The organism is Brevundimonas sp. (assembly GCF_041648115.1).
Classification (GTDB): domain Bacteria; phylum Pseudomonadota; class Alphaproteobacteria; order Caulobacterales; family Caulobacteraceae; genus Brevundimonas.
Genome location: NZ_JBAZPR010000012.1, coordinates 1 through 112380 on the forward strand (window position 1 = coordinate 1; position 112380 = coordinate 112380).

At 64.5% G+C, this 112380-nt stretch carries 109 protein-coding genes, 2 tRNA genes, 2 rRNA genes and 2 pseudogenes (1 of these 115 only partly in view); 58 read left to right on the top strand and 57 right to left on the bottom strand.

What is annotated here, in order from left to right; all coding sequences use genetic code 11:
• From WC597_RS12000 to WC597_RS12020, 5 genes are all read left to right on the top strand, one after another.
• Positions 1-159, top strand: a 23S ribosomal RNA gene (locus tag WC597_RS12000); the annotation flags it as partial.
• A 174-nt stretch (positions 160-333) separates the two neighbouring features.
• Positions 334-448: ribosomal RNA gene (gene rrf, locus WC597_RS12005) — 5S ribosomal RNA — on the top strand.
• 106 nt (positions 449-554) lie between these two features.
• Positions 555-631, top strand: a tRNA-Met gene (locus tag WC597_RS12010).
• Positions 632-852: 221 nt separating this feature from the next.
• A complete protein-coding gene (locus WC597_RS12015) occupies positions 853-1455 on the top strand; it encodes a hypothetical protein (protein ID WP_372693533.1) in 603 nt (200 codons plus the stop codon).
• 18 nt (positions 1456-1473) lie between these two features.
• Positions 1474-2076: a hypothetical protein gene (locus tag WC597_RS12020; protein WP_372693534.1), complete on the top strand. Its 603-nt coding sequence runs from the start codon at positions 1474-1476 to the stop codon at positions 2074-2076.
• Positions 2077-2278: 202 nt separating this feature from the next.
• Here the strand turns inward: WC597_RS12020 and WC597_RS12025 are convergent, their stop codons facing one another.
• The 5 genes from WC597_RS12025 to WC597_RS12045 all read right to left on the bottom strand — a co-directional run bounded on the left by WC597_RS12025 (position 2279) and on the right by WC597_RS12045 (position 9620).
• Positions 2279-6088, bottom strand: coding sequence for a hypothetical protein (locus WC597_RS12025; protein WP_372693535.1), 3810 nt, complete (start codon positions 6086-6088; stop codon positions 2279-2281).
• On the bottom strand, positions 6085-7272 hold the full coding sequence (locus WC597_RS12030; RefSeq protein ID WP_372693536.1) for a Fic family protein: 1188 nt from the start codon (positions 7270-7272) through the stop codon (positions 6085-6087). The genes WC597_RS12025 and WC597_RS12030 overlap by 4 nt, the downstream gene beginning before the upstream one ends.
• 232 nt (positions 7273-7504) lie before the next feature.
• Positions 7505-8518: a hypothetical protein gene (locus WC597_RS12035; protein ID WP_372693537.1), complete on the bottom strand. Its 1014-nt coding sequence runs from the start codon at positions 8516-8518 to the stop codon at positions 7505-7507.
• Positions 8519-8544: 26 nt separating this feature from the next.
• Positions 8545-9408: a HEPN domain-containing protein gene (locus WC597_RS12040; RefSeq protein WP_372693538.1), complete on the bottom strand. Its 864-nt coding sequence runs from the start codon at positions 9406-9408 to the stop codon at positions 8545-8547.
• A gap of 71 nt (positions 9409-9479) precedes the next feature.
• A complete protein-coding gene (locus tag WC597_RS12045) occupies positions 9480-9620 on the bottom strand; it encodes a hypothetical protein (RefSeq protein WP_372693539.1) in 141 nt (46 codons plus the stop codon).
• A 914-nt stretch (positions 9621-10534) separates the two neighbouring features.
• Between WC597_RS12045 and WC597_RS12050 the strand changes: the two genes are divergently transcribed.
• The 6 genes from WC597_RS12050 (at position 10535) to WC597_RS12075 (ending at position 13165) form a co-directional block, all read left to right on the top strand.
• Positions 10535-10906: a hypothetical protein gene (locus WC597_RS12050; protein ID WP_372693540.1), complete on the top strand. Its 372-nt coding sequence runs from the start codon at positions 10535-10537 to the stop codon at positions 10904-10906.
• Positions 10903-11343 carry a hypothetical protein gene (locus WC597_RS12055; protein WP_372693541.1) on the top strand — a complete coding sequence of 147 codons (441 nt, stop codon included), beginning with the start codon at positions 10903-10905 and terminating at the stop codon, positions 11341-11343. The genes WC597_RS12050 and WC597_RS12055 overlap by 4 nt, the downstream gene beginning before the upstream one ends.
• Complete coding sequence (locus WC597_RS12060; protein WP_372693542.1) at positions 11340-11594, top strand: sigma-70 family RNA polymerase sigma factor; 255 nt, start codon at positions 11340-11342, stop codon at positions 11592-11594. Before WC597_RS12055 ends, WC597_RS12060 begins: the two co-directional genes overlap by 4 nt.
• 181 nt (positions 11595-11775) lie before the next feature.
• Positions 11776-12000 carry a helix-turn-helix domain-containing protein gene (locus WC597_RS12065; RefSeq protein ID WP_372693543.1) on the top strand — a complete coding sequence of 75 codons (225 nt, stop codon included), beginning with the start codon at positions 11776-11778 and terminating at the stop codon, positions 11998-12000.
• 277 nt (positions 12001-12277) lie between these two features.
• Entirely contained in the window at positions 12278-12487 is a 210-nt protein-coding gene (locus WC597_RS12070; protein ID WP_372693544.1) for a DUF2945 domain-containing protein, read from the top strand.
• Between the two features lie 39 nt (positions 12488-12526).
• The gene (locus WC597_RS12075; RefSeq protein WP_372693670.1) at positions 12527-13165 is read left to right on the top strand and encodes a DUF488 family protein; all 639 of its coding nucleotides are present in this window, start codon (positions 12527-12529) and stop codon (positions 13163-13165) included.
• A gap of 129 nt (positions 13166-13294) precedes the next feature.
• On the opposite strand, the gene WC597_RS12080 is transcribed toward WC597_RS12075, so the two are convergent.
• On the bottom strand, positions 13295-13555 hold the full coding sequence (locus tag WC597_RS12080; RefSeq protein ID WP_372693545.1) for a DUF1971 domain-containing protein: 261 nt from the start codon (positions 13553-13555) through the stop codon (positions 13295-13297).
• A gap of 71 nt (positions 13556-13626) precedes the next feature.
• Here WC597_RS12080 and WC597_RS12085 point away from each other — a divergent pair, with 71 nt between their 5' ends.
• Positions 13627-14817, top strand: coding sequence for an HPP family protein (locus tag WC597_RS12085; RefSeq protein ID WP_372693546.1), 1191 nt, complete (start codon positions 13627-13629; stop codon positions 14815-14817).
• Between the two features lie 87 nt (positions 14818-14904).
• Here WC597_RS12085 and hmpA read toward each other — a convergent pair whose 3' ends face one another.
• The 3 genes from hmpA to WC597_RS12100 are packed head-to-tail and all read right to left on the bottom strand — an operon-like array spanning position 14905 to position 17304.
• On the bottom strand, positions 14905-16110 hold the full coding sequence (gene hmpA, locus WC597_RS12090; protein ID WP_372693547.1) for an NO-inducible flavohemoprotein: 1206 nt from the start codon (positions 16108-16110) through the stop codon (positions 14905-14907).
• Positions 16111-16157: 47 nt separating this feature from the next.
• Positions 16158-16586, bottom strand: a complete 429-nt coding sequence (locus WC597_RS12095; RefSeq protein WP_372693548.1) for a group III truncated hemoglobin — start codon at positions 16584-16586, stop codon at positions 16158-16160.
• A 28-nt stretch (positions 16587-16614) separates the two neighbouring features.
• Positions 16615-17304: an alternative oxidase gene (locus WC597_RS12100; RefSeq protein ID WP_372693549.1), complete on the bottom strand. Its 690-nt coding sequence runs from the start codon at positions 17302-17304 to the stop codon at positions 16615-16617.
• A 161-nt stretch (positions 17305-17465) separates the two neighbouring features.
• Here WC597_RS12100 and WC597_RS12105 point away from each other — a divergent pair, with 161 nt between their 5' ends.
• From WC597_RS12105 to WC597_RS12150, 10 genes are all read left to right on the top strand, one after another.
• Positions 17466-18941, top strand: a complete 1476-nt coding sequence (locus tag WC597_RS12105; RefSeq protein WP_372693550.1) for a PAS domain S-box protein — start codon at positions 17466-17468, stop codon at positions 18939-18941.
• A complete protein-coding gene (fixJ, locus tag WC597_RS12110; RefSeq protein ID WP_372693551.1) occupies positions 18931-19539 on the top strand; it encodes a response regulator FixJ in 609 nt (202 codons plus the stop codon). The genes WC597_RS12105 and fixJ overlap by 11 nt, the downstream gene beginning before the upstream one ends.
• Before the next feature lie 542 nt (positions 19540-20081).
• The gene (locus WC597_RS12115) at positions 20082-20558 is read left to right on the top strand and encodes a MarR family winged helix-turn-helix transcriptional regulator (protein ID WP_372693552.1); all 477 of its coding nucleotides are present in this window, start codon (positions 20082-20084) and stop codon (positions 20556-20558) included.
• 662 nt (positions 20559-21220) lie between these two features.
• On the top strand, positions 21221-21955 hold the full coding sequence (locus WC597_RS12120; protein WP_372693553.1) for an SDR family NAD(P)-dependent oxidoreductase: 735 nt from the start codon (positions 21221-21223) through the stop codon (positions 21953-21955).
• Entirely contained in the window at positions 21955-22590 is a 636-nt protein-coding gene (locus WC597_RS12125) for a 2-hydroxychromene-2-carboxylate isomerase (RefSeq protein ID WP_372693554.1), read from the top strand. Before WC597_RS12120 ends, WC597_RS12125 begins: the two co-directional genes overlap by 1 nt.
• Positions 22591-22800: 210 nt before the next feature.
• Positions 22801-23382: a TIGR00730 family Rossman fold protein gene (locus WC597_RS12130; RefSeq protein WP_372693555.1), complete on the top strand. Its 582-nt coding sequence runs from the start codon at positions 22801-22803 to the stop codon at positions 23380-23382.
• A gap of 528 nt (positions 23383-23910) precedes the next feature.
• Entirely contained in the window at positions 23911-24558 is a 648-nt protein-coding gene (locus WC597_RS12135) for a trimeric intracellular cation channel family protein (RefSeq protein WP_372693556.1), read from the top strand.
• 364 nt (positions 24559-24922) lie between these two features.
• Positions 24923-25342 carry a GreA/GreB family elongation factor gene (locus tag WC597_RS12140; RefSeq protein ID WP_372693557.1) on the top strand — a complete coding sequence of 140 codons (420 nt, stop codon included), beginning with the start codon at positions 24923-24925 and terminating at the stop codon, positions 25340-25342.
• Positions 25323-25910 carry a hypothetical protein gene (locus tag WC597_RS12145; protein WP_372693558.1) on the top strand — a complete coding sequence of 196 codons (588 nt, stop codon included), beginning with the start codon at positions 25323-25325 and terminating at the stop codon, positions 25908-25910. The genes WC597_RS12140 and WC597_RS12145 overlap by 20 nt, the downstream gene beginning before the upstream one ends.
• Before the next feature lie 318 nt (positions 25911-26228).
• On the top strand, positions 26229-27827 hold the full coding sequence (locus tag WC597_RS12150; protein ID WP_372693559.1) for an FMN-binding glutamate synthase family protein: 1599 nt from the start codon (positions 26229-26231) through the stop codon (positions 27825-27827).
• A 115-nt stretch (positions 27828-27942) separates the two neighbouring features.
• Here the strand turns inward: WC597_RS12150 and WC597_RS12155 are convergent, their stop codons facing one another.
• A complete protein-coding gene (locus WC597_RS12155) occupies positions 27943-28173 on the bottom strand; it encodes an SDR family NAD(P)-dependent oxidoreductase (RefSeq protein ID WP_372693560.1) in 231 nt (76 codons plus the stop codon).
• A gap of 67 nt (positions 28174-28240) precedes the next feature.
• Here WC597_RS12155 and WC597_RS12160 point away from each other — a divergent pair, with 67 nt between their 5' ends.
• From WC597_RS12160 to WC597_RS12170, 3 genes are read left to right on the top strand one after another with little or no spacing between them, the layout of a single operon-like run.
• Positions 28241-28426, top strand: coding sequence for a hypothetical protein (locus tag WC597_RS12160; RefSeq protein ID WP_372693561.1), 186 nt, complete (start codon positions 28241-28243; stop codon positions 28424-28426).
• Positions 28427-28474: 48 nt separating this feature from the next.
• Positions 28475-28603 (top strand): hypothetical protein, encoded by a 129-nt coding sequence (locus WC597_RS12165; protein WP_372693562.1) that lies wholly within the window; start codon positions 28475-28477, stop codon positions 28601-28603.
• 60 nt (positions 28604-28663) lie between these two features.
• Positions 28664-28930: a hypothetical protein gene (locus WC597_RS12170; RefSeq protein WP_372693563.1), complete on the top strand. Its 267-nt coding sequence runs from the start codon at positions 28664-28666 to the stop codon at positions 28928-28930.
• Positions 28931-29063: 133 nt separating this feature from the next.
• Here the strand turns inward: WC597_RS12170 and WC597_RS12175 are convergent, their stop codons facing one another.
• The 12 genes from WC597_RS12175 to WC597_RS12230 form a co-directional block, all read right to left on the bottom strand.
• Complete coding sequence (locus WC597_RS12175) at positions 29064-29354, bottom strand: GFA family protein (RefSeq protein ID WP_372693564.1); 291 nt, start codon at positions 29352-29354, stop codon at positions 29064-29066.
• A 216-nt stretch (positions 29355-29570) separates the two neighbouring features.
• Positions 29571-30710, bottom strand: a complete 1140-nt coding sequence (locus WC597_RS12180) for an ATP-binding protein (protein WP_372693565.1) — start codon at positions 30708-30710, stop codon at positions 29571-29573.
• Positions 30707-31255 (bottom strand): chemotaxis protein CheB, encoded by a 549-nt coding sequence (locus WC597_RS12185; RefSeq protein ID WP_372693566.1) that lies wholly within the window; start codon positions 31253-31255, stop codon positions 30707-30709. The genes WC597_RS12180 and WC597_RS12185 overlap by 4 nt, the downstream gene beginning before the upstream one ends.
• A 20-nt stretch (positions 31256-31275) precedes the next feature.
• Positions 31276-32100, bottom strand: coding sequence for a protein-glutamate O-methyltransferase CheR (locus WC597_RS12190; RefSeq protein WP_372693567.1), 825 nt, complete (start codon positions 32098-32100; stop codon positions 31276-31278).
• Between the two features lie 9 nt (positions 32101-32109).
• Positions 32110-35544: a response regulator gene (locus WC597_RS12195; protein WP_372693568.1), complete on the bottom strand. Its 3435-nt coding sequence runs from the start codon at positions 35542-35544 to the stop codon at positions 32110-32112.
• Between the two features lie 207 nt (positions 35545-35751).
• A complete protein-coding gene (locus tag WC597_RS12200) occupies positions 35752-36411 on the bottom strand; it encodes a hypothetical protein (protein ID WP_372693569.1) in 660 nt (219 codons plus the stop codon).
• Positions 36412-36624: 213 nt separating this feature from the next.
• Positions 36625-37788, bottom strand: a complete 1164-nt coding sequence (locus WC597_RS12205; RefSeq protein ID WP_372693570.1) for a tyrosine-type recombinase/integrase — start codon at positions 37786-37788, stop codon at positions 36625-36627.
• 610 nt (positions 37789-38398) lie between these two features.
• Complete coding sequence (locus WC597_RS12210) at positions 38399-39469, bottom strand: DUF2891 domain-containing protein (protein WP_372693571.1); 1071 nt, start codon at positions 39467-39469, stop codon at positions 38399-38401.
• A 2-nt stretch (positions 39470-39471) separates the two neighbouring features.
• Positions 39472-40437, bottom strand: a complete 966-nt coding sequence (locus tag WC597_RS12215) for a DUF979 domain-containing protein (RefSeq protein ID WP_372693572.1) — start codon at positions 40435-40437, stop codon at positions 39472-39474.
• On the bottom strand, positions 40434-41168 hold the full coding sequence (locus tag WC597_RS12220) for a DUF969 domain-containing protein (RefSeq protein WP_372693573.1): 735 nt from the start codon (positions 41166-41168) through the stop codon (positions 40434-40436). The genes WC597_RS12215 and WC597_RS12220 overlap by 4 nt, the downstream gene beginning before the upstream one ends.
• A gap of 53 nt (positions 41169-41221) precedes the next feature.
• Positions 41222-44815 carry a hydantoinase B/oxoprolinase family protein gene (locus WC597_RS12225; protein WP_372693574.1) on the bottom strand — a complete coding sequence of 1198 codons (3594 nt, stop codon included), beginning with the start codon at positions 44813-44815 and terminating at the stop codon, positions 41222-41224.
• Positions 44816-44918: 103 nt separating this feature from the next.
• Positions 44919-45080, bottom strand: coding sequence for a hypothetical protein (locus WC597_RS12230; RefSeq protein WP_372693575.1), 162 nt, complete (start codon positions 45078-45080; stop codon positions 44919-44921).
• 159 nt (positions 45081-45239) lie between these two features.
• On the opposite strand from WC597_RS12230, the gene WC597_RS12235 reads away from it, so the two are divergent.
• On the top strand, positions 45240-45638 hold the full coding sequence (locus WC597_RS12235) for a hypothetical protein (protein WP_372693576.1): 399 nt from the start codon (positions 45240-45242) through the stop codon (positions 45636-45638).
• On the opposite strand, the gene WC597_RS12240 is transcribed toward WC597_RS12235, so the two are convergent.
• Entirely contained in the window at positions 45522-46913 is a 1392-nt protein-coding gene (locus WC597_RS12240; RefSeq protein ID WP_372693672.1) for an N-6 DNA methylase, read from the bottom strand. The genes WC597_RS12235 and WC597_RS12240 overlap by 117 nt on opposite strands.
• A 513-nt stretch (positions 46914-47426) precedes the next feature.
• On the opposite strand from WC597_RS12240, the gene WC597_RS12245 reads away from it, so the two are divergent.
• Both WC597_RS12245 and WC597_RS12250 read left to right on the top strand, forming a co-directional pair.
• Entirely contained in the window at positions 47427-48758 is a 1332-nt protein-coding gene (locus tag WC597_RS12245; protein ID WP_372693577.1) for a tyrosine-type recombinase/integrase, read from the top strand.
• 519 nt (positions 48759-49277) lie between these two features.
• Positions 49278-50747, top strand: a complete 1470-nt coding sequence (locus WC597_RS12250; protein WP_372693578.1) for a hypothetical protein — start codon at positions 49278-49280, stop codon at positions 50745-50747.
• 494 nt (positions 50748-51241) lie between these two features.
• On the opposite strand, the gene WC597_RS12255 is transcribed toward WC597_RS12250, so the two are convergent.
• The gene (locus tag WC597_RS12255; protein WP_372693579.1) at positions 51242-51424 is read right to left on the bottom strand and encodes a hypothetical protein; all 183 of its coding nucleotides are present in this window, start codon (positions 51422-51424) and stop codon (positions 51242-51244) included.
• Positions 51425-51439: 15 nt separating this feature from the next.
• Between WC597_RS12255 and WC597_RS12260 the strand changes: the two genes are divergently transcribed.
• On the top strand, positions 51440-51706 hold the full coding sequence (locus WC597_RS12260; RefSeq protein WP_372693580.1) for a hypothetical protein: 267 nt from the start codon (positions 51440-51442) through the stop codon (positions 51704-51706).
• A 360-nt stretch (positions 51707-52066) separates the two neighbouring features.
• Here WC597_RS12260 and WC597_RS12265 read toward each other — a convergent pair whose 3' ends face one another.
• Both WC597_RS12265 and WC597_RS12270 read right to left on the bottom strand, forming a co-directional pair.
• Entirely contained in the window at positions 52067-52267 is a 201-nt protein-coding gene (locus tag WC597_RS12265; RefSeq protein WP_372693674.1) for a Shedu anti-phage system protein SduA domain-containing protein, read from the bottom strand.
• A 9-nt stretch (positions 52268-52276) separates the two neighbouring features.
• Positions 52277-52708 (bottom strand): hypothetical protein, encoded by a 432-nt coding sequence (locus WC597_RS12270; protein WP_372693581.1) that lies wholly within the window; start codon positions 52706-52708, stop codon positions 52277-52279.
• 75 nt (positions 52709-52783) lie between these two features.
• On the opposite strand from WC597_RS12270, the gene WC597_RS12275 reads away from it, so the two are divergent.
• Complete coding sequence (locus WC597_RS12275) at positions 52784-53029, top strand: helix-turn-helix domain-containing protein (RefSeq protein WP_372693582.1); 246 nt, start codon at positions 52784-52786, stop codon at positions 53027-53029.
• 194 nt (positions 53030-53223) lie between these two features.
• On the opposite strand, the gene WC597_RS12280 is transcribed toward WC597_RS12275, so the two are convergent.
• The 3 genes from WC597_RS12280 to WC597_RS12290 all read right to left on the bottom strand — a co-directional run bounded on the left by WC597_RS12280 (position 53224) and on the right by WC597_RS12290 (position 54593).
• A tRNA-Arg gene (locus WC597_RS12280) sits at positions 53224-53300 on the bottom strand.
• Between the two features lie 175 nt (positions 53301-53475).
• On the bottom strand, positions 53476-54276 hold the full coding sequence (locus WC597_RS12285; protein WP_372693583.1) for an SDR family oxidoreductase: 801 nt from the start codon (positions 54274-54276) through the stop codon (positions 53476-53478).
• Positions 54276-54593, bottom strand: a complete 318-nt coding sequence (locus WC597_RS12290; protein ID WP_372693584.1) for a 4a-hydroxytetrahydrobiopterin dehydratase — start codon at positions 54591-54593, stop codon at positions 54276-54278. The genes WC597_RS12285 and WC597_RS12290 overlap by 1 nt, the downstream gene beginning before the upstream one ends.
• Positions 54594-54761: 168 nt before the next feature.
• Between WC597_RS12290 and WC597_RS12295 the strand changes: the two genes are divergently transcribed.
• Genes WC597_RS12295 through WC597_RS12310 form a run of 4 tightly spaced genes read left to right on the top strand, consistent with a single transcriptional unit; the run spans position 54762 to position 58352 of the window.
• Positions 54762-55463, top strand: a complete 702-nt coding sequence (locus tag WC597_RS12295) for a Crp/Fnr family transcriptional regulator (RefSeq protein WP_372693585.1) — start codon at positions 54762-54764, stop codon at positions 55461-55463.
• 42 nt (positions 55464-55505) lie between these two features.
• Positions 55506-56294 (top strand): class I SAM-dependent methyltransferase, encoded by a 789-nt coding sequence (locus WC597_RS12300; RefSeq protein ID WP_372693586.1) that lies wholly within the window; start codon positions 55506-55508, stop codon positions 56292-56294.
• Complete coding sequence (gene ubiB, locus WC597_RS12305; RefSeq protein ID WP_372693587.1) at positions 56282-57862, top strand: 2-polyprenylphenol 6-hydroxylase; 1581 nt, start codon at positions 56282-56284, stop codon at positions 57860-57862. The genes WC597_RS12300 and ubiB overlap by 13 nt, the downstream gene beginning before the upstream one ends.
• 13 nt (positions 57863-57875) lie before the next feature.
• The gene (locus WC597_RS12310; RefSeq protein WP_372693588.1) at positions 57876-58352 is read left to right on the top strand and encodes a hypothetical protein; all 477 of its coding nucleotides are present in this window, start codon (positions 57876-57878) and stop codon (positions 58350-58352) included.
• Positions 58353-58356: 4 nt separating this feature from the next.
• On the opposite strand, the gene WC597_RS12315 is transcribed toward WC597_RS12310, so the two are convergent.
• The 6 genes from WC597_RS12315 to WC597_RS12340 all read right to left on the bottom strand — a co-directional run bounded on the left by WC597_RS12315 (position 58357) and on the right by WC597_RS12340 (position 63323).
• Positions 58357-58959 carry a hypothetical protein gene (locus WC597_RS12315; protein ID WP_372693589.1) on the bottom strand — a complete coding sequence of 201 codons (603 nt, stop codon included), beginning with the start codon at positions 58957-58959 and terminating at the stop codon, positions 58357-58359.
• A gap of 64 nt (positions 58960-59023) precedes the next feature.
• Complete coding sequence (gene arfB, locus WC597_RS12320) at positions 59024-59431, bottom strand: alternative ribosome rescue aminoacyl-tRNA hydrolase ArfB (protein WP_372693590.1); 408 nt, start codon at positions 59429-59431, stop codon at positions 59024-59026.
• A complete protein-coding gene (locus WC597_RS12325; protein WP_372693591.1) occupies positions 59428-59886 on the bottom strand; it encodes a YaiI/YqxD family protein in 459 nt (152 codons plus the stop codon). Before WC597_RS12325 ends, arfB begins: the two co-directional genes overlap by 4 nt.
• Positions 59887-60004: 118 nt before the next feature.
• Positions 60005-60223, bottom strand: coding sequence for a hypothetical protein (locus tag WC597_RS12330; RefSeq protein WP_372693592.1), 219 nt, complete (start codon positions 60221-60223; stop codon positions 60005-60007).
• 281 nt (positions 60224-60504) lie between these two features.
• Positions 60505-61845, bottom strand: a complete 1341-nt coding sequence (locus WC597_RS12335; protein WP_372693593.1) for an amidohydrolase family protein — start codon at positions 61843-61845, stop codon at positions 60505-60507.
• On the bottom strand, positions 61845-63323 hold the full coding sequence (locus WC597_RS12340) for an amidohydrolase (RefSeq protein ID WP_372693594.1): 1479 nt from the start codon (positions 63321-63323) through the stop codon (positions 61845-61847). Before WC597_RS12340 ends, WC597_RS12335 begins: the two co-directional genes overlap by 1 nt.
• Before the next feature lie 136 nt (positions 63324-63459).
• Here WC597_RS12340 and trmB point away from each other — a divergent pair, with 136 nt between their 5' ends.
• The 15 genes from trmB to WC597_RS12415 all read left to right on the top strand — a co-directional run bounded on the left by trmB (position 63460) and on the right by WC597_RS12415 (position 82379).
• Complete coding sequence (gene trmB / locus WC597_RS12345) at positions 63460-64197, top strand: tRNA (guanosine(46)-N7)-methyltransferase TrmB (RefSeq protein WP_372693595.1); 738 nt, start codon at positions 63460-63462, stop codon at positions 64195-64197.
• 391 nt (positions 64198-64588) lie between these two features.
• Entirely contained in the window at positions 64589-66526 is a 1938-nt protein-coding gene (locus WC597_RS12350) for a methyl-accepting chemotaxis protein (protein ID WP_372693596.1), read from the top strand.
• A 106-nt stretch (positions 66527-66632) separates the two neighbouring features.
• Positions 66633-68591, top strand: coding sequence for a methyl-accepting chemotaxis protein (locus WC597_RS12355; protein WP_372693597.1), 1959 nt, complete (start codon positions 66633-66635; stop codon positions 68589-68591).
• A 199-nt stretch (positions 68592-68790) separates the two neighbouring features.
• On the top strand, positions 68791-69390 hold the full coding sequence (gene rimP, locus WC597_RS12360; protein ID WP_372693598.1) for a ribosome maturation factor RimP: 600 nt from the start codon (positions 68791-68793) through the stop codon (positions 69388-69390).
• Complete coding sequence (nusA, locus tag WC597_RS12365; protein WP_372693599.1) at positions 69390-71141, top strand: transcription termination factor NusA; 1752 nt, start codon at positions 69390-69392, stop codon at positions 71139-71141. Before rimP ends, nusA begins: the two co-directional genes overlap by 1 nt.
• A gap of 18 nt (positions 71142-71159) precedes the next feature.
• Positions 71160-71834 (top strand): RNA-binding protein, encoded by a 675-nt coding sequence (locus WC597_RS12370; RefSeq protein WP_372693600.1) that lies wholly within the window; start codon positions 71160-71162, stop codon positions 71832-71834.
• Positions 71835-71942: 108 nt separating this feature from the next.
• Positions 71943-74987 (top strand): translation initiation factor IF-2, encoded by a 3045-nt coding sequence (gene infB / locus WC597_RS12375; protein WP_372693601.1) that lies wholly within the window; start codon positions 71943-71945, stop codon positions 74985-74987.
• 121 nt (positions 74988-75108) lie between these two features.
• Entirely contained in the window at positions 75109-75918 is an 810-nt protein-coding gene (locus WC597_RS12380) for a helix-turn-helix domain-containing protein (RefSeq protein WP_372693602.1), read from the top strand.
• A 75-nt stretch (positions 75919-75993) separates the two neighbouring features.
• On the top strand, positions 75994-77085 hold the full coding sequence (locus WC597_RS12385) for a serine hydrolase domain-containing protein (RefSeq protein WP_372693603.1): 1092 nt from the start codon (positions 75994-75996) through the stop codon (positions 77083-77085).
• A gap of 158 nt (positions 77086-77243) precedes the next feature.
• A complete protein-coding gene (locus tag WC597_RS12390) occupies positions 77244-77672 on the top strand; it encodes a DUF2141 domain-containing protein (RefSeq protein WP_372693604.1) in 429 nt (142 codons plus the stop codon).
• A gap of 21 nt (positions 77673-77693) precedes the next feature.
• Positions 77694-79172, top strand: a complete 1479-nt coding sequence (locus WC597_RS12395) for a carotenoid oxygenase family protein (RefSeq protein ID WP_372693605.1) — start codon at positions 77694-77696, stop codon at positions 79170-79172.
• A gap of 67 nt (positions 79173-79239) precedes the next feature.
• Positions 79240-80406, top strand: a complete 1167-nt coding sequence (locus WC597_RS12400; protein WP_372693606.1) for an acyltransferase family protein — start codon at positions 79240-79242, stop codon at positions 80404-80406.
• A 36-nt stretch (positions 80407-80442) separates the two neighbouring features.
• Positions 80443-80973 (top strand): CHAP domain-containing protein, encoded by a 531-nt coding sequence (locus WC597_RS12405; RefSeq protein ID WP_372693607.1) that lies wholly within the window; start codon positions 80443-80445, stop codon positions 80971-80973.
• Positions 80974-81022: 49 nt separating this feature from the next.
• Positions 81023-81820: a tryptophan 2,3-dioxygenase gene (locus tag WC597_RS12410; protein WP_372693608.1), complete on the top strand. Its 798-nt coding sequence runs from the start codon at positions 81023-81025 to the stop codon at positions 81818-81820.
• Between the two features lie 73 nt (positions 81821-81893).
• Entirely contained in the window at positions 81894-82379 is a 486-nt protein-coding gene (locus WC597_RS12415) for a PA2169 family four-helix-bundle protein (RefSeq protein WP_372693609.1), read from the top strand.
• Between the two features lie 108 nt (positions 82380-82487).
• Here the strand turns inward: WC597_RS12415 and rplS are convergent, their stop codons facing one another.
• The 5 genes and pseudogenes from rplS to WC597_RS12440 all read right to left on the bottom strand — a co-directional run bounded on the left by rplS (position 82488) and on the right by WC597_RS12440 (position 86458).
• Positions 82488-82910 carry a 50S ribosomal protein L19 gene (rplS, locus tag WC597_RS12420; protein ID WP_159847760.1) on the bottom strand — a complete coding sequence of 141 codons (423 nt, stop codon included), beginning with the start codon at positions 82908-82910 and terminating at the stop codon, positions 82488-82490.
• Position 82911: 1 nt separating this feature from the next.
• On the bottom strand, positions 82912-83637 hold the full coding sequence (trmD, locus tag WC597_RS12425; protein WP_372693610.1) for a tRNA (guanosine(37)-N1)-methyltransferase TrmD: 726 nt from the start codon (positions 83635-83637) through the stop codon (positions 82912-82914).
• Between the two features lie 38 nt (positions 83638-83675).
• Complete coding sequence (locus tag WC597_RS12430) at positions 83676-84086, bottom strand: GNAT family N-acetyltransferase (protein WP_372693611.1); 411 nt, start codon at positions 84084-84086, stop codon at positions 83676-83678.
• Positions 84083-85929: pseudogene (locus WC597_RS12435) on the bottom strand (DUF885 family protein). The gene WC597_RS12430 and the pseudogene WC597_RS12435 overlap by 4 nt, the downstream one beginning before the upstream one ends.
• Before the next feature lie 61 nt (positions 85930-85990).
• Positions 85991-86458, bottom strand: a complete 468-nt coding sequence (locus tag WC597_RS12440; protein ID WP_372693612.1) for a hypothetical protein — start codon at positions 86456-86458, stop codon at positions 85991-85993.
• 122 nt (positions 86459-86580) lie between these two features.
• Between WC597_RS12440 and WC597_RS12445 the strand changes: the two genes are divergently transcribed.
• Both WC597_RS12445 and WC597_RS12450 read left to right on the top strand, forming a co-directional pair.
• The gene (locus tag WC597_RS12445) at positions 86581-86718 is read left to right on the top strand and encodes an entericidin A/B family lipoprotein (RefSeq protein ID WP_055754663.1); all 138 of its coding nucleotides are present in this window, start codon (positions 86581-86583) and stop codon (positions 86716-86718) included.
• A gap of 106 nt (positions 86719-86824) precedes the next feature.
• Positions 86825-87217 carry a YidB family protein gene (locus tag WC597_RS12450; protein ID WP_372693613.1) on the top strand — a complete coding sequence of 131 codons (393 nt, stop codon included), beginning with the start codon at positions 86825-86827 and terminating at the stop codon, positions 87215-87217.
• Positions 87218-87260: 43 nt separating this feature from the next.
• Here the strand turns inward: WC597_RS12450 and WC597_RS12455 are convergent, their stop codons facing one another.
• The 7 genes from WC597_RS12455 to WC597_RS12485 form a co-directional block, all read right to left on the bottom strand.
• Positions 87261-88628, bottom strand: coding sequence for an MFS transporter (locus WC597_RS12455; RefSeq protein ID WP_372693614.1), 1368 nt, complete (start codon positions 88626-88628; stop codon positions 87261-87263).
• Positions 88629-88671: 43 nt separating this feature from the next.
• Entirely contained in the window at positions 88672-90210 is a 1539-nt protein-coding gene (locus tag WC597_RS12460; RefSeq protein ID WP_372693615.1) for a response regulator, read from the bottom strand.
• Positions 90211-90275: 65 nt separating this feature from the next.
• On the bottom strand, positions 90276-91892 hold the full coding sequence (locus tag WC597_RS12465; RefSeq protein ID WP_372693616.1) for a YifB family Mg chelatase-like AAA ATPase: 1617 nt from the start codon (positions 91890-91892) through the stop codon (positions 90276-90278).
• A gap of 60 nt (positions 91893-91952) precedes the next feature.
• A complete protein-coding gene (gene gshB, locus WC597_RS12470) occupies positions 91953-92906 on the bottom strand; it encodes a glutathione synthase (protein ID WP_372693617.1) in 954 nt (317 codons plus the stop codon).
• Positions 92907-93079: 173 nt separating this feature from the next.
• The gene (locus WC597_RS12475) at positions 93080-93274 is read right to left on the bottom strand and encodes a Trm112 family protein (protein ID WP_271164955.1); all 195 of its coding nucleotides are present in this window, start codon (positions 93272-93274) and stop codon (positions 93080-93082) included.
• Between the two features lie 61 nt (positions 93275-93335).
• Complete coding sequence (locus tag WC597_RS12480) at positions 93336-93992, bottom strand: LON peptidase substrate-binding domain-containing protein (protein WP_159847730.1); 657 nt, start codon at positions 93990-93992, stop codon at positions 93336-93338.
• A gap of 54 nt (positions 93993-94046) precedes the next feature.
• Positions 94047-94952, bottom strand: coding sequence for a tetratricopeptide repeat protein (locus WC597_RS12485; protein WP_372693618.1), 906 nt, complete (start codon positions 94950-94952; stop codon positions 94047-94049).
• A gap of 308 nt (positions 94953-95260) precedes the next feature.
• On the opposite strand from WC597_RS12485, the pseudogene WC597_RS12490 reads away from it, so the two are divergent.
• Together WC597_RS12490 and WC597_RS12495 are read left to right on the top strand one after the other, a co-directional pair.
• Positions 95261-95503: pseudogene (locus tag WC597_RS12490) on the top strand (nuclear transport factor 2 family protein); the annotation flags it as partial.
• Between the two features lie 188 nt (positions 95504-95691).
• Positions 95692-96003 carry a hypothetical protein gene (locus WC597_RS12495; RefSeq protein WP_372693676.1) on the top strand — a complete coding sequence of 104 codons (312 nt, stop codon included), beginning with the start codon at positions 95692-95694 and terminating at the stop codon, positions 96001-96003.
• 548 nt (positions 96004-96551) lie between these two features.
• Here the strand turns inward: WC597_RS12495 and WC597_RS12500 are convergent.
• Positions 96552-97076 carry a prolyl-tRNA synthetase associated domain-containing protein gene (locus WC597_RS12500; RefSeq protein ID WP_372693619.1) on the bottom strand — a complete coding sequence of 175 codons (525 nt, stop codon included), beginning with the start codon at positions 97074-97076 and terminating at the stop codon, positions 96552-96554.
• A 37-nt stretch (positions 97077-97113) separates the two neighbouring features.
• Between WC597_RS12500 and WC597_RS12505 the strand changes: the two genes are divergently transcribed.
• On the top strand, positions 97114-97881 hold the full coding sequence (locus tag WC597_RS12505) for a DUF6065 family protein (protein ID WP_372693620.1): 768 nt from the start codon (positions 97114-97116) through the stop codon (positions 97879-97881).
• Between the two features lie 54 nt (positions 97882-97935).
• Here the strand turns inward: WC597_RS12505 and WC597_RS12510 are convergent, their stop codons facing one another.
• From WC597_RS12510 to WC597_RS12535, 6 genes are all read right to left on the bottom strand, one after another.
• Positions 97936-98508, bottom strand: a complete 573-nt coding sequence (locus WC597_RS12510; protein ID WP_372693621.1) for a hypothetical protein — start codon at positions 98506-98508, stop codon at positions 97936-97938.
• Between the two features lie 99 nt (positions 98509-98607).
• Positions 98608-99240 carry a LysE family translocator gene (locus WC597_RS12515; protein ID WP_372693622.1) on the bottom strand — a complete coding sequence of 211 codons (633 nt, stop codon included), beginning with the start codon at positions 99238-99240 and terminating at the stop codon, positions 98608-98610.
• A 202-nt stretch (positions 99241-99442) separates the two neighbouring features.
• Complete coding sequence (locus WC597_RS12520; RefSeq protein ID WP_372693623.1) at positions 99443-100027, bottom strand: hypothetical protein; 585 nt, start codon at positions 100025-100027, stop codon at positions 99443-99445.
• Positions 100028-100107: 80 nt separating this feature from the next.
• A complete protein-coding gene (locus tag WC597_RS12525; RefSeq protein WP_372693624.1) occupies positions 100108-100566 on the bottom strand; it encodes a translation initiation factor IF-2 in 459 nt (152 codons plus the stop codon).
• Between the two features lie 81 nt (positions 100567-100647).
• Positions 100648-101421 carry a metallophosphoesterase gene (locus WC597_RS12530; protein WP_372693625.1) on the bottom strand — a complete coding sequence of 258 codons (774 nt, stop codon included), beginning with the start codon at positions 101419-101421 and terminating at the stop codon, positions 100648-100650.
• A gap of 14 nt (positions 101422-101435) precedes the next feature.
• Positions 101436-102224 carry a nucleotidyltransferase family protein gene (locus WC597_RS12535; protein ID WP_135194406.1) on the bottom strand — a complete coding sequence of 263 codons (789 nt, stop codon included), beginning with the start codon at positions 102222-102224 and terminating at the stop codon, positions 101436-101438.
• A 130-nt stretch (positions 102225-102354) separates the two neighbouring features.
• Here WC597_RS12535 and WC597_RS12540 point away from each other — a divergent pair, with 130 nt between their 5' ends.
• The 3 genes from WC597_RS12540 to WC597_RS12550 all read left to right on the top strand — a co-directional run bounded on the left by WC597_RS12540 (position 102355) and on the right by WC597_RS12550 (position 106443).
• Positions 102355-104481, top strand: coding sequence for a response regulator (locus WC597_RS12540; protein ID WP_372693626.1), 2127 nt, complete (start codon positions 102355-102357; stop codon positions 104479-104481).
• 183 nt (positions 104482-104664) lie between these two features.
• The gene (locus tag WC597_RS12545; protein ID WP_372693627.1) at positions 104665-105714 is read left to right on the top strand and encodes a ribonucleotide-diphosphate reductase subunit beta; all 1050 of its coding nucleotides are present in this window, start codon (positions 104665-104667) and stop codon (positions 105712-105714) included.
• A gap of 93 nt (positions 105715-105807) precedes the next feature.
• Complete coding sequence (locus WC597_RS12550; protein WP_372693628.1) at positions 105808-106443, top strand: glutathione S-transferase family protein; 636 nt, start codon at positions 105808-105810, stop codon at positions 106441-106443.
• Here the strand turns inward: WC597_RS12550 and WC597_RS12555 are convergent.
• Positions 106440-106940 (bottom strand): hypothetical protein, encoded by a 501-nt coding sequence (locus WC597_RS12555; protein WP_372693629.1) that lies wholly within the window; start codon positions 106938-106940, stop codon positions 106440-106442. The genes WC597_RS12550 and WC597_RS12555 overlap by 4 nt on opposite strands.
• Positions 106941-107080: 140 nt before the next feature.
• Between WC597_RS12555 and WC597_RS12560 the strand changes: the two genes are divergently transcribed.
• Positions 107081-107344, top strand: a complete 264-nt coding sequence (locus WC597_RS12560) for a hypothetical protein (protein ID WP_372693630.1) — start codon at positions 107081-107083, stop codon at positions 107342-107344.
• A gap of 88 nt (positions 107345-107432) precedes the next feature.
• Here WC597_RS12560 and WC597_RS12565 read toward each other — a convergent pair whose 3' ends face one another.
• Both WC597_RS12565 and WC597_RS12570 read right to left on the bottom strand, forming a co-directional pair.
• Complete coding sequence (locus WC597_RS12565; RefSeq protein ID WP_372693631.1) at positions 107433-110762, bottom strand: autotransporter domain-containing protein; 3330 nt, start codon at positions 110760-110762, stop codon at positions 107433-107435.
• A 162-nt stretch (positions 110763-110924) separates the two neighbouring features.
• Positions 110925-112380, bottom strand: partial view of a sensor histidine kinase gene (locus WC597_RS12570; RefSeq protein WP_372693632.1) — the 3' portion only. Its footprint extends 20 nt past the window's final position; only the last 1456 of its 1476 coding nucleotides appear in the window; its start codon lies beyond the right edge, outside the window — the gene reads right to left on this strand; its stop codon occupies positions 110925-110927.

Consider the following 112380-nt stretch of genomic DNA (forward strand, 5'->3'; position numbering starts at 1 on the left):
TATGGAATAGATAACCGCTGAAAGCATCTAAGCGGGAAACTAACCTCAAAACAAGGCTTCGCTGAGGATCGTGGAAGACTACCACGTTGATAGGCCAGGTGTGGAAGTGGGGCGACCCATGAAGCTTGCTGGTACTAATAATCCGATCGGTTTGATCGTTTCTCAGCAAAACTCATTCGATGATCATCCTTGACCAGATGATCGTCACGACAATGTCTTCTTCAATCTTGCTCGCTCTATCGGCCCCCAGGCCTACTTGAGAGCGGTCGGCCTCAAGTAGCGCGCAAGCGCTATAGGCCCAGCAAGATGCAATCCTTCTGTCCGCCCGGTTGACCTGGTGGCTATGTCGGAGGTTCCCCACCCGATCCCATTCCGAACTCGGTCGTTAAGCCCTCCAGAGCCAATGGTACTTCGTCTCAAGGCGCGGGAGAGTAGGTCGCCGCCGGGTCTACCTGGCGGACAGAATGATTGCTTTATGCTTGCCCTATAGGCCTTCGGCCTACGTGAAGGCAGCACTTCTCGAACCGTTCTTCCTTCACGACACTACCGTTTGCCGCGGGATGGAGCAGCCCGGTAGCTCGTCAGGCTCATAACCTGAAGGTCGTAGGTTCAAATCCTACTCCCGCACCCAAGATTTAGCCCGCTATTCCAATAGGATAGCGGGTTTTTCTTTGCCCGAATTCCGCACCCCAAATCCACCCGTGGAAGCCACGTGGAAGCACCCGGCGCGCAAGCCTACGCACAGCGGGGCTTTGGATCACAATTTGGGGAAAGCGAGATTGAAAGCGAGGGTGTCCTCCCATCGCAGTTTGCCCGTAGCATCGACACCGGCATCTTGGGCGGCGTGGTTACGTGAACAACGATTGGTTAGAAGTCATAAAAATTGCGCAAGCTCTCGCGGGCACCGTACTGGGGGGTGGTCTCGTCCTGCTTGGCGGCTGGTTGTCTGACCGAAGGAAGGCGCGCTTGGAGGACTTAGCGCGCGAACTTAGACAGCGGGCGCTTCTGACTGGGATGTTCGCTATCCGAAATCACATTGCCGCTAGATTGATCGAGTGGTCCTCGGAGGGACATCTCTCGCGGTTGGAGCCTTTGAGGACGGCGCAGGCCTATGTCCATCGCCTAATCGATAAGACCCCCGGCGAGAGTGAACTGTTGATGATTACCGTCATACAGGTCGGCTTGAAGCTCGATACGTTAATCGCGACTCTTGACCGTCGTTTCGATGATCCGAGCTTGAAGGTGCAGGAACAGTTGGCTCGTCTCTTAACCCTTCAAGCCGACGAACTAAGCCAGAGCTTGGATCAGTTCGATATCATATCGGGGCGAGAACTTATTATCCTCGGTTCCGACGATCTCCCCGACCTCTGTGATACGGCCGGTGTTCATGATGGGCTTGCCGGTGCCGGCCGCAGGCGCGACGACGGTGCTCAGCCTGGTGTTGGGACGACGTGACAGGCGATGGAGCCAGCGATGAATTGGATTCTCACCAAACTAGAGACTTGGCAAGCACGGTTGGCGACCGGCATCGCAATGATGAGCGCGTTAACTGCTTTTTTCTGGCCAGAGGCCGGCTGGGAGTTCGATTGGCCTGCATTCTCAGCCCTAATCGCGAGCGTCTTGCTGTGGCTGCTCTCCACCTTGAAAGGAGCGGTGGAAATTCACCCAAGCGATGTGCAGTTGTTCACGAACTTCCGCGCACTCGTCACTGACGCCGAGCGGGAATTCCTGAAGGAGTATGATTTCGCAACTCCCTTCCATCGGGATCGTTGGCGTGGGGTTAAGGAAGTCTCTGTGACTTGGGATGACCCTCGGCATGACTTCATAGATCGGCGGGTCCAGGCGAAATGGAAGGCGCTCCGAGCTCAACTGGTCGTATTTCGAGATCTCGTGGTTGGGACTACGGCACCGCTTCGTGGGTCCGACATGCAGACCGTCTGGCTGCGCGGGGAGGGGGAAGACAACATGTCTGCTGGGACGCGGGAAGAGGCACGGGCGTTGAATGCGGCAGCTTCAAAAGCGGTCGAGCTTCTTGATGAGTTCGAACATACAGCAGCCCGCCGACTGCGAACGTAACCAGGGCACACCCGCCTCTGCGGTTGGATGGGCGACCCAAATGCGACGTGCGCTTAGCGGCCGCTCGTCGGATTACGAAGCTGTTTTGCCCAAATTCCGCACCCGAAACTACCCTTGGAAGCCCTGTGGACGCCCCCTGCGGCCAACGACTAACTCAAGGGCAGATCTCCGAGCCGGAGTTTCAGAGGCCAAATCTTGGTTTTCAGTCTCTCGACGCCTCGGCGTACCCCGCCGTGCGCGCCAAACTCGCCGCTTCAAGAACCGACATCGGCTTCAGGTCGCTGTCGGCGACAGCATGATCATGGGCGCGACGCCGCAAATAGGGTCGATAGCTAGGATCCGGATGGTTGGCGGCTAGCACCTTCAGGACCTCATGCGTCTCCGGCCCCTGGATGTCGACCAGCATCGCGATCAAGCCGTTGCGGGCGTCCTGGGCGTAGTCGCGGGCGGTCGGGCTGTAGACGCCTTTGTTCCCGCGCTCGATATCGTCCTCCGCGCGAACATGGCGGTGTGCGAGCGTGTAAAGCCGGGCGAGATGCTGAGGGGTCCGGAAGCTGCGCACACGACCCTCGTCGTCCGCCCGGCCAATCGGCAAGCTGTTGAGAACTTCCAGCGCGAGGGTGTCCGCTGTGTCGGGGGGCAGGGTCGAAAGCTTATGCTCCAGCGCCTGTAGTCCCGGTCCGGCGTCAACGTCGATCCAGAGGGCGTGCCACAGCGCGGATTGATCGGCCGGAGTGGCCCTGTCCAACACCCGAGCCTCGGCTAGCGCGGCTAGGTCGCCTGGGGCGGTGCCCGTATTGGTCAGGATCGTGCGGCAATATCGAAGCACTTCCAGATTACGCACCTGATGGCCGGATAGCCAAACGAGCAGTGCCGGCGCCAGATCTCCATGGAGCCAAGGTGCATGGTAGACGATATCGTGCAGCGTGCGCCCGGGATCGTCGTTCTCAAGCTCCCAGACCAACTCGGACCAGACGAGCGCGAACCCGGCTTGCGGATGGGCGCGGTAGAGCGGTTCGAACCATCGGGGAAAGCCGTTCAGTTCCCAGAAGCCGTAACGCAGAGCGTGTCCCGCCTCCGCCTCCGGCAAGGTGTTGAGGCCGCGCCCATCTTCGCCTGCCTCAATCTCCAACCCCGCCATGGCGAAGAGCAGCGCGGCAGGAAATGAGTTCCGGTCTGCACCCTCGGAGCGAAGACCGGGATGATAGGCTCGCCATGTGTCTCGAGCAGCGTCGCGATACGCCTCGGCAACCGCTTGGCCGAATTCCGGAATAAGCCGCTGCCAATCCGCACCTCGGCCGCGCGCCTTGCGGGCGCCGCGATCAACCGAATTGAGGAGTTCATACTGCCAACCGGTCACCTGGCCCGGCTCGACCCCGACAGGTTGGCGGATGGCTTCCGGGTCGGCCTTGACCCGATCGATCCACTGCGCACGCCGGTCAGCGCGGACCTGCTTGGCTCTGGTCCGGCGCCGCTTGTATCGACGCTCGGTCGCCCTCCACGCCCTTGCGGTCTCATCCCGAACCGGATGTTTGAGCTGCTCAAGCACCGACTCCAGGTTCGGATCTCCGACCACCGCACCCTCGAGGCGTTTAAGCCACGGACGCGGCCGGCCGTTTTCGCGATAGGTTCGATGGCAGCGATGGAGCGCGACAGACCGATCGTTCGCCGTGGTCCGCGCCCGTATCCAACCGATCGTGCGGTCGAAACTGGCGGCGTCGAACGCCCAGAAATGTCCGATCCACGTCGCCGGCCAGTCATCCGCCAGCCGTTTGCCGTCCGCATCCATGGTGCGCCGACGATCCTCTATCGACCGCCAGAACAGAGCGTCGTTCAATTCAGGCCAGCGCGGAACCAGCGTCTCCAAAACGGCCTGATGTTTCGAAACTTCGCGATCCGTCCACTGGCGCAACGTCCGGACATTGATCATGACGTTGATCGACGAAGGCGCGAGGCTGGCTTTCGCGCGGGCCGAAACGAGGTGTCCTACAGCCTGGACAGCAGAACCCATGAGCCACTGATTGGATTTTGACACTCGGCAATCGCCGCGCTCAATGTGGGGCTCAGCGCCCAGCAGTCGATCCAGTCCGTCCACCAGCGTGGCCAAAGGCTGGGTCGGAGCATCATCGCTGTGTACCGGCAGCCGGTCGATGAATTGGCCCAAGGCCTGCGAAAGCCCCGTGACCGTATAACGCTCGGCCGGTTCCAGCCGAGGCATCGTGTCCAGAATCAACTGAACGGTTTCCAGAGTCGGCGTGGCACCGTCGATCAACTCGCCGACGAGTTGACGCGGAACGAGACTGTCCTGCTCAAGAAGCGCACGCCAGAGCGCTTTTTGATGCCCATCGCCCGCAGCCGCCACAGCCCTTGCGGATACGATCCTGGCGTAGTCCCCACGGTCCGGATCCAGGGCGATGGCCTGAAGTGCCGGCGCACAAAGCGACATGCCGCCTTGCCAGGCGACGCGGCCGAGGAAAAAGATCACGCTGTCGTCGTGGCCGTGGCGGTCGATCAGATCGAGCGTCACGGGCTCAAGATCAGGCTCCGCGATCCGGGCGACTGCCGCGTTGTCCCCCCCGGTTCCATGGCTGTCGACGTTGAGGATCCGGCCGACGACGCCGGAGAGGATGGCTTGACGCACGACGAGCGGGAGGCGCGCGACATCGCCCCCTTCGGTGCCGATCTGGGGCTCCAGGGCCAGCGCCCGCTCCCGGATCTTGTCGTCCAGAAGGATCAACCACGGCAGGATCGGCCGTAGCCTGGGGACGATCACAGCCTCGCCGTATTGAGACTTGAAGATGAGCGCCTCGACCGCGTCCTGGTTTCCGGCGGCGATCAGATCGCTCAGGCATTCCGCGGCAAGAAGTTCGCGGACCTCGCGATGCCTGAACCGGACGGCGCGGTAGATCGGGTCGTCAAAAATCCCGAGCGAAAGCAGTTTGACGATATCGCCATCCGTCCACCCCGTGAGAACCGCGCGGGGGTCGATCGCGCTCGGTCCGGCTTCGCCGTCGCCGGGAATCCAGATGTTGGCCCGACCCGTCAGCAAGACGACGAGCGCAAGCTGGCGGGCCGCGGCGAGCGCGCGGTTCATGGGCAGGACAGCACCTGGCAGAACCCCCGGCGGCGGCGTCAGCCGTCGGACCACTCCGCCCTTGAGAACCGACAAGCGGCTGCTGAGCGCCTTGCCTTCCTCCCATTCCGCGATGATGTCTTCCAGATCGAACGGCCGCCGAGCGAAGGAATGGAGATTTCGTCGCTCTATTTCCCGAAGCAGGCCGTCGACGTCCGCGACGCCGCGGTGTCCGGCGAAAATCCGGATGTCGTCGTCCTGCAGGGGAGCCAATCGGTAAAGACTCACCGCCGAGGTCGCGCCGTCCTCTTTGGAGTCTGCATCGTCATAGACCAGGCCCCAGTCCTCATCCGTCGGATCGCTCCAGCCCGCTTTCCCGTCTGTTTCGGCCTCCGCATGCGCACGCGGGGCTTCATAGGGGAGCCTCTCCTCGATCATCTCGCGGTCGAGCTTCCCCCTCCAGGCGTACGGACGGCTGGAGACGTAAACGAATGCCCTGTGTCGGGCGTCGTGAATCCGGGCCGAGAAGGTCCGGATGGCGGATTCGAACGCCCGGGGTTCCTCCAGTCGCGTCTCGTCGACCGAATCCAGGAAAAACCAGGCGTCATGCGCGCCGCCGAGCCAAGCCTCGAACTGCTCGGGCGTCCCGGCCTCGAAAGCCGAGCCGAAGGCTGCATCGATGTCTTCGATACGAATGAAGAAGGCGGCGCGGCCCTTCGCCTGCTGGCGTTCGGCCTCGGCCTTCAATTCAAAGGTCTTGCCGGCCCCCGCATCGGCGAGAATCACGACACGGCGCTGCTCGAGGAGCTTCGGCCATCTATGGGTTTCGGCCCCGTACATCGCCCCCCACACGTCGTCGATCAATCCGTCCTCCGAGGGCTCGTACGCCGCCGGCAACGTCGTGAAGCTGCGGATCAGCGGAACAGGCTTTGTTCTCATGATCGGGTCTCGAGATCGGCTGGATAGAGACGGGGGAACCAACGCTCCACTACATCACTGGGGAAACCCAGCCGAAGGGCGGAGCGGTGACTGGTCGCCACCAGCATGCCGCGGTCGATCAGCGCCGAGGTGATCTTGCGCGCCGCCCGCTCCTCATAGCCCGTCAGGGCCTGAACCCTCGCCCGTTCAACCTCGCCGGACATGGCAGCCTCACGAAGGACCAGGAAGCTGCCCTTTGGCAAGCGACGACTCCGGATCTCCTCTTCGATATGGATCTCCATACGGCGGAGGAGCGCCTCAGGCTCGAGCAACTCCGACATGAAGGCGACCTGGTCGCGCGAGGTTTCGAGGAAGAATCTGCAAAACGACATCAGCCCCGTCTGGGTCAGATTGCCTCGTCCGTCGCGATCGCCTTGCCGGGGCGCGTCGGCGAAGGCCAGCAGTTCTTTGTATCGGGTCTCGTTTCGAGCGAGGCCTCGAGCCACGGACCATAAACTCGTTCCCACCCCAAGCCGCTTCAACAAGGCATGCGACATCAGCCGAGCAACGCGGCCGTTGCCGTCGACGAAGGGATGGATCCACAAGAAGCGGTGATGCACGGCGCCGACAGACTGGATCTGGCGAAAGCGGCTGAGGGGCGGCGAGCCGTAGGCCTGGTCGAATCGTCCGAGGAAGCGCGGCAGGTCAGCGTGGTACGGCGGGACATGCTTGCCAACGATGACATCGTTCTTGCGAAGCTCTCCTGGAACGAGCCGAATGAGTTCGCCGGTATCGGGATTCTTCACCCACCGCATTTCCGCGGGCAGCAGCTTGCAAAATTCTTCGTGGAGCCACCGCCCGTAAGTGGCCGTCGCTGGCCAGACTCCAGGATCCTGGTCGTCGTCGATCAACCTCTGCACATGGATGTGCGCAACCGCCTCCTGCTGAAGCTCGCGCTGCTTGGGTTCTGTCGAAAAATCGTTGGCGAGCGCCCGGTCGATGTCGCGCGGGTGGGTGTCGTGGCCCTCGATAAGATTGGAATAGTAGCAATTCATCGACCGGACGAGATCGCCGACGGACTGCAGCATGATGGGGTGCATCCGTCCCGCCAATCGGTTGGCGTCCGCCAAAAGCGCAGCTGCGCCGTCCTCCAAGTCGGTGGCGGCCTCTTCTGGGAGCATGGGTTCCATGGCGGACACGTTCATGCCGCCTATTATGCCGGTTGCGAGGCATGTGTATAGTCCAGCCAGAGCAACGAAAATCAAAGGGCAATTGAGGCGTTTGTGCCGGTTTAAATGCCGGTTAACGTGCCGCACAATCAGCTTAAAAATCGAAGGTGTGCGGGTGAGAGGGATGACCTAATCGTCCACCCCGACGGTGTGGCTCCCAGTCGCGTTGCGGACCGGGCGGCAGCGTACAGATCGACTTGGTCCAGCTTTATCTGAGCGACGGAGGCTGGGGCTCATCGACGATGTCTGCCGAGGTGATGACAATCGGGGTCGAAGCGTAGGACGCCACGGCGGCCAGGTCCGCCGCCAGCTGGAACATCTGCCAGTGCAGTCTGACGAACTGGGTGAGGGCGTCGACAGTGTCCGGACCCTCGAGGCGCCGGGGGATCGGGAGGACCAAGGTCCTGACCTCGCCGTGTCGGGTCGCGGACGCGGCCAGCCTAGGCGCCGACTCGAAGCCCCGCGCGCCCATGGGGCCCCGATGTAGGAAGAGGTTCCGGTAGTCCGTAAGCTGTTTCAGCCAAGGATCTTCCGCATCGGCCCAGCCTCTGGTCAACGCGACCGCGGCCGGCTGCGATGCCGCTGTCCTGCGCGCGTCCGCGCCGAGCCAGTCGATCAGCCGCGCCAGGCTGTCCTTGCTGGTGGGCGCACCCAGCTGACGCCCGACGATGGCCGCCAGATAGTCTCGCGCTGCGCCCATCTCCGCGACGAACGAGTGGATGGCCAGGTGCAGGTCGGCCAGCGGGATATTCTCGAATGGATGGCCGACCTCGGCGCCGTTGGTTAGAGCCGACAGCAGCTGCGCCCCATAGCCGTCGGAGATGTCGCGCAGGCGGATGTCCGAGGCGCGCAGGCAGACGGAGACGTATCGCGCAAGCGCGCTGTAATCCTCGTCCGCGGCGGCAGCGGCATGGTGGGCGATATTGCCCCAGAGCTCGGTCGGCAGGCCGGAGGTCGCCTCCAGCCCCACAAAGGGCCTCCAAATCCGCGTGGGCAGGTGTGGATCACCCAAGAGGGTTTCATCCGCGCCGAAGGCCCGGACGCGGAGCTCGGCGGCGACGATACTTATATGCGTTTCAGGAACGGGCCCCATCTCGACGAAGGCACCGTCGACCCGCAACGGTCCTATCAGCCACCCCGATCCTTGCCGGCGTCCCCGAAGCCCGCCCGTGAAATGCAGTTCGTCCACTATCTGGACGGTATGGGTGCGGATGGGCGGCAAGGTGGGCTCCCCTGGCGGTCTCGGTGTCAGCCGAGGCCCGGATTGAAGCGGGCGCCGGCGTCGCGCAGCCGGTTGACCAGGGACAGGGATGCGCCGTGTGCGGCAAGGGCTTCGTCCTGCGTGCACGGCTCCTCGCCATAACGAATGCCCGGCGTGCACTGGATCGCGGCGAGGAGCTCTGGCGCGTCCAGATTGATTCCGAGCGGGCCAAGCTCCCGCGCCAGTTTGGCGAGCTCGTGGGTGAACTGGAACTGTCCGCCGTGGAGGGCGATCGCCGCCTTGAGCGTCTTCTCGGCGGCCTGCAGAGACGCCCATTTGGACTCGCCGTACCGGCCCCGGTTGCTCATCAGGGTGGCGACGGCGGTCGCATGATCGCCTCTGGCCGATTGAAGCAAGTCATGGGGCGTGGCCTCAAGACAGTAGCTCGCCCAGAGCGCCGTCATGAACGCCTGTTCCGCTCCCTTCAGCGCGGCGTCGGACAGCCGCGACGCCTTGGTCGGCGTCATATGCTCGATCAGCTGCAGGATATTGGCCTGGAGCGGAGGCCGGCCCGAGGTCGTCTCGGGCAAGAACTCTCGCGAGACGCCGAAGGCGACGCTGCCGAAGATGCGCGGCACTTTCAGGAGGTAGAGATCGCCGTCGAGGCGCACCACCGTCCGTCCCGGACACATGTCGATCTTGAGCCGATCGCCGTAGGTGTCATCGTACCAGCGACGGATGGCGAGGCTCAGCGGCGCATAGGGGCGCAGTTCCGGCGGCAGGCGGTTCTCATCCGTGACCGCGATCGGCATCGGAATGCCGTAGCGGACGCTGACCTCGCTTCCCGCGCGGATCGGTCGGTCGGCAATCGGGAAACCTTTTCGGGTCAGGGCGGCGTCGATATCCGCCATCATCGCCTCAAACGCGGGTCCGACGTGAGGCGGCGGCGGAGGGCTCGCGGCGAATTTGCTCATGCTGGTGCTCACGCCCAACCGGCGACGTTCCGCCGGAGCTCAGCGAGCTTGGTCTCGCTGACCGTGGCGAACCTGTCCTCGATGATGCCGTCGTACAGTTCGAACTCGCGCTGTTTGGGAGGCGGCAGTTTGCGGAGGGAGCCCTTCATAGCGGAAGTCTCGGCAATGCCGGCCTTGGGCGCAAGAGCCGAATTCGCTCCAATGCCATGGTCGCGGGAGCTCTCGAAGCGCGCCTGACAAGGCTCGACCGTCACCTGCTCCTCGGGCGCCAATAACCTTAATGAGGCGTGGGCCTGCATCGCTTGGCGGTTCACATGCACGGACTGTTTAGTGAGTGGTCGATTAGTTGCTGGCGAGCCCTCGGCGATTGAGAGCAAGATAAAAGCCGCAAGGTGCGGGCGGGGTTGGGGGCGAAAACAGCGAGCATTTCCAGTTATATGCGACAAGGCACGCCGTGACCCCTCACCTTTGAAGTGTGTCTATGTCTTTGAAGATGAGGGCCAAAATGCACCTTCTTCGCGCGCGCATACCGGAATGACGCCACGCCAGTGTCGGCCGGTCAAGGGTGCCGTCGCCGTTGTTTCCGTGATGGGGCGCAGTCCGCGCCCCTTCCTACAGCCCTGCACTGCTCCGGCTAAGAGCTGCAATGCGATGTTGCTGGCGATCAGGCCTTCAGCCGGACCCCAGGTCCACCGACGGGATCAGCGGATAGAAAGATTACGCCCGCCTGTTCGAGGGCTTTCTGAACCGCATGGACATTTTCAGCGGCGCTTCGGCCGGGACCTAGCGCGCTTTCCATTCGCCTGATCGTCGGAAGGGACAAACCTGTTTCCGAGGCAAGCCGAGGCCCACTCCAATCAACAAGCGCTCTCGCGGCGCGGATTTGGGCGGCTGTCAGCATGGCGTGACACCAAAAGTAAAATACGAGACGCTTTTGGATTGACTATTAGAGTGGTGCATGATACTAATGGACTAATACACACCTCGCGCGCCGAGTCATGCAGTCACGTCTTTGACGAGGCGTGCGGCTGCATGCCTCCGGTTCATCAACGGAATAGGCTCAATGTCGATTCAGTCTTGGCACCAAAACTGGCTGGCTCTGGACGACCAGCACAATCGCTACCTCGAAGCGTGGTGCGAGCTGAATGGTAGGCTGGAGCGGCAGCCAGGGTGGTTCGCCCTATCCGACGCCGAAAAGGACGCTGCGCAACATGCCAGCGGCCTGTCCGAAGTGGAGGCGCTCCTGCGTATCCTGCATCGACGGCTTGGTCGGTCATTGCGCAAGATTCCTATCAGTCCGAGTCGCGACTTCGATGCCGTGTTGGCGAACCTCCGCGTTGCCGAGCGGCTAAGTCCTCCAGAAGAGAACGCGGTGGTCCACGGGATACTGAGGCGAGCGGTTCGCGACCTCGATGTGATCCGAAGGGCGTCATGAGAAATCGGCGGCGCCGCGAGCCAGATAGGGCGCTCGCTCGCGCCTTCGTCAGGAATGCGCGAGCCTTCCACGAGATGGGGCAGGCGGCTAAGGGCCGGGAAGGGTCGTCATCCGCCTACTACGTAGCCATCGCCATCGAACTCGGCCTGAAGGCATATCTCCTGCATCGCGGCTTCTCTGACGATTGGACTCGCGTCTGGCTCCGTCATGATCTTAGCAAGGCGCTCCGCTGCGTCAGGATGCTGGGGTTCGAGGCTGTCCCTGGAGGCATTGCCGAACTCGCTGCCGTGCTAGGTCCGCTTTATGGGTGCGGTGCCCTGCGCTCAGGAATCAAGCCAAGCCTCCCGCTTCTGCCCGAAGTCGTCGATCAAACCATCTGCGACCTTTTGAGCGCGGTTGAGGCCGCGATAGCGATCGTGAACGGGACCGATCAATGAGCCTGCTGCCATCGCAGTTGGACGACGATGAGCGCGAGCGCCAAGTTCTTGTTCGGGCGATCCGGCGGCTCCCTCGCCACTATCGGGATGTCTTCGTCCTCCATCGCTTCGCCGGAATGCCTGTGGAGCAGATCGCCGACCGTCTGGGCATCGAGACCAGAGCGGTCGAAGCGCGTCTGGGAGGGGCACTCGGACGCCTGAGCCGCGCCGTCGAGCAGGCGGGCGATGGGGGGGCTCCTGAATGCGAATGAGGGTCTAGGGCAGGATAGGCTTTGCGCCGGCATTGTCAGACAAACGCCGATCATTAGCCGATGAGCGAGCCAGCGGCGCGCTCCCCCGTTCGCTTGGTGCCCGCAGTCTCACGGTCGGATGCCTCGGGATTTCTTCGGATTTGGAAAAGGAGGAATCGTGACTGGGTAGGAGCGCCCACCCATGTCCCGCCAAGGTCTTGAACAACTGCGATACCTGCGGACCGCTGAGGCTGCGGCGCTCCTGCGCCTCTCTCCCCGCACGCTTGAGAAGTACCGAGTGCATGGGACAGGTCCAGCTTATCGAAAGGCGGGCGGCACGGTGCTCTACGTAGCTGACGAACTCATCAGCTGGGTGGAGTCTAGCCGTCGTGGTTCCACAGGGGATGACCAAGCCCGCGATTACTAGAGGTCTCCAGCCTCAGCTGCACCATGTCGAAGCCAGCGAGTTCTCGGTAAGACCGACTCTGACTCGTCTCAGACGCTTGCAAGGTCTGCTTTCGGCCTCCCCCCGGAGGCAACCTTGAACCGGCAAGATAACAGGACATTGTTTATCTAAGTTCGAAAGCCGGGTCGGATCAGCTGAAGATTCAGGACCCGCCGTTTCCAAAATGGTCCCCAGAGCGGTCTGGTGGCGGCCGGGAACGAACCCGCCACGTCCGTCATTCATTCGTGAGGAGGCCACGATGGCTAAATATTTGGTGGGAGACCACGTCAGTTGGAATTCCGAAGCTGGCCGGGTGAACGGTCGGATCATCAAGGTCCACATGGGTGATTTCGACTACAAAGGACACCGCCATCGGGCCTCTAGGGATGCCCCCCAGTATGAGATCAAAAGTGACAAAACCGACCATGTTGCGGCCCATAAAGACGACGCGCTGACGAAGCTCGGCTGATGGCGACGGGATTCGACCATTGGCCATTCCAGTCGGAGCCTGGACGAGTTCTTACAAGTTCTGCGCCAGGCGCAGGTCGAAACGCTGGTCGACGTCAGATGGTTTCCGAGATCACGCACCAACCCGGTCTTCAATATCGAGCAGCTGCCCGGCGATCTCGCAACTAACCAAATCGGCTATCTGCACTACCCGCCACTTGGCGGGCGGCGACCCCGGCAGTGGGCCGTCGATCCTCGGCTCAACGCGATGTGGCGAGTTCAGAGTTTTCACAACTATGCCGACTACGCGCTCGGCAACGCCTTCGGCGACGCGTTCGATGAAATGGTCCGTCTAGGCCGCGAACGCCGAGTGGCGTTGATGTGTTTGGAAGCAGTGTGGTGGCGCTGCCATCGCCGCATCATTACAGACCACCTGCTGTTCCGTGGGAAGGAAGTCACACACCTGATGGCTATCGGAAAATCCGCTAAGGCGACCCCCACGCCCGGCGCCCAAAGATTGGAAGCGTCGAAAGTGATCTATCCCGCTGAGGCCTCTGCAGGCGATCTGGAGACGGGCGAAAAACTCGATCATGGTTTCGACGGAAGCCCCGACGCGAGCGAGTCCACTCGCACGTGGTCAACCGCGGGCCGCCTGTCTGCCGCTACGGCTTGCGTCGCTAGCACGGGTCGATGGTCGTAGAACTCGACTTGCATTCGCATCCGCCCCTCGGGTGTTACGAACTGCAATTGCTCAGGAAGAACCAGTCCTGGCTGGGGGGTCAGACGCCGCTCTTCGTTCGAGCCGACGATCGTATAGATGACCGCGCCCTCATGGAATGCGGATGACGTCCCAGACGCCAGCCTTCGTGCTGTGGTGGTGACGTAGTCCAGTCGGCAGGCTCGTTTCGTCGAACACGGCGTCGTCCAATAAGGTATGGATGTGGGCTCTTGGACCATGTCGGTGTTCTTTCCCTTTCCGGGACGGATGGATAACTAATATCGCGTGGTGGTGGCTATACGTTGAATCCTGGCCGACCAAACCCAGACTGCAATCTGAGGATCCACCATTCGGACCGTTCCGGCCCGTCATCGCCAGAGCCTACCAGCCCTGCGAACCTGCTCGATCGAACGACAGGGTCAGACTTAGCTGCGACGGGGGCGATGTCCGCTTTCGGTGATGTTAGAATTTCTGTCGTTCGGCGGCAGAACATTTGTCTTGAGGCCTATGCTTTACTCCGACACAAGCAGGCCGTGTTTCTTGGCGTTAGAAATTTCTTTGTCGCGGGCCTGTCGGTCCCTCGAACAGAAGCCGTCCGATCCAGTCTGGGGGCGTCCATCGGGATCGCGACCTGCGGAGTGCTCGCCCGCTGTCTGATCGAGGGCCGGATTTCCTTTTCGCCGCTGCTGGCCGCGCCAATCGGCGCCTCGGCCGTCCTCGTCTTCGCGTTGCCTGCCAGCCCATTGGCACAACCACGCGCCGTCATCGGCGGAAATGTGTTGTCGGCCATCGTGGGCCTGGCTTTCGGTTTCATTATTCCTGATCCGCTGCTGGCCTCGGTCGCAGCCGTCGGCATCGCCATCCTCGCCATGAGCCTGTTGGGCTGTCTTCACCCGCCCGGCGGCGCCATTGCTCTTGGCGCAGCGCTCGCCATGTCGTCGTCGTCGCCGCTCGGACTGGACTACCCCTTTGTCCCAGTTGGATTGTGTTCGGTCCTGCTCGTGATGGCAGGAAGCCTCTATGGGCGGGTCACGGGCCATACCTACCCCCGTCGCGTCGATCAGGTCCTCAGCCCTCACCGCACTGGCGATAACCCGCCCTTCCAGCGGTTTGGCTATACCCGTGCGGACCTCGACCAGGCGCTTGCGCACTACGGCGAGTTGCTGGACGTGAATCACAACGATCTCGACGCGGTCTTCCGCAATGTAGAAGTTCAGGCGCATCGACGGCTCCATGGCGCCATTCCCTGCGCCGACATCATGTCGCGCGATGTTATTTCATTGTTCGTCAGCCAGGCCGCGGACACCGCATTGGCCAAGCTTCAGGCTCACGATCTCAGGACCGCTCCCGTCGTCGATGCGCGCGGACGCGTAGTCGGTATCATTCGGCGTGCCGAACTGCTCGCTGGCGGTGTTTCGCCGGTGGGCCAGCTATTAGACCCCGTCGTCGCCACCGTGGGCTTGCAGACTCCGATCGAAGAACTCCTGCCTTCTTTATCAAGCGGCGCGATGCATGAAGCCCTGGTAATCGACGAAGATGACGTGTTGGTCGGCATCATCACTCAAACGGATTTGCTGGCCGTTCTCTATCGCGCGCACGTCGTCGAAGCCGTCGTATCGGCAAAGGCCGCCTGAAACTCCGTGGCGGGTCGCGCTGGACGGTTCCGACGCCTGGCGGCTCTCTCCGCCAGGCATCGATCGTCTCCAGGCCGGTCGCTTTGGTCAGGCCGCGAGGCTTCCATCAGCGGGACCGAAAAACTCATAGTGGATGCGGTCTGCCGAAACCCCGGCTGTTTTCAGGTCCAGCACGAGGGCACGAAGGAAGGGTCGAGGACCGCAGAGATAATAGTCTGCCTCCTGGATCGGCGTGTGCTCGGACAGCCAGGCGCCGGAAATCACGCCTTGGTGATCAAAGTTCCCTGCGTCATTCGCCGCGATCATTTCGTAAAATACGGTGCTGCGCACCCTCGGGTGAGCAGCTGTCAAGCGACGAACGTAATCGCCCATAGCGTGGGTCTTGGCGTCGTGCGCGCCATGGACGTAGTGGACCTCGGTCTCAGGATGTCGCGCCACGATCGCCTCCAACATGGAGACCATGGGCGTCAAGCCAACCCCGCCGGATAGCAGGACGACCGGGCGTTGCGGTTCTTCGGATAGGAAGAAGTCGCCTGCAGGCGCACCGACCTTCAGCACCATGCCGGGGCGGGCGTTGTCGTGCAGCCAGCCCGAGGCCAAACCCTGCGCCTCGCGCTTGACCGTGATGCGATAGGTTTCGTCGTTGGGTGCGCAGGAGATGGAGTAGTTGCGTTTGACTGGCGCATGGCCCGGCACATCGAACCAGAAGGTCAGATACTGGCCTGGGCGGTGACGCAGCACCGGGCCGCCATCGATCGGCTTCAGTATGAAGGAGGTGATGACCGAACTTTCGGGACGCACCTCGACCACTTCGAACGCTCGCCAGCCGTTCCAGCCGCCCTTAGATGCCCCCAGGTCCTCATAGATGGCGGCTTCGCGGGTGATTAGGATATTGGCCAGGAACCAGTAGGCTTCGCCCCAGGCGTTCAGGATTTCCTCGGTTGCAGCATCGCCCAGGACATGAGCGATGGCGCCCAGCAGAGCCTCTGCCACGTGCGGATAGTGTTCAGGGTGGATCTGCAGTCCGACATGCTTCTGGGTGATGCGTTCAACCGCAGCCGCAAGGGCGCCGAGATTCTCGATGTTCTTGGCGTAGGCAAGGATCGCGCCGGTCAGGGCGCGCGGCTGCGAGCCCGTGTCGCCCTGGTGGGACTGATTGAACAGGTCGCGGATCTCGGGGTTCTGGAACATCCGCGAATACATCTCGTGGACGATGTCGAGGCCGTGGGCTTCGAGAGCGGGAACGGTGGCTTTGACAAGCGCGATGGTGCGCTCACTGAGGGCTCGGGCCATCAGAGGTCTCCTTGGTGCAGCAATGTGAAGGGGGAGAAAAGAGCGAGCTAGGCGTTCGGAAAATCTGAGCCTGGCGGCTCACGGCGCTGGACGGCGATCCCAAGTTGAAGGCTCCGGGCGATCATTCGAGATTTGCCGACAAACAGCGCCGCCGCGTGGGGTGGGCAGACCTCGAGGGCAACCCGCTCGTAGATGTCCAGCCAGCGCTGGAAATGTGGTGCGCCGATATCGGGGATGCCGACATGAACCGCCATCGGAGTTCCTTTGAATCGGCCGCTCAGCAACAGCACGGACGACCAGAAGTCGCACAGCTTGTTCAGGTGCTCATCCCAGGCCCGGCCAATTGCCCGGTCGAAGATCGGGCCGAGGAGCGGATCCATCCGAACCTCGGCGTAGAAGCTATGCACAAGATCATGGATCATCGATTCCGTGACGCCTGCGGCAACGCCCGGACCCAGGCGTGGAGATGGGGTCATGGCTGTCTCGACGCAGTCACAGGGTCTCTCAAGCGGCCGTCTTCCACGTAGGCTCGAGCGTGACGTGCGGCGGGCAGGGGGCGACCGCCTGGATGGGAAGTCCGCCGAGTTCGTTGGCGTATCCGTGATTGACGTCGCGGTGGTGGGCCTCATCGGCCCGTACGACCAGAACCACGTCGCGTAGGGTCGCTGTATCCGCCAAACCCCAGTAGCGCTTGGCGATCTCGGGCGCCGCCACATTGGGTGAACGCCCCTCGTCGATTTCTGCGAGATAGTGGGTGTAGCTGGTTACGGCTTCCTCCTCGAAATAGCCAACTACGCGGTGAGCCGTCTTCGAGGACACGAGATAAAGACCGAAGAAGAAGAGATAGAAGACCCATTGCACCGAGACGATGACGAAGCGTTCGAACAGCGTGGGCTTGGAGATTTCGATGAAGGTCATCAGGTGCATGCGTTCGTTTTCCGCCTCGTCCATCAGCGTCTTGATCCAGCCCTTGTCGTCGCACATCCGGCGCAGGCAGGTCAGGTGGTTGATCGTGGCGCCGACCATTCCAGGCACTGCGGCGACGGTCTCAAGCACCACGGCGCGGTGACCGTAACGCTTGGCGAAAAACGTGTCGGCGCAGAAGCGAAGCAGCTTGGTGAAGCTGAATGCCACCCGGTCCGAGATGCCTTTTGGCTGATGATGGACCGAGAGATCGACGAGGGGGGCGGTCATGGCCTGGTTCCTTGAGGTCCGGGAGACCTCCGGGCCGCGTTGGGCGGCGTTTGAAGTTGATGACGGTGTAGAAGGAGGCAATCGTCGTCGATATTTGGGTCTTGTCCCTAAGGGGAATCTCGGAGGCGGCATCGGCCGTCAAACCGGGTTATGGAGTGTCGATGCGAGCCATCCAGCCCCCTGAGACGGCCCCGTCCTCACTTATCCAGCCGGCGCCGGCCTGGGTTGCATTGGCGGCGACCCTGTTTGTCGGCGCATTCGGCGTGGGGCTGCGCTTGATCCTGGGCGAAACCCTTGGAGACCACGGCGCCTTTCTGGTTTTCGTGCCTGCCGTGGTGGCCGGGGCCGCACTTGGCGGTTGGGGCCCCGGAATCTTGGCGACGGTGTTGACCCTGGCCGCCGGGTTTCTGCTTACGCCCTTCAGCCAGGCCCTCGTCATCGAGGCTGTGTTGTTCTGCGGGGTCGCGGTGACCGTGACTGTCGGCGGCGAGTGGTTTCAACGTGCTCACCGGGATCTGTCAGCGCGCGAGACCCATCTCCGCCTGATCCTTAATACTGTCCCCGATGCGATGATTCTGATCGACGAGAAGGGTGTGATGCGCGCCTTCAGCCCGACGGCGGAGCGACTTTTCGGCTGGCCGGTCGATGAGGCTGTTGGCCAGAACGTCAACATCCTGATGCCCGATCCTCACCGTGAGGCGCACGATACCTATCTTGAGCGATACTACCGAACCGGCGAGCGCCGCATCATCGGCCGGGGGCGGATCGTCATGGGTCAACGCCGGGACGGCTCGACATTTCCGATGGAGCTGGCGGTCGGTGAAATGCGCACTTCCGAGGGCCGCTTTTTCACGGGGTTCGTGCGAGACCTCACCGAACGGCAGCAGGCCCAGGCCCGGCTTCAGGAGGTTCAGGAGGATCTGGTCCGGGTGTCCAGACTGACTGCGCTCGGCGAGATGGCGTCAGCCCTTGCGCATGAGCTCAATCAGCCTCTTGCTGCGATCACCAACTACCTCAAGGGTTCCAAACGTCTGTTGCAAGCCCAAGCGATATCAGATGATCGTCTGACCCACGCGATCAGTGAAGCGGCCAAACAGGCCCTGCGCGCGGGCGAGATTATCCGGCGCCTGCGCGACTTCGTCGCTCGCGGAGAGAGTGAGCGTCGCATTGAGGATCTTGTTGCACTGGTCGAGGAAGCTGGCGCTCTGGCGCTGGTCGGCGCCCGGGAGGCAGGCATACAGGTTGAGTTCGACATGGATCCGCTCGTCGGCGGCGTCCTGGTGGACAAGGTCCAGATCCAGCAGGTCCTGTTGAACCTCATTCGCAACGCGATGGAGGCCATGGAAAATACGACATCAAAACGGCTGGCTATACGGGTGTCCGGGGAGGAGGATATGGCTCGTGTATCGGTCTCGGATACCGGCTCTGGCATTGGATCGGAAACTGCAGAGCACCTGTTCGAGCCCTTCAGAACCACCAAGCGGACAGGGATGGGCGTGGGCCTGTCGATTTCCCGCACCATCATCGAAGCTCATGGCGGCAAGATCGAGTTCGAAGCCCTGCCGCAAGGCGGCACAGTTTTCCACCTTACCCTTCAGCGCGCCAGCCTTGCAGAGGATTTGCCCCATGACAGCTGAGCTGACGGTGTACGTCATCGATGATGACGAGGCAGTCCGCGACTCGACGGCATTTTTGCTCGAGACCGCAGACCTGAAGGTGCGGACCTATGAATCGGCGGAGACCTTCCTGGCTGAGCGCGACAGAGCGCCTGGGTGCGTCATCACAGATGTGCGTATGCCCGGCATCAATGGTTTGGAGCTGGCCCGAAGGATCAGAGATTCCGGATCGAACGAGCCTGTGATCGTGATCACGGGGCATGCGGACCTGCCTCTCGCGATAGAAGCGATGCGCGCAGGCGTCATCGATTTCGTGGAAAAACCTTTCGACGATGAAGTTTTGTTGGGCTCGATCAGCCGTGTTCTCGGACAGGCGGAAGGTGCGCTGTCCGCTGAAGGGCAGCGCCGGGAGATGGCGTCTCGCTTCGACAGCCTGTCACAACGAGAGCGAGACGTTCTCCTTGGCCTGGTGCAGGGACACCCGAACAAGGTGATTGCTTACGATCTGAACATAAGCCCCCGCACGGTCGAGGTGTACCGCGCCAATCTGATGACCAAGATGAAAGCGGGAAGTCTGTCGGAACTCGTGAGGATTTACCTGACGCTCCACCCTGCCTGATTTTCGATGCGCCCTTCCCTCAGGAAGCAGGTCGTGGTTATATCGGACTACGATACAATCTCGGTTTCGAGGTGGCGTGATGGACAGTGTTTCAAGGCAGCAAGATCTGGCCTGCCCGCATGAGCTCCAGATTTCCGTCCGTTTCGACGAGGGGTCTTGGATTGTCGACTGCAGTCCGACGTTCGAGATTTTAAGCTATCCCTCCGGTGCGGCTGCTGAAGAAGCGGCGCGTCGGCTAGCCGCCCGGTTTGCCCAACAGGGGCAGGGGGTTCACGTCGTCATAGAAGATCGCCGGCATGCTCTCGTAGGGACACAGACCTACTTTGCCAGCGAGCTCGGCCAGCCCCGCAACTCGGAGATTTAGGCATGACGCGGGTTCTAATAGCAGCGGCGTCTGGAATGGCCTTGCTACTACTGGGCATATTCATGCTGGTGTATGGAAACCTCACAGCCAATCATACTGCCCGCTGGATGGCGATACTCCTAATCCCCCTCGCATTAGGCCTGCTCGGCTGGTCGGTTTTTGACCGCAACCGGCGACTATGAAAACTGTGACCACTTCCGCAGGTTGTTCGGGGCCAAAGTCTGTGGATACAGACACTTCGCCAGACGCTCTGACGCAGACAGATTTCCAGACCCTGGCGAGATTTCGGGTAGCGATAAGGCAATATCTGGCCTTTGCGGAACAGGGCGCCAAGGCGGTTGGTTTGACGTCGCAGCAGCACCAGGCGCTTTTGATCATAAAGTCCCAAGGCTACTCGGGGCCGGTTAAAATTGGGGATGTCGCCAGGCTTTTGCTTCTCAAGCCGCACAGCGCGGCTGGACTGATCGACCGTCTTGCGGAGAGCCGCCTTGTTGCGCGACGGTCTGCGCCGGAAGATCGGCGGGAGGTCGATGTCTGCCTCACCGCCGCCGGAGAAGATTGCCTTTCGAAGTTAACGGCTCGCAATCTGCAAGAACTCCGGATGGTCTCTCCTGAGCTCTCTACCCTGTTCGAGCAATTCGACGGCTTCGATTGAAATATACGTCCCTAGAGGCTTTTGATTAGCGAAAGTCATTCTAACAGCGCCATACCTGACGGTATTGGTCAGGTGCTCTCCCTCAAGTGTGGATCTAACAAGGGATCAACATAGGGGGCGGCACCGAACATACGCATGATGGTCCTGGTTGGCATGACCTGTCTTTTCTGGCGGGGTGGGCGCAAGCGGGCGACTGGCGCGAGCTTCCTCGAGAAGCCGGAGGGGCTGTCGCCGTCGATCGCTTGAGCTTTAGCCGGCGAGGGTCTCAACTGACGCTCGACATGATGGTCGCCATGCTGCCCGAGCGGCTCCTGCCAATTTATGGAATCAGTCAGGTGGTGATCCAGTGCGACACCAAGACTGTCGCTATCGGAGGGATGCAGTTTTTCCTCGCGAATGGTGACCCTTTTGGAGCGAGGACTTCCGCTCTCGATTCAGGGCCTTTTACACTGACAGATCCGGTCGGGGCTGCCGCCAGGCCCCGGAGACGGCGCTTTGGCCTTTTTAAATCGGTGTAAGGCGTTGCGGAGTAGGCCAGGGTCGAACTTCGACCGGCGCGCTGCGCCGCTTCACCGTAGCCGATCGACGACGAACAGGTCTGCCGCTCCATTGACTTGGGGTAAGTTTCGATATGAAACGGTCTGGCGCGTTCGGAGATCACCATGTCGCTCAAGCCTTCCTGCCTGATCGTGGGCGCCGGAGACGGAGTCGGGTCGGCGATCGCCCGCGCGTTCGCCCGTGAGGGTTTGGCCGTTTGCATAACGCGGCGCCCCCGCAATTTCGACCAACTACAAGCTGTCGCCGCCTCCATTCGCGCCGAGGGCGGCGAGGCCCATGCCTTCGGCGTCGACGCCCGGATCGAGGCCGAGATGATCGGCTTGGTGGATCACATCGAGGCCGAGGTCGGTCCCTTGCAGGTCGTGGTGTTCAACATCGGCGCCAACGTGCGCTTTCCCATCATCGACACGACGGCCCAGGTCTATTCCAAGGTGTGGGAGATGGCGGCCCTGTCCGGCTTCTTCACCGGGCGAGAAGCCGCCCGGGTCATGGCTCCGCGGGGCAAGGGCACGATCCTGTTCACCGGCGCCACGGCATCCACCCGGGGGGGCGCCGGGTTCTCGGCTTTCGCCGGGGCTAAGGCGGCGCTGCGCCAACTCGCCCAGAGCCTGGCCCGCGAAATGGGGCCGCAGGGCATCCACGTCGCCCATGTCGTGGTGGACGGCATGATCGACGGCGTCTTCGCCCGCTCGATCGCGCCCGACATCCAGGCGCTGCTGGACGCGGACGCCGTACTCAAGCCCGATGAGATCGCGAAGAATTACGTCTGGCTGCACAACCAGCAGCGCAGCGCCTGGACCTTCGAACTCGACCTCCGCCCGTGGAAGGAAAACTGGTGATGCCGAAAACCATCGACTTCATTTTCGATTTCGCCAGCCTAAACGCCTATCTGGCGTATCGCGCCCTGCCGGTTTTGACCGAACGGACCCGTGCGAAGCTCAATGTCATTCCCTGCCTCCTGGGCGGCATCTTCAAGGCGACCGGCAATCAGGCGCCCTTCAGCGCCTATGCCGGGATCAAGGGAAAACTGGACTACGAGATGCTCGAGATTCGGCGCTTCGTCCAGGCGCACCGCCTCACCGCCTTCCAGATGAATCCCCATTTTCCCGTCAACAGCCTGTTGGCCATGCGGGCGCTGACCGCCTGCGCGCCGGGCGAAGAGTTCGATGCTTATATCGACGCCGTCCTGGCGGGCTTCTGGGAGCGCGGCCTGCTAATGTCTGACCCGGCCGTTCTGGCTTCGATCCTGACGGAGGCGGGTCTCGACGCTGATCGGCTGCTTGCATCAGCGCAGAGCGATACAGTGAAAGCGAAATTGACGGACAATACGGCGGCGGCTGTCGAGCGCGGCGCCTTCGGAGTCCCCACGTTCTTCGTCGGTGACGAGATGTTCTTCGGCAAGGAACGCCTGGGCCAGATCGAGGCGCTGGTGGCTCCCGGCGCCGAGGCGCCAGCGGGACATCCGTCTCGTTGAGTTTTTCTCCGAGATGGGTCGAGAGTAACGTCAGGTAAGGGTCGAGTTGCGACATAGCTATCTGGCCCCACACCGGACCCTGGCCAGGCGGCCCGAAAGCGGACGCCGCCAAACTTCGGCCAAGGGTGGCTAGCGGATGCTTCATCGAAGGTGGCTTCGATCAATGGGATGCCGTATGCGCCTCGGCGTCAAAGTTTCCGAGGTTCGGTCATGCGTCGTCTCTGTGTATTTTCCGGTTCAAGCAGCGGTGTATCGCCCGACTACAGAAAGGCTGCCGAAGACCTTGGCAGGTTGATTGCCGGTCAGGGGATCGGTCTCGTTTATGGTGGTGCTGCTGTTGGTCTGATGGGGGCGGTAGCTGACGCCGCGCTAGCAGCGGGCGGCGAGGTGATTGGAGTCATCCCGGAGGCACTGGTTCAGCGCGAGGTGGCCCACAAAGGGCTTAATGACCTTCGGATCGTCGGCTCTATGCACGAGCGAAAGCAGCTAATGGCTGACCTCTCGGACGGTTTCATCGCCTTACCCGGTGGCATCGGCACGTTCGAGGAACTTTTCGAAGTGTGGACGTGGACCCAGCTCGGCACCCATGCCAAGCCTTGCGCTCTATTAAACGTTAAGGGCTTCTACAATCACCTGCTCGCCTTCCTCGACCATGTCATTGACGAAGCTTTCCTGAAGCAGGTTCACCGAGACATGATTGTGGTGGCGAACGAGCCAACCGCTCTGCTTGACGCTCTGAAGACCCATCGGTTGCCTACCGAAACGAAGTGGATCGGCAAAGAGGAACGGTGAGATTTGACTTTGTCCGTAACGGGTCGAGCCCGACCTTAGGCACACTGCCGGATAACGGACATCCGCCCGAGGATCGGAGGTCGCCTTTCGGACATGGCTCCAATGACCGCTACTGGCGGATCCTGTTAAAAAAGTCAGGTAGCGGCTGGAACGGTGCAAAATGCGAGCGGCGCGTGAAGTCCTGCTCCAACGAAATCAATCGCCTAGTTTTCGCGGCGTCGCCAGATTGGGCCAAATGGGCCGACCACCGCGGGCTCGCCGACTTTTTCAGCAGTATCGGCGCATTTCGGTCATTGCTCACGGACCGCCGCGTTTGACTCAACGCGGCGATTGGACGTCTGCTTTGGAGCACTGCCCAAGCACCGTGGTTTCGGTTGGCGGCGACTGGCGAGATCGACCTTCCGGCCACAGCGCGTTTCGCCCATCAGCCGAAGAGCGGACAAGGTTCTGTCCGCTATGAGATCGGTAAGTCAGGCGATCTATAAGGTCGATGGTGCTAGTCCATTAGTGCTCCAAGGATTTACCATCGTGATCCAGACCCACGGGACCGACGAATTTCTGCGCGCTCTCGTGCTGGTCCTGGATCTCTGCGGCACATTCGCCTTCGCCCTCAGCGGCGCTATGGCGGGCGTGCGTCGGCGGCTCGACCTGTTTGGCGTGCTAGTGCTGTCCTTCGCGGCCGCCACCTTCGGCGGCATAGCCCGGGACGTGCTGATTGGCGCGTCGCCGCCCGCGGCCCTGCAGGACTGGCGGTATCTGGCGGTGTCCCTGAGTGCCGGAACTATCGTATTTTTCTGGTCGTCCGTGATCGAGAAGCTGCGGAATCCCGTCCGCATGCTCGATGCCATGGGCCTCGCGCTGTTCGCCGTCGCCGGCACGGAGAAGGCCCTCTTCTTTGGCTTGAGTCCGGCGATGGCTGCCCTGCTAGGAATGCTGACGGGCATCGGGGGAGGGGTCGCACGCGATGTCCTCTTAGCGGAAATTCCGGCGGTGCTTCGGTCGGACCTGTATGCGGTGGCCGCGCTGGCCGGCGCGGCGATCGTGGCCGGGGGCAGTCTGCTACATCTGCCCGTGCTCGTCACGGCGCTGGCCGGCGGCCTTGCGTGTTTCGGTCTGCGGGTGGTGGCGATTCGGCGGGGGTGGAGACTGCCGATCGCGGGTGCCGGAAGCGGCTAGATCGCTTTTTGGCCGAATGCCGGTTCGGATCCCGGAAGAAAGACTTACGAGGCCGGCCCAAAGTTGACAGTCAGGGTCTCGGGAGCGCACAGTCCCCGTAATGTGGAAACGCGCCGTACATAAGCGGGATACGCTTCACGCAGGACGCTTCGTCGGAGGCGTCTAGCCCCAAACTCGTATTGAGCGAACGCTCAGGGTTTGGGGATTGTTTCCTTGCACGCGATTTACAGTATAAGCCGCCTCGATAACGCCGATGACGTGCTGTCGTGCGTGCGAAACCTTGCTTTCATTTAGTCAACCCATGCGCCGTTTGGTGCGGCTCAGTCGCGCCCTGTTCCGGTCGCAGGCGACAAGGACGTTCGTCATGACAAAAACCCTTTCAAAGGCGATCAGAAAGCCTCGGCTTCTGATCACCACCCAAGACCACGCAATCCTCGCCTCAATGATCGGCAGCGCGCCGTCCTCGGCAGCGGCCCTGTTGCTCGAGGAGGAGCTCGACCGGGCCGTGATGGTGGACGAGACCTCGGACACGCGACCCTTCTGCCGGATCGGCAGCTGGATCACCTACGAGGATCACAGCAGCGGCCAAATTTGGGAAATCCGGCTGGTTCTGCCGGCGGACGCCGATATCGACAAGCGATGGGTTTCAGTCTTCAGCCTCGTCGGCGCCGCGCTCCTCGGCTTGGCTGTCGAGGCTGAATTCGGCTGGGTCGACGACAGAGGCCGGCCGCACCGGTTAAAGGTTCTGGACGTGGTGAGTTCTCATGACGCGCATGTCTTCTAGCGACGCGACGTTGCTGCAAGCCGCCGCATCGGAAGCGATAAGCGCCGCGTGGTGGGATCGTCTCGATCTAGAGGCCCGCCGTCCCGGCGAGGCCAATACGGACCTGATCCTCGGCAAGGCGGCCGAGCTCGCCTTCTCGCCCATTGCCCGCGACCAGCTGATGTCCCTCGCGCTGGTGACGGGCGTGCGAGACACTGGCGGCACTAAGGTGTTGGTCGAAACGTCCGTGCCTTCTGCAGAGCGGGCGGTGATTGCAGAGCGCGTTCTCAGACAGGGGCCCCACAAGGCCTCGGAGACTGACGCATTGGTGGCCGAGATCGAGGAGCGCAACACGCGGGATCTGGACCATGACGCCCGTTTCGACCTCCTGCCGCAGCGTATCCGGCAGGACGCAGCGCTCCAGGAGTTACTGTGGGATCACCCCGCCATTCCTGCCCGCGACGACGTCCGGCTGGCAATGCTCTGCTCGATCCCAAAGCTTTTCGAACGCGTCGAGACACTATCCGGCGGCTTGCCCTGGCGGCTTGTCACCCCCTGGCTCAATCGCATTACTGGTAGAGGCGCGTGATGAGGCAACGACACAACATCGTAGGTTCTGAGGTCGGGCGTCCTAGGCCGCCTTTCTACACACGCAGCAATCTGAGACTTCAGGTCATGAAGCCTCACAAGAGGAGGCGCTGGATCATCCTTTCATTGGCCGGCGCTGGCTGTCTTGGGCTGATCTTCGTGGCGGTTGGCTGACTTTCAGCACCGCCGGACGGCCGCAGGTTTAGGATTCCTTGCGGCTGTTAGAATGGGCTTTCTGAACGCCTCCAAAAGTCCATCCGTGTGGACGTCATTTTTGCCCGGTCAACGATACGTCTCTGGACCGGGTTGGGAGTTTCTCGTGTCACTCATTCGATTTGCCCCTCTTGCGGCGAGTCTCGTTGCATTGCTTTTGGTCATCCCATCGCTTCCTGCCTATTGGGCGTGGCTGGTGTTCGCCCTGTCGGGGACCCTGTCTGCGCTGGGAGTGTATGATCTGGGCCAGCCGGCGCACTCGGTTCGACGGAACTACCCGGTTGTCGGTCGTCTTCGCTGGCTCTTCGAGGATATCCGCCCTGGCATCAGGCAATATCTATTCGAAGACGAGCACGAGGAGACGCCGTTCTCCCGTAGCCAGCGCTCGCTGGTGTACGCGCGCGCCAAAAATGAGGTCAGCGACCGTCCTTTCGGCACGCTTCTGGATGTGTACGAGAACGGCTACGAGTTCATCGCGCACTCGACAAGGCCGGTTCCCGCAGCCGATCCCGGCGCTTTCAGGATTTTGATAGGTGGCAAGGACTGTCGGCAGCCTTACTCTGCTTCAATCTTCAACATCTCTGCGATGAGCTTTGGCGCGCTGAGCGCCAACGCGATTCGAGCGCTGAACAAGGGCGCCAAGCTTGGTGGTTTCGCCCACGACACGGGGGAAGGCTCAATCAGCCCTTATCACCGCGAGCATGGCGGCGACCTCATTTGGGAGATTGGAAGCGGCTACTTCGGATGCCGCGACGATCAGGGCAGGTTCAATCCCCGTCGCTTTGCCGAGCAAGCGGTGAATCCACAGGTTCGAATGATCGAATTGAAAATCAGCCAAGGTGCGAAGCCCGGGAAAGGCGGAATCTTGCCTGGGCAAAAGGTCACCCCCGAAATCGCTCTTACACGCGGCATTCCGGTCGGCCGCGATTGCATATCCCCGCCTGGGCACTCGGCCTTCAGCACCCCTCTCGAACTGATCCATTTTATCGCTCAGCTGCGTGCGCTGTCCGACGGAAAGCCGGTTGGGTTCAAGCTGTGTGTGGGTCAGCCTTGGGAGTTTATGGGCATTGTGAAGGCGATGCTCGAAACAAACATCTTGCCTGATTACATCGTCGTCGATGGCGCTGAGGGCGGCACGGGCGCCGCGCCTCTCGAATTTGCAGACCACCTGGGCATGCCCCTTCGTGAGAGCCTGCTCTTTGTTCACAACACCCTCGTGGGTGCGGGCTTGCGGGACCAGATTAAGGTAGGCGCCGCCGGCAAAATCGTCAGCGCTTTCGACATCGCGACGGTGATGGCGCTTGGCGCGGATTGGACCAATGCGGGACGCGGTTTTATGTTCGCCATCGGCTGCATCCAGTCTCTCTCATGCCATACGAACCAGTGCCCCACCGGCGTCGCCACGCAGGACCCCATGCGTCAGAGAGCGCTCGTGGTAAGCGACAAGGCCGAGCGCGTGCACAACTTCCATCGGAACACGCTGCTGACCTTGTCTGAGATGATCGCTGCAGCGGGCCTGGACCATCCGAGCAGGCTTGGTCCCCACCATCTCGTACGTCGTGTCAGCCTGACGGAGATCAGACTGTTCTCGCAGCTGCATATTTTCCTCGAGAAGGGCGAGTTGTTGGGGGGCGACTGTGACCGGGACTTCTATGGCGCAGCATGGCGTCTCGCGACGCCGGAAAGCTTCGACATGGCGACCTAGCCCAATCAGCTGTCCTGCCGGCGATGCTTCGAAAGTTCGCCGAAACGCGGTCGATCGAAAATCAGCTCTCGGCGCGAAGGGGCTGCTCAGTGTGCTCAGGGTTAGAGCGTGAAGATCACACTGAACGTTGGAGCGCTGGGCGTAGACCCGTGGCCGCGACCGCCGCAGCGATGCTGTCAGGATCGGTGACGTCCAGAGGGAGCACCTGCAAATGCCCTGCGGCGGGCGGGGTGCTCGCGGTCGGGTCGCGCATGGTGGCGACGACGTTCCAGCCCTTGTCGAGAAACTCCAGCGCGGTCTCGCCGCCGAAGCCGGTCGAACAGCCGGTGATGAGGACAGTTTGCATGGGAAACTCCTTGCGGGGACGAAATGAGGCTTAAAAATGAAGCATCCTTCAGCTTTGGAATTCGCATTTGAACCGGCCCAACCCCACGCTGCTGCAGCCCCGCAAATCGCCGCAACAGGCCCGCTCCGCCGCCACGATCGAGGCGATCCGGCAGGCGACCATTCAGGTTTTTTTGCTGGCCGACGGCGCGGGGCGGCTGACGACCACGCGCGTCGCCGAGCGGGCAGGCGTTTCGGTTGGCACGACGTATTAGTACTACCCGCACAAGCAGGCCCTGCTGTTCGGGATCGTGGGGAGGCAGTTGCTTCTGATCGAAGAAACGATGTGCGCCGAGTCCGACCGCCTGATGGGGGCGGGCCTGAAGACCTTGGCGGAAGGATTGGCGGCGGCGTGGCTCGACGCCAAGATGGCGGACATGGTGTGGTCGTGAGCGATCTAGGGGATTGCCGCCGAGTTCGATCTTTCCGTCCCGATGGGGCGGGCGGCAAAAGTGCTGACGGAGATGTTCGACGCCTTGCTGGCCAGTGCGCCGGACGCCCGATTTTCGGATCGGGCGTCCGTGGCCTTCATGCTGGCGGCCTTGCTGGGCGGATCGGTGCGCATGGTGATGGAGGCCGATCCCTCCGATGGCAATCTGGAGCGGTTGCGTGTCTGCCGCGCGCTTGCCATGCCTATCTCGTCGCAGCCCGCATCTAGGGTCCACGCTGTCCTTGGGACCCTGTTTCGGCCGAATGTCAGGTTTGGAGCGGAGGACTAATGACCGCTCCTGGCGCGCTGGCGACGTTACGTATGCCGCTCGCGAGGGTGTTGCGGTTTATCGAGAACGCACAGCCACGGTTCTCGACGGACTACCCACGATTCGTACTGAGGATCGAGCAACCCAGGCTCATCTAAACTCCCAAGGAAACTTCCACCTCATCGCCATTGAAGGCGACAACCCGGGACCCGCAGTCACCGCAGAACTGTCGATCGTACCCGGGCGAACTAAACCAGCTCCGCAGTTTACCAGAAACCTCGATGGCCTCGGCTTTGAAAACGACGAGAGGATTGAAAGCGGCGGCGTGAGCCTTTCGGCACGTCATGCAGTGACAGAGCCCTATCCGCAACGGTTCAGACCGAGCTCCGAAGCGGACCGCGCCGCAGGCGCATCCCCCAGAGAAGAGTATCGACGCTCCTAGCATGACAACTGCAACGCCGGGTCCGTTCGTTCGATCCGCAGCGGTTGGCGCGGCCCCCGAGCCGGCAATCGCGAGGCCAGCTTAACGGACGAATGCTGAAATTCTCCCAACGTCGGCTTTTGTCGCTCTGATGCCGTTGGCCGACTACCAATCACGGTATTGTCGAAATAAGGACTACTGTCAGTCCAACCCGGCTTCGATCGGCTGCAATACCCAGCTTCAGAATGACCGCAGCAGCCTCAGTGTGAAACAACTGCCCTGGTTCGTCCCGGCGCTGTGAACGGAGATGCTGCCTTTGTGCAACTCGACCAACTGTTTCACCAGCGAGAGACCGATCCCGAGCCCATCAGACGATCGGGCGTCTGGACCTGCAACCTGGGTGTAAAGGTCGAACACCTTGCTCTGCATTTCAGGGGATATCCCGACGCCGTCGTCGGTGACCGCGATCTCGACGAAGTCCGCCCCTACAGTGGCCACAAGTTCGATGCGGCCTCCGGGCGGCGTATATTTGGCGGCATTCGTCAGAAGATTGCTCACAACCTGTGAAAGCCGGGTGAAGTCGGCCATGACCCAGATCGGCTCATCAGGCAGATCGACGCTGAGCGTGTGGCGTCCGGCGTCGATCTTGGGCCGGCTGGTCTCGATGGCTGAATCGAGCACGGTCTGGAGCGAGACCCGTTCGAGCCGGAGGGTGATCTTGCCCTGGTCGATGCGCGAGATGTCGAGCAGGTCCTCGACCAACCGAGACAGGTGGAAGACCTGAGTGGCCATGCGTTCCCGGATCAGCCTGACCTTGACCGGGTCGACCTCGCGCTCGACCAGCTGCAGGCCTGCGCTCAGGGCCATCACCGGATTGCGAAGCTCGTGACCCAGCACAGCGAGGAACTGGTTCTTGCGTTGGTTAGCGGTCCTGAGGGCGGCGGCATGGGCTTCGAGTTCATCGCGCTGCGCGAGGATCTGCCGCCGCTGGCGGTAGAGATCGACGAAGACCTCCGCCTTGCTCCGCAGGACGTCGGCTTCGATCGGCTTCTGGATGAAATCCACAGCACCGGCTTCGTAACCTCTGAATCGCCGCTGTTGGTCGGAACTGCCGGCAGTGACGAAGATGATCGGCACATGATGTGTTCGGGTGTTGCCCCGCATGTATTCGGCCAGCTGGAAACCATCCATGCCCGGCATCTGGACGTCGAGCAGCGCCAGGGCCACGTCGTGGGAAAGCAGCAACTCGAGCGCTTCGTCGCCGGAGCGGGCTTTCAGGAACGTCAGGCCGTCGCGACGCAGCAGCGCCTCGAGCGCGAGGAGGTTTTCCTCCAGGTCATCGACCAGGAGCAGCGTCGCCGGAGCCTCGAAATATGTCATCGGGCAAGCTCCGCGAGGTAGTGAGCAATCTCTTCCAGACGCATCGTCGGCGCGCCAGGGCAGGCCTTCAGCGCCGCCTCGGGCATGGCCGAGGCATAGGCATGCTCGGGATCTTCTACAATGACGCGCCCTCCAGCGAAGCTTATCGCCTGAAGGCCGGCGGCGCCATCCTCGTTGGCGCCGGTGAGGATGACGCCGATCAGGTCCGCGCCGAAGGCGTCGGCGGCGCTTTCGAACAGTACATCGATGGACGGCCGGGAATAGTTCACGGCTTCATCCGACGACAGGGCGAGTGTCCGGTCCGCTTCCACAAGCAAATGATAGTCGGAAGGGGCGAGATAGGCCGTGCCTGTCCTGATCGTCTCCTTGTCCTCCGCTTCCTTGATCCGAATGCTGCACCGCGACTGCAGGAGCGGCACAAGGGCGTTATCGCGGTCGGGGGGAACATGCACCGCGACCAGCAGAGCGAACGGATAATCCTCGGGTAGGGCGGGCAGGATTTCGAGCAGCGCCTGCACCGCGCCGGCCGAGGCGCCGATCGCCACGGCTTTCGCTTTGCTCCCGCTCACGCTGCGAGCTTCCGATAGATTTTTTCGTCGCGGACGAACTCGGAGTAGGCGGACGCGTGCTTGGAGAAGCGAAGGCTTTCCTTGGAGCCCAGTCCGAGGAATCCGTTCCTCGGGAGCGAGCCGCAGAACAGGCCGATGGCGCGATCCTGGAGGGCGCGATCGAAATAGATCATCACATTGCGGCAGGAGATCAGCTGCATCTCGGCAAAGACCGCGTCCGTCACCAGACTGTGGTCCGAGAAGACCACGCGGCTCCTGAGGCTCTTGTCGAAGACGGCGCGACCGTAGTCAGCGGTATAATAATCGGAGAGTGACGACCGCCCGCCGGCCTTCTGATGGTTCTCAGTGAATTTGCGCAAGCGATCCATCGGATAGACGCCCGCCTCGGCCGCTTCCAGCGCGTCGGGGTTGATGTCGGTCGCGTAGAACAGAGTCCGGTCGTAGAGGCCTTCCTCCTTAAACAGGATGGCGAGGGAATAGACCTCTTCGCCGTGGCTGCAGCCCGCGATCCAGACCTTCAGCGACGGATAGGTGCGGAGGTGCGGCAGCACCTTCTCCCGCAGCGCTTTGAAATAGGTCGGATCCCGGAACATCTCGCTGACCTGCACCGTGAGATATCCGAGTAGCCGTGGGAGCATAGACGGGTCATGCAGGACTGCATCCTGTAACGCTGAGAGGGTGGCGAAGCCCATCTGGTCGCGCGCCTGCACCACGCGGCGCTTGATCGACGCTCGGGCGTAGTGCCGGAAATCATAGTGATAGCGTTGGTACAGCGCCTCCAGCAGCAGCTGGAGCTCAAGGTCTTCAAGGCGTTCGGGCACGGATCATCCTCAACGCGGCATCCAGACCCGAACCAGCGAGAGCAGCTTGTCCACGTCGATCGGCTTGGCCATGTAGTCGTTAGCGCCCGCCGCGAGGCAGCGTTCCTGATCGTCGGGCATGGCCTTGGCCGTCAGCATCAGGATCGGCAGATCCGACCAACGGGGATCGGCGCGCAGCGTCTGCGTCGCCGTCAAACCATCCATCACCGGCATCATCACGTCCATCAGCACCAGATCGATGGCGCGATCCGGGTGATCCGCCGAGGCCTGCAGCAGGTCGATCGCCTCTTGGCCGTTGCGGGCGATCTCGACCACGGCGCCACGCGGTTCCAGGACGTTCGTCAGCGAGTAGACGTTGCGGACGTCATCCTCGACGATGAGAATCCGACGGCCCTCGAGCAGGGCGTCGCGATTGCGCGCCTGGCGGATCATCTTCTGCTGCTCGGCGGGCAGTTCGGACACCACTTGGTGCAGGAAGAGCGAGACCTCGTCGAGCAGTCGCTCGGGAGACTTGGCGCCCTTGATGATGATCGAGTTCGAATAGCGCCGAAGCTGCTGTTCGTGGTCCGGCGTGAGGTCCTGGCCGGTGTAGACGATCACCGGAGGGAAGGCGTGCTCCTGATCCTGGCTGAGCGTCTCCAGCAAGGAGAAGCCGGACGCGTCGGGCAGCGTCAGGTCCAGCACCATGCAGTCGAAGGTTTGCTCGCGAAGGGCATTGAGACACTCCCCCGCCGTGCCGACGCCCACCGTCTCAACGTGGCCGGAGGAGAGGAGGGCCTGGACTGCTTCGCGCTGTACGTCGTCGTCCTCCACCACGAGAACCCTGCGCACCGTTCGTGCCAGGGTATTCTCCAGTCCGCCGAGCACCTCGGCGAGATCCTTATGCTTGACCGGCTTCATCGTATAGCCCAGCGCGCCCAGCGCCATGGCCGTGCGGCTGTGATCCTCGGCGGAGATGATGTGCACCGGGATATGACGCGTCTGGTCATCGCGCTTGAGGCTGTCGAGCACCGTCAGACCCGACTGGTCGGGGAGACCGATGTCGAGAACAATCGCACTTGGCCGGTGCTGACGAGCGAGCTTCAGGGCTTCCTCTGCGGTGGTCGCGACCAGACACTGGAAGCCGAGCTCGCGCGAGAGGTCGCGGACGATGGTCGCGAACCGGTCATCGTCCTCGATCACCAGAAGCAATCGTCGCGCCTCGGCGATTTGCTCGCGATCATCCGTGATGGCGCGAAGGAGAGGGAGAGAGGCAGCAGCGCCCTTTCTCGTCGGCGTCGCCGGTCGCGGGCCGTTGATCGGCTTTGGCGCCCCGGGAATGCGGGGCGCGACCTGGCTGGCGTCATAGATCCGAGGCATGACGAGGGTGAAGGTGCTGCCCTCGCCGGGCCGGCTGTCCAGCATTATCGAGCCGCCCAGCAGGCGCGACAGTTCCCGTGAAATCGACAGGCCGAGACCTGTGCCGCCGTATTTGCGGCTTATGGTGCCGTCCGCCTGCTGGAACGCTTCGAAGATTCCGACCTGTTGGTCGGACGAAATGCCGATGCCCGTGTCTGTCACGGCGAAGGCGATGTCGTCGCCCGCCGGGGCGACGGACAGCCGCACCGAACCTTGTTCCGTGAACTTGAACGCATTCGACAGCAGGTTCTTGAGGATCTGCTCCAGCCGCTGCCGATCGGTCTCGACGATCTCGGGAAGGTCGTCGTCGAGGGTGATCGTGAAGTCGAGGCCGCGCTCGTCGGCGATCGGCTGGAAGAGATGGCGCAGATCGCTTGTCACGCGTTGCAGGGATACGCCCTCGGCTCGCATCTGCACATGGCCGGCCTCGATCTTGGACAGGTCGAGGATGTCGTTGATCAGGGTCAGCAGGTCGTCACCCGAGGACTGGATCGTGCGGGCGTAACGCACCTGTTCCTCGGTCAGATTTTCATCGGAGTTGTCGCCGAGCAGCTTGGACAGGATCAGAAGCGAGTTCAGCGGCGTGCGCAGCTCGTGAGACATGTTGGCCAGGAAGTCAGACTTGTACTGGCTGGCCCGCTCCAGATCCTGCGCCTTCTGGGTTAGGTCGGCGCCGGCGCGCTCCAGGTCGTCACGATGCGCCTCCAGGGTCTGGGCCTGCTCCTCCAGTTGGCTGTTGGTCTGCTCCAACTCGACCTGCTGCTGCTCAAGACGGACCTGTGACTCCTTCAGCGCGCGACCCTGTTCCTCCAGCTCCTCATTGGAGACGCGAAGTTCCTCGCTCTGGACCTGCAACTCCTCCGACTGCCGCTGGGTTTCTTCCAGCGCATCCTGAAGTTCGGCCCGGTATCGTGCCGAGCGGAGGGCCACGCCGATCGAAGAAGAGGCGGCGTCCAACAGTTCGAGGACGAGCTCGCCGGGCGCCTGAAGGAAGCCCAGTTCGATGACGGCGTTGACCGCCTCGTCCACCCGCGCCGGCGTGATGACGAGATGGCGGGGGATGTCGCGGCCCAGGGCAGACCCGAGCGTCATATAGCCCTCGGGTACATCATTGAGCAGGAGGGCGCGCCCCTCGTCGGCCACTTGGCCGAGCAAGCCCTCCTTGAGCCCGAAGGCGACGGGAATCGGGGCGTCGGCCGGGACGCCGCGGGTGGCGGTGCGGCGGAAGCGCCCGGCCTCGCCCTTGAATAGAGCACCGGCGTGGGCCCCCGTATAGCGCGCCAGGAAAGCCAATACCCTTTCCGACAGCTCCTCGACCGTGTGGTCGCCGCTCAACGCCTCTGCCAAACCGACCTGACCGGACTGGAGCCATTCCTGCCGGGCGCGCGCCCGGGCGCTGTGCCGGATCAGAAGAAAGACGGCGATCGTGAGGGCGGCGCCCAGGGCCGCCGACAGCAGGCCGCTGACGACGGCGGTCCGATAGGCGGTCTCCATTTGGGTCAGCCAGTCTTGGCGCTGGCGCAGACCCTCCGTCCGGATCGCCGCGACCTGTTCGCGGATGGCCTCCATTTCCAGCTTGCCCCGATCGGTGGTGACGATGGCGAGCGCGGCCTCCCGGTCGCCGGCACGGCGAAGGACAATGGTCTGGCGAAGTTCCGCTGTTTTCGCGTCGATGTGGCGGCGGAGCAGCCCAATGTTGGCGGTCTGCCGAGGGTTGTCGTGCGTGAGTGCAACCAAACCTTCAATGCGCGAGTCGAGAGCGGCCACGGCGCGGTCGTAGGGCTGGAGATAGCGAGGGTCGCCAGTCAGCAGAAATCCTCTCTGGCCGGTTTCGGCATCCTGCACAGTCGACAGCAGCTCATCAGCGCCGACCAAGACCGAGTGCGTGTGAATCACTCGCGCGTTGTTCGACCGCAGTTGCTCAATGTTGCTGTAGGCGATCAGGCCGCTGATGACGAAGAACGCCAAGACGGTCGCCAATCCCACTGCGGCCCAGACTTCAATTCTCGAGCGCAGGGGCGAGGCGGCGGAGTTCGGAAGGGACATTCGCAGCTCGACAGTGAAGGACGCGCTCTGACTAGTTGCTCAAAGCCGAATAGGAAAGGGCGAGCCGGTCGGCGCCCGCGGCAGCGGGTCGGTATCAGGCATGAGAGCGGCGAGCCCAATGTCCGAATGTAGGCGCTCTGCCAATGACCGCTTCTGGCGCAATTCAGAAGTTGATCCGGACGGTTTGGGGGCGAAAGCGTCCCGTATCTACGGACGGAGGGCCAACAGAGCTGAAATACGCTCAATGCGATCAAGCCAAGTTGCGCCTGTCGGCCTACGCCACTCGATCAGAAGCCGTATGCTCGCATAGTCATCCGTGAGTTGCCGCCCGAAGATCGGTTCGTGGTGTGCGGTCCGGTTGCGGAAATGCCGAATGTCTTGGAGCAACCGAAACGCCTGCGCTCGTGCCGCCGGAGTTGGGACCGCGGGGGACAGGCCGGGGAAGACGGCGTGCATATGCGGCGTCCAAAGGCGCTGGTCCTGGCCGACTGTGAAGACCTTTTCCCAGAAAGCGAAGTTAAGCTCCGAGACGACCTTGCCGGTGGTCGGCTGCTTCGCTGCGACGGCCCGAAGATTGACTTGGGGACTGTAGTGATGAGGTTTCTTCGGTGCGGGTAGGCTTCGGATGAAGCCGTTGGACCACGGCCAGTTGGGGCCGTGAACGCGCTCGATAGCCTCGACTACGCCGTTGCGGACCGCGACCTCACATATGTGTAGCGGGACGATGAAGGCCGCCGAGACCTCGGCATTCCAGACGTAAAGCCGCAAGGCGCTAGCCGTGTCGTTACCGCAGGCCCGAAGATAGGTCGCAAATCGCGGTCCGGAGATGATCGCCGGCAAATCGTGGAGTTCATCGTCAGTGAACATCCGGGAACCCTGACGTCTCCGGACAGGGCAGGAGGTACGCTGGTTGACAGGTTTTCAAGCCGTCACCATTATATTGAGCATCGGCTTTGAGACACGCGGGCGCGAGCCCCCCCTCATTGTCAACGGAAGAAGGAAAGCCCGTCAGAAATGACGGGCTTTCTGCTGTCTGGCGGATAACTCGATCGCAGCCTTGATGCAGTCGGTGGTGACGGGTCATCCGAGCGCCGCCGCCAGTCGCCCAGCAATCCTCGTCGCGGCCTCTTTGACCGGATTGTCGGCGAGGTGAGCGTAGCGAGCGGTGGTCTGGACCTGAGTGTGTCCAAGCAGCTTTCCGATCATCGGGAGACCCTCGCCGCCCAGCACGCCGTCCGATGCGAAGGTGTGGCGCAGATCATGGATGCGAACGTCGTCCAGACCCGCCGACGCCCGGATGCGACGCCACGGATGCTGAAGATCGGTCAAGTGGGTTCCCGGTAGCTTTCCGACGATGACGTAGGGATTGCCGTCCACCTCCGGCAGCTTGCGCAGGAGTTCGACGACAGCAGCGCCGAGGTAAACGGTTTTCGCCCCGGTCTTGCTGTCGGGAAGGCGGATGCGCGACGCGCCCATGTCGACGTAGCTCCACTTAAGCCGCTGGATCTCTCCCAGGCGGCAGCCAGTGAGAAGCAGCAGACGGAAGGCTGCGACGGCGAAGCGGCTTTCCGCGCCTGAGCGCTCGGCCTCGTTGAGGGCCGCGCCCAGGCGCTCGGTCTCTTCGGGCGACAGGAAGCGCTCACGCTTCCGCTCCGGGAAGGGACGAACGTCGTCACAGGGGTTGGTGCGCCGATCCCGCATGCCCCACACCTCCGAGAGGTTCATCATCTTGGACAGCACGCCCAAGACCCGATTGGATTGGTATGGGGTGTGGGCGTACTTGCCGTGAAGCTCCGCCGCGTCGGCCGACGTCACCGTCCTGACCCTCTGCTTGCCGAAGAACGGATTGATGAAGAGTTCGACGGCTCGCCGGTACTCATATTGGGTCGAGGGTTTGCAGCGCACCTCGACGTGCTCCTTGAGAAAGCGGGCGCCCAGTTCGGGAATGGTCGCCGCCTGGCGCTCCATATCCCGGAGTGTCGCGGGATCGTCACCGCCGCCCCGCACGGCGCCCAGCATCCGGTTCGCCTCGCGGCGGGCGATCTCGGCCGTGACTGGTCCGTGCGGACCGATCATCACGCGTCGGGTCCGACCATGCCGACGGTACTGGATCAGATAGAAGCGCTTGCCGCTCGGCATGACCCGCACGCCGAAGCCGGGCAGATCCTCGTCGAAGACAATGTAATCCTTCTCGCGAGGCTCAAGCCGGTCTACCGCTCGCTTCGTCAGCTTCTCATTGGCCATGCCAGCATCCTTTCTCAGACACCGAACTTTTTGACTCTCCGATTCCGTGGCAGCGAGGTGGAAGCGAGAGGCCGGAAAGCTGGGCGAAATACATCGCGGAAAAGATGATTCAGAAGCTCGCGGAGATCAACAGCAACCTAAGTGGCGTATGGCTCTGTCGTACATTCGGATGCTTCGGAGTACTAAGAGAAAACTTCAAAAATCGTCCTCATAACCTGAAGGTCGTAGGTTCAAATCCTACTCCCGCACCCAACGACACCTCACACCTCGTGAGAAGCCCAGAAGCCCCGCCCGAAACGGCGGGGCTTTCTGCTGTCGGGACCCCGCCCAAACCTAGCAAAACAGCCAGGCTGCCCTGCACCGGGAGGTCGAACTTGCCTAGGCCTTCCAACGGATAGAAATCGACGTGGTCGACCAACGGGCCTTGAAAAGATCGATCTATATGGGCCTCGACGCCCATAAGCTAAGCGCGTCCGAGCTGGCGTTTGATTGACAAGATCGTCTTCTCCATTAGAGCGCGGGCCGAAGGCGTCGCTTTTAGTGGACCTCGCTGGTCATGCGCAGGCTCTCGACGGGTCAACCATGGCTGCGGCGTGAGCAGCTTGGCCAACTATCTGACACGGGGCGAGCGAAGGTGATCTTGCGCCGAAGAGCGCGTCGATGCTGAGACGTCTGGGTCATGCAATGCGAGCAGGGCAAAGCTGGCCAGCCAGTGCTCGCCCATGTAGTCGCCGGTGACGTGGGGCAGGGCGGCGTCGAGGTGGCGCTGGGCGGCGGCCGTGGCGACGGCTTTCAGCGGTTCGGATGCGGGGAGGGCCGCCGCGATGGCGCGCCAGCACCAGCCTCGACTCAGGTTCAATCCGTCCAGATGCGCGATCTTGCCGTCGGTGCGGTCGCTGACGCGCGCGGGTGAAAGAAGCGTCGCCGGTTCGCCTTCGGCCAGGCGCGGCAGGAAGGCGTCGAACCAGGTGCGGTAGTCAGCGGCGGGCAGGACACGCCGCATCAGCTCAGCCTCCATCAGGGCCGGGGAAAGGAACTCGTCCTGCGACGGCTCCCAGGCCTGATAGTCGCGGTCGTTCGCGTGCCAGCGCAGGGCGGCGTCGCGGCAGGCGGCGGCCAGATCGGCGTCATGGGCGTCGGCATAGTCCAGCGTCAAGCGCAGGGCGAAGGCGGTGTTGTAGTGGGTTCCGACCCGCACCGGATAATCCGCCAGCGGCAGGAAGGCCTTGAAACGCTCGGCGAAGACCTGGGCCAGGGGACGCAGGGTCTCGAACCAGCGGCGGCCTTCATCCGTGTCATGGCGACCCAGTTCGGCGCTCAGCATCAGCAGCCAGGCCCAGCCATAGGGACGTTCGAACCCACGGGCTTCCGGCAGGTCCAGATAGGCGACTTCGCCCGCGACATTGTCCGGCGTGAACAGGGCGTCGGCCGTTGTGCGGATCTGGTCGGCCTCGGCCATGTCGGGATACAGGCGATAAAGGGTGAACAGGGTCCACCAGCCGTGCACGCACGAATGCCAGTCGAAACTGCCGAAGAAGATCGGATGCATGTCGCGCGGGGTGCGGGCGTCCTGCGGGCCGGTCAGCACATGCATGATGTGGTTGGGATATTCGCGTGTCACGTGGCCCAGGGCGGTGGCGGCGAAGCGGGAGGCGAGGGCGGCGTCGAGGCTTTGCGTCATGATCAGAACCGGAAAGCTAGGAAATACATCAGCAGCATATTGGCCACGAGCATGATCGCCGCCGTGGGCAGCTGGGCGCGGATGACCCCGTTCAGGGGCGCGTTGCGGTCGGGCAGTTCCAGCAGGTTGGCGGGCACGACGTTGAAGTTGGCCGCCATCGGCGTCATCAGGGTTCCGCAGAAGCCGGCCAGCATGCCGATGGCGCAGACGATGGAGGGATCGCCGCCGAACTGATGCACCACGATGGGCAGGCCTATGGCGGCGGTCATCACCGGGAAGGCGGCGAAGGCGTTGCCCATGATGATGGTGAACAGGGCCATGCCCGCGCAATAGGCGAAGACGGCGAGAAAGGCCGAGGTCATGGGAATGACCTGGGCCACCAGATCGCCCACCACCTGACCCACGTCGGCTGCGAGGAAGACCGCGCCGAGGGAGGCCAGCATCTGGGGTAGAAGCGCTGCCCAGCCGATGGAGTCCATCAATCGACGCCCCTCCTGAACCGGGGCCATGACCGGCGGTCGGAACCAGACCATGGCGACGACCAGCGCCACGACGCAGCCCAAGCCCAGCGAGATCAGCGTGGTCTGCACCGGCGAGATCAGCCAGGCGCCGGCCGGTGTGTATTTGGCCAGGAGCGTCCCGCCGACGGCCACCAAAGGCACCATCAGCGCGGGGACGAACAGGGCGTTGCGCCAGCGAGCCGCGCCAGCCTGACGCTGCTCGCCGGTCGTGGTGACGGGCTTGCCGACACCCAGCTTGCCCATCGCGCCGATCACGACCAGGGCGATGACCAGCAGGCCGTTGCCCAGGCCGCCCAGCCATGAGCCGAACAGCAGGGAGACGGCGATCAGGCCCCAGAACAGGGCGCTGCGGAACCGGGTCGGATTCAACGGATCGCGCAGGCTGAGGATCGAGAAGGCCGCGAACATCAGGCCTGTCGCCACATAGGCGTGTTCCAGCGTGATCATCGTCCGGCCTCCGCGTCCTCGACGACGTCGGGCACGGCCATGTCCCTGCGCACCTGACGATCGAACATCAGCAGGCGTGCGCCGTGCACCAGCAAGGCGACGACGGCGGTGGGGATGGCCCACAGCGAGACGTGCAGAGCCTCGACCCGCACCCCGGCCTGTTCCAGGAAGCCGACGATCAGGACGATGGAGCCGATGGCGATGAAGATGTCCTCGCCGAAGAACAGGCCGATATTGTCGGTTCCGGCCGCCATGCTGCGAATGCGGAACCGGGCCTTGTTCGTCAGGGGGCCATGTTCGGTCTCGGCCGCGCCCTCGGCCATCGGCGCGATCAGGGGGCGGACCATCTGCGGATGACCGCCCAGCGAGGTCAGCCCCAGAGCCGAGGTCGCCTGGCGCACGATCAGATAGATCAGCATCAGCCGACCGGCCGTCGCCGCCTTGACCTGGGTCACCAGATCCCGCGCCCGTTCCTGCAATCCGGCGTGTTCCAGAAGGCCGATGACCGGCAGGACCAGCCAGGTGATGTGGAAATAGCGGTTGTCGTTGAAGGCCTCGCCGAACCGGCTGATGGTGTCGATGCCCGCCGTCAGCAGGGCGCGCGCATCGACGCCCGGTCCGACCGCCGCCAGCACCCCGGTCGTGATCGCCGCGACCAGTATGACCACCAGCGGATTGATCCGGGCGACGAAGCCCACGACCACGACCGCGATCCCGATAAGCACCAGCATGGTTCATCCCCCTCGATACGGAGGATTGCGCGGTTCGACCGACTGCGGAAGCCTCATTCGCCGAAGCCGCCGCCGCCCGGCGTCTCGATGACGAAGACATCGCCGGGCGCCATGGACACCTCGGCCGTCGAAGCCAGGGGGTCGATCGTTCCGTCCGCGCGTTCGATACGATTGATCCCCGTCGCGCCGGGTTTGCCGCCGTCGGCGCCGAACGGCGGGACACGGCGGTGGTTGGACAGGATGGCGGCGGTCATCGGCTCCAGGAACCGAACCCGTCGCACCGCGCCGTCGCCGCCTGTCCAGCGGCCCGCGCCGCCGGAGCCCCGGCGGATCGAGAATTCTTCCAGCAGGACCGGGAAGCGGGTTTCCAGCACCTCGGGATCGGTCAGGCGGCTGTTGGTCATATGGGTCTGGACCGCGCTGGTCCCGTCGAAATCAGGCCCGGCGCCGGAGCCTCCGGCGATGGTCTCGTAATACTGACGCGCATCGTCGCCGAAGGTGAAGTTGTTCATCGTCCCCTGACTGGCGGCCAGAACGCCCAGGGCGCCGTACAGGGTGTCCACGGCCGCCTGGCTGGTCTCGACATTGCCGGCGACCACTGCGGCCGGATAGCGGGGGTTCAGCATCGATCCCTCCGGCACGATCAGTTCGATCGGCTTCAGGCACCCCTCGTTCAGCGGAATGGCGTCGTCGACCAGGGTGCGGAAGACATAAAGTGTCGCCGCCCGCGTGATCGACAGCGGCGCATTGAAGTTGGTCGGTCGCTGTTTGCTGGTTCCGGTGAAGTCGACGACGGCGCTGCGCGCCTCAGTGTCCACGTCGATACGGACGCGGATGACGGCGCCGTCGTCCATCTCATAGGCGAAGGCGCCGGGTTTGAGGGCGGCGATGGCGCGCCGCACGGCCTCTTCGGCATTGTCCTGGATATGGCCCATATAGGCCGCAACGACCGGCCGGCCGAACTCGGCGGTCATGCGGATCAGTTCGTCGGCGCCGCGCGTGCAGGACGCGATCTGGGCCTTCAGGTCGGCCAGGTTCTGATCGATGTTGCGCGACGGATGACGGCCTGAGGCGAACAGGGCGCGGGTCTCGGCCTCTCGCAGCCGCCCGGCGTCCACCAGCAGGAAGTCGTCGATCAGCACCCCCTCATCATCCACCGTCCGGGACGAGGCGGGCATGGACCCCGGCGTCGTGCCGCCCACGTCGGCATGGTGTCCACGCGCGGCGACGAAGAAGGCTGGGCCTGCGTCATCGTCCAGGAACACCGGCATGATGACGGTGATGTCGGGCAGGTGAGTCCCTCCATTGTAGGGGGCGTTCAGCATATAGACGTCGCCCCTGCTCATCCGCCCGCCTCCGCGTGATGCGATCACGGTGCGGATGCTTTCGCCCATCGATCCCAGGTGGACCGGGATATGCGGGGCGTTGGCGATCAGGGCGCCGGTCGCGTCGAATATGGCGCAGGAGAAGTCCAGCCGCTCCTTGATGTTCACCGAATAGGCGGTGGCGCGCAGGGCCTCGCCCATCTGTTCGGCGCAGGCCATGAAGCGGCTGTTGAACACTTCCAGCATGATCGGATCGACATCCGTGCCGATGGCGACGCGAGCCGGCAGGGCGACGACCCTCTCCAGCAGCAGGTTGGCCTGGGCGTCGACGGTCGCGCGCCATCCGGGCTCGACCACGGTGGTGCCTGTGTCCTCCAGCAATATGGCCGGGCCGTCGATCGCCAGGCCCGGCGTCAGGGCGTCACGGCGATGGACGGGGGTCTGGCGGTCCTGACCTGCCATGCGGACGGTCGGGACCGCGACGGTCTCCAGCGATCCGCTCGCGGTGGTTAGGGTCGGCATCGATGGCGCCTGGTCCGAATGGCCGACGGCTTCGACCTCCAGGGTCTCGACGACCAGGACCTTGTCTTCGGCGAAGAAGCCGAAGCGGCGGCGGTGCAGGGCTTCGAAGGCTTCTGCCATCGCATCGGCGGGACCGAAAGGCACGACCAGGGGCGTGTCGGAACCGGCGAATTTGATCTCGGCGCGGGCGACTGTGGAAATGGCGTCGGCCGCGAAACCCTGGGCTTTCAAATCGGCGCGCGCGGCCGTCGAAAGCTCGGCGATCCTGTCGGCCAGGGCCGTGTCGCGTGCGGCGGAGAGCGGCGTCGCCTCGGTCGCCTGGCGGATGGCCCGCACCTCGGCCAGACCCATGCCATAGGCCGACAGGACGCCCGCGAACGGATGCAGCAGCACCCTGGTCATGCCGAGCGCATCGGCGACCAGACAGGCGTGCTGTCCGCCCGCGCCGCCGAAACAGTTCAGCACATAGCGGGTCACATCATAGCCGCGCTGGATCGAGATCGAACGAATCGCCTCGGCCATGTTCTGCACGGCGATGGTGACGAAGCCCTCCGCCAGCGCGCCCGGCGTCGTCGCGCGTCCAGTCGCGGCCTCCACCTCGGCCGCGAGGGCGGCGAATCGGTCGCGCACGGCCTCGGCGTCCAGCGACTGGTCGGCGTTCGGCCCGAAGACCGCCGGGAAAAAGTGGGGGCTCAGCTTGCCCAGCATGACATTGCAGTCGGTCACCGTCAGCGGTCCGCCGCGCCGGTAGGCGGCCGGACCCGGAACCGCGCCGGCGGATTCGGGCCCGACTCTCAGGCGACCGCCCTCGAACCGGCAGATCGAGCCGCCTCCTGCGGCCACGGTGTGAATGCTCAGCATCGGCGCCCGCAGCCGCACGCCGGCGACCACGGCGTCCGAGGTCCGCTCATAGTCGCCGGCGAAATGGGACACGTCGGTCGAGGTGCCGCCCATGTCGAAACCGATGGCGCGGTCGAACCCGGCCGCCTTGGCCGTCTCGGCCATCGCCACCACGCCGCCCGCCGGTCCCGACAGGATGGCGTCCTTGCCCCGGAAGGCGTCGGCCGCCGTCAGCCCGCCCGACGACTGCATGAACTGAAGCGGCGTCGCCTCGCCCAGATCGGCCCCGACCCGCTCCACATAGGCGCGCAGGATGGGCGACAGATAGGCGTCGGCTACGGTGGTGTCGCCACGCCCGATCAGCTTGATCAGCGCACCAACCTCGTGACTGACCGAAACCTGTTCGAACCCGACCTCGCGTGTGATCTCCGCCAGGCGTGTCTCATGGTCGGTGAAGCGCCAGCCGTGGACCAGAACGATGGCGATGGCGCGCAGCCCAGATGCATGGGCGGCCGCCAGATCGACGCGGGCCCTGTCCTCGTCCAGCGGCCGATCGACGGCGCCGTACGCCATCACGCGCTCATCGATCTCTACCACGCGATCATAAAGCTGATCGTTCAGCACGATGTTGCGCACGAACAGTTCAGGCCGCGCCTGCCAGCCGATGCGAAGCGCGTCGCCAAACCCCGCCGTGATCGCCAGCAGCGTCGGTTCGCCCTTGCGTTCCAGCAAGGCGTTGGTCGCAACTGTCGTGCCCATCCGCACGTCCTCGACCAGACCCGGCGCCAGCGGTCCAGGCGCAGCGTCCAGGATGCGGTGAATGCCCTCCACCGCCGCGTCGGCATACTGTTCGGGATTGACCGACAGCAGCTTTCGGGTCTGCAACACGCCATCCGGCGCACGAGCGATCACGTCGGTGAAGGTGCCGCCCCGATCGATCCAGAATCTCCAAGCCGCCATTTCCGCCTCCGTGCGCGTCTTCTCCCTAGTGTGATTTGATCGTCAGGATTAAGGACGTTTTGCTCGGAAGATTGGCGCCGAACTTGGTCGGGGGACGATGGACTTAGATGCCGCCGCTCCTCATGACCACCATACCTATGAGCCCAATGCAGACGAGAGCGGCCACGCCGATCGCCAGCGCGATCAAGCGAAATGCGCCCTTGGTCGGCTTGTCCGGCCCATCTTCGTAACCGATGGGCGTTTTACGCGGTTCTTTTTCGGTCATGGAGCCCATAACGCGCTAGTGGTCGGAAAGTCTGCGGGCCTCACTAATAATGGGGTCGTAGTTTTCGGCACGGTATCTGCGCGGTTGGTCAAAGCGATATTTTGCATCGTGGCGGGTGACTTAAGCGAGACCGGTTTCGCCCGGCGCAGGGGCGCAGCCATGTCGTTCGAAACCCTCGTCGCCCAACTTGGCCTTCCCTTCCTTTTTATTGGTGCGGGGACCGAGGGGGAGGCCGTGGCTGTCGCGGGTGGTGCGCTGGCGCATCGTGGAATGTTGCCGCTGTGGGAAGTCGGCCTGGCCGTGCTGGGCGGCTCGCTTGTGCAGGGCCAGATTCTGTTTCTGGTCGGGCGCTATCTGCGGGGCATGGCCTGGGTGCAGCGCGCGAGCAGCGGCCCGGCATACGCCCGCGTGATCCGCGGACTTCTCGACAACGGAGGCGCGTTAGCCATTTGTAACCGCCGTGTCGGAATCCACGCCACTCACGATGGCGCTGATCTCGACCAAAGCCGCGCGGGCTTCCGTGAGCGCTTCGTCCATCTGACTCACAAGATCGGCTAGGTCGGGCGCTTCTTCTTCGGTGGTCTCATCGTTCCATCGAACGTCCAGATCATAGTTCCGCGCTCGGATTTCGTCCTTGGTCAGACACTTGAAGCGGGGACCAGTCTTGCGGGGCGAGCGCCCAAATGGATCGTCACCGAAGGCTGCTTCAAACTCCTCGAAATCGCTATCTCGAAGGGTCTTCCGTTTTGTGAAGGTCGGCATGCCCGTTCGGAGATCGTAGAACCAGACCTCATCCACGGGGCCATGATCGGGGTCTCGACGATTGAAGAAAAGCACGTTTGTTCGAACGTCAGGCGCATAGAAAATGCCTTTGGGTAGGCGCAGGACGGTATGCAGATCGAACAATTCCAAAAGATCGCGCCTTACGCGCAGACCTGCCCCAGGCTCGAATAGTACGTTATCCGGCACGACAACTGCCGCGCGTCCTCTGGGAGCCATTGCAAGTCCGATGTACTGGAGAAACGATAGCTGTTTGTTCGCCGTGGGGTGAGGCAGGTCGGTTCTTCGTTGCCGCGCACCACCTGAACTAACGCCAAAAGGCGGATTTGCGAGAATCAGATCAGATAAGAGCAGGGGCTCGGAATCGATAGTGAGTGCGTCGCCATGAATAAGGCGACCATTCATCCCGTGGAGATACAGGTTCATCAGACAGAGCCGGAATGTATCCCGCTCGATTTCCACGCCCTGATATAGACATCCCTGCGTCATTTCCGGTGTGCCCGCGCGATGCGCCGCTATCAGGAATCCACCAGTTCCGACGGCCGGATCAGAGATCGTTTCACCAGCTCGGGGCTTCGTCACACGCACCATCGCATCGACCAAGGGCCGGGGGGTAAAGTATTGCCCCGAACCCGATCTAGCTTCTGTCGCATTTCGCTCAAGCAAGCTCTCATATATCAGGCCGAGACCGTCTCGATCGTAGTCATGCCAATCAATTGATTGGATTCCAGCGACAACTTTTTCGAGATTTTCGTCGTGTGAGAAAACAGTAGTTGGGAATGAGAAAATACTTCGAATGTTTTCATTCTGAACGTCTTCACCAAGTCGTGTTAAAAGCTTGCGATAAAAGCCCAACATGCCGGAGCCCCGCGCAGCGAGCAAGTCATCCCATCGGGAACCTTCCGGAATTGCTTGCTCTGCATCCAACTGCTTCGCGTTCTTAAGGAACAGAAGATAGGTCAGTTCGGACAAATACTTATTAAAGACTATGCTGTCGTCCCGCAGGACATGGCACAGGCTCCATAACCTACCTGCGAGATCGTCGCTATCCATCGTGTTCACAGGCGCGCATCCTCTCGTATCGTCCGCTGCTGTTACAGCCGCAGGCGCGGGCGCAGCCATAGCCGCCCGGTTGGCTTGTTCACAAGACGCATTCCGTGACCCATGGCCACCACGCGCCCACTGGGGCTTTCTTGCTCCGAGCCTCATCCACTATGATAGTAGAGCAACCACAAATCGGTAAATCACTGCACGACCCAACGAGCGGCGGTACTGCCGCTCCGCGCCAACATGGGCTTTGAGTCGCTTCAGTGAAACAGGAGTCAGATTTCCTGAAACCCGACACATGAAAAAGAAGATGGCGCACCCGACAGGATTCGAACCTGTGACCCCTGCCTTCGGAGGGCAGCGGTAGAAGCTTTATCCATCATGCCCCCTGTTACCGGAGATTGAGAAAAGCCTTTTTATATCAATATTTCGGAACGTACGACCCTTGCCTCGCATTGATGGGAGTGGCATCCTTTTACCTGTGCCGTCCTACCCCCGTCCTACCCGCAAGGAAATGAGATGAACAAGCCCAAGCTCACCAAGCCGCGTCTGGACGCCCTAGCGACGCGCCAGACCGACTATGTCGAATGGTGTGGGGATCTCCCCGGATTTGGCGTCCGCGTCCGTCCTAGCGGCTCTAAATCGTTCATCGTGCAATACGACTTCGGCGGACGTAACGGCGTTACCCGTAAGGTCACGGTCGGAAAGGCTGATAAAATCACGTTGGCGGAAGCCCGCAAACAAGCTCAAGCGATCTTAGCGAAAGCGGAGCTTGGCGGCGATGAAGCTGGGGAGCGAGCAAAACGTCGGGGTGAAATGACTGTTGCCCAACTCTGCGACGAATATCTGGCTGAGGGCTGTGAAGATAAAAAGGCCTCCACACTCGCGACCGACAAGGGCCGTATTGAACGCCACATAAAACCACTTCTGGGCACTCGGCGGATTGGCGAAATCGAACGCGGCGATATCGAGAGGTTCATGCGCGCTGTCGCCAACGGTAAAACGGCTATCGACGTAAAGACTGGAAAGCAGGGCAGGGCGATAGTCACGGGCGGAAAAGGTACGGCGACGCGAACCGTCCGGCTACTTGGCGGCATTTTCAGCTACGCGGTTTCCCACGGCTATCTGACGACAAACCCGAGGCACGGCGTAAAAGTCTATGCGGATGGTAAGGGCGAACGGTTTCTCTCGCCCGATGAACTGCAACGGCTAGGGGATGCGCTACGGGAAGCCGAAACTGTGGGCTTGCCTTGGCAACTAAACGAGGGCGTGCTCACCAAGCATCGGCCGCGCAACACCTCCCATCAACGCGAAGTGCTGGACCCCTACGCGCTCGCGGCAATTCGGCTGCTACTACTGACGGGCTGTAGGGCGGGCGAGATACTGAATCTGGAATGGGCGCACGTTGATCTTGATACCGGCTTCCTCAACCTGCCTGCGTCCAAAACCGGGGCTAAAAAGATCTGGCTTGGCGCGCCAGCCTTGCAAATCCTCGCCGAACTACCCCGCGTTCAAGGCAACCCCTTCGTCATCATCGGCGAAAAAGCCGACAAGCCGCGTAGCGATCTGAAACGGCCGTGGAAGCGGCTCACTGCCCACGCGGGTATGTCTGATTTGCGGCTCCACGACTTACGCCACTCCTACGCTTCCACTGGCGCGGCGTCTGGCATGGGTCTTGGCATGGTCGGCAAACTTCTAGGCCACGCTTCGCCAACGACTACCGCGAGATATTCCCACTTCGCGGACGATCCGACGCGCCGGGCCTCCGAACGTATTGCTAATACCATTTCGGCGGCTTTGGGCGGCTCTGACTCGTCAGCACAAGTTCATCGCATAAGAGAAGCGCTCTGAGACATGCAAGCTTGTGAAGTCCAGCGCGGAATTCCATATCCCGTCGACCTTAAAAAAGAAAAAGTCCTTTATGCTCGGTCGATCTTAGTCGAATGCGGCATGAAAAAAGGTCTCGCGGCTAGAACGACAATTGATGGTCTAGGTTGGAAAGGATTTCAAAGCCGCAACGCGGCATATGACTACATTCGGAGAGCTATTTAATACTGAAAATGTCCAGCGACGGTTAGCGAGCTCGCACGGTAAAACCCCGCCATGCCCTCGCATTAATGGAGATGGACATGGAAGACCGGACTTACCTTCGCCGTGCAGAGGCGGCGCTTTACCTGCAACAGCGCTATGGCGCTTACACCAGAGAGACGCTCGCCAAGCTCGCCTGTGTTGGCGGCGGACCCCCGTTCCGAAAGATGGGCGCATACCCCCTATATCGTGCTTCCGAACTGGACGCTTGGGCCGAAGCCCGTATGTCGGGGTCGGTGGCGTCAACGGCTGAACTGACCAAGCAGAGCGCGGCTTGAGGCCGTGACGTACGAAAAACCCGCGCCGTACATCGGCGAGGGGGTGGTTACTCAGGAAGCCCAGGAAGCTTCCCGTGACATCGCTCCCTCAGAAGTTCAAGTCCGTGATTTTCCACCGGGCCTCGTTGGTGACGTGGCGTCGTTTATCCTGTCAGTGAGCCCGCGCCCCGTGCCCCAAATCGCCCTAGCTGCCTCTGTGGGCTTGCTCTCGGGTATCATGGGCCGCGCCTACAACATTAGCGGCTCTGGCCTGAACCAATACGTTCTGATGCTCGCACGTACTGGCGTTGGAAAAGACGCAATCAGCGTCGGCACGTCCAAGCTCATGAAGGCTGTTCGCCAGACCGTTCCGGCCGCTGCTGACTTCATCGGCCCCGGCGAGCTGGTCTCAAGCGCGGGCTTGATTAAGTGGATGGCAGAGAAACCGTGCATCGTCTCAATCCTTGGCGAGTTCGGCGTCAAAATGAAAGAAATGGCGAGCCCCAACGCCAACGCGCACCTGTCGGGCATTGAGCGCGTTCTGCTGCAAATGTATTCCAAGTCAGGGCGCGACAATACGTTTGAGGCAATCGCTTACAGCGACAAAGCCAACAACACCAAGCAGCTCCATTCCCCAAGCCTGACAATACTCGCAGAGAGCGTTCCAGAACGTTTCTACGAAATGCTCGACGAACGTATGGTCATGTCAGGCTTGCTCCCCCGCTTCATGATTTACGAATACATGGGAGACCGCGAATATATTCGTGAGGGCTCGGAACTCGTTCAACCGTCATCATCGCTTGTGCAACGAATGTGTGATTTGACGGCCCAATGCCTAGCACTTGGCCAGAACGGCAACGTTCACAACGTGCCGATGACCGATGATGCCCTCAATATTTTTCGGCATTTCGATCGTTGGACAACCGACGAGATGAACAAGGATAAATCCGAAGTCACGTCTGGGCTTTGGAACCGAGCCCACCTCAAGGCGATGAAACTGGCAGCTGTGATAGCGGTTGGTCGCAACTATCTAAATCCTCTTATCTCTGTTGACGAAGCTCACTATGCGACCCACGAGATCGTGGTTCAGACGAGACGAACTCTCAACAAATTTGAGCTAGGTGACGTGGGTGTAGAAGGTGGTAACGAACTAAAACAACTCAACTGTGTGATCAAATGTATAGGCGAATACATGAGTTGGCCGTACGCGCGTATCTCTAATTATGGACCGAGCGAGAAAATGCACGGAAGTGGTGTGTTTTCCGAAAGCTATCTTTCTCGCAGATTGTTGAAGGTTGCGGCATTTAGTGGAGATAAGGCCGGCCCAACAAGAGCGTTGAAGCGGGCAATCGACAATCTGTTGAATGGTGATGAAATACGTGAGCTATCTAAATCTCAACTAGCTGAGCAGTTCGATACGAAAGCAAGGTCTTTCTGCGTTTCCAATCCAGAACGCTTTATCCAATCCCTAAAGAAAATCGGACTGGTCATATGAAAGACAATCCGTTGAAAATGTTCACTGTTCAGAAAATAGGAAATAAGAAACCATGTGGAAAGAAGGTCTCAGAAAAAGTGTCGAATAATATAGGCCTGATAGCAACAATACTATTCTTCCTATTTCTTATATTTTCGTTTTATTCAATGATTGGAAGGGTTTGGTCGGTTCGACCATTTTCCTATTATCGACCTGCGCTTCTTCCGCGAGCGTCATCGGCCGAGGCTCTATTGGTCCGCTTTTTAGTCCAGGTCGATTGCGTGGGCCGGTGCGACCAGAGCGCTGAACTTGTCGCCCGAAAAGTCAGAACGAGCTTTAGATGAAAAAGCCATCGCCACGACCGCCAACGACCAAGCACCAGTACGTTCGCGCGATAGTCCGTATGATGTTTGAGAAAGATTCAGATGGAAATCTGCAATACGATCTATACCTTCTAGTTGGGCAGGTATTGGGTTTCATTCACCCGAACGTAGATTTAACAGAGACACAGAAGGTCAGTGTATGTCGTTTTCGCCTGATCGATGATAGCGAATAGACAGCATATTTTTTAACCATTGCGGTCGCCGGGCATCCATATCTACTTCGTATTGTGCGGATAAATCGCTCGGATCAACGCAGTCCTGTTCATCGAATTTGTCCGGCGTTTCAAGAATGGCCGATTCAATGTCTGTAGCCACGGCGGTTGCCTACCAATGCGTGATGTAAAAGCTATCTATGTCGTTGAGGGGGAAGTGCTTCCCGCGCCCCCCACCCCTGCCAGGCCGCGCCTGAACACGGTTCGCGAATGCCGTCGCGAGCTGGCTAAAGTCTATGCTGACGCAAAAGTCGGGCGGATCGAAACGCAAACCGCAACCCGGCTCTGCTACTTGCTGACCTCGCTCGCGGCGATGATACGCGACGGCGAACTTGAAGATAGGGTGCGTGCGCTCGAAACCCAAATCCAGCAGGGGCGAAAGTAGTGCGCGCCCTAGAGCGGCGTTTGTTACGCCTTGAAGACCGGCGGGAAGTGACTGCGAAGCCGTCGATGTTGTTCGCGATGTATGGCCGAACGGAAAGGGAGATCATCGCCTTGGCGTGTGGGGTAAATTCTATTCAGCGGGATGAAGGCGAGGGGCTAGACGCCCTGTTGTCGCGGGCGGTGCGCGAGCTTCACAGTCGCCTCCTGTGGGCAATCTACGTCCCGAGGCTAGAGCCACTCGTCACGCCCGCGCCCCTCCCAGCGCATCGGGCCTCGCGAGGCCCCTCCTGACGACCTAGCCATTGAATCAGGGGAAACCCACTCCGCCGTGGGCATCCCCTTGGCCGCCCGCTAGTTGTCGTCAGCTTTCGACAACTTCTCGGCTGATGTTTTCCACGATGTAGCGGGCGCGATAGAGAAGTTCGTCAAACGTCAGGATTTCGGGCGACCGGATGTTGCGACGATAGAGTTCGAAGCAAGCGATTTTGTCGTCATTTCCCTTTAGCTCCGATGTATTGCCCACGACCAAGTAGCTGCGCGCCGGTCTGCGATGAGTGCGGATCGTCGGTAGCTATGGCGCAGAGTTTTGAGCATCGGCGATCATCGCTTCCGCCGCCGCCGCCGCCCGACCTGTTCCTTCGTCAGTGGTCGTGCCGGTGCAGAGATAGTCAACGTTGTTGGAGCCCAGCCCGCCGAAATCCGTCTCCAAAGTCGCTTCGCCGCCTTTGATTTGGACGAACCGCACGGGGCCGGTCTTTCGACCGAAGCTGTCAGTTAACTCGACTGTTCCACAGACTGTTACCCCCGGCGCGGTTGGCGACGACCGCACAACATGAAGATTTCTCACGTCCGCATTTGTGGCGTTATGGAAGCGCGCTCGAAGGCTTTCACCTACTTCACGTTTCAGCTTCAAGTCGTCAATCTGACTACAGCCCGACGCGCCGACGGCAATGGCTAAGCCGACGATGTAACGCGCCTTCGACGAGTACCGTGAAGTCATCATACCGGCTGTCCCGCTCCTATTGTGGGAGCATAGGGGAAGCGCGTCATTAGCGGAAGGGTCATTGGATGTCCCTTCATGCCCGCGTGGGTTTCGTCACCAGTTCATAGGTCGGTTATTGCCTCGCTTGTCGCGGCGAGAACTGCGGCTGGCCTCACCCAGAGAGACCTCGCGTCCAAACTTCGCAAGCCGCCGTCGTTTGTCGGCAAGGTCGAGTCAATCGAGCGCAACTTAAGTGTGCTGGAGTTCTTGGCGTGGGCGGCCGCATTAGGCATTGAGCCAAGTGACGCCCTGCCCGCGCTGAAAGATGTGATCGACATCTAGCGGCGACTTCAAACGGGCTCCCCGCCAGCGACGAACCGTGTCCGCCGTATGGCGAACTGCCGCAAAGCCAAAGCGCTATTTATCGAAGCAGGCTCAAGCCGTTTCGGGACGCCAAATTTCAATGAGCGTCCTACCCCGGTCCTGCCCGTGGCTGCCGTGCCAGTCGTCAAGTTGGCTTAAGTTATTGAAAAAGATGGCGCACCCGACAGGATTCGAACCTGTGACCCCTGCCTTCGGAGGGCAGTACTCTATCCAGCTGAGCTACGGGTGCGCATGCGGCGTGACGCCGGAAGGGGCCGATTACAGCAAGGCGCGCGCGGCCTCAATCCCGAATAAGCGACGAGGGCGGGATGATCGGCTTCAGACGGCGCCTCAAGGTAAGCCAGCGGCCTTAAGCAGGGCGAAGCGCGTTAGGCCCAGGAAGGAAGGCAGTAGGGCCGAGCGCCCTACTGCGCCGTCATGCCGCCGTCGATCTTGAACTCCGAGCCGGTGACGAACTTCGACTCGTCCGACGCCAGGTAGAGGACGCAATACGCCACGTCGTCGGGCTCCCCGATCCGTTTCAGCGGAATGCCGCGCGCCAGACGCTCGTGGGCCTTGTCCTCGTCGCCGCCGGCCATGGCGATGAAAGGATCCAGTATCGGGGTCTTGATGAAGACGGGGTGGACCGAGTTGCAGCGCACGTTCCAGTCGGCCTTGGCGGCTTCGAGCGCCAGGGTCTTGGTGTACATCCAGACGGCGGCCTTGGTGGCGTTGTAGGCGCCCATGCCGGGGGCGGCGACCATGCCGGCGATCGAGGAGATGTTGATGATAGAGGCCGGTGCGGCGGCGCGCAGATACGGCATGGCGTATTTGCAGCCCAGCATGATGGAGCGCAGGTTGATCTCGTACTGGCGTTGCCAGTTCTCGACCGTGTCCTGTTCGACGAAGGCCAGGGGGCCGCCGACGCCGGCGTTGTTGATCAGGACCGACAGGCCGCCCAGGTCGGCGACGGCGGCGGCGATGGCCCGCTCCCAGTCGGCCTCGCTGGCCACGTCGTGGGCATAGGCGAAGGCGGCGCCGGGCAGCTCGTCATTGATGCGGGCCGCCAGCAGGTCGGCGCGCTGCTCGTCGATGTCGGTGACGGCGACATGGGCGCCCTCGCGCGCCAGCATGAAGGCCATGGCCTCGCCCAGGCCGCCGGCCGCGCCGGTGATCAGGACAGTCTTTCCGGCGACACGGCCGGTGCGGATGTCGGCAGCGGCCATCAGTCGTGTCCGTCGCCGGGCGTCAGATCGCCGGTGATCGAGTCAATGAAATGGGCCAACTGCACGTCGTGATCCGTCACGCCATCCGCGTCATGGGTGGTCAGCAGGATTTCTACGCGATTGTAGACGTTGAACCATTCGGGATGGTGTCCCATCGCTTCGGCCTGCATCGCGACGCGTGTCATAAAGGCGAAGGCGGCGTTGAAGTCGTGGAAGAGAACGGCTTTCACGATAGCGTCGCGACCGTCTTCACCGGGCTTCCAGCCGTCCAGTGAAGCGCACGCCGCCTTGGCTCCGATGTTGTCCACCATAGTCATCTCCCAGCACGATCTCTTGTCGGTTCCAAGTGGCGTAACGCGCCTCGTGGGTCCCGGCAAGCTGGCGCGACACAGCTAGACCGGCGTTACGGAACACATGGTCAAGCTTCCGCGTTCTGGGTTCCGTGACGGCGTCCTGCGCGTCGTCCGATCGTCAGCGGGGTTAAGATGGATAATCTCTGGATCGCCGCGCTGGACGCGGCCGACCGCAAGCGGATCGAACCTCATCTGAAGCAGGGCGAGATCGCGCGCGGCCAGATGCTTTATGACGCCGGCGAAGCGGTCAATCACGTCTGGTTTCCGATCAAGGGGGTGGTGTCGCTGATGACCATCCTGCCCGACGACAAGATGGTCGAGACCGCCGCTATCGGCCGCGAGGGGCTGATCGGCGTCACCTGCGGCCCCTTCAACGCCCGCGCCGCCAGCCGGGCGATCTCGCAACGTGACGGCGTCGCCGCCTACTGCTCCGCCGAGGTGTTCGGCGAGGCGCTGGATGCGAGCGAAAGCCTGCGCCTGGCCCTGTCGCGCTTCACTGAGGGGCTGATGGCCCAGGTGCAGCAGGCCGCCGCCTGCAACGCCCAGCATCGGCTGGACGAGCGGCTGGCGCGCTGGCTGCTGATGCTGCACGACCGAGCCGAGGACGACCGCATCGACCTGACCCAGGCCGACATCGCCGGCATGCTGGGGGTGCGTCGCGCCACGGTTTCCGAGGTCGGGACGGTGCTGGAGGGCAAGAGCCTGATCCAGCGCGGGCGCGGCTGGGTCAAGGTGCTGGACCGTGACGGTCTGGAGAAGGCGTCGTGCGGTTGTTACGGCCTGATGCGTGACGTGATGAAGGATCTGAAGCTGCCGCAGCCGCAAGCCGCCTGACTTCGGGTGACGGCGGCGCGGCGACGCGCTAGACGCTTTGACATGACCGACGCCTCCTCCCACGGCCCGCATTCCTCGGGTGATCGTTCCTCCTTCGGCTTTCGCGACGTGGACGCGCGTGAGAAGGTCAAGATGGTGCGCGGGGTCTTCGATTCCGTCGCCTCAAGCTACGACGTGATGAACGACCTGATGAGCGTCGGCGTCCACCGCATCTGGAAGGACATGGCGGCGGCCAAGCTGAACCCGCGTCCGGGCGAGACCATCCTGGACGTGGCGGGCGGCACCGGCGACATGGCCCGCCGCTATTCAAAGATGGCGCGCGCGGCCCAGGAACGGCGCGGCGGCGAAGATGCCAATGTGATCGTGCTGGACTATAACGCTGAGATGATCCTTGCCGGGGTCCACAAGGGCGGCGAGCCTGAGATGAGCTGGTCGGTCGGCGACGCGATGAACCTGCCGCTGCCGGACGCCTCGGTCGACGCCTATTCGATCAGCTTCGGCATCCGCAACGTGGCCCATATCGACAAGGCCCTGGCCGAGGCGCGTCGTGTGCTGAAGCCGGGCGGGCGGTTCCTGTGCCTGGAGTTCTCGCGCCCGACGACCAGCCCGATCCGCAAGGTCTATGACGCCTGGTCCTTCCACGCCATTCCACGCATCGGCGGCTGGGTCGCCAAGGATCGCGAGAGCTATCAGTATCTGGTCGAGAGCATCCGCCGCTTCCCTGATCAGGCGGCCTTCAAGGGGTTGATCGAGGACGCCGGTTTCCGCCGCGTGTCCGTGACCAACCTGTCGGGCGGGATCGCCGCCATCCACCACGGGTGGGCGATCTGACCAGCCGGATCTATCGCACGGCGCCGCCGCCGCCCGCGACCGTGGCGGTGCAGAACCCGGTGGCCTCCTTCCTGCGCCTCTTGGGCTGGTTGTGGGTGCTGGTGCGCCATGACGCCCTGGTGCCACGCGAGGTCACACCGCTGTTGCCCGCCTGGACCCGGCCCTTCGCCCGGTTCGTGCAGATGCTGTCAGGCAAGGCGGGACGGCAGGGCCGACCGGGTCAGAGGCTGGGCAAGGCGTTCGAGCACCTGGGGCCCGTGGCGATCAAGCTGGGCCAGGTGCTGGCCACGCGCGCCGACATCTTCGGCCTGGAGTTCGCGCGCGACCTGGGCCGGCTGAAGGACGCCCTGCCGCCCTTCTCGCAGGAAGAGGCGCGGCGCGAGATCGAGAAATCGCTGGGTAGGCCGGTCGAGAGCTTGTTCATCGATTTGAGCGAACCCGTCGCCGCCGCCTCCCTGGCCCAGGCGCACCGCGCGACCCTGGCCGACGGTCGGGCTGTGGCGGTCAAAGTGTTGCGGCCGGGCGTCGAGCGGCGGGTCTTCAACGGCCTGGACTCGATGCGTCTGGCGGCGCGGCTGGTGTGGCGGCTTGTGCCGATGGCGCGCCGGCTGGAGCCTTCGGCCTTTGTCGAGACCATCGCCAATTCTCTCGATCTGGAACTAGACATGCGGCTGGAGGCCGCCGCCGCCAGCGAGATGGCCGATGTCCTGGCCAAGGACGGATACATGTCCGCCCCCGCCGTCATCTGGGACGGAGTGGGCAAGCGGGTGCTCACCCTGGAATGGGCGCAGGGCGTACCCATGACCGATCCGACCCTGGCGGACCTGCCGGGTCTGGACACCGATCTGCTGGCCGACAATGTCGTGCGGGCCTTCCTTGTTCAGGCCTTGGACCACGGGGTGTTTCACGCCGACCTGCACGAGGGCAATCTGTTCGCCAGCGCCCCTGCCCATCTGACCGCCATCGACTTCGGCATCGTCGGGCGGCTGGGACCGGCCGAGCGACGCTATCTGGCCGAGATCTTGTGGGGCTTCATCAGCCGGGACTACGACCGGATCGCCCGCGTGCATTTCGAGGCCGGCTATGTGCCCGCCCATCATTCGGTCGAAACCTTCGCCCAAGCCCTGCGCGCCGTGGGCGAGCCGGTGATCGGGCGCGCCGCCAGCCAGGTCTCGATGGGTCGGCTGCTGGGGCAGCTGTTCGAGATCACGGCCCTGTTCGACATGCGGCTGAGGCCCGAGCTGATCCTGCTGCAGAAGACCATGGTCTCGGTCGAGGGGGTGGCGCGCCGGCTTCAACCCGACCACGACCTGTGGAAGGCCGCCCAGCCGGTGGTCGAACGCTGGATCCGCCGCGAGCTGGGGCCGCAGGCCCAGGCGCGCGACGCCTTGAACGAGATGATCGCGGCGGCCCGCGCCATTTCGCGCCTGGTGCAGGAACCGCCGCGTCCGGCGGCGGTGGTCATCGAAAAGTCGGGAACTCCGGCTTGGCTGACGGCTTCAGTCACGGTCGCGGTTCTCGCGGCCCTGACGGCCTTGGGCCTTTCGCTCTGGCCCTATCTGTCCTGACCGGAGCTTTCGCATGAAGCCGACCCTGATGAAGACCGCCCTGGCCGCAGCCATCCTGCTGGCGCCCGTTCCCGCCTTCGCCCAGGCCGCCGCCGGCGCCGTGCCCAACGCCTTCGATCGGCCCGCGCAGTCGGCGACCCCTCAGGCGCGTCCCGCTCCTGCTGCACCCGCGCCGACCGGCGCGGCCCAGGCGCCCGACATCGCCCGATCGGAAGAGGCGCTGCGAGCCGTGATCGCAGCGGCCCAAGGCACGGGCTTCGACTATTCGGACTTCACGACAAATCTGGGCACCCAGATCCGCCAGCAGGAGGCCCAGGTCATCCCGCTGATCAAGGGTTTCGGCGCGATCAAGACGGTCCAGTACGTCAGGCAGGAAGGCGAGGCCCAGATGTTCAAGGTCACCTTCGACAACCAGGTCACCGAATGGATGATCGGCTTCGACGCCGACGACAAGATCGCCGCCCTGCTGTTCCGCCCGGCCGAGAGCTGATCCGTCAGGTCTCCGTCGCAGGCGGCGCGTCGTCGTCCGGGATGGGGCCGGTCTGGTGGTACAGGCGCGCCGCCGCATAGCAGGGCGCCACCGTGCAGGTCTTCATCACCAGGCGCACGGTGTAGGCGCCGTTCGCCGAGGGCTGGATGTTTATCACCGGCGCTGAATCCGGCAGCGTGTCGCGTTCGATGATCTTGCCCGCCGGATCGAGCAGCTCCATGTCGAGGTCGGAGCATTCGTTGTCGCATTCACTAAGGATGCGATAATTCTTGCCGTTCTCCAGGTTCAGTTTCCAGGCGTGAACTTCCGTCGGCTGCATCGCGACGACCACATCTTCGACGCCGGCGACGGGCGAAAAGCCCTTGGCGAGTTCCTTGGCGGCTTCGTCAAGATAGCCGCGCGCCACGCTGCGAATTTCGGCCCGATCCCGAGCGGACATGGAAACCTGCGGCGTTGCGGCGATGACGGCCTTGTCCTGTTCGGATTGGGCCGGCGCCTGAGGGCCGGGATCGGCGCTTTCCTTCTTTCGAACTTCGTACTGGCCGCAGGCGCCGAGGCCGCCCGTCGCCAGCATCAACCCGACCGTCATCGCCCGAAATCGCCGCATCCGCGCCTCACTCAACCGTTGCTGTGGAAGCTGAACGATAACGGCTGCAAGACGTTCCTGCGTCTCAGTCGTCCTGACGGGGTTTTCCTCTGCCGGACTTGATTGTGGACCGTGTGGTCTTGGCCTTCAGCCGCCGCTCCTTCGACGCCTTGGTCGGGCGGGTCGGCACGCGATAGACCGGCCGGATCGAGGCTTCGTCCACCATCGCTTGCAGCCGTTCCATGGCGTCGGCGCGGTTGCGCTCCTGGGTGCGGTGGCGGACGGCGGTGATTAGGATCACCCCCTCCAGCGTCAGCCGGCTGCCGGCCAGCTTCATCAGCCGCTGTTTCACCGGCTCCGTCAGGCTGGGCGAGTTCTTCACGTCGAACCGCATCTGGACGGCGGTCGAGACCTTGTTGACGTTCTGGCCGCCCGGTCCGCCGGCGCGATAGAAGTGAAACTCCAGCTCGTCCTCTGGAATGACGGTGGTCATGAGGCCGCCTTGCGCGCCTTGACCACGGCTTGATCCAGCGCCTGCAAGAACCGTGAGCGGTCGGCGGCCGAGAACGGCGGCGGGCCGGACGTCGCCACCCCCATCGACCGCAGATGCTCGCCCACCATCCGCCCGGCCAGGGCTGAGCCGATGGAATCCGGCGTGAAGGGCTGGCCGTTCGACTTCAGCGCCTGGGCCCCCGACTTCAGGCAGCGGTCGGCCAAGGGGATGTCGGCGGTGATGACCACGTCGCCGACGGTCGCACGCTCGGCGATCCAGTCGTCGGCGATATCGGGACCGGCGTCGACGACCACCTGTTCGATCAGGGCCTCGCGCGGGACCTGCATCCAGCCGTTGGAGACCACATAGGTCTTCAGCCCATAGCGCCGCGCCACGCGATAGACCTCCTCCTTCACCGGGCAGGCGTCGGCGTCGATGTAGATGACCGTAGGCATGGGCGTGACCTAGCGCGGACGGGGGCGGGTCGTCGAGGGTTGGCAGGAGGGAAGGTCGTCGAAGGGGACTGGCTGAGCGAAGCAGCGGTCGGGAGCGTCGGCAGGAGCGGCGGAGACCCTATTTTCGCGCCTCAGCCACGGCTACCGCCGAAGCGATCAGGCTGGCAGATACTTCGCCGGAGAATGTGTTGACGGTGATGGCTCCCTGTTCCGGGACACTCACGTCAAAGATGACGTTCCCATCGTCAGCCAGCACTTCGAGCCTGATGCCTTCGAAGTCCACATCCGACGCCCACTGGTATTCTACAAGACCGCTCGCTGTCGAGATTGTGCCCATATAGGCACCGTAGTCGTCCTGACGAGCAGCGGCTATGGGGCCATTGCGAAATCGGCACCTGATCGGAAAGTAGGTCTCGGCAGCTCCCGTCTCCTTCCCGCCTTGTGCCGAGGGGGACCGCAAAGTGGGGGCTCCGGACGCCGCAGAGGTGCTGACGGTCGTGCGGACACGCCCCCTCCGTTTCGGCGCTATGCGTCGATACGTTTTTCCAGAGGGGGAGGAGACGAAAAAAAGACGGGACTGTGCGGCCCCGCCCTTTTCCGTTCAGACCAAAGCCGCCCTTAGTTGCGATAGGCCGGCGGCATCGGTGTCTGCTGGCGATAGCGGTCGCGCAGCATCAGCGGGCGGCTGGTCAACGGTTGCTCGACGCCGTTGACGAAGATGGCCGACGGCTGGCTCAGCGGCTCCAGCGGATCGCCGGACCAGACCACGACGTCGGCGGCGGCGCCCGGCGTGATCTGGCCGAACTGTCCGGCCATGCCGAAGATCTTGGCCGGGTTGACCGTCAGGGCGGCGATGGCCGCACCGTAAGGCAGGCCGTGCGAGACGGCGTTTCCGGCATTGTAGCGGGCTTCGCGGGCGCGGTGGGTCGAGCCTTCGTTGCCCTTGATGGCGATGACCACCCCGGCGGCGTTCAGGGCCGCCGCATTCTCCATCCGCGCCGCCCGCATCTCGAAATCGGCGGGCAGGTTGGAGATGGGGTTCAGCAGGACGGGCACGCCGGCCGAAGCGATGTCGCCGGCGACCAGCCAGCCCTCTTCGGCGCCGTCCAGGATCAGCTTGATCCCTTCCTCGCGCGCCAGGCGCAGCACCTGCTGGATGTCCGACGCCCGGTGGACGCTGACGATCAGGGGCATGGTCCCGTTGGCGACGGGGATCAGCGCCTCCAGATCCGCGCGCGACAGGCTGAGGTCGCGCAGGCCCGCCCGCTCATAGGCCGACTTGTTGCGGGCATAGAGGCGGACCTCTGACAGGGTCTCCTTGAACAGGACGAACTGCGCCCCGCGCGCGCCGCCGGCGATGCCCGCTCCAGCCTCGCCGAACGGCGCGACCATGGCCACGCGCGGCTTGACCAGAATGTTTGTCCCCTGACCCAGGTTGATGATCGCCGCTTGGCCTGCGAATAGGCCTGGCGTCTGGTAGCCGCCGTCGCCGGCGCCGGCCGTCTCGTCCTCATGCACATGGCCGCCGGACGAGCCGGGGTGCTGGGGCACGACGATGGCGCGGGTGATGCCGCCCAGGCGCGCGACCGGCAGGGTGAAGGACCAGGGGTCCAGCCCGTAGGAGATGTCGAAGGCCGCGCTGAGGGTGTTCGAGCTATTGCGCAGCGCATTGGTGCCGCTGACCGAGCTGACCTCGGTCCCGGCCAGGCCAGAATCGACGGCGACGAAGCCCGGCGCGACCGTCTTGCCCGCCGCGTCGATGATGCGCGCGCCCGACGGCGCGCCGCCTGAGCCGACCGAGACGATCTTGCCGTCACGAATGACGACCGTGCCGTTCTCGATGACGGAGGTTCCGGTCAGGATGCGGCCGCCGACAATAGCCACGGTGTCCTGCGCCATCGCAGGGACGGCGAGAGACAGCGCTGCGACGGCGCCCGCGAGGATGTGAGACAGACGCATCAGCGGGCTCCTTCCGTGACGTTGGCGGCGGTCAGGCCATAGCCCGGCTGGCCCAGCTCGAAGTCGCTGGTCGGCTGATAGGCGGGGTTGGCGCGGTCGAAGGTCAGGGCGCCGTCGACGAAGACCTGATCGGCGCGGGCGTAGATCGAGACGGGATCGGCGCTCCAGATCACCACGTCGGCGCGCTTGCCGGCCTCCAGCGAGCCGGTCTGATCGGCGATGCCGATGGCCTTGGCGGCGTTGGAAGTGATCCAGCCGATGGCGTGTTCCTCGGAGATGTTCAAACCGGCGCGACGACCGGCTGACAGGGCGGCGGCGGCTTCCTGGTTCAGGCGCTGGGTCAGTTCCGCGTCGTCGGAGTGAATGACGGCGCACGATCCCTGTTGGGCGTCCACCAGGGCGGCGTTTTCCTCGATGGCGTCCAGGGCTTCCATCTTGAAGCCCCACCAGCCGGTCCACATGGCCGCGCAGATGCCGTTGGCGGCCAGTTGCGGCGCCAGCTTGTAGGCCTCGGTGGCGTGGTGGAAGGTGGTGATGCGGTAACCGAACTCCTTGGCCATATCCATCATCAGCGCCATCTCGTCGGCCCGGTAGCAGTGGTTCTGGATCAGGATCGACCCGTCCAGAACCCCGACCAGCGTTTCGTTCTGCAGGTTGCGGGTTGGGGCCGCGCCTTCGCCGTCCTCGCGCCACTTGTCCCACTTGGCCTTGTAGTCGCGTGCGGCGATGAAGGCGGCGCGATAGCCAGCCATATTGCCCATGCCGGTCGCCGGGCTCTGGTTGCGGCCGCCATAGACGCGCGACGGGTTCTCGCCGCAGGCCATCTTGACCGTATAGGGGGCGGCCGGGAACTTCAGGCCCTGCATGGTGATCGAGGGCACGTTGCGGATGGTTACGCCGCGACCGCCGAACAGGTTGGCCGAGCCGGGCAGGATATGAAGCGTGGTCACGCCGCCGGCGCGGGCGGTGTTGAAGCCGGGATCCTGGGGCCACAGCGAATGTTCGGCCCAGACCTGGGCGGTGTTCGGGCTGGTCGCCTCGTTGCCGTCGCTCATGCCGCTGACGCCGGGGGAAGGATAGACGCCCAAGTGGCTGTGAACGTCGATGACGCCGGGGGTGACATAACGGCCGCGCGCCTCGACGACGCGATAGCCGGTCGGGACGGGGGTCGAGGCGTCGCCGACGGCGGCGATCTTGCCGTCCGTGACCACGACCACGCCGTTCTCGATCTTGCGATCCGTGCCGGTCAGGACAGTGGCGCCGACCACGGCGAAGTTCTCGCGCGGCAGGGGCTGATAGGTGGAAGGGTAGGGATCCAGCGTCGTCGCGGGGTCGAGGCCGGCGGCCAGGGTCCGGTCCTTCGACGTTTTCGCGGCCATATCATCAGGGGTCTGGCCGGTAGTGGCGCAGGCCGACAGGCCCAGCACGGCGCATGTTATGGCCGCGAGGCTGACGCCCCGCAGATGATGTCCGATCATCGAAATCCCTCTCCCGCGATGCGTCAGCCCCGACGCCGCTTGTGACAGTCATAGAAGGGCGTTCGGTCGCGACCGTCAAAAGGTTTCGGCGTTCGTCTTCTGGACGCCCGCACCCGCGACGGCTAACGGCAGGCGCATGAACGCCGATGACCGTCCCGAGGACGAAAACCCCCATCTCGACCGCCCGCTGCGGTCGTTCGGCCGCATCAAGGCCCGCCCGATCAAGCCCCGCCAGGCGGCGTTGATGGAGACCCTGCTGCCGCAGATCGCCGTGCCCGATCCCAAGGCGGGGCCCCTGGACCCCAAGGTTCTAATGCCCGAGGCGACCGAGGTCTGGCTGGAGATCGGTTTCGGCGGCGGCGAGCACATGGCGGCCCAGGCGGCGACACGGCCGGACGCCTTGGTCATCGGTTGCGAGCCCTTCCTGAACGGTGTCGCCTCTGCCCTGCGTCACGTCGAGGAGGGCGGTCTGAAGAACGTCCGCATCCACGCCGACGACGCCCGCGATCTGGTCGACGCCCTGCCCGACGCCTCGGTGGACCGGGTGCTGATCCTCTTCCCCGACCCCTGGCACAAGGCGCGCCACAACAAGCGTCGCCTGTTGCAGGACGAGACGGCCCAGGCCTTCGCCAGTATCCTGAAACCGGGCGGCACGCTGCGCTTCGTCACCGACTGGCTGGACTATGCCGAATGGGCGCTGGAACGCCTGAACCGCACGCCGGGTCTGGAACGGATCGGCGCCGCCGATCAGGATTGGTTCGTCCCGCCCGCCGACCACGTCGTCACCCGCTATGAGGAAAAGAAGCTGGGCGACACCGCGCCGGTCTTCCTGGAGTTCTCACGCCGTATTTCACGCGACGTGCCTCAGCGCTGATTGCGCAAAGTAAATATCGCCGGTTTATTACTGCTGTTTATTTCAAGCGATTGAAAGCAGGAAAGAAATTTCCTGCAAAGCTTTGATTTACAGACATCCTTAATCATCGGCTGTGATGTTGGCTGCGTGATTTTGTCGCGCTGGCACGGCCGCGAGCTGGGCGACATCCAGAGAATGAACCCGATCAGGGGGAGAGGCTTGGGGAGCCGATCTGACGGCTTTTGCTGATTCAGGCCGATGATTGGACTTGTCTTGGTCAAGTCGATGTTCGGGCTGCGCCCATCAATCACCCGATTACAGTTGCTTACAGCGTAACAGCCGGGCGCCTACACACCTCCCTAGGCGTGACTGCTCAAAAAATAATAACGGGACGACACGAAGGAAGGCTCAAGTGTTCAATAGCATCAAGGCTCGTCTGTGCTGGAGCGTCGCGGCATTGGTCGCAACGACTGTAGCCGCCATCGTTTGCGGGTCTCTGACCCTGATATCGGCGGACAAGAAAATCCAAACGATCATCTACGATCGCGTCGTTCCGTTGGAACAGCTCAAGGTCGTCAGCGACATGTACGCCGTCAACATCGTCGATACCGCGCACAAGGCGCGTGCCGGCACAGTGAGTTTCGGCGAGGCTGTCGAGCATCTCAAACAGGCTGATTCAGCGATTCAGCAAAACTGGACCGCCTACAAGAATACCGATCTGACCCTTCGGGAAGCCGAGCTCGTCGAGGCGGTCGAGCAAAAGCTGCCGGCGGCGGCCAAGGCGACGGAACGTCTCGAAGACATACTGATCCGGCGCGATCAGGCCGCACTGGAATCGTTCGTTCGTGCTGACCTCTACCCTGCCATCGACCCGGTGACGGAGGATATATCCAGCCTGGTGACGCTTCAGACCACCGAGGCGAAGAAGGCCGGCGCCGAGGCCAAGTCCGAGTTGTTGATGGCGGAGGTCATGATGTCCGTGATCGCGATCATCGCCCTGTTGGTCGCGGCGGTATCGGCTTTCGTCGTCATCAGGATGGTGTCGAGGCCTCTCGACCAGATGGCATCGGCGATGCGGCGTCTTGCGGGGGGTGACAAGTCCATCGACGTGCCTGCGGTCGGCCGCAAGGACGAGATTGGCAACATGGCCGGGTCGGTCCTGGCCTTCAAGGAAGCGGCGATCGCCAACGACCGTCTGGAGCAGGAGGCCCTGGCGCAACGTTCCATGTCCGAACAGGAACGCGCTGCAAACGAGGCGGAGAAGGCGCGGATCTCGGAGGAGGATCGCGTGGCCCTGGGCGCGCTTGCGGCGGGCCTGGCGGCGATGTCCGACGGCGACCTGACCCACAGGTTCACCGCGGCGGTCGCGCCGCGTTCGGAATCGCTGAAGTCCGACTTCAACGCCGCCATCGCCCAGTTGCAGCAGGCGATCTCGGTCGTGGTCGGCAACATCTCGGGCATCCGTTCGGGCGCAGGTGAAATCTCTCAGGCCGCCGACGACCTGTCGCGCCGCACCGAGCAGCAGGCGGCTTCGCTAGAGGAAACCGCCGCCGCGTTGGACGAGATCACCGCCACGGTGAACAAGACCGCCTCGGGCGCACGTCAAGCTTCCGATGTGGTTCAGGCTGCGCGTAACGACGCGGAGACCTCGGGCGTCATCGTGCGCGACGCCGTATCGGCCATGCAGGCCATCGAAGGATCGTCGAGCCAGATCAACCAGATCATCGGCGTCATCGACGAGATCGCCTTCCAGACGAATCTTCTGGCCTTGAACGCGGGCGTCGAGGCCGCGCGGGCCGGCGAGGCCGGTCGCGGCTTTGCGGTGGTGGCTTCCGAAGTGCGCGCCCTGGCCCAGCGCTCTGCCGAAGCGGCCAAGGAGATCAAGACCCTGATCTCGACATCGACCTCACAGGTGGGTTCGGGCGTGAAACTGGTCGGTCAGACCGGCGAGGCCTTGCAGCGGATCGTGGACCGGGTGGCTGAAATCGACGGGCTTGTCCGTGAAATCGCCGCCTCGGCTCAGGAACAGGCCGTCGGCCTGGCCCAGGTCAACACGGCCGTGAACCAGATGGATCAGGTCACCCAGCAAAATGCTGCGATGGTCGAGGAATCCACCGCCGCCAGCCATTCACTGGCCCAGGAGGCTCAATCACTGCAAGCCTCGATGGCCCAGTTCCGCGTCGGCGATGGCGTCGAAAAGCCGACAAGGCGCCAATCCGCCCCGATGCGGCAGACGCCTTCCGCGCCCGCCAAGCCCGCCAACCGCATGGTTGCCGCGCTCAAGACCATCGGACGCGGCGGCGCGGCGCGTAAGGTCGAACCGCAATCCGACGGCTGGGAGGAGTTTTGAGGCGCGAAATGCCGCCGCTACGGGCTTCTACCTAGCGGCGGTGTTCGGCCAAAGTTAACCTGATTGGTGGAAATGTGACGCTTCGAACTCATTATCGGAACGTCACATGAAAACCTTGTCGATCGGCGGACGGATCAATCTTCTGACGCTCGTGACCATCGCCGGTCTGTTGATCGTCACGGGACTGGGCCTGTTTCAGGTCAATGCGGTGATGCGCGAAGACATCGCCGACCGGACCAAGAAGACCGTCGAGATCGCCTATAGCGTCGTCGCCCACTACCAGGCCGAGGAGCAGGCCGGCCGTTTGACCCGCGATCAGGCTCAGGAAGCCGCCAAGGCGGCGGTCGGCGCTATGCGCTATGGCCAGGACGACTATTTCTGGATCAACGACATGCATCCGAACATGGTGATGCATCCGATGAAGCCGGCCCTGAACGGCACCGACCTGAGCGCCAAGACCGACGCCGACGGCGTGCTGATGTTCAAGGAGTTCGTCGCCGTCGTGCAGAAGGACGGCGAGGGCTTCGTCGACTATCAGTGGGACAAGCCGGGTCAGGAACAGCCTGCGCCCAAGATCTCCTATGTGAAGGGCTTCGCGCCCTGGGGCTGGGTGATCGGTTCGGGCGTCTATACGGACCAGATCGCGGCGGCCGTCGGCAAGGCGGCGCTGACGCTGGGCGGCCTGGCGCTGTTGGTGGCCTTCGCCGCCGTGGCGGCCGGCTGGTTCATCGGACGTTCCGTTTCGACGCCCGTCGTGGCCCTGGGCCGGCGCATGCGCGGCCTGGCCGATGGCGACAAGACCACGGAAATTCCCGGCGTGGCGCGGGGTGACGAGATCGGTCAGATGGCGGCCGCCCTGGCCATCTTCCGCGACGCTGCCATCGAAAAGGATCGTCTGGAGGTCGAGGCCCTGTCGCAACGCTCGATGAGCGAACAGGAACGCGCCGCCCGCGAGGCCGAAAAGGCGCGCGAGACCGAGGCCGACCGCGTCACCATCACCGCCTTGGGCCAAGGTCTGTCGGCGATGGCCGACGGCGACCTGACCTATCGGATCGAGGCCGAGTTCGCGCCCAAGGCGGCGCAACTGAAGACCGACTTCAACGCCGCCATCGCCCAGTTGCAACAGGCCATTGCGGTCGTGGTCGGCAACATTTCGGGCATCCGTTCCGGCGCCGGCGAGATCAGCCAGGCCGCCGACGACCTGTCGCGCCGCACCGAACAACAGGCCGCCGGTCTGGAAGAAACAGCCGCAGCTTTGGACGAGATCACCGCCACGGTGAACAAGACCGCCTCCGGCGCCCGTCAGGCCTCCGATGTGGTTCGCGCCGCCAAGGGCGATGCCGAAACCTCGGGCGTCATCGTGCGCGATGCCGTCCAGGCCATGCAGGCCATTGAGGGGTCATCGTCGCAGATCAACCAGATCATCGGCGTCATCGACGAGATCGCCTTCCAGACCAATCTTCTGGCCCTGAACGCGGGTGTCGAAGCCGCTCGTGCGGGCGAGGCCGGTCGCGGCTTCGCGGTCGTGGCTTCCGAAGTCCGAGCCCTGGCCCAGCGCTCGGCCGAAGCGGCCAAGGAGATCAAGACCCTGATCTCGACCTCGACTACCCAGGTCGGATCGGGCGTCAAACTGGTCGGTCAGACCGGCGAAGCCCTGCAACGGATCGTGGACCGTGTCGCCGAGATCGACGGGCTGGTGTCCGAAATCGCCGCCTCGGCCCAGGAACAGGCCGTGGGCCTGGCCCAGGTCAACACCGCCGTGAACCAGATGGATCAGGTCACCCAGCAGAACGCCGCCATGGTCGAACAATCGACCGCCGCAAGCCATTCGCTGGCCCAGGAAGCCCAATCGCTGCAAGCCTCGGTGGCCCAGTTCCGCGTCGGCGACGCCGCCCCGGCCCGCGCCACGTCCCCCGCATCCCGTGCATCGGCCAGACCATCCGCGCCGGCCACGGCTCCTACTCGATCCAGCCACATGGCCGCCGCCCTCAAGACCATCGGTCGCGGCGGGGCGGCGCTGAAGCCTCAGACCGTGCCTGCGCAAGATGGCTGGGAAGAGTTCTAGGGTCTGCATCGACTTCGAGTATCTGATCGTCATCTTCGTCGTGTGCGTGGGTGACGATCAGGCTTGCGACTCCGAAAGGGGCTGACAAGCGAATGTGAAACGCCTATATGGCCCCTCACATCGTTAGACCGGCGTCCAACGGCGTCGTTTCAAGCGGCGGCCCGGACGGACCGCCGCTTTTGTTTTGGATACTCGTCGCTTGCGCGCAAGAACCGCCCAGGACCGCCAACTGCTGGAGCTGATCGACCCCATCGCGGAGTCGCTCGGTCTGGAAGTCGTGCGTGTCCGCCTAATGACCGGCTCCAAGCGCCAGCGCCTCCAGGTCATGGCCGAACGCCCGTCCGACCACGACATCTCTGTCGAACAGTGCGCCAAGCTGAGCCGCGCCGTGTCGGAGGTGTTCGACGCCGCCGACCCCATCGCCGGCGAATATATGCTGGAAGTCTCGTCGCCCGGCATCGACCGGCCCCTGACCCGTCCCATCGACTTCGACCTGTTCGAGGGCGAGGAGGCGCGTCTGGAGACCGACCGGATGATCGAGGGCCGCAAACGCTTCAAGGGCGTGCTGGCCGGCTATGAGGACGGCAACGTCCTGATCGACCTGGACGGCGAGGAAGACACCGCCCTGATCCCGTTCGACTGGCTGAGCGACGCCAAGCTGGTCCTGACCGACGCCCTGATGAAGCGGGGCGCCGCCATTCGCGCCGCGCGCGGCGAACCCGAAGACGACGGCCTGCCCGAAGGGGAAGCCGAAGACGCAACAACCGACACCACGACCCCTTCTGAGGACAACGCCTGATGGCCGTCACCGGTATTTCCGCCAACCGCCTCGAACTGCTGCAGATCGCCAATGCGGTCGCGCAAGAGAAGAACATCGAGCGCGAGGTCGTCATCGAGGCGATCGAAGAAGCCATCCAGAAGGGCGCCAAGTCGCGTTACGGCGCCCATCACGACATCCGCGCCAAGATCGACCACAAGACCGGCGAACTGTCCCTGACCCGTCACGTCACCATCGTCGAGGACGACTGGATGCCGGAAGACGAGCTGGAAGAGTTCAACGACAGCGCCATGGTGCGCCTGACGGACGCCTCCAAGCGCGATCCCGAAGCCGTCGTCGGCAAGGAATACGTCGAGACCCTGCCGCCGTTCGAGTTCGGCCGCGTCCAGACGCAGATGGCCCGTCAGGTCGTGACCGGTAAGGTCCGCGAGGCCGAGCGCGCCAACCAGTACGAAGAGTTCAAGGATCGCGTCGGCGAGATCGTCAACGGCACGGTCAAGCGCGTCGAATACGGCAACACCATCGTCGACCTGGGCCGGGGCGAAGGCGTCATGCGCCGCGACCAGTCTATCCCGCGCGAAGTGTTCAACATCGGCGACCGGATCCGCACCTACATCTATGATGTCCGGCCAGAGGCCAAGGGCCCGCAGGTCATGCTGTCGCGCGCCCACCCCGGCTTCATGGCCAAGCTGTTCGCTCAGGAAGTGCCGGAAGTCTATGACGGTGTGATCGAGATCCGCGCCGCCGCCCGCGACAGCGGTTCGCGCGCCAAGATGGCCGTCCTGTCGAACGACAGCTCGATCGATCCCGTCGGCGCCTGCGTCGGCATGCGCGGCTCGCGCGTTCAGGCGGTCGTCGCCGAACTGCAGGGCGAGAAGATCGACATCATCCAGTGGAACCCGGATGAGCCGACATTCATCGTCAACGCCCTGGCCCCGGCCGAAGTCTCCAAGGTCGTGCTCGACGAAGAAGCCGGCCGCGTGGAAGTGGTCGTGCCGGACGAGCAGCTGTCGCTGGCCATCGGCCGTCGCGGCCAGAACGTCCGCCTGGCCTCGCAACTGACCGGCTGGCAGATCGACATCATCACCGAGGCTCAGGATTCTGAGCGTCGCCAGCGCGAGTTCAGCGAGCGCACCGGCCTGTTCCAGGAAGCCCTGGACGTGGACGAGGTCATCGCCCAGCTGCTGGTCACCGAAGGCTTCGCCACGGTCGAAGACCTGGCCTATGCCGACCCCTACGAAGTCTCCGAGATCGAAGGCTTCGACGAGGAAACGGCCGAGGAACTGCAGGCCCGCGCTCGCGAATTCCTGGACAAGAAGGCCGCCGAGCTGGACGCCAAGCGCGTCGAACTGGGCGTCGAGGACGGCGTGCTTCAGGTGCCGGGCGTGACCCTGCCCATCGCCGTCGCCCTGGGCGAAGGCGGCGTGAAGACGGTCGAGGACCTAGCCGACCTGGCCACCGATGAAATCCGCGGCGGTTATGAGGTCAAGAACGGCGAACGGGTCAAGGTGCCTGGCGTGCTGGAGAGCTTCAACCTGGCCCAGGAAGACGCCGAACTGCTGATCCTGCAGGCGCGCGTCGCCGCCGGCTGGATCGACGCTTCGGAACTGCCGCAGCCCGAGCCGGAAGAGTTTGAGGAAGGCGAGTTCGCCGAGGGCGAATATGACCCGGACCAGGTATTCGGCGATGCGCCTGTCGAGACCGAAACCGACGACGCTACAGACGATACGGGGGTCCTCGCCGAGGACGACTCCGAACCGTCGAACGCGTGATGGGAGACCTGGCCACATATGAGCTTGCGCGACGCAACGATCGATAGAGAACGCCGGGACCTCGTCTCTCACGAGGTCATGGACGAATCTCGCCTGATCCGTTTCGTCGCCGGGCCCGATGGCCAGGTGGTTCCCGACCTGGGCAGGAAACTGCCCGGACGCGGCCTGTGGGTCGAAGCCAGCCGCGCCTCGATCGAGACGGCGGTCAAGAAGAACGGCTTCACCCGCTCGGCCAAGACCAAACTGACCGCCCCGGCCGACCTGGCCGATGTCGTCGAACGGCTGCTGTTCCGGCGCTGTCTCGACCAACTGGGCCTTGCCCGACGCGAAGGCGTGCTTATCTCAGGCTTCGAAAAGTGCGCCGCCAATCTGCGGGCAGGCAAGGTCGCCTGGGTGGTGGAGGCCGCCGACGGCTCGGCCGACGGACGCGGAAAGATCCTCGCCCTGGCCCGCCATCAGACCGCGAAAGTCTGCGGCGCGTTCTCTGTGGACGATTTGAGTTTGGCCCTTGGGCTGGAAAATGCGATACACGCCGTCCTGCTTGCGGGCGGACGCGCCGATCGGTGGACCATAGAGGTCGAACGACTGGCTGGATTTCGGCCGCTTCGCCCCCCTCACTGGGATGTTCCCGGTGTCGAGGACGGACCGGCGGGAGCAACCCCGACTGACCTTGATCAAGGTGGGGCGAGCTGAGGATTTTGGCGGCCGAGGGCCTGTCTCCAAGGGCGGAGACGGGCTCACGGTCGTTCATGGGTATTAGATGAGGACGGCGGGCCTTTCCGCCCCGAGTAAAGCGACCGGATGAGCGACGAAAACGACAAGACCAACGAAGGCCAGGGCAACGCGGGCGGCACGCCGTCCCAGACGGGGCCGCGTGCTCCGCTGAGCCTGAAGCCGCGCGTTGTGGGATCGGTCCCGACCGGGACCGTGAAGCAGAGCTTCAGCCATGGCCGATCCAAGACGGTGGTGGTCGAGACCAAGCGCCGTGCAGGCGCCGGCGGACCGCAACGTCCGCAGGGCTTCGATGTCGCACGTCCGCAGCAGGCCTCTCAGGCGCCACGTCCGCAAGGTCAGCGTCCGTCGCAACCCGCCGGCGGCGCCCTGTCGCCCGAGGAGCAGGAAGCACGCCGTCGCGCAATCGCTCTGGCGACCCAGGCCAACGCCGCCAAGGCTGACGCCGCCGCCGCCGCCAAGGCTGCAGCGGACGCCGCCGCTCGCGACCAGGCCGCCGCCACCGAACGCGCCGCCCAGGCCGCTCGCGACGAAGCCGCCGCCGCCCAGGCCGCTGCCGAAGCCGCTCGCGCCGAGGCCGCCAAGCTGACCGCCGCCGCACCTCAACCGGCCAAGCCTGCGCCCAAGCCGGCGGCTCCCGCCGCCGCCGCCCCGGCGCCTGCGCCCGTTGCGCCGACGCCGGCTCCGGCCGCCCCCGTCGCGGCAGCGCCTGCCGCCCCGGCCCGTCCGGCGGCTCCGGCTCGTCCGGTCGTCAACTTCGGCCAGCGCGTGCCCAAGCCCGGCAATCCCCAACGCGCCGCGCCCGAGCGTCCCGCCTTCGGCGGCCGTTCGGCCCGTGAGCAGGCGATGGGTGGTGGAGATCGCGCCTATTCGGACCGTCCGCAGACCGACCGCCCGCAAGGTGATCGTCCGCAGGGCGCCCGTCCCGGTCCTGGCGGTCAGCGTCCGCAAGGCGCCAAGCCGGCTGAGCCCGTCCGCTATTCTGCCCTGAACCCGCGTCCGGCCCCCGGCGCCGCCCGTCCCGGCGGCGCGCGCACCGGCCCTGGCGGCCGTCCGACCCCGAACGCCCCCCCGGCCGAGGCCAATGTTCTGCGTCCGGCCCGTGCGCCCGGCGCCGGCTTCGGACGTCCGGTCGGTCGCGATGACGATCGTGAAAAGCGCTTCTCCGACGCTGGCAAGGCGGTCAGCCGCACGCGCGGCGAGCCGAAGCGCCGCGAAGGCCGCATGACCATCCAGTCCGTGGTCGGCGACGGCGACGCCGCCGAGCGCATGCGCTCGCTGGCCTCGGTCCGCCGCGCCCGCGAACGCGAGAAGGAAAAGCGTAAAGGCGGCTCGACCGACGCGCCGAACCGTCCGCGCGAAGTGGTCATCCCCGACGTCATCACCGTTCAGGAGCTGTCCAACCGGATGGCCGTGCGCGGCGTCGACATCATCAAGTTCCTGATGAAGCAGGGCCTGATGATGAAGATCAACGACGTGATCGATTCCGACACCGCCGAACTGGTGGCCGAAGAGTTCGGCATGGCCGTCAAGCGCGTCTCGGAATCCGACATCGAGTTCGGCTTCCTGGGCGATGCGGACGACGCAGAAGCGGCCGATGTCCGGGCGCCCGTCGTGGCCATCATGGGCCACGTCGACCACGGCAAGACCTCGCTGCTGGACGCCCTGCGCACCACCGACGTCGCCGGCGGCGAAGCCGGCGGCATCACCCAGCACATCGGCGCCTATCAGGTGCGTCTGGAAGACGGCCAGAAGGTCACCTTCCTGGACACCCCGGGCCACGCCGCCTTCTCGGCCATGCGTGCGCGCGGCGCTAACGTCACGGACATCGTGGTCCTGGTCGTGGCCGCCGACGACGGCGTCATGCCCCAGACGATCGAAGCCATCCAGCACGCCAAGGCGGCCAACGCCCCCCTGATCGTCGCTGTGAACAAGATGGACAAGCCGGGCGCGACGTCTCAGAAAGTCGTCAACGAGCTGCTGCAGTACGAAGTCATCGCCGAGAGCCTGGGCGGCGACGCCCAGATCATCGAGGTGTCGGCCAAGGAGCGGATGAACCTCAACGGACTGCTGGATGCCATCCTGATCCAGGCCGAGCTGATGGATCTGCGCGCCAGCGCCGATCGTTCAGCCGAGGGTGTGGTCATCGAGGCCAAGCTGGACAAGGGACGCGGCCCCGTCGGCACCGTCCTGGTCAAGCGCGGCACGCTGAAGCGCGGCGACATCGTCGTCGCCGGCGGATCGTGGGGCAAGGTTCGCGCCCTGCTGAACGAGCGTAACGAGCAGCTGACCGATGCCGGACCTTCCGTCCCCGTCGAAATCCTCGGCCTGGACGAGGCCCCGTCTCCCGGCGACGTCTTCGCCGTGGTGGAATCCGAAGCCCGCGCCCGCGAGCTGACCGAATATCGTCAGCGGGTGAAGCGTGAGAAGGCCCAGGTCTCGGGCGGTTCCGTGTCGCTGGTCGACATGATGTCCCGCCTCCAGTCCAAGAAGGTCTCGGAACTGCCGGTCGTCATCAAGGCGGACGTTCAGGGTTCGGCCGAAGCCATCGTGGGTTCGCTGGACAAGATGAGCACCGACGAAGTGCGCGCCCGCACGGTCTATTCCGGCGCCGGCGGCATCACCGAGAGCGACGTCAACCTGGCCAAGTCGGCCGGCGCGCCGATCCTCGGCTTCAACGTCCGTGCCTCGAAACAGGCGCGCGATCTGGCCGACCGCGAGGGCGTCGAGATCCGCTACTATTCGATCATCTACGACCTGCTGGACGACATAAAGGGCGTGCTGTCCGGCATGCTGGCGCCGCTGCAACGGGAAACCTTCCTGGGCAACGCCGCCGTCCTGCAGGTGTTCGACATCTCCAAGATCGGCAAGATCGCCGGTTGCCGCGTGTCGGAAGGCGTGGTCCGCAAGGGCGCGCGCGTCCGTATCGTTCGCGACGATGTCGTGGTGCTGGAACTGGGCACGCTCAACACGCTCAAGCGCTTCAAGGACGAGGTCAACGAGGTCACGGCGGGCCAGGAGTGCGGCATGCAGTTCCAGGGCTTCCAGGACATCAAGGAAGGCGACTACATCGAGTGCTTCACGGTCGAAGAGATCAAGCGCACGCTGGACTAGTCCGCTTCGCAAGCACCCAGAGACAAAGGCCCGGAACCCAGGTTTCGGGCCTTTTCTTTTGCCGAATCCCGCGCATGATGTTCAGTATCGCGCGCGGGGCGCCGCGCGGGGATCGTCATTCATGAGCAAGCCCCATCTGCCGTCGGGCGATTTCTTCGGCGCCGCCTCGCGGACGGTCGAGGCCGGCGGTTTCCGCGTCGGCCTGTGGGTCGCCAGCCGGCCGCCGGAGGGCGTCGAGCTTCACGCCCATGACGACGCCCATTTCGTCCTTGCTCTGGACGGCGGCTACCGCAGCCTGGCCCATGATCCCCTGACGCCCAAGAACGCCGCCTTCGGCCCCGGCGCCTTGGTGTGGAATCCGCCAGGTGTCGAGCACCGGGACTGTTTCGATGTCGCCGGCGGTCGCTTCCTGTCGATCAGTTTCGATCCGCCCAAGCGCGCCGGGCGCGGCGACCCGATGCGGTTGCGTAGCGCCCTGGCCGAAGGCGCGGCGCGTCGACTGGTCGGGGTGGCCGGGCGGTTCGCGGCGGGGGACGCGGTCATGATGGAGGGGCTGACTCTGGACATGGCGGCGGCGGTCCTGTCGCCAGGAGAGCTGGACGAGGACCCGGCGCCGCAATGGCTGTTGCGCGCCCATGATGTCCTGCACGATCTGGCTGACCAGCCGGGACTGGAGGTGGCGACCATCGCCCGTCTGGTCGGGGTTCATCCCGTCTCCCTGGCCCGCCGCTATCGTCGTCATTTCGGCTGTTCAACCGCCGCCGCCATCCGTCGCGCGCGGGCGGACCGGGCGGCAGGACAGATCGCGCGCGGCCGGGATTTGGCCGAACTGGCTCTGGGCGCGGGTTATGCCGACCAGAGTCATATGACGCGCGAGTTCGGCGCCCTCTACGGCTTGACGCCTGCCCGCTACCGCGCCCTGTTCGCCTGATCGGTTGCGTCTGTTCAAGACGGACGGCCCGCCGTGTGGGATGTCCGGCCGTTACTTCCCCAATCCAGGACCGTCATGCGTCATCTGCTTCTCGCGACCCTCGGGCTCGCGCTCGTCTCCGCACCGGTGATGGCCGAGCCGAACTGGCCGGTCGCCGCACCCGAAACCCAAGGCGTTTCGGCCGAGGGTCTGGCGGCCATGGACGCGGCCGTTCGCGCCGGGACCTTCCACAAGATCACCAGCGTCCTGATCGCCCGCCACGGCAGACTGGTGCACGAGGTCTATTTCGACGAGGCAGGCCGTGAGAGCCGCCGTAACACGCGCTCGGTCACCAAGACCGTCACCGCCATGTTGGTGGGCGCCGCCGTCGCACGCGGCGACATCGCGAGTGTCGATGCCCCGGTCCTGCCCTTCGTCGCGGACCACGGCCCGTTCGACAATCCCGACCCGCGCAAGGCGGCGATCACGGTCGAGGACCTGCTGACCATGAGCTCGCTGCTGGAATGCGACGATGACAATTCGTTCTCGCGCGGCAATGAGGAGCGGATGTATCTGATCGAGGACTGGGTGAAGTTCGCCCTGGACCTGCCGGTGCGCGGCTTTCCCGACTGGATCCCAAAGCCGGCGGATCAGCCCTACGGCCGAGCCTTCAGCTATTGCACGGCGGGCGTGACCACTCTCGGCGCCGTCGTCCAGAAGGCGACGGGCGAGCCTCTAAAGGATTTCGCACGCGAGGCCCTGTTTGGTCCGTTGGGGATCGAGGGCGAGCGCTGGCAGATGTCGCCGATGGGCTTGGCCCAGGGCGGGGGCGGACTGGGGTTGCGCAGCCGTGATCTGCTCACCCTCGGTCAATTGCTGCTGAACCACGGCCGCTGGGACGGACGCCAGGTGCTGCCCGAGGCCTGGATCCGCGCCATGACGGCCCCACACGCCAGCGTCGATCCGCAGAAGGGCGACTACGGCTATCTGATCTGGCTGCCGACCTATCAGGTCGCCGGCGCGCCGCATCCTGCCTGGACCATGTCGGGCACCGGCGGCAACAAGGTCGCGATCATCCCGGACCTAGATGCGGTCGTGGTGGTGACGACCGAGAACTTCGACGTCCGCAATCCGCACGGGCTGGCCGATACCTTGATCGCGGACCATGCGCTGGCGGCGATGAAGTAGGGCGTTCGTTCGCGCTTCGCCAATGAACGGGGGTGGTCGTTGGCGAATGGCGGCCGTGCGTCGCCGCAAGTGAGGTGGCGGCGGGCAGGAGGCGGCGGCAGTGTCTGGTCATCGAGGGCCGGTCGTCGGTCTCCTCCCTGAAAACAGGACGCACCGTCATGAAGACCTTCGCCGCCATCACCCCCGTTCTCGCTCTTGTCGCCGCCGCTGTCGTCTCGGCCCCGGCTTTCGCCGCCGACCTGACCGTCGAGTTTCCGACCGCCGCGCCCCAAGGCCAGATCATGGTCGCCCTGTTCGGCAGCGAGACGAACTATGGCGGCGAGGGCCAGCCGGTCCGTTACGCCATGGTCGACGCGGCGGGCGGTCAGAAGAGCGCGACGTTCGAGGGGCTGCCCGACGGCGACTATGCGGTGCGCGCCTTTCATGACCTGAACGGCGACGGCAAGATGAACACCAACCCCTTCGGCATGCCGACCGAACCCTACGCCTTTTCCAACAATGCGGTCGGCAACATGGGGCCGGCGTCGTGGGACCGCGCCAGGTTTGCTGCGGCCGGCGTCGCCGTCCAGTCGATCGACCTGAAGTAAGCGACCGAGCCGGAGCCTGACATGACCCCCTCCCGCCGTTCCTTCCTGATGGGCGCCGCCGCGCTTTCCGCCGCCGTCGCCACGCCCGAGATGGTCCGCGCCGCCGCCGCTCTGGACGCCGTCGCCGCGACGAAAGCCGACTGGGCGTTGGCGACCCGGGATATCGAAGGCGATATCGCGCGCCGGACCATGCGCCTGATCCACGGCCGCGCGCCGGCGGGCCTGCAAGGCGCCCTTTATCGCAACGGGCCAGCCAGGTTCCGGCGGGCAGGCGGTTCGGCGACCCACTGGTTCGACGGCGACGGCATGATGCGCGCCTTCCGCATTCAGGACGGCCAGGCCACGCTGGAGGCGCGGTTCGCCGACACGCCCAAGCGCCGCACCGAGACCGAACTGGGCGCGGTCGTGACCCCTGGCTTCGGAACCAAGGGCGATGCGCGCGCCCGCATCGGCTCCAACGACGACGCCAACGCCGCCAACACGGCCGTCATGGTCGCCGGCGATCAGGTCTGGGCGCTGTGGGAGGCGGGATCGCCGCTGGCCATGTCGGTCTCGGACCTGTCGACCACGGGTTTCGTCACCCTGCGCGACGACCTGAAGGGGATGCCGTTCCAGGCCCATCCGCGTTATGCGTCCGATGGTTCGATCTGGAATGTCGGTCTGGCCGGAAACCGCGCCGTGATCTGGCGCCTAAATGCCGACCGCAGCCTGAACGACGCCCAGATCGTGGCCCTGCCGCGCGCCAGCTATATGCACGACTTCACCGCCACCGACCGGCACGTGATCCTGGTGCTCCAGCCCTGGGTGTTCGAGACCCACGCCATGCCGGTGATCTCGGGCCTGGCCTGGCGACCGGAAATGGGGACGCAAGTTCTGGTGCTGGACAAGGACGATCTGTCCGAGCGCCGCCTCTATGACCTGCCTGGCTTCTTCCACTTCCACCTGGGCGACGCCTGGGTCGAGCGGGACGGCACGATCCGTTTCGACGTCGCCGCCAGCGGCGATCCGCGCTTTGCGGTCGATGGCGCGCGGGTTCTGGTGGATGGGCACGGGGTCGTGCCGGGCGATCCGGCGAAACTGGCCCTGATCACCCTGCGGCCAAATGGCCGCGCCGACATGACCTATAGCGATGTCGTGGGCGAGTTCCCGAAAGCCGATCCGCGCCGGGCGGGGCTGAAACGCAGCCTGACGTCCCATACGTCGGGCGAGACGCGCGGGCGTCCTCTGCCGACGGGCTTGGCCGTGCACGATTGGGACAGTGGACGCTCGAACGCCTTCGAATTCGGCGTGCATCAGGTGGTCGAGGAGGCGGTCTTCGTACCCAAGCCGGGCGCAACGGCGGAACGCGACGCCTGGCTGGTCGGGCCGTCGGTCAATCTGAAGGACGGCCGCACCGAACTGCATGTGTTCGACGTGGCGCGGATCGAGGACGGACCCGTGGCGACATGGCAGGCGGACATGGCCCTGCCGGTCGGCTTCCACGGCGTGTGGGCGGGGTAGGAGCCGCCGGGGCACAACCTTTGCGCGCCTTCACGGTTCGAAAAGGCTGACGTGCCAAGGTGAGACCATGACCCCCGTTCAGACCCACGCCCAGACTCACGCCAAGACTCCGGCCGATCTTCGCCCCATCACCGCCCTGCGCTTCGGCGCGGCGATGTGGGTTGCCGTCTATAGCTTCTGGGAAAACCTGGCCGGGGCGGGTCAGTCCGGTCTGGTGGCCAAGGGCTATCTGGGGGTCGAACTGTTCTTTGTCCTGTCCGGCTTCATCCTCAGCCACGTCTATCTGGCGGCGGCGGGCGAGAAGCGCTTCTCCTATCGCAGCTTCCTGTGGGCGCGGGTGGCGCGGGTCTATCCGCTGCATATCGCGACACTGATCGGGGTCGGGCTGCTGGCCGCCGCCGCCCTGTTCGCGGGCATGAGCGTGGACGGCAATGTGCTGAGCTGGGCGTCGCTGCCGGCCAACCTGTTCATGGTCCACGCCTGGGGCCTGGCGCCGGTGGCGGGCTGGAACCATCCGTCCTGGTCGATCTCGGCGGAGTGGTTCGCCTATCTCTGCTTTCCGCTGTTCGCCTTCGTCTTCTGGCGCGCGCGGCATCGTCCGATCGCAGCCGTCGTCGGCGCGGCGGCCTTCCTGGCCATCCTCTATTTCGTGTTCGAACAGTGGGCCGGCTTTTCCCTGACCGAGGCGACCATTCGTTGGGGCGCGCTGCGGATCGTGCCGTGCTTCGCCCTGGGGTGCGCGCTGTATCTGGTCTATCGCCGCGCGCCGTTGAAGGCGCCTTGGCTGTGCGCCGCCGTCTCGTTCGGTCTGATGGTCCTCAGCGCGGCGCTTGGACTCTGGGACGGGGTCACGGTCCTGCTGGCCGGCGCCCTGATCCTGTCGCTGGCGTCGCTGCCCAATGAGCGCGCCGGATGGCTGGCGTCCAAGCCCGCCGTCTACCTCGGCGAGATCAGCTATTCGGTCTATATGGTCTGCGTGCCGTGGAAGCTTCTGGCCGTCGGCCTGGCTGCCAAGCTGTTCGACGCCCCCGACAAGCAGCTTCAAATTTTCGTGTGGTTGGCGATTTTGGCCCTATTGCCGGTCGTGGCCGCCGTCTCGTATCATCTGGTGGAACACCCGGCCCGCAAGGCTTTGCGCGGCATGAGCAAGCGGGGCGATAAGATTTCGGCAAACAGTCTGAAGTCCAGCGCTACGCCGAAACAACTTGCTACCGAGCGTGAACCCATGGCCTAAAGGGCGTCCCAACGGCGGGTCGGGATACCCCTAAGCATGACGAAACGGCTTAAAGCCGCCGCAGTTGCGGCGACCCTCGGTTTTTTTGCGTTGGGCGCCGTTCCCACCAGCGCAAAGGCTGACGAGCCGTATTGGCAGTGCGTGACCTTCGCGCGCATGTTCTCGGGCATCAATATCTTCGGCGACGCCTGGACCTGGTGGCGTCAGGCCTCCGCCGGCTTCCGCACCGGCAAGGCGCCTGAAACCGGTTCGGTTCTGGTCTTCCGTCCCGAGGGCCGCATGAGCCGGGGTCATGTCGCCGTCGTCTCCGACATCCTGACCGACCGCGTGGTCCGCGTGACCCACGCCAACTGGGGCGGCAGCCGCGGCAAGGTCGAGGAGAACGTCACCGTCGTCGACGTCTCGCCCTCCAACGACTGGTCGCAGGTCAAGGTCTGGTACAATCCGATCAACGACCTGGGCACGACCGTCTATCCGACCTACGGCTTCATCTACAAAGGCGCGCGCGACGCTTTCGACGCGGGCCGTCAGATCGCCGCCAACGCCTCGGCCCAAGGTCAGCATTAAGGGCCAGCACTAAGCTTGCGCCGCTCGCTCCAGCGGGCGATAGGCGGGCATGACCCAATCCAGCGACATCACCTACGCCGGCTATCTGGCGTTGGACAACCTGCTCTCGACCCAGCATCCGCTGTCGGACCAGCACGACGAAATGCTGTTCGTCGTCATCCACCAGACCAAGGAACTGTGGCTCAAGCAGATCCTGCACGAGACGGCCCTGGCCCAGCGCCTGGTGCGCGCCGGCGATCTGGTGCCCGCCTACAAGAGCCTGGCGCGGGTCTCGCGCATCCAGGCGGTGATGACCCATAGCTGGGACATCCTGTCGACCATGACCCCGGCCGACTATCTGCGCTTTCGCGGCTCGCTCGGCTCGTCCTCTGGCTTCCAAAGCGACCAGTTCCGCCGGTTCGAGGCCATGCTGGGCCTGAAAGACGCCAGCTTCCTGAAGTTCCACGAGGATCGCCCCGAGGCGTTAGCCGCGCTCCAGGCCGCCATCGCCGCCCCCAGCCTGTACGACGACGCCCTGGCCCAGATGGCCAAGGCCGGTCTGCCAGTGCCCGCCGAGGTGCTGAACCGCGACGTGACCCAGCCTTACAAGCCTTCGGAAGCCGTCGAGGCGGCCTGGCTGGAGGTCTATCGCGACACCGAGCGTTGGTGGGTCCTGTATCAGCTGGCCGAGAAGCTGGTCGATCTGGACGACGCCCTGCTGACCTGGCGCCACAAGCATGTGGTCACGGTCGAGCGCATCATCGGCCGGCGTCGCGGCACGGGCGGCACGGAGGGGGCGGCCTATCTGGCCTCGACCCTGACCAAGCGCTGCTTCCCCGAGCTGTGGTCCCTTCGCACCAAACTTTGATGTCGCAGGGCGGCAACCTTCGCCGCGCCCGGCCATTTCGCCGTTCGACCGCAACAGCGGAAGGATAGACGAGATGACCAACCCCAACGCCCACGACATCAAGGTTCTGAACGGCCTGATCGAAACGACGCTGGACAGCGCGGACGGCTATCGCGAGGCCGCCGACCAGACGCAGGACCCCCATTACCGCACCCTTTTCCAGCGCCGCAGCGCCGAACGCCAGCAGGTTGCGGACGGCCTGTCCGACGCCATGCGCGGCCTGGGCGGCGATCCCGAGCCGCACGGTTCGATCTTGGCCAAGGCGCACCGCGCCTTCCTGGATGTGAAACACGCCCTGCTGCGCAACGACGATTCCGTCGTCGGCTCGATCAACAGCGGCGAAGGCTTCATCGCTGGCAAATACGAAAAGGCGCTGGAGGATACCGGCATTTCCGCCACCACGCGCGAGACGATCCGGCGGGCCTATGCCGCAGTGAAGACCGAGCATGAGCAGATGGAAGCGCTGAAACACAGTCTGGAAGGCCAGCGCGACGCGGACAACCCGCTCTATCCGCAGTAGCCTCTGACGGCGGAATAGAAAAAGCCCCGGCGTTTCCGCCGGGGCTTTCGTCATTTCAGCACGATCCGCGCTCAAGCAGCGCGAAGCGCGTTAGCGCATAAAAGTGGATTAAGCTTCGTCGCCCTTGGCGGCCGAACCAGTTTCCGGAACCACGGCGCCCTTGACCGGACGCACCGTCTGGCGTTCGGCGATACGGGCCGACTTACCGCGACGATCGCGCAGATAATAGAGCTTGGCGCGACGCACGACGCCGCGGCGCTTCACTTCGATCGACTCGATGTTCGGCGACAGAATGGGGAATTTACGTTCGACGCCTTCGCCGAACGAGATCTTGCGGACCGTGAAGGTTTCGCTGATGCCGCCGCCGTCACGGGCGATGCAGACGCCTTCGAAGGCCTGGACGCGCTCGCGCTCGCCTTCCTTGATCTTTACGTTGACGCGCAGGGTGTCGCCGGGTTGGAAGACCGGGATCTTGCGCTCGCCCAGAACGCGGGCTTTTTCTTCGGCGTTCAGCTGTTGAACGATGTTCATGTCATTTCTCCTCGGGCTTTGCGCCCTTTAGCTGTGATTTGGCGAGATGCGCTTCCCAGAGGTCTGGTCGCCGCTCCCGCGTGGTCTCTTCCCGCTGCGCCTCGCGCCATTTGGCGACCTTCTTGTGGTCGCCCGACACCAGAACCTCGGGTATCTCAAGCCCCTCGAACGTCCGCGGTCGCGTGTACTGCGGGTGTTCCAGAAGCCCATCCTCGAAGCTTTCGGACGACAGGCTGTCTGCCGCGCCAAGCACACCGGGGATCAGTCTTACGCACGCCTCGATCGCGACCATCGCCGCCGCCTCGCCACCGGCGAGAACCGCGTCTCCGACCGAGACCTCCTCGAACCCGCGTGCGTCGAGCACCCGCTGATCCACCCCCTCGAAACGACCGCAAAGCACGACGATGCCGTCGGCCTTGGCCCATTCCTTGACGCGCGCCTGGGTCAGGGGCCGCCCCCTGGCGCTCATGTACAAAAGCGGCCGCTGGGATCCCGACAGGCTATCGACCGCCCGAGCCACCACGTCCGCCTTAAGCACAGCTCCCGGGCCGCCACCCGCAGGGGTGTCGTCCAGGAAGCCGCGCGTATCTGTGGAAAAGGCGCGAATGTCAACCATATCCAGGCTCCACAAGCCTTTCTCGCGCCACGCCGTGCCGATCAGAGACACGCCGAGCGGGCCGGGAAAGGCCTCGGGAAACATGGTCAGGACGGTTGCGGTGAAGGGCATGGCGGCGGCTCATACAACAAACCCGCAGGAAATGCGCGTCAGCGGATCACCTGCGCCATGCCGATGGATTTCGGCGTGGTCGGCTCGAAGCCGTATTGCGCATACAGCCGGTTTGCCTCTCCGTCCGCGATCAGGCTGACGTAGGCGCCCTGCGCATCGCTGCGCAGCCGGTCCATGAGGGCCGTCATGATCGCCTTCCCCATACCGCGCCCCTGATGCGCAGGCTCGATGGCCATATCGACGATCTGGAAGAACAGACCGCCGTCGCCAATGATCCGGCCCATACCGACGGCCCGACCGTCCCGGCGCACCACGACGGCGAACCAGGTGTTGGGCAGGCCCGCGACCGCGTTCGCCTGAGCCTTCGGGCTCAGCCCGGCGTTGATCCTCAGCCGCAGATAGTCGTCTATCGACGGGGTCTCCGCCGTCAGATGATAGTCCTCGATCATGCCGTCGGCGCCCCGCCGCCCGCCGCGATCCAGCCGTCCACCTGGTCTTCCAGCACGTCCAGCGGCACCGAGCCGGAACCCAGGACCACGGCGTGGAAGTCCTTGATGTCGAACCTGTCGCCCAGCGCCGCCTTGGCCCGGTCGCGCAGTTCCTCGATCTTCAGCTCGCCGATCTTGTAGCTGGTCGCCTGGCCGGGGTTGGTGATGTAGCGCTCGACTTCCTTTTCGATGTCGCGGTCCGACAACAGCGAGTTCTGGCGGAAATAGCCCATCACCTGTTCGCGGCTCCAGCGCTTGGCGTGCAGGCCGGTGTCGGTCACCAGCCGCACCGCGCGCCACAGCTCGGTCGAGAGCCGGCCGAAGTCGGAATAGGGGTCCTGATAGAAGCCCATCTCCTTGCCGAGTTGTTCTGCGTAGAGCCCCAGCCTTCGGCATAGGCGCCGTAACCGCCGAACCGGCGGAAACGCGGCAGGCCTTCGATCTCCTGGGCGTAGGCGATCTGGAAGTGGTGGCCCGGCGCGCCTTCGTGATAGCTGATGCCCTCGATCTGGGGCTTCAGCACCTGGGTCATGTCCGACAGGTTGACGTAATAGATGCCCGGCCGCGACCCGTCCGGCGCCGGCGAGTTGTAGAAGGCGATCGAGGCCGTCGCCTCGCGGAACGGCTCCACCGCCCGCACTTCCAAGGCCGCCTTGGGCAGGGTCGAGAACCACTGCGGGGCCGCCGCCATCACCTGGGCGATGAAGGCCCGCGCGTCGGTCAGATACTGTTCCTTGCCCTCGGCCGTGTTCGGATACTGGAAGCGCGGATCGGTCTTCAGGAAGGCGAAGAAGTCCTGCAGCGTGCCGGTGAAGCCGACCTGGGCCTTGATGACTTCCATCTCGGCCTGGATGCGGGCGACCTCGTCCAAACCGATCCGGTGGATCTGGTCGGCGGTCAGGTCGGTGGTGGTCGAGAGCTGGAGCCGGGCGTTATAATAGGCCTCGCCCTGCGGCAGGCGCCATACGCCCGCGTCGCTGTCGGCCTTGGGCTGCACCTCGGCCAGGGCCGTCAGCACGGTCTCGAACCCGGCCTTGTAGGGGCCGGTCAGGGCGGCCCGGCCTTCGCCCAGCAGCCGGTCCTTGGTGGCCGGGTCGGTCTCCAGCGCCGCGACCTTCTTGTTGAAGTCGGCCCAGACCGGATTGTCCGCGCCATCGTCAAAGGGGGCGCCGGTGACGACGTTGCGGGTATTGGCGATGGACGGGGCGAAGACGAAGCGAGGCGAGACCACGCCGGCCGCCGCGCGCTGACGCAGTTCGTCGGCGACCTGATCCATCTGCATTTCGGCGGCACGCAGGCGGGCGACATAGGCCTCCGCATCGGCGACGCTGGAGACACGGTGGTTGTTGATCAGGAAGACGGGCAGGCTGGTGGTCGGATTGCCGTTGGCCGCAAACTGGAAGCCCCAGTCGCGCCACTGGTTCGACAGTCGCGCCTGCTGGACGCCGTATTCGAACATCCGCCACGATAGCCGCGCCTGCGGACCCAGCTTCTGCGGGTCGAACCCAGCCTTCATCTGCGCCAGCTGGGCCTCCTGCAGGACCAAGGCCCGGTCGGCGGCGTCATCCGACACATCGTCCAGCTTGTCGTAGTCGGTCTTGATCCCCAGCGACGTCATCTGCTGCGGGCTCAGCGCGATCCGCGCCTGGAAGGCCTGTTCGAAGAAGGCATTCAGCCGCGCGTCCTCGCTTTGCGCTTCGGCCGCCGGCGCCCCCGTCCCGACAGTCGCCGGCGTTTGGGCCATGGCGGGCGCGGCGGACAACACCGCCATCATGGCGGCGGACGAGATCAGAAGACGACGCATGGAAACCCCCTCGTAAAACAGGGCGGCACCTTCGGGGCAGCCGCCGACCGGCGCAAGCGGTTCAGGAGATCCAGGTGTTGCGGCACTCCGACACGGTCCAGCCGGCGACGCCCGCGCGCAACCGGCACACCACGCCGATGCCGGCCCGCGGACCCTGCACGATGCCGGCCTCTATTAGTGCGCCTTGACCGTCATAGCGCGGGCGCCTGAACTCAACCCACTGGATGCGCGGACGGCCCTCGTCCTGAGGCCGGTCAGCCGCGGCGCCGTAGATTTCCGGGAAGCTGACGCCATACTGGCTCCAGTCGCAGTCCGGCTTCCAGTCGGTGTCCTCATCCAGCTTCAACGGCGGCGCGACGTTGCCGGGACCGAACTGATAATGCTCCCGCGCCACCGCCGCGATCACGGCGCAGTCGTCGTCATTCGTCGCCTGGCTCGACCCTTCGCCTTGAGCGCGGGAAGGCGTCGCGCAGCCTGACAGGACGGCGGCGACCATCACGGAGAACAGTCTTGTCGTGGGGTTTCTCACGTTCTCATCTCCTGAAGGAGCCTGAACAACGCCTCAGGACGCATCTCGCCCATCACCATGCAACCCAAGGCCAGGATCGGCGTTTGGACGGAGCTTGACCATACCAACAAGGGGTTCACACCATGCGCAAGATCATCACTCTGACCATCGTCGCCGCCGCTTTGGCCGTGTCGGCCTGCAACACCATCGCCGGCGCCGGCCGCGATGTCTCGGCTGCCGGTTCGGCCGTGACCACCGGCGCCAACGACGCCAAGAACTAAGGGCTTCGGCGAAAGCTGATGGAAAGGCCCGCCGGACTGCCGGCGGGCCTTTCTCGTATCCGTCGCACGACGGTGTTATGGTGCGCCATCAGACAGGAGATGGACGATGGGCTTTCTCGATAATGTGGTGAAGGGCTTGGGCGACGACGCCGCAGGCGGACTGGGCGACCTGCTCAAGGGCCAGGGCGGCATCGGCGGCCTGGCAGAGAAATTCGGCCAGGCGGGCCTGGGCGACGTGGTCGGCTCCTGGGTCGGCACCGGTCCGAACGCCAACATTTCGCCCGAACAAATCGCCGCCGTCATCGGCACCGGTCCCATCGCCGACATCGCCGCCAAGATGGGCGTCTCGCCCCAGCAGGCCGGCGAAACCCTGGCGGGCCTGCTGCCCGAGGCCATCGACCGCCTGACGCCCGGCGGTCAGATCGACGGCGCCGACGACCTGCTGGGCAAGCTGCCGGGCGGCCTGGGTGACATGATCGGCGGCTTTCTGAAGCGCTGAGGGCGTCAGGACGGCTGACCCTCGGTCGCGGCGACGATGACGGCTATGGCGTCGCCGAAGTCTCCGCCTGCGGTCGCAGTCGGCGCAAAAGGACCCAGCACAGCAAGACTGCAGGCACACCGACCGCAGCCGTCGCGGCGAAGAACAGAGCGTAGGCTTCCATGAGAGGGCGTCCTTTCTCCAGCCCTTCAACGGCGACGCCCGACAAACCCTTCAGGAATTTGCCGAGCAGGGCGTAGAACGAGCTTAACAGGGCATATTGCGTCGCCGTGTAGCCGATGCTGGTCAGGCTGGCCATGTAGGCGACAAGGGCCGCGCCGGCGAAACCTTCGGAGAAGTTTTCCACGAACAGGACGCCGCCGAAGACCGGGGTCGATAGGCCGACGACCGCCATGACCGTATAGCCAAGGTTCGACATCGGTCCGATCAGGGCGCCCAGCAGCAGGGTTTTGCCGAAGCCAAACCGTACTGAGAACAGGCCCCCTGCAGCGATGCCGAGCAACGACGCGACAAGCCCGACGCTCAGGCGCATGGCCCCGACGGTTTCCTTGGCCAACCCCAGGTCGGTGTAGAAGGGGCCAATCATCGGCCCCATGACAAAGTCCGGCAGGCGGTAAAGGCTGATCGCCGCCAGCATCAGGATCGCCGCCCCGCCATGAGTTTTCAGGAAAGTGATGAACGGGCCGACGATGGCGTCGAAAAGGCCACGCGGTGAAAGCAGCGACACCTGTCCCGTTACCTGTTCCAAAGTCCGACGATCCACCGGCTCTTTTGCGAACAAGGTTGCAATAACGGCGATCCCCATCGCCGCGCCATACAGGCCGTAGGCGCCATTCCAGCCGATACCGGAGGCGACGAAGAGGATCAGCGCGTTGCCCGCCAGTATCGCCGCGCGATAACCGAGCTGGAACGCTGAGGTCAGCAGACCCTGATCCTCGTCGCTCTCGGCGCTCTCGATCCGCCAGGCATCGGCGACAATATCCTGTGTCGCGGCCGAGAAGGCTGTCGCCAAGGCCGCCGCGCCCAAAAGGGTCAAGCCGCCTTCTGGTCCGATCAGGGCCATGGCGATCAACGAAAGGCCGACGGCGACCTGGGACAACAACAGCCAGCCCCGACGCCGTCCCAGCCGGCCCAGCAATGGCACATCGACTCTATCGATCACCGGCGCCCACAGGAATTTCAGCGAATACGCCAGGCCTACCCATGAGATGAAGCCGATCGCCGCCAACTCCGTCCCGCCCTCGCGCAGCCACATGCCGAGGGTATTGCCAACCAGCATGAAGGGTAGGCCAGAGCCCAGCCCGATCAGCAGGGTGATGAGCACGCGTCCGCGCCCCAGCGCCTTCAGGACATCAGTTGCTCCGGCCGCCTTTTTGGGGGTGGTCTCTGCGGGGGTGGCTTGGTCGGTCATGCACGGCTCCGGCGCGGCGGCCGGAAACGTGGGCGCCTGTAACTCAGCCGACCTTGGCGCGGATGTCGCGTTTCGTCCAGCGGGCCAGGGCGGCGCGCAGCGCGTCGGCGTCCAGCGGCTTGACGATATGGTCGTCCATGCCGGCCTCCAGACAGGCGCGGCGGTCCTCGGCGAAGGCGTTGGCGGTCAGGGCCAGGATGGGCGTCGTATCGCCCCCGGCGCGGATGGCGCGGGCGGCGGCGGGGCCGTCCATGCCGGGCATCCGCATGTCCATGAAGACCACGTCGTAGCGCGCACGCTTCAGGGCCGCGACGGCCTCATCGCCGGTGGCGGCGGTCTCGACGGTGCAGCCCTCGCGGCGCAACAGGGTGCGGGCCAGAAGCGCGCCGACAGGGTTGTCTTCGGCCAACAGCACGCGAATGCCGGCGAACTGAACGGGCGAGACGCGGTCGTCCTCGACATGGGCCGCGACGGGGGCGGTGGTTCTGTCGCCGGCCTCCGCGCCGACCGCCGCCAAGACCCGCTCGGCCAGGGAGGCGCGACGCAGGGGCTTGATCAGATAGCCGTGAAAGCCGGCGGACCGATAGCGCGCGATCAGATCGCGCTCGGATGGTTTCAGCAGGACGATGCCGCGGCCGGCGGCGGGCAGGGCGGCCAAGGCGCCGGCGGCGACGCCCGCATGATCGACGAGCGTGACAGGCGCCGTGTCCGACACTGCACCGCCAGAGGCCTGGATCTGGGCGCTGGCGGCGGACAGGACGAACGGGTCGGGCGAGCGCACCGCGACCGTATGGTTCCGCAGCGGCTTGTCGCGCGCCACAGCGACGGCGGCGAAGGCGGCTTCGAAGCGGAAGCGGGCGCCCCTGCCGGATGTGCCGCTATCGGGCCGATCCTCGACCCGCACCGATCCCTCCATGGCGGCGGCCAGTTTGCGCACGACGGCCAGCCCCAGGCCGGCGCCGTCATGCCGCACGGCGTCGGAGGAATCGGCGTGACCGAACTCCTCGAAGATGCGTGCGCGGGCCTCGGGCGCGACGCCCGGCCCCGTGTCGTCGACCAGGAAGGCCAGGCGCGGGCGGCCCGCGCTGCCGCCGGCGCGCTCGACCGTGATCCGCACGCCGCCGGTCTCGGTGAACTTCACGGCATTGCCGGCGAGGTTGAACAGCACCTGACGCAGACGGCCTTCATCAGCCAGCACATCGGGCGCGTCGGCGGCGACCGACCAGACGATCTCCAGCCCCTTGTCGTGGGCTCGCGGACTGAGCAGTTCGGCGACGCCGCGTACCAGCCCTTCCAGATCGACCGGCGCCAGGTCGAACTCCAGCGCTCCGGCCTCCAGCCGCGCGAAGTCCAACAGGTCGTTGACCAAACCCAACAGGTGTTCGGCCGATTGGCGGGCGTTCTCGGCATAGGCGCGCTGGGCGCCGTCCAGCCGGGTCCGCTGCAGCAGGTTGATCATGCCGATCACGCCGTTCAGCGGCGTGCGCATCTCGTGGCTCATCAGCCTCAGGAACTGCTGGGCGGGATCGGCAGCCTGAACCGCCTCGTCCTCGATCCGCTTCGTCGCCGTGCGTCGCGCCATGGTCGCTTCCCCGTTCGCGCCGACCCTAACGGCTGCGGGTTAAGGATCCCTCCATTCCCGCCGCATCACGAATGAAGGAAGGGCGCCTGCTCTGCGTCGTCCTCGCGCATTCCGAAGGCTGTATCGCGCGCCGCTACGCGCCGGTCGAAATCGGCCTCGGCCCCGACGGTGTTGCGGCGATAGATCAGGGCCTCGGCGATGTGGCGGCGCAGCACGCCGGTGCAGCCGTCCAGATCGGCGATGGTGCGGGCCAGGCGCAGGGTGCGGGTCCAGCCGCGCGCCGTCAGGCCCCCGGCCTCGCCCGCTCGCATCAACAGCATCCGACCCGCCTCGTCCGGGGTTGCGAACCGGTCCAGCGTGTCGCCGGATGCGCGGGCGTTCAGGCCCTGGGCCGAATCAAGTCCTGCCTCGCGCACCCGGTCCTCCTGCATGGCGCGGGCGGTGGCCACGCGCGCCCGTGCCTCGGCCGTGCCCTCGGCGGGTGGCGGCAGGGCCATGTCTGCGGCGGTGACGGGCGGGGTCTCCACCGTCAGGTCGATGCGGTCGAACATCGGACCCGATACCCGGTTCTGGTAGTCGCGCTGACAACGCGGGGCCTTGCCGCACGCCCCGCGTCCGGCCCCGCCCATGCCGCAGCGACAGGGGTTCATCGCCGCCACCAGCTGGAACCGCGCCGGATAGCGGACATGGGCGTTGGCGCGGGCCACCACGATCTCGCCCGTCTCTAGCGGCGCGCGCAGCGAATCCAGGGCCTGGGCGCTGTATTCCGGCAGTTCATCCAGGAACAGCACGCCGTTGTGGGCCAAGGACGCCTCGCCCGGCTTGGCGCGATGGCCTCCTCCCGTCAGCGCTGCCATCGAGGCCGAGTGGTGCGGGCTGCGGAACGGTCGATCACGGGTCAGGGCGCCGCGCTCGATCAGGCCCGCGACAGACCAGACCATCGAGGTCTCCAGCAGCTCCTGCGAGGTCAGGGGCGGCAAGAGGCCCGGCAGGCGTTGCGCCATCATCGACTTGCCCGATCCCGGTGGGCCGATGAACAGCAGGTTGTGGCCGCCCGCCGCCGCGATCTCCAGCGCGCGCTTGGCGCTTTCCTGACCCTTGACCTCGCGCAGGTCGGGCACGGCCTTGCCGCTGGCCAGCGGACCGGGCTCAGGCGCGCGCAGCACCTGGGTCCCCTTGAAATGATTGACCAAGGCGATCAGCGAGCGCGGGGCCAGGATGCGCGCGCCGCCCGCCCAGGCCGCCTCCGGCCCCGTCGCCTCGGGACAGATCAAACCCAGGCCCATGGCGTCGGCGGCGACAGCGGCCGGCAGGGCGCCGCCGACCCGCGCGATCTGCCCGTCCAGCCCCAGTTCGCCGATGGCGGCCCAGCCGTCCAGGGCGTCGGGCGCGATCACCCCCATCGACGCCATCAGAGCGAGGGCGATAGGCAGGTCGAAATGGCTGCCTTCCTTGGGCAGGTCGGCGGGGGCCAGATTGGCGATGATCCGCGCCGCCGGCAGGGCCAGGCCGATGCCGGAAAAGGCCCCGCGCACCCGTTCACGGCTTTCGGCCACCGCCTTGTCCGGCAGGCCGACGATGGTGAAGACCGTCTCGCGGTTCTGACCGACCAGCTGGACCTCGACGTCCACGCGCCGGGCCTCCACCCCATCGAAGGCGACCGTGACAACCCGTGCGACCATGACGTCCTCCCGCTTTCGCGACAGAACGAACCATGAACTGAAATCTAATTCAAGTGGCGGTCACGCAACCTGTGCGGCGCAACGGGCTTCGATGGCGTCCCACATCAGGGCCGTGGCGTCGATGCCGGTGAAGGTCTTCAACTGCTGGGCGCCGGTCGGGGAGGTGACGTTGATCTCGGTCAGATAATCGCCGATCACGTCGATGCCGACGAAGATCAGACCGCGTTCCTTCAGCGTCGGGCCGATGGCCTTGCAGATTTCCAGATCGCGCGGTGTCAGTTCGACCGGCATGGCGGTGCCGCCGACGTGCAGGTTGGAGCGCACGGCGCCCGCAGCCGGCACGCGGTTGATGGCACCGACCGGCTCCCCGTCGATCAGGATGATCCGCTTGTCGCCCTTGGACACGGCGGGGATGAACTTCTGGATCACCAGCGGGTCGCGGCTGGCGCCGGCGTGGATCTCGATCAGGGCGTCCAGATTGGGATCGTCGGCGCGCAGCTTGATCACGCCAGAGCCGCCGTTGCCGTGCAGCGGCTTCAGCACGACCTCGCCGTGCTTCTTGTGGAAGGCGGTCAGGGCGACGGGGTCGGCCGAGATCAGGGTCGGAGGCTGCAGGCCGGGGAAGGCGGTGACCATCAGCTTCTCGGGCGCCGACCGCACCTGGGCCGGGTCGTTGACCACCAGGGTCCGTGGATGCACCGTCTCCAGCAGATAGGTGGCGGTGACATAGGCCATGTCGAACGGCGGATCCTGACGCATCAGGATGACGTCCACGTCCTCGGCCAGGTCCAGCGTCTCCCAGTCGCCGAAATCGACGTGGTTTCCGACCTCGCGTCGTACGGTGATCGACCGTGCGCGGCAGTAGAGGCGGCCCTCCTCCAGCGCCAGGGTGCGGAAGTCATAGACCCACTGTTTATGCCCGCGTGCCTGGGCCGTCTCGGCCATCAGGAAGGTGGTGTCCCCGGCGATGTCGATGGCCTCGATCGGGTCCATCTGGATGGCGACTCTGAGCATGAACAGATCCTCGGCGCGGGGGGAACGGGTGAAAGTGATTTTCCCACCCCGTCATCCTCGGGCCTGTCCCGAGGATCCATACACTCCGTCGAAACCGGGGGAGCACGACATGAACCGAGAGTATGGATTCTCGCCACAAGGGCGAGGATGACGAGGGGAGGGTAGGCGAGAAATCAATCCAGCTGACGCGCTTCCTCGGCCAGCATGATCGGCACGCCCTCGCGGATCGGATAGGCCAGTTTGGCACCGGCAGAGATCAGCTCGCCCGCGTCGCGGTCGTAGGTCAGCTTGCCGCGTGTGACCGGGCAGACCAGCACTTCGAGCAGGCGCGGATCGACCGAAACAGGGGTGTTGAAGGCGTCACTCATTTTTTGGGCCTATCGCGCTGGCGCTACTTGAGGCCGTTGTAGGGGGGCTTGCTGCATCGCGCTACTGCATGGACGGCGCGGCGTCGTCACCGGCGTCGGCGGCGTCGATGCGGAGCAGGGCGGTCAGGGCCTCGGCGCGGGGCATCAGGCCCATGGCCTCCAGCAGCGCCTGTTTCTCGGCCGGTTCGAACGGCAGGGCCATCGACAGGCTGTTGACCAGGGCCTCCATCGGCGCGCTCTCGGCCGTCTCCCAGTCGATGTCCAGCAGGCGGTGGGCCATATAGGCCCGCAGGGCGTCCAGAAAGGCTTCGCGGTCGAAGTCCGGCTCCTCGGGCGGAGACGCCAGATCGGATTCATAGGCCTCGAAGGCGGCGCGGATCTGGCGATACGGCGCCTTGGATGGCATCTCGGCGGCGATGCGGAACCGCGATACGCCGGTCAGGGTGATCAGATAGCGGCCATCCGAGGTCTCGGCGAAGCTGGTGATCCGGCCGGCGCAGCCGATCGGCGACAGGCTGGGCAGGGCAGGGGTTCCGCCATTGGGCTGAACCAGGCCGATGATCCGATCCCCCGCCATGGCGTCGTCCACCATGTTCAGATAGCGCGGCTCGAAGATGTTCAGCGGCAACTGCCCGCGCGGCAGCAGGATGGTCCCGCCCAGCGGGAACACCGGGATCACCTGCGGCAGGTCTAGCGCTCGAACATAGCCCTGGGGCATTATTTCTCCTTGGGCCTATCGCGCTTCGCGCTACTTGAGGCCCGCCTAATGAGCCTACGAAAACAGGATCGACGACAGGCGGCGCCGCCCGTCCTTGGCCACGTCGGAACTGACGCCCGCCGCTTCGAAGATGACCAGCAACTGCTTGCGCGCCGCCTGTTCGTTCCACTCGCGGTCGGCCTTGATGATGGACAGCAGATTGTCGACCGCGCCCTGGAAATCGCCGGCCGCGCTCTGGGCCTCCGCGAGATCGAACCGGGCCTGGTGATCGTTCGGATCGGCCGCGACCTTGGCTTCCAGTTCGGACGAAGCGCCTGACGGGGCTTTCGCCGCCAGGGCCAGTTGGGCGCGCACGCTCTGGACCGTCGGCTCCTTGGAGTCCTGCGGCGCCATGGCGATGGTTTGCAGCGCCTGTTCGTGGTCGCCGCCGCCCAGATAGACCCGCGCCATGCCGGCGATGGCCTTTTCGTTCTCGGGCTCTATCGACAGGACGTGGGCGAAAGCCTGGGCCGCGCCGCCGAAGTCGTTCAGACCCAGCGACTCCTCGCCCAGCTCCAGCAGTTGCGCCGTCTCGGTCGAGCCGCCCTGACCGCCGGTCAGCTTGTCGATGAAGGCCTTGATCTGGCTGTCGGGGATGGCGCCCTGGAAGCCATCGACCGGCTGACCATCGACGAAGGCGTAGACCGTCGGGATCGACTGCACCCGCAGCTGGCCCGCATAGGCCGGGTTGGCGTCCACATCGATCTTGACCATTTTCACCGCCCCCTTGGCGGCGCGCACGCCCTTCTCCAGCGCCGGTCCCAGGGTCCGGCACGGCCCGCACCAGGTCGCCCAGAAATCGACGATGACCGGCTGATGCTTCGACGCCTCGATCACGTCGGTCATGAAGGAGGCGTCGGTGCCTTCCTTGATCAGGTCGCCGGAGGTCTCGGGGTTCAGGGTCGGGTCGAGCAGGGTCATGGGCGAGGTCCGCGCAGAAAGATCAGTCAGGTTCAACGGTTCAGATGGCGTCGGGATGCGTCGGCATCAAGCGGCGAATTGGTCGCGCCGGGATTTCAGACGGTCGCTGCGAAAAACACCGTCTAATTCGTCTAATTCGTCCGAAATCACCCTTCGCTGCCCCCGCTTCTCGCCCTCGTTTGGGAGATGGGGCCTCGGTCGTGAGGTTCAAGCGGTCAAGGCCGCCGCGAGGATAATGGGCGGCGCAGCATCCGTTCGGGTCGCTCGACGTCTCCTATCCTCCGAGCCTGAGTTTCGAGTGAGAAGACATGATCATCATCGCGGCGATCCTTGCGGCATCCCTGGCAGGCGGGGCGACGGGTTCCGATCCTGCCGCGACGCCCGCCGCTGAGGTGGAACGGGCGGACGAGGCCTTCTGGGCCGCCCATAATGTCTGCGACCGTGATCGGATGGCGGACGCCTTTACCGAGGACGCGGAGTTCTATCACGACATCACGGGCCTGACGCGCGGGCGCGACGCCATCGTCGCCTCGCTGATGAATGGGCCGTGCGGGACGCCGGGCCAGCATCTGCGCCGCCAGGTCGTCGAAGGGACGGTCCAGGCCTTCCCGCTGGCGGACCAAACATCTTCCTCGTCGGCGACCATCAGTTCTACGTCAGGCAGGACGGCAAGGCCGAACACATCAGCGCCCACGCCCGGTTCGCCGATGTCTGGCGCCGGGAAGACGGGCGATGGCGGATGGCCCGCGTGGTCAGCTACGACCACGGCCCGCCGCCCTATGCCCCGCCGCCCGTCGATGCGGCGTTCGATGCAGCGAGGCTGCCGTCATTCGCGGGTCGGTATCGGTCGTCGGACTTCGGCGACGTGATCCTGTCGGTCGAGGGACAGGGCTTGCGGATGCAGTCCGGCAATCTGTCGCTGGCCCTCTTCCCGATCAGCGATGCACGCTTCGCCGCGACCGACCGGGATCTGCAGTTCGCCTTCGACGGCGACGTTGTTACCATCTTCGATGGCGGTCAGGCGGTGACGACGGCGCAAAGGCAACGCTAGGAGTCGATTTCCTTCGCGCCGGGGCCGGATCGCTGCGTCTAAAGCGCTGTACTTTCGATCGTTATTCCAACTTCGCGGTATCGAGCAAACGAGTCTTTCAACCCGCATTTACTTGGCATTTTCGAACGAAGGCCTCGTTCTGCAAGGAAACGGTGTTCCTCAGAGGTGAGTATCACCGGCCGCACGAATGTTCTGAGAGCCAAAAGCATTTGCTCGGGCGTTTCAGCCGCCCTTCTCAACTCGGGCATAAAGCATGAGACCGGGATGGAGTGATCATATTCCAGACCGATTGTAAGGCCCGAACGTCGTTGCTCCCGAGCAGCAACCGAGTGAGGGCGACTTTCGGCCAACTTCGGCCCGTGACGAAGCTCCCAAAGAAAATGAACAGCTTCTCTACGTACTCGACTGCCCGAGGCGTCGTTTGCGCCATGCGTATGAAGTCGTTCCAAAGCGGAGAATATCTCAGAGATAGCCCGAGCGACTTCGATTTCTGGCGGCAAAACAACGCTCCTCATCTGCTTCATACTATATGCGTTCTGAGGCTTGCTTCAGTCCAGCTTCCCGAAATCCACCACCACCGGCTCACGCACCAGCAACGCCAGCACCCGCCGGAACGCTCTCTGATCCAGCGCCGTCGTCGCCGTATTGGTCAGGGGATGGAAGTTGACGATGTCGGCGTCCCACAGGCGCCGGTCCAGGACGAAGGTCACGCGGTGGTCGATGTCGTTGATCAGGCCCAGGGCCGTGACCGAGCCGGGGCGGACGCCCAGCGTCTCCCACATCAGGGTCTCGTTTCCGAACGATAGGCGGCCCGACCCCATGACAGCGGCGGCGCGCTTCAGGTCGATGACCGTGTCCTGGCGGGCCGAGATCAGCCACAGGCGGCCTTTGTGATCCTTGAGGAACAGGTTCTTGGTGTGGGCGCCGGGCAGGTCGGCCTTGAGGTCCAGACCCTCCTCGACGCGGAAGACGGCCGGGTGGTCGTGGGTGACCTGATCCACGCCGTTCGCCTTCAGCCAGACGGTCAATGTCTCGCGGTCGAACGCCGGTGTGGGGGCAGGTTCGTCAGTCATGGTTGAGCCGTCGGGTTTCGGGCGTTAGGAAATGATCATGGTCGATACCGTGCAGACGCGCCCGCTGGAACTGGAATGCTATCCGATGACGGCGCGGCCGCCGGACCTCGTGCCCGGCCGCCAGTCGCGCAACTGGATGGACGCCTTCATCAGCCGCCACCCTTATCGCTGCTTGCCGCTGAACATGGCCAACACCACGGGGTGGGAGATCCTGTGCCCGTTCGGCTTCTCGGCCGAGTGGAACGGCGGCCCGCGTCAGGAAGACATCGTCATCACGCCGGACCGGCCCCAGCACGACCTGGACCATTTCGTCACCTCGCACTTCTCGCGCGGCGTCCTGACCATGCACCCGCAATATCTGTTCCGCACGCCGCCGGGCTGGGGGATGATGTGCTCGGGGTCGCCCAACCATGTGAAGGACGGGATCCAGCCCCTGGTCGGCCTGATCGAGACCGACTGGCTGCCCTTCCCCTTCACGATGAACTGGATCTTCACCCGGCCGGGTCGGATCGCCTTCGAGAAGGGCGAGCCCTTCTGCTTCATCAATCTGATCGAACATAAGAAGGTGGAGCAGTTCCAGCCGATCATCCGCACGCTGGAATCCAACCCGGTGATGAAGGGCCAGTTCGAGGCCTGGAACCGGTCGCGCACCGACTTCAATCAACGCCTCGGCAGCGGCGACCCCGATGCGGCCAAGGAGGCGTGGCAGCGGTTTTACTTCAAAGGCGAGGTGCCCGAGGATCTGGGCGCGGCGCCCGCGACCCATTCGAACAAGCGCCGGCTGAAGTCGCCGCGCGTGGGTTGATGCTTTGAATCTCTCCTCCCCATTCGCTGCGCGAACAGGGAGGAGACGACGCGTTCAAGCCGCCGGCCGCGTGACCTGCGAGCCCAGGTTCTGGACCACGTCGCGGGCGTCGAAGGCGTTAGGGTCGTTGGCGGGCTTGGGTCCACGGCCCATCACGATCTCGGCGTTGGCTTCGAAACGCTCGACCTGGCGAACATCGAAGTTGTTGACGCCCCACGGGCCGTAACGGTCCCACGGGCTCCAGAAGCCGCCGCGATGGTAGCGCCATGACGGACCCCAGTGGGGGCTGTAGAAGCTGTTGTAGCCCGAATAGAACGGATCGGGCGTGCCGACGAAGCGGGTGTCGCGGTCGGTGGCGCGATTGACGGTGGCGAACCAGTCGAAGCCGCTTTCGACCGTCAGTTCGGCCGAGCGCAGCAGCAGCGATTGCTCGACCTGCTCGCGCGACGTCAGCGAGTTGCCGGAGAAGGTGACCCGGAAACGGTTGTTTTCCAGACGCTGTTCGGCATAGCCGCCGCGCTGACCGTTGAAGCCGGCGGGCTGATACGGGGTGGCGGTGGCGCAGGCCGCCAGCACGAGGCCGGCGGCGACCGTCATCGCCAGGGTCTTCATTGGAAGGGCTTTCATGAAATCAAACTCCTTGATCGCCCATTCGGGCGCGCTGACGGCTGAACGGAGCATGAATGGCGGCGTTCCCGATCAATCTAAGGCGAAGCGTCGCGGCGTCTAGAGCCTGAGCAGGATAAGCACCGCCGCCGTCATCAGAAGGAGGCCGACGAAGATCCCGAATCCGCGCTTGAACCGGGGCTGCTGCATGCGACGCGACAGGGCCGCGCCGGACAGGGCGTAGGCGCTCATCGACATCATATCCATGCCGATCACGGCGACGGCGAAAAGGGCCAGCTGCGGCGCGACGGGCCGGTTCACGTCCACGAACGGCGGCAGGACGGCGGTGAAGAACAGGATGGCCTTGGGGTTGGCGATCTGGACGGCGAACCCGTTGATCAGGGCGCTGCGCCCCTTCTTGACGACGACGTGGTCAGGCTGGGCGGCGGTCGCGAAGGCGCCGCGCAGGGCCTTGATCCCCAGCCAGGCGACATAGAGGGCGCCCAGGACGGCGATCACCTTGAAGGCGGCGGGAAAGGCCTTGACCAGGGCGCCCAGACCCAGGGCCGCCGCGCCGAACCACACCAGGGTCGCCGCATTCATGCCCACCACGCCGACCAGGGCCGAGGCGCGCCCCTTTTCGACGCCGGTGGCGACGGCGAACAGATTGGCCGGCCCCGGCGTGATCGCCATCACCGCCATCACGCCGAGGAAGGTCGAATAGAGGTGCGGATCGACGGGCAGGGCGGACATGCGGCGCGATGTCGCTGCTCAGGTGGATCGGGTCAAGGGCGACCTGTGGTCTCCTCCCCATTTCATGGGGAGGTGGCGCGGCGCGCCTTCGCGCCGTGACGGAGGGGTTCTTTGACGCATCACTGGCGTCTGTGGGACTTCAAGAGCCCCTCCACCACGCTTCGCGCGGTCCCCCTCTCCGCTTCGCAGGGAGGAGACGGTGCTAAGCCGTCGGACGTTCCGGGGCTTCGGGCGCTTGCGGCGGCTCGGGCGCTTCGGGCGCTTCGACGCCCACGTCAACGACGTCTGCGGCGGCCTGGTCCAGAGCGTATTGGGCGACCAGGCTGTAGGTTTCCATCTGCTCGGGGGTCGGATTGGTCCAGGCGCTGTTCTGGGCGATGCCGTTCGCGGTGACGACGCCCTTGTGCATGCCGTCCTCGATCGCCTGTTTGACTTCGGGGTCGTTCATGGCGTCGGCGATCAGGGCGTCGACATCGATGTCCTTCAGGGCTTCGGCCGCCATTTCCGTGGCGTGTTTCGTCGTCTCGGCGGTGAAGGCGGCGACGTCGGGCGCATATTCGGACCAAAGGGCGGCGATGCGCTGGCCGCGCACGGCCTCGCTCAGGCTCCGGTCTTCGGAGATGGCCTCGGCGCGTTTGCCGAAGGCCTCCATCCGAGCCTCGAAGGCGTTCGAGGCGATTTCCAGCCGGGCTTCAGCGGATTCAGGGACGGGCGCCCTGTCCTGCGCGAGCGCCGAGGACAGGGGAGCGAGAGCCAGGGCGGCGGTCAGGCTGAGCAGGCGGATCATGGGAGGGCTCCCGTTGAATGACCCGTGCAAACTCGACCCTGCGCCGCCCCGTCTCAAGTGAAATCGCGGTAAGGCGCGGCTTACTGCGGTTGAGCCGGCGCTGCGGCAGCCGGCGCGGCGGCGGCCTGTTCGACCTCGGCGCGCACCTTGGCGGGGATGCCCTGGATCTGCGCCGCGACGGCGGCCATCTGATCGGCGGGCGCGCCCTGGGTCACGGCGAAGGCTTGAAGCTCCTTGGCGAAGGCGTCGACTTCAGGTTGATAGCGCGCCTGGAGGGCGTCGAGATCGGTCTTGGCCTTGGCCTTGTCTGTCTGGGCGGCGGCGGCCTGCATTTCGTTGGACATGGTCTCCATCTTCTCGCCGAAGGCTTCGCCCTTGGCTTCGAAAGCGGCCGCTTCCGGGCTTTCCGCGTCTTCAGCCGGCGCAGGCGCTGCGGCGGGAGCGGGCGCCGCCTGGGGCGCAGGCGTTTGGCCGGCGGCGAAGGCCGGATTGGTCAGGGCCAGGGCGGCGACGGCCGCGACGGAAGACAGAAGACGCATGGGAAACTCCGAAACAGGCCGCTGCGCGACCAGAGATAAGGCTAAAGTATCCGCCCTGGACGGCACACTCCTACACCCGGATCAGATTTCAAAGACCCGATAGGGCGTGTCGCCCAAGGTCCGCAGCACGGGCAGGGCGACGTTATAGACCGGCACCCCCTTGTTGGTGCGCCCCTCCGGCCCGCCGCGATGGGCGTGCCCATGCACGACCAGGCTGACGTTGTCGTAGCGGTCGATGGTCTCGGCTAAACGCGACGAGCCCAGAAAGGCGTGGATCTCGGGCGGTTCGCCCATCACCGTCTCGACGACGGGCGCATAGTGGAGCAGCACCACCGAGCGTTCGGTGCGCAGCATGCGGATCGAATTCTCGATCAGATTGGCGTCCTCGACCGCCTCCTGCACGAAGCGCTTGACCGAGGCCTCGCCGAACGAACTGAGCATGTAGCGTCCGAAGCCGCCGACGAACCCCTTGCCGCCCGCAAAGCCGACGCCGTCGATCTCATAGGCCTCGCCGGTCAACATCTTGACCCCGGCGTCGGTCAGCATCCTAGTGACCACCTCCGGCTGGCCGCACTCGTGCTCATGATTGCCCAGGACGCCGACCATGGGGATGGTGCACAGCTTCAGGTCTTCCAGCAGCCGCTCGACCTCGGGCGTCTTGCCGTAGTTGGTCAGGTCGCCGCACAGGCACAGCACGTCCGCATCGTCCGACACCCGTTCGAACAGGTCGCGATAGCTGTGCTCGGTGGCCTCGCCCACATGCAGGTCGCCGACGGCGGCGACGCGCATCTTCTTGGCGGGGCCAGGCTCCAGGCCGGGCTGGGTGGTCTGCGGGTCGGGGGTGGAATCGGTCATGGCGGCCGGTCCTCTCAGTGGCCCAGGTTGACGGGGTCGTGGCGTTCCTCCAGCCCCTTGCCGACCACGTCGCCAAAGCCCCATTCGGCGACGTCGGCGACATAGTCGCGCGGACTGAACAGGCGACCGCGGCACACCTTCACACGCGGCGCGGGCAGGTCGATCTGGGCCGTCAGCCGCTCGACCAGCTCCTCCATCAGCCAGCGCGGGATCCGGTCGCGCTCGGTCGGATAGGCGAAGCGGAAGTTCAGCAGATGGGCGGCCAGCACCTCCCAATAGAGGTCCATCTGATCCAGCAGGCTCTTCCAGTCGATGGCGTCGGACTGTTTCAGGATGACGTGGTTCACGTCGGCCCCGTCATAGCGATAGCGGTCCTGGATGAAGACCTTGGACAGGATCAGGGCCGTCGGCGGAGTGATCTGGACCTGATGGCCATAGACGGTGATCCGGTCCTCGCTGAACCAGCTGTCGGAGACGGCGATGGTGCCGTTCGACATGGCGAAGATGACGTCGAAGAAGTGTTTCTCGTCCTTCCAGACCTTGGCGATCCAGCGCTCGTCCTCGACGTCGGTGCGGTAGCCGTGCTTCTGGAAGAAGGCCAGGATGCGGGGATAGTCGCCGGGCTTGCAGAAGACGTCCAGGTCCTTGGTCGGGCGGCGGATGCCCGTATAGGCCGTGACCGCATAGGTGCCCGACAGCAGGAAGGGGATGCCGCTTTCCTTCAGCAGGCGCAGGCTTTCCTCGTAGAAGGCCAGGGCGTCCGCAGGCGGTTCGAACGTCGGTTCGGCGATCACGTCTGACATCGGTTCGGGCCTTTCCTGCGAGGGCAAGGAAACGGCGACGCTGAACGGCGGTTCCGCAATTCTACCTAGTCCCACCGCTACGGGATCCTTAACTCCTGCATGTCACTGTTCCGTCATGGGATTGAAGTGGGTGAACGCAGAAGGCGGGCGCTGGCGGTTCTTCCGCCATGAGGCCGGCAGGGCGGCAGGACCGCCCCCTTACGCCTATGTCGCGCTGTTCGTCCTGTGCCTGGCGGTGGGTCAGTGGAGCATGAACACCTTCGGCGCCACCGTCCTGTGGCCCGCGAACGCCGTGCTTCTGGCCGCTGTGCTGCAACTTCATCGCCGCCCGGCTGTCGCCGTCATGGCCGCCTGCGCCGCCATCAATCTGATCGGCAACATGGTGCGGGGCGGCCCCGTCGTGATGATGTTCACCAATGTCGCCCTGAACATGACCCAGGTGGTCGTCGCCGTCCTTTTGGCGCGTCGCTTCTGTGGCGCCGCGCTGGATATGCGCCGGCCCTGGCGCCTGTTCCGTTTCGCCGTCTTCGCCGCCGCGCCTGCGGTCCTGCTCAGCACCCTGCTGGCGGGCGGCGTCGCCATCCTGATCAGTTGGAGGGTGCCGGGTACGCTGGGCTTCCGCATGCACCACCTGTTCGACATGGAGATGCTGGCGATGATGATCGTCACGCCGTCCCTGTTGCTGCTGGCTCGCAACCACCGTTTCCGCGACGACGCCCAGGCGACGTTGACCGAGGCCGCCGCCCTGCTGGCGTTGGTCGGTGGCGTCAGCCTGTGGGTCTTCTCCCAGTCCTCGGCCCCGATCATGTTTGCGATCTTCCCGCCCATGATCCTGCTGGCCTTCCGCCTGTGTCCCCCGACAACGGCGGGTGCGGTGGTGATGGTCGCCGCGATCGGCGGGGCCGCGACACTGGGCGGTCATGGGCCGATCGTCCTGACCCGTCTGACGCCGGACCCCGTTCTGGACGCCCTGCCTGCGGTGATGCGCCAGATGAACGTCTTTCATCTGTTCCTGCTGTCGGTCGTCGGCACGGCCCTGCCCATCACCACCCTGTCCACCGAGCGCCGTCGCCTGGTCGAGCGGCTGAAGGCGCGCACCGAGGCGGCCGTGTCCGCACGTCACCGCGCCGAGACCGCCCGCGCCGCCAAGGGTCGTTTCCTGGCCATGATGAGCCACGAGATGCGCACCCCCCTGACCGGCATCACCGGCTATGCGGATCTGTTGTCGCGGCGCGCGTGCATGGACGAAGAGGGCCTGCGCCAGGTCGACGCCGTTCGGCACTGTGGCGAGACCATGCTGCGTCTGGTCGAGGATCTGCTTGAGGTGTCGCGCGGCGGGGCCGAGGTGACGCTCAAGGCCAGCGACGTGCGCCAGATGATCGACGAGGCGATCGCGCCCTCTCGCGAATGGGCCGCCATCAAGGGGCTGGAGTTCGCCCTCACCATCGCGCCCGAGGCCGAGGGCCAGGTGATGATCGACGCCCGGCGTCTGCGCCAGTCCGTGCATCACCTGGTGAACAACGCCGTCAAATTCACCTGGCGCGGCGGCGTGACCGTCGTCGTGGACCGGATCGAGGACAGTCTGTCCATCGTCGTGTCCGACACCGGCTGCGGCATGGACGAACAGACCCGCGCCGGCGTCTTCGGCGTGTTCGAACAGGGAGACGCCACCACCAGTCGGGCCCACGAAGGCGCCGGCGTCGGCCTGGCTCTGGCCAAGAACCATATCGCCTGCCTGGGCGGCGCCGTCGTGGTCGAAAGCACGCAATGGGGCGGCTCGACCTTCACCTTGACGATCCCCGCGCCGGTGGTCGAGGCCGTCGAGGGCGAGGAGAGCGTGCCGCTGCAAAGCCGCCGCACGCGCATCCTGATCGTCGACGATCATCCGGCCAATCGCGACCTGCTGCGGATCATGCTCCAGGCTGCCGATTGCGAGACCGCAGAGGCGGCGGACGGCGAACAGGCGCTGGCGGTGCTGGCGGTTCAGTCCTTCGATCTGGTGCTGATGGATATCCGCATGCCGGTGATGGACGGCATCGCCGCGACGCGCGCCATTCGGACGCTGGAAGCCCCCGTCTGCGACGTGCCGGTTCTCGCCGTCACCGCCGAGGCCATGCCCGAGGACGCCGCCCGCTGCATCGCCGCTGGCATGGACGGCCATCTGGCCAAGCCCGTCACCCAGGCCAAACTCTATGCCGCCATCGAGGCCGTGTTCGACGCGGTCGCCGAGCGCCAGGCCGACGCCCAGGCCGCTTGAGGCGCAAGCGTGGCTGGAGGATGTGAATTCGTCCCCAGCTCCCTCCCCAGAATCCTGAGGCAAATCTACCAGATATAGCGTATGTCAGAAAATGTGACGCAACATAGACCAAATTCGACTTGGCGCCGGGGTTCGAGAGTCGCATGGTGAACGCCTCTCCGGAATCGCTTCAGGTCCAGTTCGATGAACGCCATCACCCCGATCATCCTTCCCGAACGCGCCGGTCTGCTGACCCCGTCCGCCGCCTACAAGCCGTTCCGCTATCCGTGGGCGTTCGACATGTGGAAGAAGCAGCAGCAGGTCCACTGGATGCCCGAAGAGGTGCCGCTGGGCGAGGACATCAAGGACTGGGCCTCCACGCTGAACGACGGCGAACGCAACCTGCTGACCCAGATTTTCCGCTTCTTCACCCAGGCGGATATCGAGGTGCAGGATAACTACATGGAACGCTACGGCCGGGTCTTCAAACCGACCGAGGTGAAGATGATGCTGGCCGCCTTCGGCAATATGGAGACCATCCATATCGCGGCCTACGCCCTGCTGCTCGAAACCATCGGCATGCCCGAGAGCGAGTTCGGGTCCTTCATGGAATACGAGGCCATGCGGGACAAGCACGACTATATGGGCAAGTTCGGGGTCGATTCCGACGCCGACATCTGCCGGACCCTGGCCATGTTCGGCGGCTTCTCCGAAGGTGTTCAGCTGTTCGCGTCGTTCGCCATGCTGATGAACTTCCCGCGTCAGAACAAGATGAAGGGCATGGGCCAGATCGTGTCCTGGTCGGTGCGCGACGAAAGCCTGCACTGCGAAGGCATCATCAAGCTGTACCATGCCTTCAACAAGGAGACGGGCGCGGTCACCAAGTCGGTCGCCGACGACATCGTCGACTGCTGCAAGACGGTGGTGAACATGGAGGACAAGTTTATCGACCTGGCCTTCGAGATGGGCTCGGTCCAGGGCATGACCCCCGAGGACATCAAGCAATATATCCGCTTCATCGCGGACTGGCGCCTGCGTCAGCTGAAGCTGCCGGAAGTCTATGGGGTGACGGAAAACCCGCTGCCCTGGCTGCAATCCCTGCTGTCGGGCGTCGAACACGCCAACTTCTTCGAGGCTCGCGCCACCGAATATTCCAAGGCGGCGACGCAAGGCGAATGGCATGGCGTGGACGGCGTCTGGGGCGAGTTTGATCGCATGATGGCGCGGCGCGACATGAGTTTGGTCGCGGGCTGACCGGCCTCAAGCAGCAAAGCGATAGGCCAATGGAATAGTCGGCCTCAAGCAGCGCGAAGCGCGGTAGGCACGGGAAAAATGGGAGAGCGCGCCATGACCGACGAGATCGTCTTCTACACCAACCCCATGTCTCGCGGACGGATCGTCCGCTGGATGCTGGAGGAGGTCGGTCAGCCGTATCGCACCGTCGTGGTCGATTATGCGGCGATGAAGTCGCCCGACTATCTGGCGATCAATCCGATGGGCAAGGTACCGGCCATCGCCCATCGCGGGATCGTCGTGACCGAATGCGCGGCCATCTGCGCCTATCTGGCCGACGCCTTCCCTGACGCCCGTCTGGCCCCTGCGACGGATGATCCTTTGCGGGGCCTCTATTACCGCTGGATGTTCTTCGCCGCCGGTCCCGTCGAGGCGGCGGTCACAGCCAAGTCGCTGGGTCAGCTGCCGCCGGCCGAGAAGTCCGCCATGGTCGGCTACGGCTCCTTCGACCAGGTCGTCGATGGCCTGGAGCATGCGTTGGACAAGAGCCCGTGGCTGCTGGGCGATCGGTTCACCGCCGCCGACGTCTATGTCGGCAGCCAGATCGCCTGGGGCCTGATGTTCAAGAGCCTGCCCGCCCGACCGGCCTTCCAGACCTATGTCGAGCGGATCGCGTCGCGACCGGCTGCGGTGCGCGCCAGGGCCATCGACGACGCCCTGATCGCCGAGGCGAAGGCGAGCGAAGCCTAGCGCCCCAACGGCGCCGGCGTCCCGCAGGCTGAGCGCACGCCGGACCGGCACAGCCGCACCTGTTCCTGCCAGGCGGCGTAGTCACGGTCGTACTGGTCCTGGGCCGCACGGGTGGCCAGGGTGGCGGTTCGGGCCTGTTCCTCGATCTGGCGCACCTCGATCTGATGGCGGGCCAAGGCGGCGTCATAGTCGAGACGCGCGGCCTCGTCGGCCTTGTCGGCCAGGGCGTTTTGGGCCGCGATCTCGTCATTCAGGGCGCGGGTGGTGCGCAGCTCCTCTTCAGTCTGCTGATCGTCGCTCGCGCGGTGGTAGGCCTCGCCCCGTGCCATAAGCAGGGCGTCTCGGCTGTTAGGATCCGCCGGATCGGGCAGGGTGCGCTGATCGCGATAGGGATCGGGCGCTGCGTAGGGGGCGGCCGGGGTCGTCTGCGCCTGGACCGCGCCGGTCAGCGCCACAGCTGTCAGCATGACGACACAAAGGGAAGGGCGAACGATCATGGGCTTGTCTCCTGAGGGCTAGAGCTTGGCCATAAGCTGTCATGCAGCACAACGCCGCAGCCACGAAAAGGTGGCGCAAGACCCAGCTTCACGGCATGGTCGGATTCCTCCCAAACCGTTTCCGCACGCGAGAAGACTAGATGATCCTCAGCACCTCATCCGGTGACTTCCCCATCCCCGCCGATGTCGCGCGCCAGTTGCCGAACGTGCCGGCCCTGCCGGACACCGCCGCCTCGGACGCCAGACTGCAGATCGAGGATTTCCGCCACTGGCTGGACGCCTCGCCTGAACACGCCATCGACTACGAGCGGCTGCGGCGCTGGCACCTGGTCCAGGACGAGCTGGCGGCCCAGGCCAAGGCCGAGAACCGGCCGTTCGTGGTGTCGGACGACGGGCTGGAATAGGTCGGCGTTGAAGACCGTCTGATCGCCAGCAGGCATGAAAAAGGGCTCCGGCGCGAACGCCGGAGCCCTTTGACGTTCTGGCGTATGCTTAGAACTTGAACGCCACCGTGGCGCGGTAGGACTGATAGTCGATGTCCTGACGCTCGATCATCGAGGAGGCCTCCAGCGAGACGGTGGTGCGTTCGTCGCCGATGGTCACGCCGCCGGAGATTTCGCCCCAGGTCGTGTCGCGGCTGGCGCCCAGGAAGGTGGCGGGCGTGCCGCCGGCCGCTGCGAAGACCGCGCGCACGTCGTCGCGGCTGTTGGTGAAGTCGGTCACGGCGCGCACGCTCAGCGCCGGCTTGACGGAGAAGCCACCGACCTTGGTCGCGCCCGAGACCCGCAGGCCCAGGAAGCCCTGGACCGAGGTGCTGGTCTGTTCGTCCACACGCAGTGCGGCGGCCGAGCCGGTCTCGGCATAGCCGTCGACCTTCACGCGATAGGCGTTGACGCCGAAGCTGGGCGTCACGGTCACGCCACGCGTATCGACGCGGTCGCCGATTTCGACGCCGCCGAAGAAGACATCGCCTTCGGTGTCGCCGTCGGCGCGCAGGCCGCCGCCGACCGCCGTATTGCGGCGCGTCTCGATGTCCAGCCAGCCATAGCCGAGGTGACCGCCCAGGAAGCCGCGATCGGCGATGTCCAGCGACGCATAGGCGCTGGCCTGGATCTGTTTGGTGTCGGCGCGCGACAGGGCGCCGGCGTATTCGGCCTTGCCTTTGGAATAGCCCAGAGCGCCGCCCAGGGTCAGGTCGTCGACCGTGCGTTCGACGCCGCCCGCGAAATACCAGCTGTCCTGCTGGTCCTCGCCCGAGCCGATCACGGAACCGCGCAGGTTCCGCGCCTTGCCGTCGGTTGCGCCGGCTGTCAGGAAGGCTGAGACGCCCTCTTTCCACCCGTTGGACCAACGGTTGCGGGCCGATCCTTCGTCCTGGGCTGCCGCCATGGCCGCAGCCGCGATCGGGGCCAGATCGTCGGACAAGGCCGCGACCTCGACGCCGCGACCGATCAGAGCCAGCCCGCCCGTCGCGCCGGTGCGGCGCAAGGCGATGCGGTCGCCGATGGCGGACTGAAGCGTTTCGGTCTGCACCGCGCCCAGCTTGACGGCTGAGCGCGAGCTATAGGGCGCCAGGCTTTCCAGCGCCGCGCCCAGAACCGGTCCCTCCAGAACATCGACCGTGCCATAGACGCTGCTCAGCGCGGCATAGCTGCCGGGGCGAGCGCGATCCAGCAGGGCGCCGACCGCCTGTTGCGACGGCGAGTTGGCGTCGATGACGGTGGAGAAGGACGCCGCGTCGATGGTCAGCAGCACGCTGTTGGCGGTGTATCCCAGCGTCGGGAACAGCACGCCCGGCAGGTCGGTCGCGGAGGTGAAGCGGCCCGAGATGCCGCCTTCCGCCGTCAGCACCGTATAGGCCTGGCCGAACTGGACCGGACCCAGGGGATTGACGCCCAGGAAGCCGCCGATCGACGCCTGGCCGCGCGTGCCCTGGGCCGCGTCGGCGCGGACGATCAGCCGGTCGGCCTGCGCCCCGTTCACATCGATGATCAGGCGCGAACCCGAGGTCAGGACCAGATCACCGAGAATGGTCAGGTCGCCCACGGCGTTCTGACCGCCCGGCGCAATGGTGCCCAGAATGGAGGTCAGCACGGTCGGATCGATCACGCCCTTGCCACTGAGCATGCCGCCCATCAGCAGCATCTCGAAGGTGTTCAGCCGGCCATCGACGTTCAGTTGTCCGGCCGTGACCGTGGTGTCGATCAGATTGGTCAACGTGCCGGTCGAGGTCACGTCCAGGATGGCGCCGCTGGTCCCGATGGTCAGGCGATCCACGGTCGCGGCACGGTTCAGGGTGGTGCGACCAGCGGTCGTCAGGCTGACGTCGTAATAGGCCGGACGGGTTCCGCCCGGAACGCCGGCGACGTTGTTGGGCACGAAGTTGGTCGAGCCGGGGCCGCCGGCGACGAACTCGAACGGCGCCGTCGCGCCAGGCGCCTGCACTAGGGCGGCGGGCGCGGCCAGGTCGCCGTCGGCGGTCCCCGCCGTACCGGTGGTCAGATCGGCGGTCAGGTCGTCGCGAGTGACATGGCCGACATTGCTTTCGCTGGAGGAGCCGCCTGCCGCCGGAGCAGCGGCCGTCTCGGTCCCGCCCTGACTGTTGTTATAGTCGGCCAGGTTCTTGGCGCTCTCGCAGTCGGCGTTGAAGCAGACGGCGCCGAACTCGCCGCCCTGTCCGCCCACGCCGGCGGCCGGCGTGCCGGGAAGGCCGGTGGTCAGTTGTCCGCCCGACACGACCTTGTAGTTGGGGTCCATCATCTGGGTCCAGCGCGTGGCGTCGAACCAGTCGCCGTCGCCCGCCTTTGCCTGCACATATTTGTACGGGTTGTTGGCGACGATATAGTCCCAGAAGAGATAGAGCGGCTGATAGCCGGCCGTCGTGCCATAGCTGGCCTGAGGCTGGGCGCCGAAATAGCGGGTGCCCAGCGACAGCACGCCGGCGATCACCGGCTGCGAGAAGGCGCGATCCAGGATCAGGGCGCCGCCCGAATCGCCTTGGGCCGTGATGCCTTCACCCGGCAGGGCCACGTCGTTGCCGAAGATGTTGAAGTCAAACTGGTTGGCGCGCGCCGGATCGTCGAAGTCCACCAGATAGAGGTTCTGGCCCAGGCCGCGCTGGCTGCCGTCGCCGAACAGGAACAGGTTGACGTCGTCGATCGAGGCCAGGGCGCCGATCATGTTCTCGCCCGCGCGACGGCGGAAATCGACGCCTGCCGATTGACCGGTCGTGCCGGTGCCCGAACGGCCATAGCCGCCGATGGTGACGTGCAGGTTCTCGGTTCCCGTCAGCGGGCTGAACAGCATGGCCCAGGTCGGCACGCCGCGCGCGGCGGTGTCCAGAACGCCCATGGCGACGTCGGCTTCGTAGAAGTTGCCCGCCGGCTCCAGCAGCGAGCGCTGGTCGTAGAAGACGTGGCTGAGATTATAGGTCTGGTCGGCGACGCTGCTGCGTCCGGTGCCCAGCCAGTTGATCAGGCCCGCGCGGGCATCGCCCTTGAAGCCGACGGCGATGGGCGTGCCGCCCGAGGCGCGGCCGTAGGTCGCCTGTCCCTGAGTGTTCACGCAGTGGGCGGCGAAGATGATGGTGCGCGGATTGATCAGGGTGCCGGTGCAGACGCCGCCGCCCAGCGCACCGAAGTCGCTGTAGATGATGCCGATGCCGTTGACCGCATTGGGGGCGGCCAGGGTCGGCGCCGTGTTGCGGTTCAGATTGTTGTTGGGCACCTCGGCCAAGGCCGCGCCGGCGACCAGGCCGGCGGCCACGCCCAATGCGGAACTTGTGGAAAGCCAACGGCTCTTGCGAGCGGACGAACGCGTCATTTTTTATGTTTCCCCTACAGACTGTCCCACAAGGTGACACGAGCGAAGGAGAGAAAGAAGCCAAAGAATGCGCGCTTTTTTGACACATTTCGACAAGATGGCAGAGTGTGACCTGAAAGCCCCGAGTTGAGCGTTCTTATGGTCAAGGTTGTTCGGGCCGTCCTAGCCGAGAAGACGCAGCTCGAACACGGCGCCGCCTACGCCGTCGGATTCGACCAAGCGAAGATCGCCGCCGTTCAGGGCGGCCAGTTCGCGCGAGATGGTCAGGCCCAGGCCCGAGCCGTCGGAGGCTTTGGAGCTGACGAAGGGTTCGAACAACCGCTCCGCCAGGCGCGGTGGAATGCCGGGCCCGTCGTCGGCGATGCGGACGACGCAGAATCCGCCCTCGCCGAAGGCGCTGACCGTGATCGCGCCCTTGCCGCGCCGCTCTGGTGCGCGGCCGGGATCGGCCTCGATGGCTTGGCGAGCGTTGCGCATCAGATTGACCAGGATGCGATACAGCTGGTCCGGGTCGGCCTCGACGGCGAAGCGCGGCGGCAGCTGTTTGATCAGGGCCACGCCCTCCGGCTCCAGCCCCGCATCCTCGGCCGCCAGGGTCAGGGCTTTGGTCAGGACCACGCGCGTCTTCTGGGCGGCAGGCTCTTCGCTGCGGCCGTATTCCAGCACATTGCGCGACAGATTGGCGGCGCGGCTGAGCGCGCGCTCCAGTCGGGGCAGGGCCTTGGCCACCTGGGGGTCGGCCGAGGTCGCCAGCCGTTCCGACGCCATCTGGGCCGAGGTCAGCATGTTGCGCAGGTCGTGGTTGATCTTGGCCACGGCCTCTCCCAGGGCGACCAGACGGGCGCGCGAGCGCAGCGAATGGCGCACCTCTTCCTGCATCCGGCTGAGCTCGCGCTCGACCCGGCCGATCTCGTCGTGCCGGTCGGACGGCGCCTCGGCCTCGCTTTCGGGATCGGCGGCGAACCGTTCCATGGAGCGGGTGACACGGCGCAGGGGACGCAGCACCAGGAGCGCCAGACCGCCATAGAGAAGGGCACCCGCCGTCAGGGACACCAATAGAGAGACGATCAGGCTGTTCAGCAGGAAGGTCTTCAGCTCCAGTTTCAACGGCTGGGCCGGGGTGACGATCTCGATGAAGTCGCCCGAGCGATAGCGCGGCTTGGCCTGGACGCGCAGCGAGCGGTCGGGGTGGCCGAACAGGGTGCGCCAGGGGTCGGTCAGCCGCGACCAGCTGTCCTGCTGCCTCAGGTCGATCAGTTCGGGCGCGCGGGGCAGGTTGGGGGCCTGGAGCAGCAGGCGGCGCACCCCCTGTTCGGTCAGGGCCACGGCCTGGACCCCGCCGATCCGCATCAGCTCGGCGGCGGTGTCGTCCTCGACCGCGCTGTAGGGCAGGGCCTCGACCCCGACGGAAGCCAGTTCGGCGGCCTGCAGCCGGTCGCGCAGCCAGCGCTCGTGGAAGGCCGCCAGGTTCGGTCCCATGATCAGCGCCTCGACCGCCAGGGTGAAGGCGACTGTCAGCAGCAAAAGCCGCGCCGACAGACCGTCGGGGGCGCGGGGCGTCAGGCGTTCGCGCCACAGCGTCGCCTGTTCCGGCGACAGGTTCAGCCGCGTGGCGATC

What these genes read in the sequence shown, in the direction of transcription:
- WC597_RS12120 (WP_372693553.1), top strand. Translation starts at nt 21,221, where the DNA reads ATGTCGCTCAAGCCTTCCTGCCTGATCGTGGGCGCCGGAGACGGAGTC.
- WC597_RS12040 (WP_372693538.1), bottom strand. Translation starts at nt 9,408, where the DNA reads ATGGCGGATATCGACGCCGCCCTGACCCGAAAAGGTTTCCCGATTGCC.
- WC597_RS12480 (WP_159847730.1), bottom strand. Translation starts at nt 93,992, where the DNA reads ATGCCCCAGGGCTATGTTCGAGCGCTAGACCTGCCGCAGGTGATCCCG.
- WC597_RS12020 (WP_372693534.1), top strand. Translation starts at nt 1,474, where the DNA reads ATGAATTGGATTCTCACCAAACTAGAGACTTGGCAAGCACGGTTGGCG.
- nusA (WP_372693599.1), top strand. Translation starts at nt 69,390, where the DNA reads ATGGCCGTCACCGGTATTTCCGCCAACCGCCTCGAACTGCTGCAGATC.
- WC597_RS12510 (WP_372693621.1), bottom strand. Translation starts at nt 98,508, where the DNA reads ATGAAAGCCCTTCCAATGAAGACCCTGGCGATGACGGTCGCCGCCGGC.
- WC597_RS12225 (WP_372693574.1), bottom strand. Translation starts at nt 44,815, where the DNA reads ATGGCGGCTTGGAGATTCTGGATCGATCGGGGCGGCACCTTCACCGAC.
- WC597_RS12180 (WP_372693565.1), bottom strand. Translation starts at nt 30,710, where the DNA reads ATGACATATTTCGAGGCTCCGGCGACGCTGCTCCTGGTCGATGACCTG.
- WC597_RS12390 (WP_372693604.1), top strand. Translation starts at nt 77,244, where the DNA reads ATGAAGACCTTCGCCGCCATCACCCCCGTTCTCGCTCTTGTCGCCGCC.
- WC597_RS12115 (WP_372693552.1), top strand. Translation starts at nt 20,082, where the DNA reads ATGAAAACTGTGACCACTTCCGCAGGTTGTTCGGGGCCAAAGTCTGTG.
- WC597_RS12460 (WP_372693615.1), bottom strand. Translation starts at nt 90,210, where the DNA reads ATGGCGCGACGCACGGCGACGAAGCGGATCGAGGACGAGGCGGTTCAG.
- WC597_RS12295 (WP_372693585.1), top strand. Translation starts at nt 54,762, where the DNA reads ATGGATAATCTCTGGATCGCCGCGCTGGACGCGGCCGACCGCAAGCGG.
- WC597_RS12235 (WP_372693576.1), top strand. Translation starts at nt 45,240, where the DNA reads ATGTCGTTCGAAACCCTCGTCGCCCAACTTGGCCTTCCCTTCCTTTTT.
- WC597_RS12300 (WP_372693586.1), top strand. Translation starts at nt 55,506, where the DNA reads ATGACCGACGCCTCCTCCCACGGCCCGCATTCCTCGGGTGATCGTTCC.
- WC597_RS12355 (WP_372693597.1), top strand. Translation starts at nt 66,633, where the DNA reads ATGAAAACCTTGTCGATCGGCGGACGGATCAATCTTCTGACGCTCGTG.
- WC597_RS12405 (WP_372693607.1), top strand. Translation starts at nt 80,443, where the DNA reads ATGACGAAACGGCTTAAAGCCGCCGCAGTTGCGGCGACCCTCGGTTTT.
- WC597_RS12270 (WP_372693581.1), bottom strand. Translation starts at nt 52,708, where the DNA reads ATGATGACTTCACGGTACTCGTCGAAGGCGCGTTACATCGTCGGCTTA.
- WC597_RS12545 (WP_372693627.1), top strand. Translation starts at nt 104,665, where the DNA reads ATGAACGCCATCACCCCGATCATCCTTCCCGAACGCGCCGGTCTGCTG.
- WC597_RS12030 (WP_372693536.1), bottom strand. Translation starts at nt 7,272, where the DNA reads ATGAACGTGTCCGCCATGGAACCCATGCTCCCAGAAGAGGCCGCCACC.
- WC597_RS12455 (WP_372693614.1), bottom strand. Translation starts at nt 88,628, where the DNA reads ATGACCGACCAAGCCACCCCCGCAGAGACCACCCCCAAAAAGGCGGCC.
- WC597_RS12290 (WP_372693584.1), bottom strand. Translation starts at nt 54,593, where the DNA reads ATGACTATGGTGGACAACATCGGAGCCAAGGCGGCGTGCGCTTCACTG.
- WC597_RS12210 (WP_372693571.1), bottom strand. Translation starts at nt 39,469, where the DNA reads ATGACGCAAAGCCTCGACGCCGCCCTCGCCTCCCGCTTCGCCGCCACC.
- WC597_RS12495 (WP_372693676.1), top strand. Translation starts at nt 95,692, where the DNA reads ATGGCCCGCGTGGTCAGCTACGACCACGGCCCGCCGCCCTATGCCCCG.
- WC597_RS12410 (WP_372693608.1), top strand. Translation starts at nt 81,023, where the DNA reads ATGACCCAATCCAGCGACATCACCTACGCCGGCTATCTGGCGTTGGAC.
- WC597_RS12155 (WP_372693560.1), bottom strand. Translation starts at nt 28,173, where the DNA reads ATGCAAACTGTCCTCATCACCGGCTGTTCGACCGGCTTCGGCGGCGAG.
- WC597_RS12205 (WP_372693570.1), bottom strand. Translation starts at nt 37,788, where the DNA reads ATGGCCAATGAGAAGCTGACGAAGCGAGCGGTAGACCGGCTTGAGCCT.
- infB (WP_372693601.1), top strand. Translation starts at nt 71,943, where the DNA reads ATGAGCGACGAAAACGACAAGACCAACGAAGGCCAGGGCAACGCGGGC.
- WC597_RS12525 (WP_372693624.1), bottom strand. Translation starts at nt 100,566, where the DNA reads ATGCGTCTTCTGTCTTCCGTCGCGGCCGTCGCCGCCCTGGCCCTGACC.
- WC597_RS12505 (WP_372693620.1), top strand. Translation starts at nt 97,114, where the DNA reads ATGGTCGATACCGTGCAGACGCGCCCGCTGGAACTGGAATGCTATCCG.
- WC597_RS12065 (WP_372693543.1), top strand. Translation starts at nt 11,776, where the DNA reads ATGTCCCGCCAAGGTCTTGAACAACTGCGATACCTGCGGACCGCTGAG.
- WC597_RS12445 (WP_055754663.1), top strand. Translation starts at nt 86,581, where the DNA reads ATGCGCAAGATCATCACTCTGACCATCGTCGCCGCCGCTTTGGCCGTG.
- WC597_RS12140 (WP_372693557.1), top strand. Translation starts at nt 24,923, where the DNA reads ATGACAAAAACCCTTTCAAAGGCGATCAGAAAGCCTCGGCTTCTGATC.
- WC597_RS12555 (WP_372693629.1), bottom strand. Translation starts at nt 106,940, where the DNA reads ATGATCGTTCGCCCTTCCCTTTGTGTCGTCATGCTGACAGCTGTGGCG.
- WC597_RS12200 (WP_372693569.1), bottom strand. Translation starts at nt 36,411, where the DNA reads ATGTTCACTGACGATGAACTCCACGATTTGCCGGCGATCATCTCCGGA.
- WC597_RS12515 (WP_372693622.1), bottom strand. Translation starts at nt 99,240, where the DNA reads ATGTCCGCCCTGCCCGTCGATCCGCACCTCTATTCGACCTTCCTCGGC.
- WC597_RS12380 (WP_372693602.1), top strand. Translation starts at nt 75,109, where the DNA reads ATGAGCAAGCCCCATCTGCCGTCGGGCGATTTCTTCGGCGCCGCCTCG.
- WC597_RS12085 (WP_372693546.1), top strand. Translation starts at nt 13,627, where the DNA reads ATGTCCGCTTTCGGTGATGTTAGAATTTCTGTCGTTCGGCGGCAGAAC.
- WC597_RS12340 (WP_372693594.1), bottom strand. Translation starts at nt 63,323, where the DNA reads ATGATCGGACATCATCTGCGGGGCGTCAGCCTCGCGGCCATAACATGC.
- WC597_RS12535 (WP_135194406.1), bottom strand. Translation starts at nt 102,224, where the DNA reads ATGTCAGACGTGATCGCCGAACCGACGTTCGAACCGCCTGCGGACGCC.
- WC597_RS12520 (WP_372693623.1), bottom strand. Translation starts at nt 100,027, where the DNA reads ATGATCCGCCTGCTCAGCCTGACCGCCGCCCTGGCTCTCGCTCCCCTG.
- trmD (WP_372693610.1), bottom strand. Translation starts at nt 83,637, where the DNA reads ATGCCCTTCACCGCAACCGTCCTGACCATGTTTCCCGAGGCCTTTCCC.
- WC597_RS12330 (WP_372693592.1), bottom strand. Translation starts at nt 60,223, where the DNA reads ATGGGCACAATCTCGACAGCGAGCGGTCTTGTAGAATACCAGTGGGCG.
- WC597_RS12475 (WP_271164955.1), bottom strand. Translation starts at nt 93,274, where the DNA reads ATGAGTGACGCCTTCAACACCCCTGTTTCGGTCGATCCGCGCCTGCTC.
- WC597_RS12060 (WP_372693542.1), top strand. Translation starts at nt 11,340, where the DNA reads ATGAGCCTGCTGCCATCGCAGTTGGACGACGATGAGCGCGAGCGCCAA.
- WC597_RS12530 (WP_372693625.1), bottom strand. Translation starts at nt 101,421, where the DNA reads ATGACCGATTCCACCCCCGACCCGCAGACCACCCAGCCCGGCCTGGAG.
- WC597_RS12415 (WP_372693609.1), top strand. Translation starts at nt 81,894, where the DNA reads ATGACCAACCCCAACGCCCACGACATCAAGGTTCTGAACGGCCTGATC.
- WC597_RS12220 (WP_372693573.1), bottom strand. Translation starts at nt 41,168, where the DNA reads ATGCTGGTGCTTATCGGGATCGCGGTCGTGGTCGTGGGCTTCGTCGCC.
- WC597_RS12385 (WP_372693603.1), top strand. Translation starts at nt 75,994, where the DNA reads ATGCGTCATCTGCTTCTCGCGACCCTCGGGCTCGCGCTCGTCTCCGCA.
- WC597_RS12315 (WP_372693589.1), bottom strand. Translation starts at nt 58,959, where the DNA reads ATGCGGCGATTTCGGGCGATGACGGTCGGGTTGATGCTGGCGACGGGC.
- WC597_RS12050 (WP_372693540.1), top strand. Translation starts at nt 10,535, where the DNA reads ATGTCGATTCAGTCTTGGCACCAAAACTGGCTGGCTCTGGACGACCAG.
- WC597_RS12370 (WP_372693600.1), top strand. Translation starts at nt 71,160, where the DNA reads ATGAGCTTGCGCGACGCAACGATCGATAGAGAACGCCGGGACCTCGTC.
- WC597_RS12055 (WP_372693541.1), top strand. Translation starts at nt 10,903, where the DNA reads ATGAGAAATCGGCGGCGCCGCGAGCCAGATAGGGCGCTCGCTCGCGCC.
- fixJ (WP_372693551.1), top strand. Translation starts at nt 18,931, where the DNA reads ATGACAGCTGAGCTGACGGTGTACGTCATCGATGATGACGAGGCAGTC.
- WC597_RS12045 (WP_372693539.1), bottom strand. Translation starts at nt 9,620, where the DNA reads ATGAAGGGCTCCCTCCGCAAACTGCCGCCTCCCAAACAGCGCGAGTTC.
- WC597_RS12450 (WP_372693613.1), top strand. Translation starts at nt 86,825, where the DNA reads ATGGGCTTTCTCGATAATGTGGTGAAGGGCTTGGGCGACGACGCCGCA.
- WC597_RS12335 (WP_372693593.1), bottom strand. Translation starts at nt 61,845, where the DNA reads ATGCGTCTGTCTCACATCCTCGCGGGCGCCGTCGCAGCGCTGTCTCTC.
- WC597_RS12230 (WP_372693575.1), bottom strand. Translation starts at nt 45,080, where the DNA reads ATGACCGAAAAAGAACCGCGTAAAACGCCCATCGGTTACGAAGATGGG.
- WC597_RS12245 (WP_372693577.1), top strand. Translation starts at nt 47,427, where the DNA reads ATGAACAAGCCCAAGCTCACCAAGCCGCGTCTGGACGCCCTAGCGACG.
- WC597_RS12100 (WP_372693549.1), bottom strand. Translation starts at nt 17,304, where the DNA reads ATGACCGCCCCCCTCGTCGATCTCTCGGTCCATCATCAGCCAAAAGGC.
- WC597_RS12565 (WP_372693631.1), bottom strand. Translation starts at nt 110,762, where the DNA reads ATGACGCGTTCGTCCGCTCGCAAGAGCCGTTGGCTTTCCACAAGTTCC.
- WC597_RS12560 (WP_372693630.1), top strand. Translation starts at nt 107,081, where the DNA reads ATGATCCTCAGCACCTCATCCGGTGACTTCCCCATCCCCGCCGATGTC.
- WC597_RS12215 (WP_372693572.1), bottom strand. Translation starts at nt 40,437, where the DNA reads ATGATCACGCTGGAACACGCCTATGTGGCGACAGGCCTGATGTTCGCG.
- arfB (WP_372693590.1), bottom strand. Translation starts at nt 59,431, where the DNA reads ATGACCACCGTCATTCCAGAGGACGAGCTGGAGTTTCACTTCTATCGC.
- WC597_RS12400 (WP_372693606.1), top strand. Translation starts at nt 79,240, where the DNA reads ATGACCCCCGTTCAGACCCACGCCCAGACTCACGCCAAGACTCCGGCC.
- WC597_RS12465 (WP_372693616.1), bottom strand. Translation starts at nt 91,892, where the DNA reads ATGGTCGCACGGGTTGTCACGGTCGCCTTCGATGGGGTGGAGGCCCGG.
- rplS (WP_159847760.1), bottom strand. Translation starts at nt 82,910, where the DNA reads ATGAACATCGTTCAACAGCTGAACGCCGAAGAAAAAGCCCGCGTTCTG.
- WC597_RS12095 (WP_372693548.1), bottom strand. Translation starts at nt 16,586, where the DNA reads ATGACCCCATCTCCACGCCTGGGTCCGGGCGTTGCCGCAGGCGTCACG.
- WC597_RS12105 (WP_372693550.1), top strand. Translation starts at nt 17,466, where the DNA reads ATGCGAGCCATCCAGCCCCCTGAGACGGCCCCGTCCTCACTTATCCAG.
- WC597_RS12395 (WP_372693605.1), top strand. Translation starts at nt 77,694, where the DNA reads ATGACCCCCTCCCGCCGTTCCTTCCTGATGGGCGCCGCCGCGCTTTCC.
- WC597_RS12285 (WP_372693583.1), bottom strand. Translation starts at nt 54,276, where the DNA reads ATGGCCGCTGCCGACATCCGCACCGGCCGTGTCGCCGGAAAGACTGTC.
- WC597_RS12195 (WP_372693568.1), bottom strand. Translation starts at nt 35,544, where the DNA reads ATGTCCCTTCCGAACTCCGCCGCCTCGCCCCTGCGCTCGAGAATTGAA.
- WC597_RS12130 (WP_372693555.1), top strand. Translation starts at nt 22,801, where the DNA reads ATGCGTCGTCTCTGTGTATTTTCCGGTTCAAGCAGCGGTGTATCGCCC.
- WC597_RS12260 (WP_372693580.1), top strand. Translation starts at nt 51,440, where the DNA reads ATGCGTGATGTAAAAGCTATCTATGTCGTTGAGGGGGAAGTGCTTCCC.
- WC597_RS12430 (WP_372693611.1), bottom strand. Translation starts at nt 84,086, where the DNA reads ATGATCGAGGACTATCATCTGACGGCGGAGACCCCGTCGATAGACGAC.
- trmB (WP_372693595.1), top strand. Translation starts at nt 63,460, where the DNA reads ATGAACGCCGATGACCGTCCCGAGGACGAAAACCCCCATCTCGACCGC.
- WC597_RS12070 (WP_372693544.1), top strand. Translation starts at nt 12,278, where the DNA reads ATGGCTAAATATTTGGTGGGAGACCACGTCAGTTGGAATTCCGAAGCT.
- WC597_RS12310 (WP_372693588.1), top strand. Translation starts at nt 57,876, where the DNA reads ATGAAGCCGACCCTGATGAAGACCGCCCTGGCCGCAGCCATCCTGCTG.
- WC597_RS12175 (WP_372693564.1), bottom strand. Translation starts at nt 29,354, where the DNA reads ATGCTAGGAGCGTCGATACTCTTCTCTGGGGGATGCGCCTGCGGCGCG.
- hmpA (WP_372693547.1), bottom strand. Translation starts at nt 16,110, where the DNA reads ATGGCCCGAGCCCTCAGTGAGCGCACCATCGCGCTTGTCAAAGCCACC.
- WC597_RS12145 (WP_372693558.1), top strand. Translation starts at nt 25,323, where the DNA reads ATGACGCGCATGTCTTCTAGCGACGCGACGTTGCTGCAAGCCGCCGCA.
- WC597_RS12485 (WP_372693618.1), bottom strand. Translation starts at nt 94,952, where the DNA reads ATGACCCTGCTCGACCCGACCCTGAACCCCGAGACCTCCGGCGACCTG.
- WC597_RS12550 (WP_372693628.1), top strand. Translation starts at nt 105,808, where the DNA reads ATGACCGACGAGATCGTCTTCTACACCAACCCCATGTCTCGCGGACGG.
- WC597_RS12025 (WP_372693535.1), bottom strand. Translation starts at nt 6,088, where the DNA reads ATGAGAACAAAGCCTGTTCCGCTGATCCGCAGCTTCACGACGTTGCCG.
- WC597_RS12080 (WP_372693545.1), bottom strand. Translation starts at nt 13,555, where the DNA reads ATGACGGGCCGGAACGGTCCGAATGGTGGATCCTCAGATTGCAGTCTG.
- WC597_RS12125 (WP_372693554.1), top strand. Translation starts at nt 21,955, where the DNA reads ATGCCGAAAACCATCGACTTCATTTTCGATTTCGCCAGCCTAAACGCC.
- WC597_RS12500 (WP_372693619.1), bottom strand. Translation starts at nt 97,076, where the DNA reads ATGACTGACGAACCTGCCCCCACACCGGCGTTCGACCGCGAGACATTG.
- WC597_RS12240 (WP_372693672.1), bottom strand. Translation starts at nt 46,913, where the DNA reads ATGGATAGCGACGATCTCGCAGGTAGGTTATGGAGCCTGTGCCATGTC.
- WC597_RS12275 (WP_372693582.1), top strand. Translation starts at nt 52,784, where the DNA reads ATGCCCGCGTGGGTTTCGTCACCAGTTCATAGGTCGGTTATTGCCTCG.
- WC597_RS12325 (WP_372693591.1), bottom strand. Translation starts at nt 59,886, where the DNA reads ATGCCTACGGTCATCTACATCGACGCCGACGCCTGCCCGGTGAAGGAG.
- gshB (WP_372693617.1), bottom strand. Translation starts at nt 92,906, where the DNA reads ATGCTCAGAGTCGCCATCCAGATGGACCCGATCGAGGCCATCGACATC.